Raw genomic sequence first — 115,343 nt, 5'->3', positions numbered from 1 at the left:
CGGGCTCACTGTATGGCGTCCAGATCGATGCGGTGCGCTCCTTTGACACCGCCGTATCGGGTGGGACTGCACGTCAGCACGATCACCTGTCCGTCGGCGCCGATGGTGTCAAAGACCTCCCCCATCTTGGCTAGTCGCTCCGGATCGGTGAACCCCAGCGCGTCGTCGATCAGCACCGGAACGGCGTCCTCCTTGGCGACCAGCGCCGCGCCGGCCAATCGCGCCAGGATGCCAAGCTGTTCTTTGGCCCCGCCCGACAAGCACTCGTAGGGCACGGTTCTGTCGTCCAGGGTGCGGCTGCGGATGCGCAAATCGGTATCGACCTCGACCTCGAAAGAGGGCCCGAACACTGGGCGGCCGAGCCGATGTAGCTCCGCCCGGTATGGCTCGACGTAGCGCAGCCGGGTGGTGTCGCGGTGGCGTGCCATCACCGAGCGGAGCAGCCTGGCGGCCCGGGCCCGGCGCCCGACCCGCGCGTGGTGGCTGGCGGCGTGCTCACGCTCGGTTTCGGCGGCATCAAGCTTGCCCTTGCGGCCCTGGGTGCCGAACACCGAGAGTTCGACGCCGACCTCGTGCAACGCGCGAATGGCCTCGTCGTGACGTTCGCGCAGCAACTCGACGGCGTCGGCGGCCTCGGCCAGCTCGGCGGCTACCGCGTCCGGCGCCGTAGCTGCGAGCTCGTCGGCCAGGTCGATCACTCGCTGCTCGGCCGTCTGCAGTACCCGCAGGTCGGCCTCGGCCTTGGCGGCGAGCTCATCGTCGCCCACGGACGCCCGCTCACAGGCCAACCGAGTCATGGCCGCACCGAGCTCGGCGCTTTCGGCGGCCGCTGCGTTCTGTAGAACCGTTGCCCGCGTGGATGTCTCCGCGAGCCGGCGAGCGGCGCCAGCAGCGATCTGACGGCGGGTCTCGCAGTCCTTCTCCGCGGCGATTCGAGCCGCCTCGACCGCATCCAATTCAGCGCGGGCCGTAGCGGTATCCGTCGAAACCAGATCGAGCTCGGCCGGTTGACCGGCACACAACTGTTCCAGGCGGGAACGCAGTTGGTCGACCTGTTCATCGCCACACAGGCCGGCCAGAGTGGCGGTCAGCTGATCGCGGCGGCTCAGCAGTTCGCGTCGGCACAGATCGGCGGAGCGTGCGGCGGCTAGGTCAGCGACCTCTCCAGCCGCCAGCGCATCAGCCAATTCCTGTTGTGCTGCAGCATATTTGGCTTGAAAGTCGAGTGCGGTCGCGCCCGGGACGATCCGTGCGGTCAGGACGCCGGGAACCTTGACCTCGGTGGGGCCGGTGGCAGTGACCGACCAGCTTTGGCCCGCGGACAGCGACACCCGTTGATCGCCGACGCCGAGCTCGATGTCGACGGCGGCGGTGAACTCCACCGCCGCGGAGATCGACGCCAGCTGTGCACCGCCGCGATCGACGGCTGCCGCAGCACGTTCGATCCGACTCAGTAGCTCCTCGGTCAGCGTGACCGCGGACAGCTCCGCGCAGACCCGGTCGCGATCACCCTCGATGTCGTCGATCCTGGCCAGCCGGGCGGCCAACCGGTCGGCCTCCTCGCAGTCGGCGAGCTGGTCGAGGGTGCGCCGGGCCGACTCGGCGCGAAGGCGGACGGCCGTCAATACCTGGGTTGCCTCCGTGAGCGCGGCATCGCAGGCCTCGGCCTCCGCGCGCGCCGTCGCCTGCTCGTCTGCGGCCTGCCGCGCTTTTGCCTCCGCAGCAACGACGGCCGCAGTGCGCGTGTCGATTTCGGTGAGCAGGCCCAGCCGTCCGGCGTGTGCGGCGGTGGAAGCGCCGCTGGTCGCGGCCGCGGCAGTAGCGATCAGCTTGGCTTCGCGGGCGTCGTCGGTGATTGCGGCGATCTTCTCGGCGGCGACTCGCGCAGCTTCGAGCCGCAGCTGGTGAGCAAGTAGTTGCTGCGACAGCTCAGCCACCTGCTCGGTGAGCTCGGTGTGGCGACGAACCCCGTCGTCGACCTCGGCTACCGCCGCCGCGCAGTCGGCCACCGCGGCCTCGGCGGCCGCCAGCCTAGAGACCGCCGCGGACCATTCTCCGGTGGGGCGCCCGGTCGGGGTGAAGTAGCGCGCATACTCGGCCTCGATCCGCTCGATGAGCAGCGACTCGGTGCCCGACAGCGCGGCGTCATCACCGGCGGCGAGATCGAGCGCACGCGAGAGCGCGTCGCAGCCAGACAGATCCACCGCGGCCGTCGAGGCGGCCTGCAGCACCCGCTGGGCATGCCACAGTTCGGTGTCGACCGTTTCGGCCAACATCGTCCGGACCCGCTCGTGCGCTTCGTCGCCGGTCAGCTGCTCGCGGCGCGGTGCCAGCACGGTCAACTCCGTCTCGCACCGCTTGTGGAAACGCTTGCGGTAGACGAAACGATAAGGGCCGCTGCTGATTTCGGCAATGACCTCGGAGCCGACATCAGCGTTGGTCGGCTTGACCTGCTTGACTTCCTTCTTCGTCGAGCGGTCCTTGTACTCGAGCAGCAGGTCCAGCGCCTCGACCATGGAGGACTTGCCGATCTCGTTGGCGCCGCACACCACCACCACTCCATGATCGGGGAATTCGACGTCACGGTGTGCGATGCCGCGGTAATTGGTCAGGGCCAGCCGGTGCAGCTTCACGCCGCTCCCCGGTCAGCGAGCCGCAGCAACAGTGCCAGCGCCGCCTGGGCATCGACGGCGGACTCGTCGTCACCCCCGCGCGCGGTCGCGACTAGCTCGTCGACGGCCGCGGCGGCGAACCCCCCGATGCCGAGGTCGGTGAACTCGGCGTCGACGGGTATCACCGCTAGGTCGGTGTGACGTTCCCACAGACCCAGCCAGGCGAACAACCGCGCGTACTTGTCCAGACAGGTATCCAATGCGGCGCGGTCAGTGACCGTCAGCGAACCGGTCAGGGCCAGCCGCACCACGGTGCGGTCCTTGTCCGTCATCAGATCCAGGTTCAGGTCCAGGTCGGCGATGTCCCGGCTGGTGTCGACCTGGTGGTGCAACGTAACGAACCGCCAGCGGCCGATGCGACGGGCGTCGACGGTGACGGGATGTCGCGGGTCGCTTTCGTCGATGTCGACCACTAGGACGTGACCGGGGTCCGGTTCGACGTCGTCAAAGTTGGTGACTTCCGGTGCACCGGAGTACCAGACCCGCCCGCTGCTGCCGACCTGGGTAAGCGAATGTTTGTCACCTAGGGCCACATAATGAATCGCCTGTCGAGTCAGCGCGTCGTCGAGTGCGGCGAGCCTGATCAGCGACGGTTTGTCGTGGTCGGGGTCCAGCGCGTCGACACCCCCATGGGCGACGAGCAGCCGAATAGCGGCGTCTGTGGGCAGGCCGGCCAGCACCTCGGCAACCGGGTCGGTGGTGGGCGCCTTGGACCGCCACGGCGCCGCGACGATCTGGACTCCCGGCCGGACCTCGTGGACGCCAGCTCGGTCGAGCACCACAACATTGTCCGGCCGTTCGGCTCGAAACAGCGTGCTGGTGTACACCGACGAAGCGTCCAGCGGGTCATGGTTACCCGGCAGCAGATAGACCGGAAGGCCGATCACGCGCATGGCTTCCAAGGATTGACCGACTATCTGTGGCGCGAGCTGATTGTGTTCGAAGACGTCACCGGCGACTACGACGAATTCGGCGCCCACATCGGCGGCCAGCGCTTTTAGTCCAGCGACTGCGTCACGGCGGGCAGCAGAATATCGCGGCTGGGCGTCACCGGCGAGAAAGTGACGCGTCATGCCGAGCTGCCAGTCGGCAGTGTGCAGGAATCGCATCCCATCCCTCCTGAGTGCGTGGCTGTCAACGCAAAGCGAGTGTAGGTCTGCACACCGACAAGGCGCGGGACCTCGCCCGGCAGGTCCCGGGCGCGGACTCACCGGCGGGGCAGCATGCCGCCCGTGCTTGCCCGGGCGATGCCAGCCCTATCCTTTGGGCACAGAATGCTCGCCCTACCTATCAGCGCCCTATGGCTGACGCCTCGGCTCGAGCTAGGCGATCGCAACGAAGTCTGTCCCATGCCAGCGGAGCGCGGCGGGGACCAGGACGACGACCAACCGTAGCGATCCCGGGCACGTCACTGAACTAACGTCAGCCCAGTGAATGAGCAATACCGCAACCTGGTGCTGATGCGACACGCGAAGTCTGCGTACCCGGACGGGATCGCCGACCATGACCGGCCGCTAGCGCCGCGGGGTATCCGGGAGGCCGGGCTGGCCGGTGGCTGGCTGCGCGCCAACCTGCCGGCCGTCGATGCCGTGCTGTGCTCCACGGCTACGCGCGCCCGGCAGACCTTGGCGCACACCGGCATCGACGCACCCGCTCGCTACGCCGAGCGGCTCTACGGCGCGGCACCCGGAACAGTGATCGAGGAGATCAACCGGGTTGGCGACAACGTCACCACACTGCTTGTGGTCGGGCACGAGCCAACGACGTCGGCCCTTGCCATCGTCCTGGCCAGCATCAGCGGCACCGACGCCGCTGTCGCGGAACGCATCTCGGAGAAGTTCCCGACGTCGGGGATCGCCGTGCTACGCGTCGCCGGACACTGGGCAGACGTCGAACCGGGGTGTGCCGCGCTGGTCGGCTTTCACGTGCCACGGTAGAGGTGCTCTTGCTCCGCAAACCGTCAGCCGCGTACTTCCTTTTGAAGGCAGCCGAACCCGCGAGCGCGCGTGTCTGTACCCCGACACGCCGTTAGTGCCGTACAACTGCGCGCGCTCACGCCCACGCTCCCGCCTCGCCCAGCGCTAGGCGTTGGTTGCCAGCGTCAGCTCCATCAGCTTGATCGCCTGCCCGCAGGCGTCGATACCAGGAGCCTGGGGATTGACCCACCAGCCGACCACTCCCGCCGCGTCGCTGGCGACGCCGCAGGCGCCGTTGGGATCGCCCGTCCGCATCACAATCGAGTCCACGCCCTGGATCGCGCGGGTCTCGACCTGGTACTTCAGGCCCTCGGCGACCTTGCGCTCATTGCTCAGACTGCCCTGCTCGAACCAGAACCGGGTGATATCGATCAGACCGGCCGGGTTGGCCGCCTGCCACCGGCAGATCGCGCCGACGAACGTGCTCTGGATGTCGAGCGGATCGGCACCGACGGTCTTGGCCAGGATGTCGGTGGTCAGGACCTCACATTCCTTGAGCAGGTTGGGGTAGCGCTCCTGGGAGTTATTGTTGCGCGGGACACCGGCCCCACCCGCCTTGACGGCGGTACCCGAAATCGACTTCGTGCAGCCGGTCAAGACAAGCAGTGCGGTGATCAAGGCGGCCGCACCGACCAGGACACGTCTCATTTCGAATTCGCAATCGATTGGCGGGTCAGTTCTTTGGCGATGTCGCACGGCGGCGGGAACGGCTTCTGGCTGAAACTCACCGACCATTCGATGAAGTCGTCGGAGAACTGGATTCCGACTTCACACAGTGAGTCACCCAAACTGGGCTCGTTACCGATGGCGATGAAACCGCTGTGGCCGTCGATGTTGATGTCCTCGACACTCGCGCGCGACAACTCCTCGGTCTTGCGTTCCCGCCCGATCGGGCTGCCGCGGTACCAGGAGAAGGAGAAGTGCGGGCCCAAGATACCGCCGCCCGCCAGCCATTGGCAGCCCACCGAATTCTTGGCGGTGTTGACCAGCCCGGTCACCCTTGTCAGCTCGGTCACCGTCTGATCGCTGACGCCGCCACATTGCGGGAAGAAGGGTCCGTGCCGGCCCTCAGCGTTTGCCGGTGTCGACGGGATCGTCGCTCCCGGTTTGTTGTCGCCGGAATCGGAGCACCCCGCGACCGCCGGGAACAAAGCCACCAACGCCGACACCGCCAGAGTCAACCTCCGCACCTTACGCCGCACCGCTACCTCTCCCACTGCCGATCACAGCATGCACTGTAGCCGCAGGCCCGCGGGTCAACCACGACACGCCAGTTAACCAGGCATTTCGGCCTAAGACTCATGCCTGGCGCGGGTAGGCAGCATGCGCAGTGTGCGACAGTTACCCAATGCTCCTGGCCCTGCTGCGCCAGCACATCCGACCGTACCGCCGGCTGGTCGCGATGCTGATGATGCTGCAGCTGGTCAGCACCCTGGCTTCGCTATACCTCCCGACGGTCAACGCCGCAATCGTCGACGACGGCGTCGCCAAGGGCGACACCGCCACCATCGTACGGCTGGGTGCGGTGATGCTTGGGGTGACCGGATTGCAGGTGCTGTGCGCGATCGGGGCGGTCTATCTGGGCTCCCGGACCGGGGCGGGTTTCGGCCGTGACCTGCGCTCGGCAATGTTCGAACACATCATCACCTTCTCGGAACGCGAGACCGCCCGATTCGGCGCTCCGACGTTGTTGACCCGCAGCACCAACGACGTCCGGCAGATCCTGTTCCTGGTCCAGATGACCGCCACCGTGCTGGTCACCGCACCGATCATGTGCGTCGGCGGAATCATCATGGCCATCCACCAGGAGGCCGCGCTGACATGGCTGCTGCTGGTCAGCGTTCCGATTCTGGCCGTAGCAAACTACTGGATCATCTCCCACATGCTGCCGCTCTTCCGCCGCATGCAGAGCCTGATCGACGGCATCAACCGGGTGATGCGCGATCAGCTGTCCGGGGTGCGAGTGGTCCGCGCCTTCACCCGCGAAGGCTATGAACGCGACAAGTTCGCGCAGGCCAATACGGCGCTGTCGAATGCCGCACTGAGCGCCGGCAACTGGCAAGCACTGATGCTGCCGGTGACCACGCTGACCATCAACGCATCCAGCGTCGCACTGATCTGGTTCGGTGGGCTACGCATCGACAGCGGCCAGATGCAGGTCGGCTCCCTGATCGCCTTCCTGTCCTACTTCGCCCAGATCCTGATGGCGGTGTTGATGGCGACCATGACGCTGGCCGTGCTGCCACGAGCGTCGGTCTGCGCCGAACGCATCACCGAGGTGCTTTCCACGCCCGCCGCACTCGGTAACCCCGACAATCCCAAGTTCCCGACGGACGGGGTCACGGGCGTAGTGCGCTTGGCTGGCGCAACCTTTACCTATCCTGGCGCCGACTGCCCGGTGCTGCAGGACATTTCGTTGACTGCGCGGCCCGGTACCACCACCGCGATCGTCGGCAGTACCGGTTCGGGCAAGTCGACACTGGTGTCGTTGATCTGCCGGCTCTACGACGTCACCGCTGGCGCGGTCTTGGTTGACGGTATCGACGTCCGCGAGTACCACACCGAGCGGCTCTGGTCAGCGATCGGGCTGGTGCCCCAGCGCAGCTACCTCTTCTCCGGAACCGTCGCGGACAACCTGCGCTACGGCGGGGGCCCAGACCAGGTAGTCACCGAGCAGGAGATGTGGGAGGCGCTGCGGGTCGCCGCGGCCGACGGCTTTGTACAAACAGACGGGCTGCAGACGCGTGTCGCCCAAGGTGGTGTCAACTTCTCCGGCGGGCAGCGCCAACGGCTGGCGATAGCCCGAGCGGTCATCCGACGTCCGGCCATCTATGTGTTCGACGACGCGTTCTCCGCACTTGACGTGCACACCGACGCCAAAGTCCACGCATCGCTGCGACAGGTATCTGGTGATGCAACCATCATTGTTGTTACACAACGGATTTCGAATGCCGCTCAGGCCGACCAGGTCATCGTTGTCGATAACGGTAAGATCGTCGGCACGGGCACCCACGAAACGCTGCTGGCCGATTGCCCCACCTATGCCGAATTCGCCGCCTCACAATCGCTGAGCGCCACGGTCGGGGGTGTAGGGTGACCGCGCCACCGGGCGCACGCCCCCGTGCCGCAAGCCCGCCCCCGAACATGCGGTCCCGCGACTTCTGGGGATCGGCAGCCCGACTGGTGAAACGGCTGGCGCCACAACGCCGGCTGAGCATCGCGGTGATCACACTGGGAATCGCCGGCACGACGATCGGCGTCATCGTTCCACGGATCCTCGGCCATGCCACCGATTTGCTGTTCAACGGCGTGATCGGGCGAGGGCTACCGGGGGGAATCACCAAGGCACAGGCCGTCGCTTCGGCTCGGGCCCGTGGTGACAACACCTTCGCCGACCTGCTGTCCGGGATGAACGTGGTGCCGGGCCAAGGTGTGGACTTCGCCGCGGTGGAGCGAACACTGGCGCTGGCGTTGGCGCTGTATCTGGCTGCAGCGCTGATGATTTGGGCACAAGCCCGGCTGCTCAACCTCACCGTGCAGAAAACGATGGTCAGGTTGCGGACCGATGTCGAAGACAAGGTGCACCGGCTGCCGCTGTCCTACTTCGACGGACAACAGCGCGGTGAGCTGCTGAGCCGGGTCACCAATGACATCGACAACCTCCAGTCGTCGCTGTCAATGACGATCAGCCAGCTGGTGACGTCGATTCTGACCATGGTGGCGGTGCTGGCCATGATGGTGTCGATCTCGGGCCTGCTGGCGCTGATCACACTGCTGACGGTGCCGCTGTCGCTGCTGGTGACACGCGCGATCACCCGGCGGTCACAGCCCCTATTCGTAGCTCACTGGACCAGCACCGGGCGCCTCAACGCCCATCTCGAAGAGACCTACAGCGGGTTCACGGTAGTCAAGACGTTCGGCCACCAAGCGGCCGCACGAGAACGGTTCCACGAGTTGAATGACGACGTCTACCAGGCCGGTTTCGGCGCCCAGTTCCTCTCTGGTCTCGTGCAGCCGGCGACGGCGTTCATCGGCAACCTCGGCTACGTCGCGGTCGCGGTGGCCGGTGGCCTGCAGGTAGCCACCGGGCAGATCACGCTCGGCAGCATCCAGGCGTTCATCCAGTACATCCGCCAGTTCAACATGCCGCTGAGCCAGCTGGCCGGGATGTACAACGCCCTGCAGTCCGGGGTGGCCAGCGCGGAGCGGGTGTTCGACGTGCTCGACGAGCCCGAGGAGTCGCCGGAGCCTGAGCCGGAGCTGCCGAACCTAACCGGACGGGTCGAGTTTGAGCACGTGAACTTTGCTTACCTCCCGGGCACGCCGGTGATCCGCGACCTGTCGCTGGTGGCCGAACCGGGTAGCACGGTGGCGATCGTCGGACCGACGGGAGCCGGCAAGACCACGCTGGTGAACCTGCTAATGCGGTTCTACGAGATCGGTTCCGGACGAATCCTGATCGACGGGGTGGATATCGCCTCGGTAAGCCGGCAGTCGCTGCGATCGCGAATCGGCATGGTGTTGCAAGACACCTGGCTCTACGACGGGACCATCGCGGAGAACATCGCCTACGGACGGCCGGAGGCCACCACAGACGAGATAGTAGAAGCCGCCAGGGCGGCCCATGTCGACCGGTTTGTGAACACACTGCCTGCTGGCTACCAGACACGGGTCAGCGGCGACGGCGGCAGCATCAGCGTCGGCGAGAAGCAACTCATTACCATCGCCCGCGCCTTTCTTGCCCGCCCGCAGCTGTTGATCCTGGACGAGGCGACCAGCTCGGTCGATACCCGCACCGAGCTGCTCATCCAGCGAGCGATGCGCGAGCTTCGCCGGGATCGTACGAGTTTCATTATCGCCCACCGACTTTCGACGATTCGCGATGCCGACCACATCCTGGTGGTCCAGACCGGCCAGATCGTCGAACGCGGCAACCACGCCGAGCTGTTGGCCCGGCGCGGGGTCTATTACCAGATGACGCGGGCCTAGCCCGACGCGGGCCCACGAGGTTACCAAGAAGTTGTTGAGAATCCGCCAAGGCGCCCCCCGCAAGCTGAGGTCATCCAGGGAAATCCCGACCGCGAAGGATCTTGACCATGTTATCGCCGTTATCGCCTCGCATTATCGCAGCGTTCACCACTGCAGTCGGCGCCGCCGCCATCGGACTTGCCGTCGCCACCGCCGGCACCGCCGGCGCCAACACCAAAGACGAAGCCTTCATTGCTCAGATGGAGTCCATTGGCGTCACCTTCTCCTCACCGCAGGTGGCCACCCAGCAAGCCCAGCTGGTCTGCAAGAAGCTGGCCAGCGGCGAAACCGGCACCGAGATCGCCGAGGAGGTCCTCAGCCAAACCAACCTGACCACTAAGCAGGCAGCCTACTTCGTCGTCGACGCAACCAAGGCCTACTGCCCGCAATACGCCAGCCAGCTCACCTAGCCGCTGCCCACCCGATGCGGGGATCCCGTCAACCGGGATCCCCGCATTCGCTTTGCCGCCGGACAACGAAAGCGTTTGAAACGCCATTCAATTCGGCCGATTCGACTCGCGGTGCCGTGCGGCGCTCACTCGGACTCGGTGTCGGCTGTTGACTCTGCCGCAACGGGATTGCTATGCAGTACGAAGCTGTGGGCCAACATGAGGAGATTTCGATGAAGCATCCACCTTGTTCCGTTGTTGCCGCCGCCACCGCCATACTCGCCGTCGTCCTGGCGATCGGCGGCTGCTCAACCGAAGGGGACGCCGGCAAAGCGTCTGACACCGCGGCCACGGCATCCAACGGCGATGCGGCCATGCTACTCAAGCAGGCCACCGATGCGATGCGCAAGGTCACCGGAATGCACGTCAGACTTGCGGTGACAGGCGACGTGCCAAACCTGCGGGTGACCAAGCTCGAAGGCGATATCTCCAACACACCGCAGACGGTTGCCACCGGTAGCGCGACATTGCTCGTCGGCAACAAGAGCGAAGACGCGAAGTTCGTCTATGTTGACGGTCACCTGTACTCCGACCTAGGCCAGCCCGGCACCTACACCGATTTCGGCAACGGCGCCTCGATCTACAACGTGTCGGTGCTCCTCGACCCCAACAAGGGCCTGGCCAACCTGTTGGCTAACCTCAAGGACGCGTCGGTTGCCGGCAGCCAGCAGGCGGACGGTGTCGCGACCACCAAGATCACCGGGAACTCGTCTGCTGACGACATCGCGACGCTGGCCGGCTCACGTCTGACCTCCGAAGACGTCAAAACGGTGCCCACCACCGTCTGGATCGCTTCGGATGGATCCTCGCACTTGGTCCAGATCCAGATCGCTCCCACCAAAGACACGTCGGTGACGTTGACGATGTCCGACTGGGGTAAGCAGGTCACCGCCACCAAACCGGTCTAGCCATCGTCCTAATTGCTTGTTGAAACCGCCGCACCGCCGGCATTCGGAAAGGACTCACCAATGACGACGATGATTACTCTTCGGCGACGGTTCGCGGTGGCCGTCGCCGGCGTCGCCACTGCCGCCGCGACGACCGTCACCCTGGCTCCCGCACCAGCAAATGCCGCCGATGTCTATGGCGCAATTGCCTACTCCGGCAACGGCTCGTGGGGCCGATCGTGGGACTACCCAACCCGGGCGGCTGCCGAAGCCACCGCCGTCAAGTCGTGTGGCTACTCCGACTGCAAGGTGCTCACCAGTTTCACCGCCTGCGGCGCCGTCGCCGCCAACGATAGGGCATACCAGGGAGGAGTTGGACCCACCTTGGCCGCCGCCATGAAGGACGCCCTGACCAAGCTCGGCGGCGGCTACATCGACACCTGGGCCTGCAACTAATCCCGCACGCCCGCTTAGGCAGCCGACCGATCGTCGGTACCGCCGTGCATCCCGGTAGCAACGCTGTCGACTGCGCCCGCGCAGATCGGCCTGCCCGCGACCGGTGAACCTCGGCTGACCACTGCAGATCACTCCAAGAATTCCTAGAGATAACAAAAAGGTCACCATCGGAACCTTTTCTCAACATCCACTCCGCATAGCGGAACGAGAAAAGGACCGACGATGACGACCAGCAAAATCGCCACCGCCTTCAAGACCGCCACCTTCGCGCTGGCCGCCGGTGCCGTTGCACTGGGATTGGCCAGCCCCGCCGACGCAGCGGCGGGCACCATGTATGGCGACCCGGCAGCCGCCGCCAAGTACTGGCGCCAGCAGACATACGACGACTGCGTCCTGATGTCGGCCGCGGACGTGATCGGTCAAGTGACCGGCAGGGAGCCTTCCGAGCGCGCCATCATCAAAGTGGCCCAGTCGACACCCAGCGTCGTGCACCCCGGGTCCATCTACACAAAGCCGGCCGACGCCGAGCACCCGAACTCGGGAATGGGTACCAGCGTGGCCGACATACCGACGCTGCTGGCGCATTACGGCGTCGACGCCGTTATCACCGACGAGGACCACGCCACAGCCACCGGAGTCGCCACCGGCATGGCCGCCCTCGAGCAGTATCTGGGCAGCGGGCACGCCGTGATCGTCAGCATCAACGCCGAGATGATCTGGGGCCAGCCCGTCGAGGAAACCGACAGTGCCGGCAACCCGCGGTCTGACCACGCCGTGGTGGTGACTGGTGTCGATACCGAAAACGGCATTGTTCACCTCAACGACAGCGGTACCCCCACGGGCCGCGACGAGCAGATCCCGATGGAAACCTTCGTCGAGGCGTGGGCCACCAGCCACGACTTCATGGCCGTCACCACCTGAACCGCGCTCGAATGTCGATCACCACAGCGGGCAGCCACTCGTTGCAAGAACACCGGGTCGGCTGCCCGCCGATCGCATGTTTGGATGAGCACCAACAGGATTCGCGTGGGACATTCACGATCATCTTTACAGGGCCAGCATTTCACCCGCATGGAAACAGCCGATGCCGCTGTCAAGGGCCACCGACCCGGTACATCGCACGGCGTGCCGAGATCCTGGGTTCTTACCGCATCGGCGAAACGTGGTATCACAATGACCGGTAGCGACACCCTATTGGCACCTTGGCACCGCAAGCCACGGAGGACCCGCAATGGCTGGTAGCGCGACAGTGGAGAAGCGGCTCGACTTCGGCCTGCTTGGACCATTGCAGATGACTATCGACGGCACCCCGGTGCCATCGGGCACCCCCAAGCAACGGGCTGTGCTAGCCATGTTGGTCATCAACCGCAACAGGCCCGTAGGAGTCGACGCCCTAATCACCGCCCTCTGGGAGGAGTGGCCACCCTCGGGCGCACGCGCGAGTATCCACTCCTACGTGTCTAATCTGCGTAAGCTCCTCGGTGGCGCCGGGATCGACCCACGGGTGGTGTTGGCCGCAGCGCCGCCGGGTTATCGGCTCAGCATCCCCGACAACACTTACGATCTGGGGCGGTTTGTTGCCGAAAAAACCGCGGGCGTGCACGCGGCCGCCGCCGGCCGGTTCGAACAAGCCAGCCGCCACCTGTCGGCCGCATTGAGAGAATGGCGTGGGCCGGTGCTCGATGACCTGCGCGACTTCCAGTTCGTCGAACCCTTTGCCACGGCGCTGGTAGAAGACAAGGTTCTTGCCCATACCGCCAAGGCGGAGGCCGAAATCGCGTGTGGGCGGGCCAGCGCAGTGATCGCCGAGCTCGAGGCTCTGACATTCGAACACCCCTACCGGGAGCCGCTGTGGACACAGCTGATCACCGCCTACTACCTCTCCGACCGGCAATCCGATGCGCTGGGCGCCTATCGCCGGGTGAAGACAACACTGGCCGACGACCTCGGCATCGACCCCGGTCCGACGTTGCGCGCTCTCAACGAGCGGATTCTGCGTCAGCAACCGCTGGATGCCAAGAAGTCCGCCAAAACCACCGCTGCCGGCACCGTCACGGTGCTCGATCAGCGCACCATGGCGTCGGGCCAGCAGGCGGTGGCCTACCTGCACGACATCGCCTCGGGTCGCGGCTACCCACTGCAAGCCGCGGCGACCCGGATCGGGCGTCTGCATGACAACGACATCGTCCTAGACAGCGCCAACGTCAGCCGCCACCACGCCGTCATCGTCGACACGGGCACCAACTACGTCATCAACGACCTCCGATCGTCCAACGGCGTGCATGTGCAGCACGAGCGAATCCGCTCCGCGGTCACGCTGAACGACGGCGACCACATTCGCATCTGTGACCATGAATTCACGTTCCAGATCAGCGCGGGGACGCATGGCGGCACGTAGATCCGTGGACACAAGCCCTTAACACCGATGTCCACGGATATGACTGCTACACAAAGCTTTTCGTGGCAACGTCGCGCGCTGGCCGCCGGCGCTGGGCTGCGGTAACCAATTACCACAACACTTTTCGGTAGCCGAACAGCGGCGCGTACCAGCGAATGGCACAGCCACCGCAGTCGCCGACATCCCGCGAAGATGTGGCAGATTTTCGTGCGGTCGAGCCGGCGAAGGCCTAGCGTCATTGTTGCCTGGCAAGGTTGCTGGGCCCGGCGATCGCAGCCGACGTGATACCTGACCGTTGTTGATAGTGTCGGCGGCAGCGGGTTGGTTGGGAGGATCAGCGATGAGCGACGCACAGGACTCGCGGGTGGGCTCGATGTTTGGGCCCTACCACCTCAAACGGCTGTTGGGCCGGGGCGGGATGGGCGAGGTCTACGAGGCCGAGCACACCGTCAAGGAGTGGACCGTCGCCGTCAAGCTGATGACCGCGGAATTCAGCAAGGACCCGGTGTTTCGCGAGCGGATGAAACGCGAAGCCCGCATCGCCGGCCGGTTGCAGGAACCTCACGTGGTGCCCATCCACGACTACGGCGAAGTCGACGGCCAAATGTTTTTGGAGATGCGCCTGGTGGAGGGCACCGACCTTGACAGCGTGCTCAAACGCTTCGGCCCGCTGACCCCACCGCGCGCGGTGGCCATCATCACCCAGATCGCCTCGGCGCTCGATGCCGCACACGCCGACGGGGTGATGCACCGCGACGTCAAACCGCAAAACATTCTGATCACCCGCGACGACTTTGCCTATCTGGTCGACTTCGGGATCGCCAGTGCGACCACCGACGAGAAACTGACCCAGTTAGGCACCGCGGTGGGCACCTGGAAATACATGGCCCCCGAACGGTTCTCCAACGACGAGGTAACCTACCGCGCCGACATCTACGCGCTGGCCTGCGTGCTGCACGAATGCTTGACCGGGGCCCCGCCGTATCGCGCCGACAGCGCCGGCACACTGGTCAGCTCCCACCTGATGGGACCCATCCCCCAGCCCAGCGCCATCCGCCCGGGCATCCCCAAAGCCTTTGACGCGGTGGTCGCCCGCGGCATGGCCAAAAAGCCCGAAGACCGCTACGCCAGCGCCGGCGACCTGGCCCTGGCCGCCCACGAAGCGCTCAGCGACCCCGACCAAGACCACGCCGCCGACATCCTGCGCCGCAGCCAAGAATCCACCCTGCCCGGCACCGCGGCGGTAACCGCGCAGCCGCCGACCATGCCCACCGTCACACCGCCGCCCATCCAGGCCGCGCCGACCGGCCAGCCGTCCTGGGCGCCCAATAGCGGCCCGATGCCGGCCAGCGGACCCACTCCCACCCCGCAGTACTACCAGGGCGGCGGCTGGGGCGCACCGCCGTCCGGCGGCCCCAGCCCCTGGGCCCAGACCCCACGCAAAACCAACCCGTGGCCCTTTGTGGCCGTCGCCGCCGCCGTCGTGCTCGTCCTCGTGTTGGGCGCCATCGGCATCTGGATCGCCAACCGACCGGACGACAACCCAAAACGGAACATCGCGACCTCCCCAGGCACCCCCACCACCACGGCAACGACCTCGCTACCCGCGACCACAACGCCGACCACAGCACCGGCCAGCGACCCGCAGACCAGGCTGCTCAGCATGTTGCCGTCGGGCTATCCGACCGGCACCTGTAAACCGACCACGCCGAAGCCGAACAGCATATGGGTGAACGCCGTGGCGATGGTCGACTGCGGGCAAAACACCAACCAGGGTGGGCCAAGTCGCGCCATCTATGGATTGTTCGCCAATCCCGACAAGCTGAAACAGGCCTTCAACGACGATATCGCCGCCGTGGAGCTGATGAACTGTCCCGGTGAAGGACCATCACCGGATGGCTGGCATTACAACCAGACCCCAGACGTGACCGCAGGCATGATCGCGTGCGGCACCTATAAGAATCGCCCGAACGTGATCTGGAGCAACGAGGCCAAGCTAACGCTCAGCGACGTCTTCGGGGATCCCGCGACCATTGAGGATCTGCACAACTGGTGGGCCAAGTACGGGTAAGAGGCTAGGCATGACAGACACGGCCGACATGATCACCCCCAATGCACCGCGGCTGGAACTGCGGGCCGCGGGGCGCACCTGGCATGCCGTCGCCGGCCGCGAGTGGAGCATTGGCCGCGCCAGTGAAGCCGATATCCGACTGGACAATCCGCGGGTGTCGCGCCAACACGCAGTGCTGGAAGCCACACCTGAGGGATGGGTTCTGGTCAACCTGAGCACCAATGGCACATTCGTGGACGGACAGCGGGTGGAACGCCTGACGGTACGTCAGCCCATCACGATTTTTCTTGGTTCGGCGTCTTCCGGGCAGCGGGTGCAACTGTACCCGGTTGCCCAGTCACCCACGCCCACCCCTGCGTCGCACCCACCAGCCCCGCCACGGCCGGCAACGCCCAAACCGGCTCAACGGCAGGGTGAGACGACGGTCGCCCGGCCACCGACCGCATTCCATGCCATTGACCAGTTGGTCGTCACGATCGGCCGCGCACCCGAGAACACCGTGGTCCTCAACGACTTGCTGGTCTCCCGCCGGCACGCCATCCTGCGGCGAACCGGTAACCGATGGGAGCTCAGCGACAATGCCAGTGCCAACGGAACCTACGTCAACGGCCACCGCATCAGCCGTGCGGTCATCGGACCGACTGACATCGTCGGCATCGGCCATCAGCTGCTGCACCTATCCGGCGATCGGCTCGTGGAATACGTCGACACCGGCGATATCTCCTACCAGGCGTCAAATCTGCGGGTGGTCACCAACAAGGGTCGTGTGTTGCTGGCCGATGTCAGTTTCGTTCTGCCGCAACGCAGCTTGTTGGCGGTAGTGGGGCCAAGCGGTGCCGGGAAATCGACACTGCTGGGCGCGCTGACCGGGTTCCGGCCGGCCGGCAACGGAACCGTGCGCTACGACGAGCGCGACCTGTATGACAACTACGCCGAGCTGCGGCACCGGATCGGGTTCGTGCCACAGGACGACATCCTGCACACCCCGCTGACGGTGCGGCGAGCGCTGAACTACGCGGCGCGGCTTCGATTCCCGCAGGATGTCTCCGTCGACGAACGCAACCAGCGCATCGAGGAGGTGCTGGTCGAACTCGGCCTTTCCACCCAAGCCGATCAACGAATCGACAGCCTGTCGGGTGGTCAGCGGAAACGGACTAGCGTCGCGTTGGAACTGCTGACCAAACCGTCGCTGTTGTTCCTCGACGAACCGACATCCGGCCTGGACCCGGGCTATGAAAAGTCCGTCATGCAGACCCTACGCAAACTGGCGGACGACGGCCGCTCGGTGGTGGTGGTCACCCACAACATCGCCCACCTCAACATGTGCGACCGGCTGCTCATCCTGGCCCCCGGAGGTCGCCTCGCGTACTTTGGTCCGCCGCAACAGGCCCTGGGCTACTTCAACTGCACCGACTTCGCCGACCTGTTCACCCTCCTCGAACACGACACCTCCACCGACTGGACCGGCCGGTTCAACGCCTCACCCCTACGGGAGGCCCTCATCGGCCACCCCGCCATGCGCCCCGCGCGGCCGGCCGCCGCGCGGCACGCCAGGCCCGTCGCTCAGCAAAGTGCGTTCGCTCAATTCGCCATCCTGTGCCGACGGTATCTGGCCGTCATCGCCGCCGACCGCCAGTATGCGGTGTTCTTGCTAGTCCTGCCGCTGCTGTTGAGTCTGTTTGCCCATGCCGTCCCGGGCCAGGCCGGGTTGTCGCTGGCTAAGGCCATCGAGCTGAAGTCGACCCAGCCGTCGCAACTACTGGTGTTGCTGATCATCGGCGGTGCACTCATGGGCTGTGCTGCCTCGATCCGTGAAATCGTCAAAGAACGAGCAATATATCGGCGCGAACACGGCATCGGCTTGTCACGCGGCGCCTACCTGGCATCCAAATTGGTGGTCCTTACAGCACTGACCAGCCTGCAAGCGCTGATCCTGGGATTCCTCGGTGTCGCGTTGCTGCCCCCACCCGATCAATCGGTGATATTGCCTTGGCCCAGCGTCGAAGTGGCCGTGGCCGTCGTCGCCGTAACCGTGGTCTCGATGATGATCGGCCTGCTGATCTCGGCGATGATCGGCAACGCCGACCGCGGCATGCCGCTGCTGGTATTGGTGGTCATGGCCCAATTGGTGCTGTGCGGGGGCATGTTCGGTGTGAGTGGTCGACCCCCGCTAGAGCAGCTGTCGTGGCTGTCCCCGTCGCGGTGGGCCTACGCCATGGCCGCAGCCACCGTCGACCTCAACGACCTGCGCCGGACCGCCGGTGGAGACCAAGATCCACTGTGGGACTACAACGTCGGTAGCTGGTTGATGGCCGCGGGGGCCTGCGCCGTACAGGCGCTCGTGCTGGTGATCTTGATCGCGCTGCAGCTCAAACGCATCGAGCCGCAACGCAAAGCTCGTAAGTGAACCGACCAGGCGTAGACCAGCCGGTCATTTGTTCAACGCGCAAGCCTCGGTTCAGCGCCTAAGAACGCGTCCGCCCCCGCACTTTCCGCATCCTTGACGAATCCTTGGCTGCGCGCTGGCTAGCAAACCTCGGCGCGGTGTCCAGCAGTCAGCTTTCGGCGGGCGCGATTGCCACAAGCCACACGGAACCTGGTGACGTTGTTGATAGTGTCGGCGGCAGCGGGTTGGTTGGGAGGATCAGCGATGAGCGACGCACAGGACTCGCGGGTGGGCTCGATGTTTGGGCCCTACCACCTCAAACGGCTGTTGGGCCGGGGCGGGATGGGCGAGGTCTACGAGGCCGAGCACACCGTCAAGGAGTGGACCGTCGCCGTCAAGCTGATGACCGCGGAATTCAGCAAGGACCCGGTGTTTCGCGAGCGGATGAAACGCGAAGCCCGCATCGCCGGCCGGTTGCAGGAACCTCACGTGGTGCCCATCCACGACTACGGCGAAGTCGACGGCCAAATGTTTTTGGAGATGCGCCTGGTGGAGGGCACCGACCTTGACAGCGTGCTCAAACGCTTCGGCCCGCTGACCCCACCGCGCGCGGTGGCCATCATCACCCAGATCGCCTCGGCGCTCGATGCCGCACACGCCGACGGGGTGATGCACCGCGACGTCAAACCGCAAAACATTCTGATCACCCGCGACGACTTTGCCTATCTGGTCGACTTCGGGATCGCCAGTGCGACCACCGACGAGAAACTGACCCAGTTAGGCACCGCGGTGGGCACCTGGAAATACATGGCCCCCGAACGGTTCTCCAACGACGAGGTAACCTACCGCGCCGACATCTACGCGCTGGCCTGCGTGCTGCACGAATGCTTGACCGGGGCCCCGCCGTATCGCGCCGACAGCGCCGGCACACTGGTCAGCTCCCACCTGATGGGACCCATCCCCCAGCCCAGCGCCATCCGCCCGGGCATCCCCAAAGCCTTTGACGCCGTGGTCGCCCGCGGCATGGCCAAAAAGCCCGAAGACCGCTACGCCAGCGCCGGCGACCTGGCCCTGGCCGCCCACGAAGCGCTCAGCGACCCCGACCAAGACCACGCCGCCGACATCCTGCGCCGCAGCCAAGAATCCACCCTGCCCGCGCCGCCTAAGCCCGTCCCGCCTCCGACCATGCCGGCCACCGCCATGGCTCCTCGGCAGCCACCCGCACCCCCCGTCACCCCGCCGGGTGTCCAGCCGGCACCAAAGCCGTCCTACACGCCCCCGGCCCAGCCGGGGCCTGCCGGACAGCGGCCTGGCCCCACCGGCCAGCCGTCCTGGGCGCCCAATAGCGGCCCGATGCCGGCCAGCGGACCCACTCCCACCCCGCAGTACTACCAGGGCGGCGGCTGGGGCGCACCGCCGTCCGGCGGCCCCAGCCCCTGGGCCCAGACCCCGCGCAAAACCAACCCGTGGCCCTTAGTGGCCGGCGCCGCCGCCGTCGTGCTCGTCCTCGTGTTGGGCGCCATCGGCATCTGGATCGCCATCCGGCCCAAGCCGGTACAGCCGCCTCAGCCGGTTGCGGAGGAGCGCCTTAGCGCCCTACTGCTGAACTCCTCAGAAGTCAACGCCGTGATGGGCTCGTCGTCCATGCAGCCGGGCAAACCGATCACATCGATGGACTCTTCGCCGGTGACGGTGTCCCTGCCGGACTGCCAGGGCGCGCTGTATACCAGCCAGGATCCGGTGTATGCCGGCACCGGCTACACCGCCATCAACGGCTTGATTTCATCCGAGCCGGGCGACAACTACGAACATTGGGTGAACCAAGCCGTCGTCGCCTTTCCGACCGCCGACAAAGCCCGCGCGTTCGTGCAGACTTCGGCCGACAAATGGAAGAACTGCGCAGGCAAGACGGTCACCGTCACGAATAAGGCCAAGACCTACCGGTGGACGTTTGCCGACGTCAAAGGCAGCCCGCCGACGATCACGGTGATAGACACCCAAGAAGGCGCTGAGGGCTGGGAATGCCAACGCGCGATGAGCGTGGCCAACAATGTGGTCGTCGACGTCAACGCATGCGGGTACCAGATCACCAATCAAGCAGGCCAGATCGCCGCCAAGATCGTTGACAAAGTCAACAAGGAATGACGCATTCGGCGGTGGCCGTTTAGGCCGGAAGATCCGGGCCTTGCGCGCGCAGATCGTCCACCGCCGACATGGCGGTGCGCAGCTTGGCCAGCCACTCCTCGGTGTGCTCGCCGACCAGCTTGACCGACCACGCGAGGGCATCCGAGCGGGAACGAGCCACGCCAGCGTCGACCAAGGTGTCCAGCACCTGCCGTTCCGGCTGCTTTAACCGCGTCATCACCGGTACTGCGATGTGCGTGAACAAGATTCGCTCACCACCGACCTCGACGCCCCAGGACACCTTGCGTCCGTAGCGATTCTGGGCTTCATCGGCGATAGTCATTCGCTCCGGTCGGGTTTCGTCGCGGAATCGCGACACGCGGCCCGAGGCTCGGGCCGCACTTTCTTCCTCGGGGCTCTCGAGTCCAGGCAGCTTGCCAATCACCGTAATTTCTTCACGGTCGACGATGACGGTGGGGTCGCCGTCGAACCAGTCCTCGGGCAGGCGGCCAGCGAACCATTCCGCCGCCCCACTGGCATCTGGTTGCTGAGCTTGCTGCCAGCCGCCGGGGCGACCGTAGCGCCGCCCGTGCATGTGATGGTGCCTCATAATTACATGATTACATACTTTCATCTTTAATGACATCGCGTTCACCGGCAGCGAAACGTGACACCGGTTCCTGGCCGGCGCGAAAACAGCGTCCGGCCTGGCGAGAACCATTGTGATCAGCCATTCGACGTTGTATTTTTGGTATCGAAGCAGGCCCGGTTAGTGACCAATCGAAAGTGCCGGAAGACGGGGTGAAGGCCGGCCGCGCAAGACCCGCAGAAGACGGTGTCAGACGCCCCCCGAGAGTCACGCCGGGTCTGCCCATGTGTACCGGTGTGCCTGCCTACGGTGACGAGCCGGCCAAATCGTCGTCTTGGGCCGCGCCGCCGGAGCCGGTGCGAGTGGCCCCTCGCCGGACTCGAAAAAGCCTGACGTCACCCCGGATTCCCCTGAGGCGACGGGGGCCGGCGAAGGACCACTGAAATCCGTCGGCTTCGGGGGCATCACCAAGGGCCTCCCGCACCGAATCCGCGACCAGCACGGCACCCGGGCGCGCCACCCCGGTCACCCGGCTTGCCACGTTGACCGGGCTGCCGAACCAGTCGCCGGCCCGGCTAACCGCCATCCCGGAGGCGACGCCGGCTCGCAGCCGGGGAAAGTTGTTGTCGGTGTCGACGACCTCGACCAGCTTCAGCACGGTGTCCAGCAATGGCGCCGGATCAGGACAGACCAACATGACCGCGTCGCCGATCGTCTTAATGAACCACACCGGCGGAGCGGTCAGGTCACGCGCGAGGCCGGCCAGCCGCCCGGCGAGGTGCCCTAGCTCTTCGGCCGACACCACTTCGCCTAGCTGGGTGAAACCGACCAGGTCGGCGAAGGCAACGGTGACCTGTCGCGCTCCCGGTAGCGGCTTGCCGGCCGCACGCTCTCCGGCGTTGACGGCCTCCGTCTCCATCATGTGCCGCAGCTGCATGAACAGCATGTCCTGGATCATCGGCCCCAGCAGCGGCACGATCTGGCTCACCAGCGCCTGCGACCCCTTCGCGATGTCCAACTCGGTAGCCCCCGGCCGCATAATGGCCTCCAGCGCGGTGTAGCGCATGGCCTCGGCGGCGTGTGACAAGCCCTCGGCGAGCACACGCACGACCAGCACGACTTGGTCGGGATTCAGCCCCAGCTCAACGAACCGCTGTGCGCGTGCGGCCGCCTCACCGTCGGCACGCATGTGCACCACCGCGTCAGGATCATCCACTCTGGCCAGACCGACAGCGCGCTGCACCCGCTGCAGCAGCTCGAGGTCAACGCCATAGTTCTCGCTAATCTCCCTTGCGGATACGTAGGTGCCGTCGTCGCCGACGAGGTGGCGGGTGGCCAGCAGCAACGGCGGGTTGGTCGCCCGAATCTCGTCGGGGGTGATGCCCTGCTCGAGCAACCACTCGACAAGCTTCGCACGCTCGGCGCGCGCGGTACCGCCCAGGTCGCCCAACAGATCGTCGATGTTCGCGTCGTCCGCCTCGCGCACGTGGTCTGTCACCAGTCAACGTTAACGCCGCCGCACATGTCCTGCGGCCGGGCAAAAACGTGAAAAACGAGCGGGCGACTGCAATGTCATGACACCGACGGCCGCCGATGGGCCCAGGGTCTGGCAGATTCGATCTGTGCGGCCAGTGCCAGCAGCGTCGCCTCGTCATACGGCCGGCCGACGAGTTGAACCGACATGGGCAGGCCGTCGCCGTCGAAGTCCCACGGCACCACGGCCGCGGGCTGGCCGGTCAGATTCCAGACTTGAAAGTACGGAACCCGCTGCACCACCAGCAGCAACGTCGAAACTGCACCCCGGCGTTGGTAGGCGCCGATGCGGGACGGGCCGGTCGCGGCGCCTGGCGTCACAACTACGTCGACATCGTCGAAGATCGACTGGATCCGGCTGCTCAGCACCACCTCGGCGGCCCGCAGGGCCGCCATCCGCCGGTCGGAGAAGAACGACCCTAGACGCGCTATGGCTCGGGTACGTGCTTCGAGGCGGTCCGGGTGCGCCTGCGCGTCCGCGTCGTCGCTGATACCGCGGAAAAAGCGGGGCAGGTAGTTGGCATAGGTCGAAGCCGGATAGTCGGGATCGCGGACGACGACGTCGTGGCCCAGATCACGTAGCAACGCACCTGCCTGGTGGACGGCTGCCAGTTCTTGCTTGCCGCACCTAACGGGCAGCGGGGTTGGCACCCTGGTGCTCAAGGCAATTCGCAGCCGGCCGGGTTGGCGTGCGGCCGCGGCCACAAACTCGCCTTCGGGACCAGGCACCGTTGTGGTCGCGTCCAGTAGCAACGCCGCGTCCATTACCGACCGCGCGATCGGGCCATTGACGCTCAGCCCCTGCCAGGCCCCGTCGTGCGGCTCCAAGGAAATCCGATCGCGCTGTGGTTTCAGCCCAAACAGACCGCACCAGGTACACGGGATACGAATCGATCCGCCACCATCGGATCCCAGTGCCACTGGCGCCAGCCCGGCCGCTACCGCCGCAGCGCTGCCGCCGCTGCTGCCGCCAGGGGTTCGATTGAGGCACCACGGATTCCGGGTGGCCCCGAAGGCCAGCGACTCGGTGAAGGGCATGATCATCAACTCAGGCACGTTGGTTTTGCCGATGATGACAGCGCCTGCCGCGCGCAGCCGGCGAACCACCTCTGCGTCGGACGTCGCGGCCGGACCGTGCCCGGCGCTGCCGTATGTCGTCACCTCCCCGGCGATGTCGACATCATCTTTGATGGCGATCGGCACGCCCAGGAGCGGCAGCCGCTCACCGGCGTCGAGGCGTTGCTGGGCGGCCTCGGCCTCCGCACGCGCCCGGTCGAACTGCACCACCCGGTAGGCGCGCAGGTGGCTGTCCAGACGCTCAATTCGTTGCAGGTAGACCTCGAGCAGCATCGGCGCGGTGAGTGCACCGTCAGCCAGCATCCGCGCCTGTGCCGCGGCACCGGCGAAGGCCAGGTCAGTAGGGTCCACGGCGGCAGCGTATCCCGTTCACTTGGGCGGTCTCCGAGAGGTCCAGTACCGTAGCGACATGCCCTGCGTGTTCTGTGCGATCATCGCCGGGGAGGCTCCGGCCATCCGGATCTACGAGGACGGCGGCTATCTCGCGATCCTCGACATCCGCCCGTTCACCCGCGGCCACACGCTGGTGCTGCCCAAGCGACACACCGTTGACCTCACCGACACCCCGCCGGAGGCGTTGGCTGACATGGTCGCCATCGGCCAACGCATCGCGCGGGCGGCCCGCGCCACGAAGTTGGCTGACGCGACACACATCGCCATCAACGACGGCCGTGCCGCTTTTCAGACGGTGTTCCACGTTCACTTGCACGTATTACCGCGGCGCAACGGCGACAAGCTGTCGGTCGCCAAGGGAATGATGCTGCGCCGCGACCCGGACCGGGAAGCCACCGGACGGATCCTGCGGGAGGCGCTGGCGCAACAGGATGCCGCTGCGCAAGACTGACCCCATGGACATTTCCCGATGGCTTGAGCGCCACGTAGGCGTGCAGCTGCTCAGGCTGCACGACGCGATCTACCGAGGCACTAACGGTCGGATCGGACACCGAATCCCCGGCGCGCCACCGAGTTTGCTGCTGCATACCACCGGCGCCAAGACGAGCCAGCCGCGAACCACGTCACTCACCTATGCTCGCGACGGCGACGCGTACCTGATCGTGGCGTCCAAAGGTGGCGATCCCCGCTCGCCGGGTTGGTACCACAACCTCAAGGCCAACCCGGACGTCGAAATCAACGTCGGGCCCAAGCGATTCGGTGTGACAGCGAAACCGGTGCAGCCCCACGACCCGGACTACGCGCGGCTCTGGCAGATCGTCAACGAGAACAACGCCAACCGATACACCAACTACCAGAGCCGGACGTCACGGCCAATCCCGGTCGTCGTATTGACCCGCCGCTAAATCTCGGCGCTTCTGCGCGTCGAGCCGGTAAATTTGCCGGCCCCTACTCGTACTTCGTCTGCAGATCTTCAGGTTCGGTGAAGCGGCCGACGAGCGCCATCCTGGCTGCGCCCGGGTGAAGGCGCTCAGTAGTCCTTGATCGTGATGGAATGCACGATTCGTTCGAACTCCTCCTGCGGTATCGGCGCACCACCGGGGATGTTGTCGCTGACCAACCATTGGTTGCGCTCGACAAAGCCGTGAAATTCGGCGTGGTAATTGGCGAATCCGAGTTGGTAGTCGTCACCGGCCGCCTTGAGTTCGCCGGCCAGGATGTAGGCACCCAGCAGGGCGACGCTGGTCCCCTGCCCCGACAAGGGCGAGCAGCAATAACCAGCGTCGCCAACGAGCGCTACCCTGCCCCGCGACCAGCGATCCATCAGGATCTGCGACATTTCGTCGAGGTGCGCTGCGCATGTAGTGCAGCAGTTGCGCGCGCACCCAGCCGTCCTCGGCCATCCGACGTTGCAGTTCGGCGAACTGAGCTTCGGTGTCGCGGTAGTCGATCCGCAGTTCGGTGTCCATGAAGGCTAGTGCAGCGCGGGCTTCGGTGTTGTTGCGCGCACTGTAAACGCCAGCCATGGTGGAGTCACCGTAATGCCAGGTCTGCCAGTAGTCCAACTCCAGGAAGTTGGGCACGGTAAAAATCGCCGCGTGAGTTCCTAATCGCTTGACAAACTGCTCCTCCGGACCGAAAACCAACCTGCGCACGTTGGAATGCAGTCCGTCGGCACCGATAACGAGGTCGAACTCGCGGGCCGCCGCGCGCTCAAAGGTCACCCGCACCGAGTCGCCGTCGTCCTGCAATGTGGAAATGCTGTCGTCGAACAGGTATTCAACGCTGGGTTGAGTTGCCCCGTAGAGCAATTCGACAAGATCGTCACGTAGCAGCTCGATATCGGGACTGTTGACTGGACCGCCGGTGGGCGTCGATTCGGTGTCCCGGAACAGCTCATTGCCGTCACGATCGACGAAGGAGGCGCCCCGAATCCTCGTCTTGTGTTCCTGGGCGGCTGCCAGTAACCCCATACGTTCCAACACATCCAGCGCCGGACCTCGGACATCAATAGCCTGCCCCCCTGGTCGCAGCCCGGGATGGCGCTCCACCATCGTTACCGAATAGCCGTGCCGCCCAAGCCAGTACGCCGCCGCCGTACCGGCCACACTGGCGCCGGAAACCACAACCGTCTTCACGTCACTCAATCCCGGCCAGCTTCTTGGCCTCACGGAAAATGTCGTCGAGCATCGTAGGAGTCAACCTACCGGTGAACATATTCTGCTGGCTCGGGTGGTAGCAGCCCAGTAGCCGCACACCGGCTCCCAGCTCGGTAACGACGCCGTGGCCGAACCGCGGCTTGGGTGTCCCCGACGCGCCCGCCAGGCGCAACGCGACCTGCCAGGCGAACCCGCCGAGGGCGACGATCGCACGGATGTGATCGGACACCAGCCGCCATTCCGCATTTAGCCAGGGTGAGCATGTCAGCCGCTCGGCCGGTGTCGGCGAGTTGCCCGGGGGCGCACACCGCACCGGTGCGGTGATCCGAATCCGGTTGGCCCGCAGCCCGTCCGCGGCGTCGACGCTGACCGGTGAGTTCACCAGGCCGGCCCTATGCAGTGCTGCATAAAGCTGATCTCCCGACCGATCGCCGGTGAACATTCGTCCGGTCCGGTTGGCCCCGTGCGCGGCGGGCGCCAGCCCGAGGATCAGCAACCGCGGCCGCTTCGACCCCCACCCCGGCACCGGGCGCCCCCAGTAGGGCTGGTCGGCGAAGGCACGGCGCTTGACGACGGCGACCTCCTCACGCCAACTGACCAGCCGGGGACACGCCCGGCACACGCTGATCAGCGCGTTGAGTTCGCAGATCGAGCCAGCGCCCCCGGCCAGCGCTGACACCTGCGCGGCATCGGCAGCCACCGGGGTCTGCGGTGTCGCCGGATCACCTGGCCAGCCGGAACCGGGCTCTACCGGGGACCTGAACGCCCGGCCGGTCTTCGGATGCATGAGCACACGAACATCCTGCATCCGGGCTGCGGCAGCGCAGAAATTCGGTGGCCCCCATACCGGTTTGGCGCTAGATTCAGCCGCGATATTCATGAGAAACAGCAACCGCGGCCCGGCATTCCTGATCCTGTTCGCAACGCTGATGGCGGCCGCGGGTGATGGCGTCTCGATAGTCGCGTTTCCGTGGCTGGTGTTGCAGCGCGAGGGCAGCGCTGGGCAGGCCTCGATCGTGGCCAGTGCGACCATGCTGCCGCTGTTGTTCGCCACGCTGGTCGCCGGCACCGCGGTCGACTACTTCGGGCGTCGCCGGGTGTCGATGGTGGCCGATGCGCTGTCGGGTGCGGCGGTGGCCGGCGTCCCCCTGGTGGCGTGGGGGTACGGCGGCGACGCGGTCAACGTGCTGGTGCTGGCCGTATTGGCCGCCCTGGCGGCCGCCTTCGGCCCGGCAGGCATGACGGCTCGTGACTCGATGCTGCCCGAGGCCGCCGCTCGGGCAGGCTGGTCGTTGGACCGCATCAACGGCGCCTACGAGGCGATCCTCAACCTGGCCTTTATTGTCGGCCCGGCCATCGGTGGCTTGATGATCGCGACGGTTGGCGGCATCACCACAATGTGGATTACCGCGACGGCATTCGGGTTGTCCATCCTCGCGATTGCCGCCCTGCAACTCGAGGGTGGCGGCAAGCCGCACCACACCTCGCGGCCCCAAGGGTTGGTATCCGGGATCGCCGAGGGGCTGCGCTTCGTCTGGAACCTGCGGGTATTGCGCACCCTCGGGATGATTGACCTGACCGTCACCGCGCTGTATCTGCCGATGGAGAGCGTGCTGTTCCCGAAATACTTCACCGACCACCAGCAACCGGTGCAGCTGGGTTGGGCGTTGATGGCGATCGCCGGCGGCGGCCTGGTGGGAGCGCTGGGGTATGCCGTGTTGGCTATCCGCGTTCCCCGTCGCGTGACCATGTCGACCGCGGTTCTTACCCTGGGTTTGGCATCGATGGTCATCGCGTTCCTGCCGCCACTGCCGGTCATCATGGTGTTGTGCGCGGTGGTCGGCCTGGTGTACGGACCCATCCAGCCGATCTATAACTACGTGATACAGACGCGGGCAGCACAGCATCTGCGCGGCCGGGTAGTCGGGGTGATGACGTCGCTGGCCTACGCCGCCGGCCCGTTGGGTCTGTTGCTGGCCGGTCCACTGACCGACGCCGCTGGACTGCATGCCACGTTTCTCGCGTTGGCACTGCCCATCGTGTGCACCGGGCTGGTCGCGATCCGGCTGCCCGCGCTGCGCGAACTGGATCTGGCGCCCCAAGCGGACATCGATCGGCCCGTAGGATCGGCTCAGTGAATACCGATGTGCTGGCTGGCCTGATGGCCGAGCTGCCCGAGGGGATGGTGGTCACCGACCCCGCCGTCACCGACGGCTACCGGCAAGACCGGGCCTTTGACCCTTCGGCCGGCAAACCGCTGGCAATCATCCGGCCACGGCGCACCGAAGAGGTGCAGACGGTGCTGCGTTGGGCCAGTGCGAACCAGGTGCCCGTGGTGACCCGAGGAGCCGGTAGCGGCCTTTCGGGCGGGGCGACCGCCCTGGATGGCGGGATCGTGCTGTCCACCGAAAAGATGCGCGACATCACCGTCGACCCGGTCACCCGCACCGCAGTGTGCCAGCCCGGCCTGTACAACGCCGAGGTGAAGGAGGCCGCCGCCGAACACGGCCTGTGGTATCCCCCGGATCCGTCGTCGTTCGAGATCTGCAGCATCGGCGGCAACATCGCCACCAACGCCGGCGGGCTGTGCTGCGTGAAGTACGGCGTCACAGGCGACTACGTACTGGGCATGCAGGTTGTGCTGGCCAACGGCACCGCGGTCCGGCTGGGCGGCCCACGGCTCAAGGACGTCGCCGGGCTTTCCCTGACCAAACTGTTCGTCGGCAGCGAAGGCACGCTGGGCGTCATCACGGAGGTGACGTTGCGACTGCTGCCCGCACAGAATGCATCGAGCATCGTGGTGGCCAGCTTCGGCTCGGTGCAGGCGGCGGTCGATGCGGTGCTCGGGGTTACCGGCCGACTTCGCCCCGCGATGCTGGAGTTCATGGATTCGGTGGCGATCAACGCCGTCGAGGACACCTTGCGGATGGACCTGGACCGCGATGCGGCGGCCATGCTGGTGGCTGGTTCTGATGAACGTGGCCGCGCGGCCACCGAAGACGCCGCCGTGATGGCCGCCGTGTTCGCCGAAAACGGTGCGATAGACGTGTTTTCGACCGACGACCCGGATGAGGGCGAGGCGTTCATTGCGGCCCGGCGGTTCGCCATTCCGGCGGTCGAGAGCAAGGGGGCGTTGCTGCTCGAGGACGTCGGGGTACCGCTGCCCGCACTGGGCGAACTGGTCACCGGGATTGCGCGCATCGCCGAGGAGCGGAATCTGATGATCTCGGTGATCGCCCACGCCGGGGACGGCAATACCCACCCGTTGCTGGTGTACGACCCCGCAGATGCCGCGATGCTAGAGCGCGCCCACCTCGCGTACGGCGAAATCATGGACCTGGCCGTCGGCCTGGGCGGCACGATCACCGGCGAACACGGCGTGGGCCGGTTGAAACGGCCGTGGTTGGCCGGCTATCTCGGGCCCGACGTCCTGGCCCTCAACCAGCGCATCAAGCAAGCGCTGGACCCCCAGGGCATCCTCAATCCCGGCTCGGCGATCTGATCCGTCGCGACGTCCCGCCGAGTGTGAACCGCACGACGCGTCCTCGGCGTGTCGCGTCACCAGATTCACAATCGCCGATTGATATTACCGATGGAATGTCTTAGACATAAGACATGACATCAGTAATGTCTCACGAATTCCAGCTCGCCACCGCCGAAACCTGGCCGAATCCGTGGCCGATGTACCGCGCGTTGCGCGACCACGACCCGGTGCACCACGTCGTCCCGCCGCAGCGTCCCGAGTACGACTACTACGTGCTGTCCCGGCACGCCGACGTCTGGTCGGCAGCGCGGGACCATCAGACGTTCTCGTCGGCGCAAGGCTTGACCGTTAACTACGGCGAGCTGGAAATGATTGGACTGCACGACACCCCGCCCATGGTGATGCAGGATCCGCCGGTCCACACCGAGTTTCGCAAGCTGGTGTCGCGCGGCTTCACGCCACGACAGGTCGAAACCGTCGAGCCCACGGTGCGCAAGTTCGTCGTTGAGCGGCTCGAAAAGCTGCGCGCCAACGGTGGCGGCGACATTGTCACCGAACTATTCAAACCGCTCCCGTCGATGGTGGTGGCGCACTATCTCGGTGTTCCCGAAGAGGATTGGACGCAATTCGACGGGTGGACCCAGGCCATCGTGGCGGCGAACGCGGTTGACGGCGCCACCACCGGCGCACTGGACGCGGTCGGCTCGATGATGGCCTACTTCACCGGGCTGATCGAGCGACGCCGCACCGAGCCCGCCGACGACGCCATCTCCCACCTGGTAGCCGCCGGGGTCGGCGCCGACGGCGACACCGCCGGCACACTGTCCATACTGGCGTTCACGTTCACCATGGTCACCGGCGGCAACGACACCGTCACCGGCATGCTAGGCGGTTCGATGCCGTTGCTGCACCGGCGGCCCGACCAGCGCCGGCTGCTGCTGGATGACCCAGAGGGCATCCCCGACGCGGTCGAGGAGCTGCTGCGGCTCACCTCGCCGGTGCAGGGGCTGGCGCGCACAACCACGCGCGACGTCACGATCGGTGACACCACCATCCCGGCCGGTCGCCGGGTGCTGCTGCTGTACGGCTCGGCCAACCGTGACGAACGCCAATACGGCCCGGACGCAGCCGAACTCGATGTCACTCGGTGCCCGCGCAACATCTTGACCTTCAGCCACGGCGCCCACCACTGCCTGGGTGCGGCCGCGGCCCGGATGCAATGCCGGGTGGCGCTGACCGAACTGCTGGCCCGGTGCCCGGACTTCTGGCTGTCCGCGCGTCGGACCGAGTTAGCCGCAGATCGGATACTCGACGCCGCCGAGCGACTCTTTACGCAGCGTGACCCGGCGTCGATCGGCATGAACGAGATCGCCAAGGCCGCAGGCTGTTCGCGCGCAACACTGTATCGGTACTTCGACAGCCGCGAGGCGCTGCGAACCGCGTACGTGCACCGCGAGACCCGCCGGCTCGGCCGCGAGATCATGGTGAAGATCGCCGATGTCGTCGAACCTGCCGAACGGCTGCTGGTGAGCATCACCACGACGTTGCGGATGGTCCGCGACAACCCCGCGTTGGCCGCGTGGTTTACCACCACCCGCCCACCGATCGGCGGCGAGATGGCCGGACGGTCCGAGGTGATCGCGGCCCTGGCCGCGGCATTCCTCAACTCACTAGGTCCCGACGATCCGACCACCGTCGAACGCCGCGCCCGCTGGGTGGTCCGGATGCTCACATCGCTGCTGATGTTCCCCGGCCGTGACGAAGCCGACGAACGAGCGATGATCGCGGAGTTCGTCGTCCCGATCGTGACACCTGCTTCTGCCGCCGCTAGGAAGGCCGGTCACCCTGGACCCGAGTGAAACGGTGCAACAACCACGCCAATGGGATCGTCAGCACCAGCGTCACGAGACAAAGGTTCACCATCGAACTGGTGTAAACCCGATACCCGAGCACGTCCACCATGGCGATCTCCATGGTCACCAGATGGATCAGGAAGATCTCGTAGGAGATCTCACCAAGAAACACCATCGGCCGGCTGGCCAGCAACTGGGCATACCACCCCTGGTCACCCAAGGCCAGCGGTGCCACCGCCAGCACGGCGATCACGGCATAGAAGGCGGTCTTGACCAGCGCCTCGGCCAGCGCTGTGGGCGACGTCGTGGGCGCGCCCGCGATCGGAGTGGAGACGATGAAGTAGCAGATGACCGCCAACGGTATGGCCACGAATGCATAACAGCGCACGCCCATCGCCGCCAGCACGGCCAGCATCATGCCGCCGACGAACCAAGCCAGATAGGTGGGTAGCCACAGCCGAGCGCCGTCGGGCATCCAGTGCGTGTTGTGCACCAGGATCAACCATGCCGGGCTGATCATCGTCAGCCCCGCCATGGTGGCCAACAGCAACCTGGGCTGCCATCGCCGCCGGCAGACGAGCACCAACAGTAGGTATGCCAACGCCGGCAACGCCAGGTAGAAGGCAACCTCCACCGCGAGGCTCCACATTTGGGTCAGACCCTGATGCAGGAACGCACCCAGATAGCCGTCGGTATAGATCTGCGTCAAGGTGAGGTTGCGGAACAGCCCGACCCAGGTGTGCCCGGGGTTGGGCCCCGCCGTGCGGAAGTGATAGACGAGGTAGGCCAACAGAACGGTGACGGTGTAGGCGGGCATGATCCGCCGGACCCGGTGCCACGCATAGCGGCTCAACGACGGCGGGGGGCCGCCGGTAGCGGCGGACTTAACCCATGGCCGGAATAGCAGGAACCCCGACAGCACGAAAAAGATCGGAACGCCGATCTCCATACGGGACGACATCAGGCCCCAATAGCCGTGGGTGTACTTGCCGGTGGTGTAGGCCGCATGAGTGCCGACGACCAGCAATGCGGCAACAGCACGGATCCCGGTCAACGACGCCACCCGGTCCACGTGGGCGATCCGCTCGAGTCCGCCCTGGGCGGCTCTTTCCTTGGGCAGGGTCATCCGACGTGTTTCCGCCGTGGTTTGCCGCCATTATGCCGGCGCGCCGCGTCGGGCGGCCGGTATGGCCGAAGGTCGATCAGCACACCCGAGATACGGGTCTGTGCAAGCTTTTTGAGCGTCGCGCGGGGCAGCTTCGCCGGCAATTCTACTAGCGAGAAGTCTGGCCCGATACGGATCTGACCGAAGTCGCTGCGGTGCAGCCCACCCTCATTGGCGATGGCGCCGACGATGGCGCCTGGACCGATCTTGTGCCGCTTGCCGACGGCGACGCGGTAGGTGGTCAAGTCCGGTCTACGCTTGGGCCTTTGCGGACGGTCCCGACGCTGGTCGCGGTTGCGCCGCGAAAGCGGCGGGTCGGGTGCCATCAGGAATGCCTCACCGCCGCGGCACTGCACGGCCAGTGCCGCGGCGATGTCAGCCATCGGGACATCATGCTCGCGTTCATACTCCTCGACCAGTCGGCGGAACAGCTCGATTCCCGGACCGCCCAGCGCATTGGTGATGGAATCGGCGAACTTGGCCACCCGCTGGGTGTTGACATCCTCGACGGTGGGCAATTGCGCCTCGGTAAGCGTTTGCCGCGTAGCCTTTTCGATCGCCTTGAGCAGGTGAAGCTCCCGTGGCGAGACGAATATCAGCGCGGCTCCCGAACGCCCGGCCCTGCCGGTGCGCCCGATCCGGTGTACGTAGGACTCGGTGTCGTGCGGGATGTCGTAGTTAAGCACGTGTGATATCCGCTCCACGTCGAGTCCGCGCGCCGCCACATCGGTGGCGACCAGGATATCGATGTCGCCGTCCCGCAGCGCCGTGATGGTCCGCTCCCGCTGCGCCTGCGGGACGTCACCGCTGATGGCAGCCGCGGAAAACCCTCGGGCACGCAGCTTTTCGGCAATCTCCTCGGTCGCCTGCTTGGTGCGGACAAAGACGATCATCGCCTCGAACGGCTCGACTTCGAGCCCTCTGGTGAGCGCGTCCATCTTCCGTGCTACCTGAATGTAGCTCTGCGAAATATTCTCGGCCACAGCGGTTTTCGCCTTACAAGTGACTTCGAACGGATCGTGCAGATACTTGGCGCTGAGTTTGCGGATCGCCGGCGGCATGGTCGCGGAAAACAGGGCGACCTGCTTGTATTCGGGGGTCTCGGACAGAATGCGCTCAACGTCGTCGGCGAAACCCATGGTCAGCATCTCATCGGCCTCATCGAGCACTAGAAAGTCCACCCGCGACAGGTCCAAGGTCGCCCGTTCGAGATGGTCTATCACACGACCGGGGGTGCCAACCACCACCTGCGCGCCGCGTCTCAATCCGGCCAGTTGCACGGCATACGACGATCCGCCGTAGATCGGCAGCACGTTGAGTTGCGACAGATAGGCACCGTAGCGGCCGAACGCCTCGGCCACCTGCAGAGCCAGCTCCCGGGTGGGCACCAGCACCAGCGCCTGGGGCACCTTGCTGGTGATGTCGATCTTGGACAGCATCGGAATCGCAAATGCCGCCGTCTTGCCGGTGCCGGTCTGCGCCAGCCCCACCACGTCGGAGCCTGCCATCAACGCCGGGATCGTAGCCGCCTGGATAGCCGTCGGTGACTCGTAACCGACGTCGCCGATCGCCCGCAAGACGCGGGGATGAATCTGCAGGTCAGCAAACGTCGCAGCGGACGCCGCAGGCGAATATTCCGGGAAGGCCATCAGGCCGTCAAGTTTAGTGGTGACCCGGCCACGCCTACCGCACCCGCGGGCCCGATGGCGGTACGGTGCCCGGTGTGTGGTCACCACCCTGCCCCACCACGCCGCGTGTTGGCGTGGTCGCTGCATTGGTCGCCGCGACGTTGACCGGTTGCGGTTCGGGCGACTCCACGGTCGCTAAGACGCCGGAGGCCACCCCATCCCTGTCAACTGCTCACCCGGCCCCGCCGAGCAGCGAACCGAGCCCGCCGTCCGCGACAGCTGCCCCACCCAGCAACCACAGCGCCGCGCCGGTCGACCCGTGTGCGGTGAACCTCGCCTCGCCCACAATCGCCAAAGTCGTCTCCGAACTTCCTCGCGATCCGCGCAGTGAGCAGCCCTGGAACCCAGAACCGCTGGCCGGCAACTACAACGAGTGTGCCCAGCTGTCGGCGGTGGTCATCAAGGCCAACACGAACGCCGGCAATCCGACCACCCGCGCGGTGATGTTCCACCTCGGCAAGTACATACCGCAGGGGGTGCCCGATACCTATGGGTTCACCGGCATCGACACCTCGCAGTGCACGGGAGACACGGTGGCATTGACGTATGCCAGCGGCATCGGGTTGAACAACGTTGTCAAGTTCCGCTGGAACGGCGGCGGCGTCGAGCTGATCGGCAACACCACCGGCGGTTAAGCCGACGGGTGCAGCCCAGTTTGCCTGTCCGTTGTCTCACCGAGGAGTTGCTGCTGTGTTCGTCACCGGTGACAGCATCGTCTACAGTGCTTCGGATCTCGCAGCCGCCGCCCGGTGCCAGTACGCACTGCTCCGTGAATTCGACGCGAAACTAGGCCGGGGACCGGCCGTCGCAGTTGACGACGAACTGATGGCGCGAGCCGCCGTTCTCGGTAGCGCGCATGAAGGACGCCGACTCGACCAACTGCGCCACGAGTTCGGCGACGCGGTGGCTATCATTGGCCGGCCGGCCTACACGCCCGCCGGGCTGGCGGCAGCCGCCGACGCGACGCGACGTGCCATCGCCAACCACGCCCCGGTGGTGTATCAGGCCGCCATGTTCGACGGCCGCTTCGTCGGGTTCGCCGACTTCCTGATCCGCGACGGTCACCGGTACCGGGTCGCCGACACCAAGCTCGCCCGCTCGCCAACCGTGACCGCGCTGCTACAGCTGGCGGCCTATGCCGATGCGCTGGTTCACTCGGGCGTTCCGGTGGCTGCCGACGCCGAGCTCGAACTCGGCGACGGCACGATCGTGCGCTACCGCGTCGGCGAGCTCATCCCGGTCTACCGGTCCCAGCGTGCGCTTTTACAGCGATTGCTGGACGGCCACTACACCGCGGGCACCGCGGTGCGCTGGGACGACGAACGCGTGCAGGCGTGCTTCCGCTGTCCGCAGTGCACCGAGCGGCTGCGCGCCAGCGACGATCTGCTACTGGTCGGAGGGATGCGAGTCCGCCAGCGCGACAAGCTCCTTGAGGCCGGCATCACCACGATCGCCGAACTGGCAGATCACACCGCGCCGGTTCCCGGCCTGACCACGAACGCGCTGGGCAAGCTGACCGCACAGGCCAAACTGCAAATCCGCCAACGCGATACGGGAGCACCACAGTTCGAGATCGTCGACCCGCGGCCGCTGACACTGCTGCCGGAGCCAAACCCCGGCGACCTGTTCTTCGACTTCGAGGGTGACCCGCTGTGGACCGCCGACGGCAAACAGTGGGGCCTGGAATACCTGTTCGGGGTGCTGGAAGCCGGACGGGCGGGAGTATTCCGACCATTGTGGGCGCATGACCGGACAGCCGAACGCCAGGCGCTGACCGATTTCCTGGCGATAGTCGCCAGACGGCGCCGGCGCCACCCCAACATGCACATCTACCACTACGCGCCCTACGAGAAGACCGCGCTGCTGCGGCTGGTCGGACGCTACGGCATCGGCGAGGACGACGTCGACGACTTGCTGCGCAACGGAGTCCTGGTGGACTTATACCCGTTGGTACGCAAGAGCATTCGGGTGGGCACCGACTCGTTCAGCTTGAAGGCGCTGGAGCCGCTGTACCTCGGGACGCAGCCACGCTCCGGCGACGTCACCACCGCCGCCGACTCGATCAACTCCTATGCCCGGTACTGCGAACTGCGCGCGGCCGGCCGCATCGATGAGGCGGCAACCGTGCTCAAAGAGATCGAAGGCTACAACCACTACGACTGCCGGTCCACCCGCGCGCTGCGTGACTGGCTGCTCATGCGCGCCTGGGAAGCCGGCGTCACACCCATTGGCGCTCAACCAGTTCCGGACGCCGACCCTATCGACGACGGTGACTCGCTGGCGTCGGTACTGTCCAAGTTCACCGGCGATGCCGCCGCCGGCGAGCGCACGCCGGAACAGACAGCGGTCGCCTTGCTGGCCGCTGCCCGCGGCTATCATCGCCGCGAGGACAAGCCGTTCTGGTGGGCGCACTTCGACCGGCTCAACTACCCCGTCGACGAATGGTCGGACAGCACGGACGTCTTCCTTGCCAGCGAGGCTTCGGTCACCGTCGACTGGCATATGCCGCCTCGCGCGCGCAAGCCGCAGCGGCGGGTCCGGCTTACCGGTGAACTGGCACGTGGGGACCTCAACGGGAATGTGTTTGCCCTCTACGAACCCCCGGCGCCGCCGGGCATGACCGACAATCCTGATCGCCGAGCCGCGGGCCCCGCCGCAGTGGTTGAGACCGACGACCCCACTGTGCCCACCGAGGTGGTCATCGTCGAACGAACCCGCAGTGACGGCAACATATTTCAGCAGCTCCCGTTCGCGCTCGCTCCCGGGCCGCCGGTGCCGACGACGGCCCTGCGGGAATCGATCGAATCGACGGCCGCTGCCGTGGCTTCCGGATCGCCGCAACTGCCCAGCACCGCGCTAATGGACGTGCTGCTGCGTCGCCCTCCTCGCACGCGCAGCGGCGCCGCATTGCCCCGCAGCAGTGACCCAGTCACCGATATCGCCGCGGCGGCGCTGGACTTGGACTCGTCATACCTGGCGGTGCACGGCCCTCCGGGGACCGGCAAGACGTACACCGCGGCCCGGGTGATCGCGGAGTTGGTCACCGAGCATGCCTGGCGTATTGGCGTTGTCGCCCAGTCGCACGCCACGGTGGAGAACCTGTTGGAAGGTGTGATCAGCGCTGGCCTGGACCCGGGGCAGGTCGCCAAAAAGCCGCACGACCACACCGCTGGGCGCTGGCAGTCGATCGACGGGAGCCAGTACACAGAATTCATCCGCGACACCGCCGGATGCGTGATCGGCGGCACGGCGTGGGACTTCGCCAACGGCAATCGGGTGCCGAAAGCCAGCCTGGATCTGCTGGTGATCGACGAGGCTGGCCAGTTCTGCCTGGCCAATACCATCGCCGTGGCGCCCGCGGCCACAAACCTGTTGCTGCTTGGCGATCCACAGCAACTGCCTCAGGTAAGTCAGGGCACACATCCCGAACCCGTCGACACCTCCGCATTGTCGTGGCTGGTAGATGGGCAACACACGCTGCCCGACGAACGCGGCTACTTCTTAGACCGCTCGTACCGGATGCACCCGGCGGTGTGCGCGGCCGTGTCGGCGTTGTCCTACGAGGGCAGGCTGTGTTCCCACACCGAGCGCACCGCCGTGCGCCGCCTCGACGGGTATCCCCCGGGGGTGCATACGCGTGGCGTGCACCACAAGGGCAATTCGATCGAAAGCCCCGAAGAGGCCGAGGCGATCCTCGCCGAGCTGCGGCAGCTGCTCGGCTCGCCGTGGACCGACGAGCACGGCACCCGGCCACTGGCCGCTTCCGATGTGCTTGTGCTCGCGCCGTACAACGCCCAGGTGGCGCTGGTCCGTCGGCGGTTGGCGTCTGCCGGACTTGGCGGGGCTGACGGAGTACGGGTAGGCACCGTCGACAAATTCCAGGGCGGGCAGGCACCGGTGGTCTTCATCTCGATGACGGCCTCGTCCGCCGACGATGTTCCACGCGGAATCTCGTTCCTGCTCAACCGGAATCGGCTCAACGTCGCGGTCAGTCGGGCACAGTATGCCGCGGTTATAGTGCGCTCGGAGCTGTTGACTCAGTATCTGCCTGCCACGCCCGACGGCCTGGTGGACCTGGGGGCATTCCTTGGGCTGACGTCGACCAGCTGACCGCCAGCGGACCCCCAGCACCGCTGCGTGACGCTGCGGCCGCTGCCGGGCGCGACGCCCGCAGCGGCTGGGTGTCGCAATCCTCTTCCGGTTCCCGACGAAGGATGTACTCGACATAGTCGTCGTCGTCAGCGTCGCCATCGGATTCGGGCAACGGCTCTTTGGCAACCGCAGCACCGGTGAAGTCAACCAGGAACAACGCGGCAACGATCCCGAATAGGGCGACGAAGGCGGGCAACAGCATCGATTGCGACATCGCGGCCGCGAAGGGTTCGCGCACGAACTCGGGCAGCTGCAACACGGTAGCGTCCTGCCCGGCGGGACCGGTAAGGGCGTCCACACCACCGGGCATCTCGGCGGCGATGCGCGACGTCATGAACGCGGCCATGCTCGCGCTCCCCAGCACAGCCCCCAGCTGCCGGACGGCGTTGAACACACCTGAGCTCGCACCGGCCAGGTGCGGCCGTAGATTGCGGGTCGCGGTGACGGTCAGCGGCGACCACACGAACGCCCCAGCAACGCCTAACGCGATGAACGGCAACACCAGCCGCCAGATGGGCGTGCCCGGAGCCATCTCGCATAAGAGCCATGTCATTGCGATCGCCAGCACCGAGAAGCCGAAACCCAGTACGCACAACGGATGGGACCTGTCAATGATCATGCCGACGAACGGGGCCAGCACGCCACCGACGATCGCCGTCGGCGCGAACAGCACGGCCGTGTGGGTCGGCGACAACCCACACACCGCCTGCGCATAAAACGTCACCGGCAGCATCATCCCCGTCCCCGCGAAGGCGATGATCGCTATCCCGAGGTTGGACAAGCTGAAGTTCCGGTCGTTGAAGACCTCCAGTGGGATCAGCGGCTCGCGGGCGTTCCGCGCCTGCCAGTAAACGAACAGCGACATAAACCCGATACCGCCGACGATCACCGCCCAAATCCAAGGCTGCCAATTGGCGGACTGGCCCTGCTGTAGTCCGAAGACAATCAGAAACATTCCCGCACCAGACAATCCGACGCCGAACCAATCGAACCGATGCGGGTGGTGGGGTAGTGCCGGAATCAGATAGGCCGCCAGGATCAGGCCGATGACGCCGACGGGAACGTTGACGAAGAAAATCCACTCCCACCCCATGCTGTCGACCAGCGCGCCGCCGGCCAACGGTCCCACCAGGCTGGCGACACTGGCGACGGTGCCCCATGCGCCCAGCGCGACACCGCGGCGATGAGCCGGGAAGATCCGCGTTATCGTCGACAGCGTCTGCGGGGTAAGCAATCCGGCGCCGACGCCTTGCACCACTCGAGCGGCAATCAGCATGCCGGCACCGCTCGACAGACCGCACCCCAGCGACGCAACGGTGAATACCCCCAGGCCAATCAGGTAGAGATTCTTCGGGCCGAACCGGTCGCCAAGCCGGCCGGCCACCAGCATTGGCACCGCGTAGGCCAGCAGATAGGCGCTGGTCACCCAAACCACGGTGGCGTAACCGATGCGTAGCTGGGCCATGATGGTCGGATTCGCGATGGCTACGACGGTGGAGTCGAGCATGATCATGAAGAAGCCAACCATCATCGCCCACAGCGCAGGCCAGGGGTTTCGGAAGTAGCTGCTCCCGGCCGCCCGGCGTATCGCCGTAGTCATACACGCACCTCGTTTGGCTTGCTAGCGGTGGCATTGGGTCACGGGCGTCACGGCATGCACCAGGGCAACCCGTATCGTCACCAATGTCCACGCCGCATTATTCCGCTTCGAGCGGTGAACCGCGCCGCTACCGAAACACATGCTCGGATCGTTGAACCGGCATTAGCCTGAGGGGACGCCATTCGCAGGAGAGAAGATGAGCGCTCGACGAATCAGGTCTTGGAAAAGGTTCGACAATCGATCCGCAAATGCAGCTGAGCCGGACCCGCAGCTGGCCGGGACCGGCGGGCGGCCCAAAGTGTCCACGCGGGCATTGGCGCAGGTCATCGAACGGAGTTCGCGGATACAGGGCCCGGCAGCACAGGCGTATGTGGCCCGCCTGCGTCGCGCCCACCCGGGGGCCAGCCCCGCCAAGATCGTAGCCAAGCTCGAGAAACGCTTCTTGTCGGTGGTGACGGCCAGTGGAGCGGCGGTAGGTGCGGCCGCGACCTTACCGGGGATCGGCACCCTGGCCGCATGGTTCGCCGCGGCCGGAGAGGTTGTCGTGTTCCTCGAGGCCACCGCGCTGTTCGTGCTGGCGCTGGCCTCGGTACACGCCATTCCCCTCGACCACCGAGAACGGCGCCGTGCCCTGGTCTTGGCGGTGCTGGTCGGCGACAACACTACTGCGGTGGCCGATCTGCTCGGTCCGGGCCGAACCAGCGGCGGCTGGGTGTCGGAGACCATGGCCTCGCTGCCGCTGCCGGCGATATCGTCGTTGAACTCGCGAATGCTCAAATACGTCGTCAAACGATTCGCGCTGAAACGCGGCGCGCTCATGTTTGGCAAGCTGGTGCCGATGGGTATCGGCGCGATCATCGGCGCCATCGGCAATCGGCTGGTCGGCAAGAAGCTCGTCCGTAATGCGCGATCGGCATTCGGCACCCCGCCGGCGCGCTGGCCGGTCACCCTGCACGTGCTACCGACCGTTCGGGATGCCAGCTAGCGCGCGTTGCCCGGTCTCTCTGGCGAATCGCTGGCAAAGCGTTAGCCTTTATGGGGCAGACCGTTCACCGACTGCCAGCAGGCGCCGCGCAATGCGCTTGCAGGACTTCAACTAGCAGAAGAATCGAGGCGAACAGCGGCCGTGGCCAACATAAGTTCACCATTCGGGCAAAACGAATGGCTGGTCGAAGAGATGTACCGCAAGTTCCGCGACGACCCCTCCTCGGTCGATCCCAGCTGGCACGAGTTCCTGGTTGACTACAGCCCCGAACCCACCTCCCAACCAGCTGCCGAACCAACCCGGGTTACCTCGCCACTCGTTGCCGAGCGGGCCGCTGCGGCCGCCCCGCAGGCACCCCCCAAGCCGGCCGACACCGCGGCCGCGGGCAACGGCGTGGTCGCCGCACTGGCCGCCAAAACTGCCGTTCCCCCGCCAGCCGAAGGTGACGAGGTAGCGGTGCTGCGCGGCGCCGCCGCGGCCGTCGTCAAGAACATGTCCGCGTCGTTGGAGGTGCCGACGGCGACCAGCGTCCGGGCGGTCCCGGCCAAGCTACTGATCGACAACCGGATCGTCATCAACAACCAGTTGAAGCGGACCCGCGGCGGCAAGATCTCGTTCACGCATTTGCTGGGCTACGCCCTGGTGCAGGCGGTGAAGAAATTCCCGAACATGAACCGGCACTACACCGAAGTCGACGGCAAGCCCACCGCGGTCACGCCGGCGCACACCAATCTCGGCCTGGCGATCGACCTGCAAGGCAAGGACGGGAAGCGTTCCCTGGTGGTGGCCGGCATCAAGCGGTGCGAGACCATGCGATTCGCGCAGTTCGTCACGGCCTACGAAGACATCGTACGCCGGGCCCGCGACGGCAAGCTGACCACTGAAGACTTTGCCGGCGTGACGATTTCGCTGACCAATCCCGGAACCATCGGCACCGTGCATTCGGTGCCGCGGCTGATGCCCGGCCAGGGCGCCATCATCGGCGTGGGCGCCATGGAATACCCCGCCGAGTTTCAAGGCGCCAGCGAGGAACGCATCGCCGAGCTGGGCATCGGCAAATTGATCACTTTGACCTCCACCTACGACCACCGCATCATCCAGGGCGCGGAATCGGGCGACTTCCTGCGCACCATCCACGAGTTGCTGCTCTCGGATGGCTTCTGGGACGAGGTCTTCCGCGAACTGAGCATCCCATATCTGCCGGTGCGCTGGAGCACCGACAACCCCGACTCGATCGTCGACAAGAACGCTCGCGTCATGAACTTGATCGCGGCCTACCGCAACCGCGGCCATCTGATGGCCGATACCGACCCGCTGCGGTTGGACAAAGCTCGGTTCCGCAGTCACCCCGACCTCGAAGTGCTGACCCACGGCCTGACGCTGTGGGATCTCGATCGGGTGTTCAAGGTCGACGGCTTTGCCGGTGCGCAGTACAAGAAACTGCGCGACGTGCTGGGCTTGCTGCGCGATGCCTACTGCCGCCACATCGGCGTGGAGTACGCCCATATCCTCGACCCCGAACAAAAGGAGTGGCTCGAACAACGGGTCGAGACCAAGCACGTCAAACCCACTGTGGCCCAACAGAAATACATCCTCAGCAAGCTCAACGCCGCCGAGGCCTTTGAAACGTTCCTACAGACCAAGTACGTCGGCCAGAAGCGGTTCTCGCTGGAAGGCGCCGAAAGCGTGATCCCGATGATGGACGCGGCGATCGACCAGTGCGCTGAGCACGGCCTCGACGAGGTGGTCATCGGGATGCCGCACCGGGGCCGGCTCAACGTGCTGGCCAACATCGTCGGCAAGCCGTACTCGCAGATCTTCACCGAGTTCGAGGGCAACCTGAATCCGTCGCAGGCGCACGGCTCCGGTGACGTCAAGTACCACCTGGGCGCCACCGGGCTGTACCTGCAGATGTTCGGCGACAACGACATTCAGGTGTCGCTGACCGCCAACCCGTCGCATCTGGAGGCCGTCGACCCGGTGCTGGAGGGATTGGTGCGGGCCAAGCAGGATCTGCTCGACCACGGAAGCATCGACAGCGACGGCCAACGGGCGTTCTCGGTGGTGCCGCTGATGTTGCATGGCGATGCCGCGTTCGCCGGTCAGGGTGTGGTCGCCGAGACGCTGAACCTGGCGAATCTGCCGGGCTACCGCGTCGGCGGCACCATCCACATCATCGTCAACAACCAGATCGGCTTCACCACCGCGCCCGAGTATTCCAGGTCCAGCGAGTACTGCACCGACGTCGCAAAGATGATCGGGGCACCGATCTTTCACGTCAACGGCGACGACCCGGAGGCGTGTGTCTGGGTGGCGCGGTTGGCGGTGGACTTCCGACAACGGTTCAAGAAGGACGTCGTCATCGACATGCTGTGCTACCGCCGCCGCGGGCACAACGAGGGTGACGACCCGTCGATGACCAACCCCTACATGTACGACGTCGTCGACACCAAGCGCGGGGCCCGCAAAAGCTACACCGAAGCCCTGATCGGACGTGGCGACATCTCGATGAAGGAGGCCGAGGACGCGCTGCGCGACTACCAGGGCCAGCTGGAACGGGTGTTCAACGAAGTGCGCGAGCTGGAGAAGCACGGTGTGCAGCCGAGCGAGTCGGTCGAGTCCGACCAGATGATTCCCGCGGGGCTGGCCACTGCGGTGGACAAGTCGCTGCTGGCCCGGATCGGCGATGCGTTCCTCGCCTTGCCGAACGGCTTCACCGCGCACCCGCGAGTCCAACCGGTGCTGGAGAAGCGCCGGGAGATGGCCTATGAAGGCAAGATCGACTGGGCCTTTGGCGAGCTGCTGGCGCTGGGCTCGCTGGTGGCCGAAGGCAAGCTGGTGCGCTTGTCGGGGCAGGACAGCCGCCGCGGCACCTTCTCCCAGCGGCATTCGGTTCTCATCGACCGCCACACTGGCGAGGAGTTCACACCACTGCAGCTGCTGGCGACCAACTCCGACGGCAGCCCGACCGGCGGAAAGTTCCTGGTCTACGACTCGCCACTGTCGGAGTACGCCGCCGTCGGCTTCGAGTACGGCTACACTGTGGGCAATCCGGACGCCGTGGTGCTCTGGGAGGCGCAGTTCGGCGACTTCGTCAACGGCGCGCAGTCGATCATCGACGAGTTCATCAGCTCCGGTGAGGCCAAGTGGGGCCAATTGTCCAACGTCGTGCTGCTGTTACCGCACGGGCACGAGGGGCAGGGACCCGACCACACTTCTGCCCGGATCGAACGCTTCTTGCAGTTGTGGGCGGAAGGTTCGATGACCATCGCGATGCCGTCGACTCCGTCGAACTACTTCCACCTGCTACGCCGGCATGCCCTGGACAGCATCCAACGCCCGCTGATCGTGTTCACGCCCAAGTCGATGTTGCGTCACAAGGCCGCCGTCAGCGAAATCAAGGACTTCACCGAGATCAAGTTCCGCTCAGTGCTGGAGGAACCCACCTATGAGGACGGCATCGGAGACCGCAACAAGGTCAGCCGGATCCTGCTGACCAGTGGCAAGCTGTATTACGAGCTGGCCGCCCGCAAGGCCAAGGACAACCGCAATGACCTCGCGATCGTGCGGCTTGAACAGCTCGCCCCGCTGCCCAGGCGTCGACTGCGTGAAACGCTGGACCGCTACGAGAACGTCAAGGAGTTCTTCTGGGTCCAAGAGGAACCGGCCAACCAGGGTGCGTGGCCGCGATTCGGGCTCGAACTACCCGAGCTGCTGCCTGACAAGTTGGCCGGGATCAAGCGAATCTCGCGCCGGGCGATGTCAGCCCCGTCGTCAGGCTCGTCGAAGGTGCACGCCGTCGAACAGCAGGAGATCCTCGACGAGGCGTTCGGCTGAGTTCGCTCAGCCGAACGCTCGAGGAGACATCAAACAGCGACGAGGCGTTCGGCTCGGTAAGCCGATGCTCGGCGTACAGGGTTTAGCCATACTTTTAGCTACAATCGCGGTTATGGCTGTTGTCCCACTGGGCGAAGTCCGCAATCGCCTCTCTGAGTACGTCGCCGAAGTTGAGCTGACACACGAGCGCATCACGATAACCCGGCACGGTCATCCGGCGGCGGTATTGATCTCGGCCGATGACCTGGCGTCCATCGAGGAAACGCTGGAGGTGCTACGCACCCCTGGCGCCAGCGAGGCCATTCGTGAAGGCCTCGCCGATGTTGCCGCAGGGCGCTTCGTGAGCAACGACGAGATCCGCAACCGTTACACCGCGCGGTGAGCGACGACCATCCCTACCACGTGGCGATCACCGCGACAGCGGCACGCGACCTGCAACGCTTACCCGAAAAGATCGCCGCCGCATGTGTCGAGTTTGTTTTCGGACCGCTGCTTAACAACCCGCATAGGTTGGGCAAGCCGCTGCGCAATGACCTTGAAGGCCTCCACTCAGCCCGCCGCGGTGATTACCGCGTCGTCTACGCCATCGACGACGGCCACCACCGAGTCGAGATCATCCACATCGCTCGTCGCAGTGCCAGCTACCGAATGAACCCGTGCCGGCCACGTTAAGCCGTACCCCGGGTACCGGCTAACCTGATGGCAGCCGAGACAAGGGAGGGTACGTCATGGAGGGGTTCGCCGGAAAGGTCGCCGTTGTCACCGGCGCGGGATCGGGCATCGGGCAGGCGCTGGCAATCGAGCTGGCCCGCTCGGGCGCCAAGGTGGCCATCAGCGACGTCGACACCGACGGCCTGGCAGACACCGAGCACCGGCTAAAGGCGATCAGCACGCCGGTCAAGACGGACCGACTCGACGTAACCGAACGCGAAGCCTTCCTAGCCTACGCCGATGCGGTCAACGAGCACTTCGGCACTGTGAACCAGATCTACAACAACGCCGGCATCGCCTTTACCGGCGATATCGAGGTCAGCCAGTTCAAGGACATCGAACGGGTGATGGACGTCGATTTTTGGGGTGTGGTCAACGGCACCAAGGCGTTCCTGCCGCATTTGATCGCCTCCGGGGACGGCCACGTCATCAACATCTCCAGCGTGTTCGGGTTGTTTTCGGCGCCGGGTCAGGCGGCCTACAACTCGGCCAAGTTCGCCGTCCGCGGCTTTACCGAGGCGCTGCGCCAGGAAATGGCGTTGGCGGGTCACCCGGTGAAGGTGACGACGGTGCACCCCGGCGGTGTCAAGACCGCGATCGCCCGTAACGCCACCGCCGCCGAGGGACTTGACCAGGCCGAGCTGGCCGAGACGTTCGATAAGCGGGTGGCCCATCTCAGCCCACAGCGGGCCGCGCAGATCATCCTGACGGGGGTGGCCAAGAACAAGGCCCGGGTGTTGGTGGGTGTCGACGCCAAGGTACTGGACCTGGTGGTCCGGCTGACCGGTTCCGGATATCAGCGGATCTTTCCGATCATCACCGGCCGGTTGATACCCCGCCCGCGCTGACGGCTGGTGAGGAAAGCGCGCCCGAAGGTTGTTCGGCCGACGCGGTGTGTCATCGCGTCGACCCGGACGCTCGTGGCGGCTCAACGTCCCAGCGGGTGTTCGGCGAGCCAGCCGGCGGCCACCGCCGCCGGGTCGGCCCCCGCGGCCACCTGGCGGCGCATCCCGATCAGGGCCGTGGTGTCCAGCACGCCGGCGACCTCGTTGACGGCCAGCAGTTGCCGCTCGGTCAGCGCGTTGCGACGATACAGCGGAACGATGTTCTCGGCCCGGATCAGCGCGGGCTTGCCGTCGGTCAGCATGATCAGGTCCGCGGGGATGTCGGGGTCGGCGGTGGTGGTCCAGGCCGCGACCAGCTGTCCGGCCCGCAGCGCGGCGAACATTGTTGCGTCATTCCGAAACTCACGCGGGGCGGGCAGCCGGCACGGTCCCACGGCCGCGGGTGTGTGGGCGCCGGCAACGCGCCCGACCAACAACCCGCGGCAGTGGCTGGGCAGCTCGCTGAGATCGCCGCCGCCCCAGGCCTTGGCGGTGGATTGAGTCACCACCAACGCGGGTTTGTCTTCTGCGGCGGTGGTGTAGTCGCCTGTGGCTATGCCCTCGGGAAGGGCCGAGACGATGGCGCGGTATACCTGGGCATCCGAGCGCACCGACGCATCGGGTTGCAAGGTCTGCAACATCTGACCGGTGAAAGCGGGTACGACGGTGAACGCGCCCGAGTCCAGTTTCGCCACCGGGTCGGCGGCGGTTTCGGCGTGCGCCGCAAAACCGTACGACCGCAGCGCCGCGACGTAGATGGCGGCCAGCAGCATCGCCTCGGAGTCCGGCGTGGATCCGACCACCAACTCCGGGTGGCGATCGCCGGTGTCGGCCGAGCAGCCAGCCACGCCAGACACTGCAAGCAGGACGGCAAGCAGCAGCGCGAGGATCCTGGTGATTCTCACACCGAAGTGTCTGAGCCGATAGTCACCGCGACAGATGCAGTTGGCACGGGCTTGAGGGTACTGGGCCCGATCCACACCGTCGGCGCGGGGATCCAGGCAAACACGCAATGCACCGTCAAGCAACGGGACACGCTTCGTGCCGACCCGTTGGTCAATCTCGCCGCGAGAGAGGCCCCGCGATGGAGTATCTGATTGCAGCGCAGGACGTGTTGGTGGCCGCGGCCGCTGATTTGGAGGGCATCGGCTCGGCGCTGGCCGCAGCTAACAGGGCGGCCGAGGCCCCGACCACGGGGCTGCTGGCCGCGGGTGCCGACGAGGTATCAGCGGCCATCGCGTCGCTGTTTTCCGGGAACGCCCAGGCCTATCAAGCGCTGAGCGCACAGGCGGCGGCATTTCATCAGCAGTTTGTGCGGGCACTGAGTTCGGCGGCCGGCTCGTATGCGGCGGCCGAGGCCGCCAATGCCTCCCCGATGCAAGCGGTGCTGGATGTGGTCAATGGGCCCACCCAGCTGTTGCTGGGGCGCCCGCTGATCGGCGATGGCGCCAACGGCGGGCCGGGACAAAACGGGGGCGACGGTGGCTTGTTGTACGGCAACGGCGGCAACGGCGGCTCGAGTAGCACCCCAGGCCAGCCCGGCGGTCGCGGCGGCGCGGCCGGGTTGATCGGCAACGGTGGCGCCGGGGGAGCCGGCGGGCCCGGCGCGAACGGCGGTGCCGGCGGCAACGGCGGGTGGCTATACGGCAACGGTGGGCTCGGCGGCAACGGTGGGGCGGCCACCCAGATCGGGGGCAATGGCGGCAACGGAGGCCACGGCGGCAACGCCGGGCTATGGGGCAACGGGGGGGCGGGTGGAGCCGGAGCGGCAGGAGCGGCCGGCGCCAACGGGCAAAACCCGGTGTCCCATCAGGTCACGCACGCGACCGATGGCGCCGACGGCACTACCGGACCCGATGGCAACGGGACCGACGCCGGCTCGGGCAGCAACGCAGTCAACCCCGGCGTGGGCGGTGGTGCAGGCGGCATAGGCGGGGATGGAACCAACCTTGGGCAGACCGACGTGTCCGGGGGTGCCGGCGGCGACGGCGGCGACGGCGCCAACTTCGCCTCCGGAGGTGCCGGCGGTAACGGTGGCGCCGCTCAAAGCGGCTTTGGTGACGCTGTCGGCGGCAATGGCGGCGCCGGCGGAAACGGCGGAGCCGGCGGCGGCGGGGGGCTGGGCGGAGCGGGTGGCAGCGCCAATGTTGCAAATGCTGGCAACAGCATAGGGGGCAACGGTGGCGCCGGCGGGAACGGCGGTATCGGCGCTCCCGGTGGTGCCGGCGGCGCCGGAGGAAATGCCAATCAAGATAATCCTCCTGGGGGCAACTCCACCGGGGGCAATGGTGGTGCCGGCGGCGACGGCGGCGTCGGTGCCTCGGCTGACGTTGGTGGCGCCGGCGGCTTTGGGGGCAGCGGGGGTCGCGGCGGGCTACTGCTCGGCACGGGCGGCGCCGGCGGCGACGGCGGCGTCGGGGGCGACGGGGGCATCGGCGCTCAAGGCGGCAGCGGCGGCAACGGCGGCAACGGCGGGATCGGCGCCGACGGCATGGCCAACCAGGACGGCGACGGCGGTGACGGCGGCAACGGCGGCGACGGCGGGGCCGGCGGGGCCGGTGGCGTCGGCGGAAACGGCGGGACCGGCGGTGCGGGCGGACTGTTCGGACAGTCGGGCAGCCCCGGCTCCGGCGCGGCCGGGGGCCTCGGCGGCGCGGGCGGCAACGGCGGCGCGGGCGGCGGCGGCGGGACCGGGTTCAACCCCGGCGCCCCCGGCGATCCCGGTACTCAAGGCGCTACCGGCGCCAACGGTCAGCACGGCCTGAACGGCTGACCCGAGGGCAGAGCGGCAGTCATTATTCGCGCAACGGGTCGGTCCACTTCAGATCGGCGAATCGGGCAAAGTCGGTGTCACTGGAATGGATCTCGGCGTCGTATTCGATGCCGTAGGCGGCCAGTTGCACATCGGTGGTTAGGTGGCTGGCTGTGCCGAGCTTGTCGAGCAGGCCCAACGCGATGTCCAGGTGGCGCGGACCCGCCGTGAGTAGGTCCACGTTCGGCTGCGAAAGCCACTCGCGCACATAGGCGATCGCATCCGCGGTTGGCAGTGGCGCGGCGAGCACGCGGGCACTGGTGGCGATCCGTAGGAACCCGAACAACGCCGGATACGTCAGCCCGATACGGGTGTGGCCGTTGACGGTGTCTTGCCACCACGCATGCGCGCGCCGGTGCTGCGGGAATCCGGTGATGACCGCGTAGAGCAGCAGATTGATGTCAGGGATGATCACCGGGCCCGACGCGTGGCATCCAGCAGCGCCTCATCCTCCAGTTCGTCGGCCAACTTGTTGAAGCCGGCCAGATCCAACCCGGAACGCACAGCCGACTCATGCGGCTCCAACCGATACTGCTCCTGCCGTTTCACCGGCGGCGCCAGCGCTCTGCGCAGCGCATCGTTGATGACCTGCTTCATCGGGCGGCGTTCGCGATGCACTGCGTCTTCGACCAGCCGGACGACGTCGTCATCGAGCGTCAAGGTGGTGCGCATACAGGTCATCATGATGCCTGGACAAACACACGTCAAGATGACTCGGGCTCCGCTCAGTGCGCGGCTGACCTGCGCTCAGATCAGGCCGAGCTCGGTGACCGCGCTGCGCTCGTCAGCCAACTCGGCGGTTGACTTGTCGATCCGGCCGCGGGAGAACTCGTCGATCTCCAAGCCGCTCACGATCGTCCAGTTGCCGCCCTTGGTGGTGACCGGAAACGAGGAGATCAAGCCCTCCGGCACCCCGTAGGACCCGTCGGAGACGACGGCCATCGAGACCCAATCGTCCGCCGGCGTCCCCAGCAACCAGTCCCGGGCAGCGTCGATGGTTGCCGACGCGGCCGAGGCGGCCGACGACGCGCCGCGCGCATCGATGATCGCCGCACCGCGCTTGGCGACCGTCGGGATGAATTCATCCTCGATCCAGGCCTGGTCGTTGACCACTTCGGCCGCGTTCTTTCCGGCGACCTCCGCGTGGAACAGGTCGGGGTACTGGGTGGCCGAGTGATTGCCCCAGATCGTCATCTTCTTGATGTCGGTGACCGCCGCGCCGGTCTTGGCGGCCAGCTGCGAGATCGCCCGATTGTGGTCCAGCCGGGTGAGCGCCGAGAACCGCTCGCGGGGAATGTCGGGCGCATTGGTCATCGCGATCAGCGCGTTGGTGTTGGCGGGGTTGCCGGTCACCCCGACGCGAACGTCATCCGCGGCGACAGCGTTGAGGGCTTTGCCCTGAGCGGTGAAGATCGCGCCGTTGGCCTCCAGCAGGTCACTTCGCTCCATGCCCGCGCCCCGGGGGCGGGCTCCGACCAGCAGGGCCAGGCTCACACCATCGAAGATCTTCTGGGGATCGGAACCGATCTCCACCCCGGACAACAGCGGGAAAGCGCAGTCGTCGAGTTCCATCACCACACCCTCGAGCGCCTGCAGTGCCGGCTCGATCTCGAGCAGCCGCAGCTCGATCGGACGGTCAGGGCCCAGCAAAGAGCCGCTGGCCAGGCGGAACAACAGGCTGTAGCCGATTTGGCCGGCGGCGCCGGTAACGGCGACCTTGAGAGGACTAGCGCTCACGTCGGTTCTGCTCCTTACGGACTTGGCTTCGGGTTGAAACTAGCGCACCGGCACCGGACGGACATCTGGGGTCCAACCCCCACAGCTACGACTGACGTTTACCAAGTTCCATACCGGGACGCGTAACCTGGAGCACCGCCCGATCAGATCCACCGCGATCGGAGGTTGACGTGTTCCCAGGGTTTGACGCATTGCCCGAAGTGCTGCGACCGGTCGCGCGACCCCAGCCGCCGAACGCACACCCCGTTGCCCAGCCACCGGCCCAAGCCTTGGTCGACTGCGGTGTCTACGTCTGCGGCCAGCGACTGCCCGGCAAGTACACCTACGCCGCCGCGCTGCGCGAGGTGCGCGAGATCGAACTGACCGGGCAGGAGGCGTTCGTCTGGATCGGGCTGCACGAGCCCGATGAAAACCAGATGCAGGACGTAGCAGACGTTTTCGGGTTGCACCCGTTAGCCGTTGAGGACGCCGTGCACGCGCACCAGCGACCCAAGTTGGAGCGCTACGACGAGACGCTGTTCCTCGTCCTCAAGACCGTCAACTACGTCCCGCACGAATCGGTGGTACTGGCCCGCGAGATCGTCGAAACCGGCGAGATCATGATCTTCGTCGGCAAGGATTTCGTGGTCACCGTCCGCCACGGCGAACACGGCGGGTTATCCGAGGTGCGTAAGCGGATGGATGCCGACCCCGAACATTTGCGGTTGGGACCGTATGCGGTGATGCACGCGATCGCCGACTACGTGGTCGACCACTACCTCGAGGTGACCAATCTCATGGAGACCGATATCGACAGCATCGAGGAAGTAGCGTTCGCGCCGGGCCGCAAGCTCGACATCGAACCGATCTATCTGCTCAAGCGGGAAGTGGTCGAGTTGCGCCGGTGCGTGAATCCGCTATCGACCGCATTCCAGCGCATGCAGACCGAGAGCAAAGACCTCATTTCGAAAGAAGTGCGGCGCTACCTGCGCGACGTCGCCGACCACCAGACCGAGGCCGCCGACCAGATCGCCAGCTACGACGACATGCTCAACTCGCTGGTGCAGGCCGCGCTCGCCCGGGTCGGCATGCAGCAAAACATGGACATGCGCAAGATATCCGCGTGGGCAGGTATCATCGCGGTCCCCACCATGATCGCGGGCATCTATGGCATGAACTTTCACTTCATGCCCGAGCTGGACTCCAGGTGGGGTTACCCGACAGTGATCGGCGGGATGGTCCTTATCTGTCTGTTCCTCTACCACGTCTTCCGCAACAGAAACTGGCTCTAGCTTCGCGTCGGCGAACAGACGCAAAAAGCTCCAAATCCTTCGGCGTGGCGGGGGCTTATGTGTCCGCTCGCCGCCATTAGGCGCGGTGCGGAATGGTCAGGTTCGCACCGGAGTCGGCGTCGAAGACGGCAAGTCTGGCGGTATCGAAAGCCAACTCGACCGACTGCCCGATGGCTACCTTGGACTCGGCGGGAACCCTTGCCACGAACTGATTTTCGTGTAACGCCGACTCCCCCTCTACCTCCGCCAACTCGTCCAACTGAACCGAGTGCACAGCCGGGCTCTCGGTAGTGAAATACAGATATTTGTCGGCGCCTAAAGACTCGACCAAGTTGACCTTCACCTGGAAGGTCAGCGCCCTGATGCGTTGATACGCGTCGATCAATGCTGCGTCCTGGATATGCTCCGGCCGCACGCCTACGATGACGTTTTCCGGTTTCGGGTGCGCTGCGATCACCCCCTGGACTTCGGGGGCCAGCGTCACCTCACCGAACGGCAGGGTCAGTCCGATCGCGGTCAGCCTGGCAGGGAAGAAATTCATGGCCGGCGAGCCGATAAAGCCCGCGACAAACAGATTGGCGGGCCGTTCGTAAAGCTCCTCAGGGGTGCCGATCTGCTGTGCGATGCCCCCGTACATCACTACCACGCGATCGCCCAGCGTCATTGCCTCGGTCTGGTCGTGGGTGACGTAGACGGTGGTGGTACCCAGCCTCCGCTGCAGCTGGGCAATCTCGCCGCGCATCTGGACCCGCAACTTCGCGTCCAAGTTCGACAGCGGCTCGTCCATCAGGAATGCTTTGGGATGGCGCACGATTGCCCTGCCCATCGCGACCCGCTGTCGCTGACCACCCGACAATTGTGAGGGCTTGCGATCCAGAAGGTTGGTCAGGTCAAGGATTTTTGCAGTCTCGGAGACCTTCTGCGCGATGTCGGCCTTTCTCATCTTCGCCAGGGTCAGCGGGAACGCGATGTTCTGGCGCACCGTCATATGCGGGTAAAGCGCGTACGACTGGAACACCATCGCGATGTCACGGTCCTTTGGCGCCTTCTCGTTTACCCGCTCACCGGCGATGCGCAGTTCTCCCGACGAGATATCTTCAAGCCCAGCAATCATATTCAGCGTCGTGGTCTTGCCACAACCGGAAGGCCCTACCAGGATCAGAAATTCGCCGTCGGCGATGGTGAGGTTGAGGTCGCGCACCGCTGTGTGACCGTCGGGGTAACTCTTGTTGACGTGGTCCAACACAATCTCGGCCATCGCGCTATCCCTTCACAGCGCCAGAGGTCAACCCGGCGACAATCCGTCGTTGGAAGATTAAAACAAAGACGATGATCGGGATCGTAATCACGATCGCGCCGGCCGCGATCGAGCCGGTCGGCTCCTCGAATTGCGAACTGCCGGTGAAGTTGGCGATGGCCACCGGCGCGGTAATCGCCGCCTTGGTAGCGGTCAGCGACAACGCGAGCAGCAGATCGTTCCAGGCGAAAATGAACACCAGGATTGCAGCGGTCACCAAGCCCGGCGCCGCCAGCGGTACGATCACCTTCCGGAAAGCCTGACCGGGCGTTGCACCGTCCATCTTGGCCGCCTTTTCCAGATCCCAAGGGATCTCCCGGAAGAACGCCGACAGGGTGTAGATCGCGAGCGGCAACGCGAAGGTGATGTACGGCAAGATCAACCCCGGCCAGGTGTCGAACAGGCCGATGGCACGTTCGATGTTGAACAATGGTGTGACCAAAGAGATCGACGGGAACATCGTGATCAGCAAGGCAGCCCCGATTAGCAGCCGCTTGCCCGGAAATTCCAGCCGGGCAACCGCGTAGGCCGCCATCGCGCCGAGCACCACCGCGATCACGGTGGTGATCAGGCCGATTCCGATGGAGTTGATCAGCGCTGAGCTGAACAAGTCGCCCCGGAAGATGCCACGATAGTTGTCGAAAGTCACCGTCGACGGAATCAGCTTGCCGTCCTTGACCGTTGACGTCGGCTTGAGTGACAGGCTGAAAATCCACAGCACCGGGAGCAACGCGTACCCCACGACCAAAGTGTCCAGGACGGCCCAATACGTGGCGCGCCGCGCGCCCACCCGTTCAACGCCCACTTGGCTCACCCCCGGGCGCCGCGGCGCCGAACAACTTGATGAAAATGAACGCAATGACGGCCACGCAGCCAAAGATCAGCACGCTGATCGCCGAACCAAGGCCCACGTTGAACCCCTTGAACAGGTTGTCGTAGCCCAAGATCGACACCGATCCGGTGTTGTTGCTGCCGCCGGTCAGCACATAGATGTTGTCGAAAATCCGGAAAGCGTCCAGGGTCCTGAAGAGCAGAGCAACCACGATCGCCGGCTTGATCATCGGCAAGATGACCTTCGTCAACCGCCGCCAGGCGCTGGCGCCGTCAACCTGCGCTGCTCTTAGCAGATCCTCGGGGACCAGCGCCAACCCGGCCAAAAGCAGCAGCGACATAAACGGCGTCGTCTTCCAGACCTCGGCGATCACCACGATGCCCAACGACGGGATCTGTTGCGTCAGTGGCGCACTGTCATACGGCAGCAGGTTGGCCAGATACCCGGTGCCCGGCGTCCAGGCGTAGTACCAGCTATACGAGGCGACCACCGTGACGATGCCGTACGGAATGAGCACCGCGGTGCGCACCAACCCCTTGCCGATCAGCGTGCGGTGCATTACCAGGGCGAGCGCTAACCCCAAGACGAATTCGATCGTCACCGAAACCGCCGTGATCGCCAGCGTCACCGCCAGCGCCGTCCACCAATACCGGTCGATCAGGATCGTGTGATAGTTGCCCAGCCCGATGAACGCGGTGTCGTTCGGGGTGGCCAGGTTGTTGCGCTGCAGGCTAAGCCACAGCGCGTAACCGATGGGATAGGCCGTCACCGCCACCATCAACATCGCGGCGGGTGCGACCAGCATGAACGCCAGTCGCCGTTCGGCCATGCGGCTCCCGGTACGGGAAAAGACCGCGGTGGCGGTCCGCTGTTCAACGGAGGTCACGGGAGCAGGCCCATGCCGTCGATGGCTTTCTGCGCCTGCGCGGCAAGTTCGTCGGCCGTGGACTCCGGGTCGATCTCGGTGATCGGGCTCAGCACCGCCGCGAGCCGGATGGACAACGCCTGGTACACCGGCGTCGCCGGCCGCACCGCGGCATCGGTGAGTTGCTGCCGAATAATGGCGTGCATCGGATACTTCGCCTGGAATTGCGGATCGGAGTACAGCGACGCCCGCACCGCGGGCAGACCCCCCTCGAGCGAGACGTACCTCTGATTGTGCTGGTCACGCAGACAACGCACCGCTTCGAATGCCTCCGCTCGATGGCGGGTCGTCTTGGCCACCGCCAGGTTCAACCCGCCGATCGTCACCTTGGCTGGCTGGCCGGGCGCTACAGCCGGATAGGGCGCGAAACCGAACACCTGCTGGCTGGCGTCATACGCGATGCGGAACTGCTCGTCGCTGGGCGTGAACGTCCCGATGTCGTTGATGCTGCCGGCCAACTGCGGAATCCGGTTAAGCGGTAAGAAGGGCACACCACCCTTCACCGCGTTCTCGAGCATGGACGCAAACACGAACGGCCAATTGACCTCGAGCGCGGCCTTGCCCTGTTCGAAGGCCAACCGCGCGCTGCCCTCTTCGGTGCGGGTGATCGAGGGGTCGGCGCCGGGCGTGGTAGCCACCGATTTGAGGATCTGTAGCGCGCTGACCGTAGCCGCTCGGTGTGCGGGAGTATCGGTCAAGGTGACGTGCCGGCCGTCCTCGGAGAGCACCGATCCACCAGCGCTCACCAGCAGCGTGTTGAACCACACCACTAAGCCCTCGCCCTGATTGGCCTGTACCGCGATCCAGCTAGGCTCGCCCGCCGCGTGCAGCCGGGCCGCCTCAGCGATCATGGCATTCCAATCCGTTGGCGGGCTATTTACCAAATCTGGTCGGTACCAAAGCAATTGAGTATTAGTGGTGACGGGTGCCGCGTACAGCTTGTGGTTCCAGCCGGCCGTCGCAAGCGGGCCTGGCAGGGTATCGGCGACGGCGTCGTTCTCGGCCAGCCCCGCTGGGTCGTCCGACAGCGGCAGCGCCCACCCCGCTTCGGCGAACTCCGCCGTCCACACCACATCCAGCGCCATGACGTCCAGGGTGCGGTCGTTACCGGTCAACCGTCGGGCCAGCTGTAACCGTTGCTCATTGGGGGACCTGGGCAAGCTGACCTGCGCAATGGTGAACCGGCCGCCGAACTGTTGGTTGCAGCGTTGGGCAATTGCGGTGAACGTCGCGCCGTCGGTGGCCGGTGTGTAGAAGCTGACCACCAGCCCCTGGCTATCGGCCCCGCACGCCGCCGCCGCGGTCGTCAACGCCACCAGTACGGCAGCGCCCAGCCTCGGTATCCGCCCGCGACTCATGACCACATTTGCCTCTCGTCCGGGCTTCAGATCGCCAGACGCGCCAGCAGATCCCGTGCCTTTTCCGCATTTTGCGGATCACAAAGTACGTCGTAGCGACCGGCAACCAGTTGCATGGTCGAGCTGAAATCCCTTGTGCCGCGAGCCATTGCGTACGGCACTGCAGAGGTGATCAGCCCGAAGAACACCCCGGCCACCAGGCCGGTAACCAGCGCGGACCATGGATTGGGACTGAAGAACCCGAGCACCAACCCGATGAACAGGCCCAGCCAGGCGCCACTCAGCACGCCGCCACCAAGCACTTTGGGCCAGGTCAGCCGGCCTGTGACCCGTTCAACCTGCATGAGGTCCACGCCAACGATGGTCACCTGCTGGACCGGGAACTGCTGTTCGGATAGATAGTCGACCGCACGTTGCGCCTCGGCATAGGTGGGATACGACCCGACTGGCCAACCTTTCGGCGGGGTGGGCAATGCGGGCACACCACGTCGACCCGCACCTGCGGCGGCGGGTGTTGAACCGGGAACCTGTCTGGGCTGGAATGGGCTAGTCATCGGTTCTCATTCTCCTCCGCCCCCCTTTTTCAGCGCCATCGTTTCATGTCCAGTCAGGTCCAGCTACTCCCGGCACACTATCCACTCAACCCGCGAGCGACCGAGGCCCACCGAACGGCGAGCATCGTTGCCGGGATAGGTTGATCACCATGACGGCTCCCAGCGGCTCCTCTGGCGAGAGTGCGCACGACGCCGCGGGTGGACCGCCTCCGGTCGGTGAGCGGCCCCCCGAACAGCCCATTGCTGACGCTCCTTGGGCGCCGCCGGCATCTTCGCCGATGGCCAACCACCCGCCCCCGGCGTATCCGCCGTCCGGTTACCCGCCTGCTTACCAGCCCGGGTATCCGACCGGCTATCCACCGCCGATGCCACCCGGGGGCTATGCGCCGCCCGGATATCCACCCCCCGGCACTTCTTCAGCAGGCTACGGCGACATACCATACCCGCCCATGCCTCCGCCATACGGTGGATCTCCGGGCGGCTACTACCCGGAGCCGGGCTACCTAGACGGCTACGGCCCATCGCAGCCCGGCATGAACACCATGGCGCTCGTCTCACTGATCTCGGCGCTCGTCGGTGTGCTTTGCTGCATCGGCTCGATCGTGGGCATCGTGTTCGGCGCGATCGCCATCAACCAGATCAAGCAGACACGCGAAGAAGGCTACGGCCTGGCGGTGGCCGGCATTGTGATTGGCATCGCGACCCTGCTGGTCTACATGATCGCGGGGATCTTCGCTATCCCTTAGCATTAGGCGACATTGGCCCACCCTCGGTTGATCCGGAAGGCAGCTGCCTAGGCTCTCAATCATGGGATCGGTCAACAGGGTGTACCTGGCGCGGCTCTCGCGGATGTCGGTGCTGGGACCGCTCGGCGAATCCTTCGGGCGCGTTCGCGATGTCGTGATCAGCATCAGCATTGTCCGCCAACAACCGCGAGTGCTCGGGCTGGTGGTCGATTTGGCGACCCGCCGCAAGATATTCATACCGATTCTGCGGGTCGCCGCGATCGAGCCGCACGCGGTGACACTGAGCACCGGCAACGTGTCACTGCACCGCTTCGAGCAGCGGCCAGGCGAGGCTCTGGCGCTGGGTCAAGTGCTCGACACCCTGGTGAAGGTCAACGATCCCGCACTACCCGAGCTGGCCGGCGTCGACGTCGTGGTCACCGACCTGGGTGTCGAGCAAACCCGAAGTCGCGACTGGATGGTGACTAGGGTCGCCGTCCGCACCCAACGTCGGCTCCGACGGCGCGGCCCAGTGCACGTCGTGGACTGCCACAACGTGGCGGGGTTGACGCCGTCGGCCTTGGCGATGCCGGGTCAAGACGTGGCACAGCTGCTCGACCAGTTCGAGGGATGGAAAGCGGTCGACGTGGCCGACGCCATCCGCGGGCTGCCGCCGAAGCGCCGCCACGAGGTGTTCAAGGCGCTCCACGACAAGCGCTTGGCCGACGTCCTGCAGGAGCTGCCCGAACTGGATCAGGCCGAGGTGTTGTCGCAACTGGGCACCGAACGCGCGGCCGACGTGCTGGAGGAGATGGATCCCGACGACGCCGCCGATCTGCTCGCGGTCCTGAATCCGACCGAAGCCGAGTTGCTGCTGACACGAATGGATCCCGGCGACTCCGGGCAGGTGCGAAGGCTGCTGACGCACTCCCCCGACACGGCGGGCGGATTGATGACTTCCGATCCGGTGGTGTTGACCCCGGACACCTCGATTGCGGAGGCGTTGGCGCGGGTCCGCGATCCCGATCTCACCCCCGCCCTGGCGTCAATGGTGTTCGTCGCGCGCCCGCCCACGGCCACGCCCACTGGGCACTACCTGGGTTGTGTGCATTTGCAGCGGCTGCTTCGTGACCCGCCGGCCGAGCTGGTCGGCGGAGTTGTGGACACTGACCTGCTCACGCTCACTCCGGAGACCCCGCTGGCCGCGGTGACTCGCTACTTCGCCGCCTACAACCTGGTGTGCGGACCGGTGGTTGACGACGAGAACCACCTGCTGGGAGCGGTGACCGTGGACGACCTGCTCGACCATCTATTGCCGCATGACTGGCGTGTAGATATGCCGGAGCTCGACCCCTCCGGAGCACCGGACAGACCCGGAGGACCACGGTGAGCAAACCCTTCGCGCCGCGCCGTCTGTACACCCCACGCACATCGCGCACGCTCGCCCCGCGGCTGGATCCCGAGGCCGTCGGCAGGACAACCGAATCCATCGCACGGTTTTTCGGAACCGGCCGTTACCTGCTGGTGCAGACGCTGCTCGTACTGACATGGATCGTGCTGAACCTGTTTGCGGTCGGCTTGCGCTGGGATCCGTACCCCTTCATCCTGCTCTATCTGGCCTTCTCCACGCAGGCCTCGTACGCCGCACCGCTGATTCTGCTCGCCCAGAACCATCAGGAAAAGCGTGACCGCGCGGTGTTCGAAGAGGATCGTCGGCGGGCCGCACAGACCAAGGCCGACACCGAGTACAACGCCCGCGAGCTGGCAGCGCTGCGGCTGGCCATCGGCGAGGTCCCCACGCGCGACTACCTGCGCCACGAACTGGACAGCCTGCGCGCTCTGTTGGCGGAGCTGCAGCCGACGGATCCGGATGTGGCGCAGCCGCGGGTGGCCGACGAGGCGGAGCAGCACGCCAAGAAATCGGGGTGATTACCGAGTCGGCCATTGCGCCACTCCCGTGACAAGAGTTATGTATGGTGATCTAGTTCACGAAACGAAGAAAGAAGCTAAGAAGACATAGGTTTCCGACGGCTCACACACTGAGGACGGTCGAGTGCACATTGGGGGACGCTGGGGTGCACGCCCGGCCGTCGCTGCAGTGCGGCGGGGAGCTTGTCGCCTAACGCGGGCGCCGGCATTCGGCGTGGCAGCGATTGCCCCGTTGGTATTCGCCAGTGCGGTCGGCGGCGCGGCTCCGGTATTCCCCGGGAGAACCGCGCCGGTGCACGCCGTTATCACCCCGGTGGCCGCGGTCGCCGCGTCCGGCATAGACCTGTCCGGTCCGGTCGTCATCGCCATGAAGCGCCCGCCGACCAGCTTCCGCGTGGCGGTAGCTACCATATCGGCTCCACCACCACCGATGATCGTGAATTCGCCTGGTGCGCTTGGCATTCCGGCCATGGCACTGTCCGCCTACCGCAACGCCGAGCTGAAGATGGCCGCTGCCGCCCCTGGCTGTGGCGTCAGTTGGAACTTGCTGGCCGGGATTGGGCGCATCGAGTCGATGCACGCAAACGGCGGCGCCACCGACGCGCGCGGCACCGCGATCCAGCCGATCTACGGCCCAACGCTGGACGGCACCCTGCCAGGCAACGAGATCATCATCCAAAGCAGCGTCGGCAATCGCGTCACGTACGCCCGCGCGATGGGGCCAATGCAGTTCTTGCCCGGCACTTGGGCTCGGTACGCCACCGACGGCGATGACGACGGTGTGGCTGACCCGCAGAACCTGTTCGACTCCACGTTGGCCGCAGCCCGCTACCTGTGTAGCGGTGGGCTCAACCTGCGCGACCCGGCGCAGGTCATGGCCGCGCTCCTGCGCTACAACAACTCGATGCCTTACGCCCAGAACGTACTGGGCTGGGCCGCCGGCTACGCCACCGGTGTGTTCCCGGTTGACTTGCCCCCGATCACCGGTCCGCCACCACCACTCGGCGACGCGCACCTCGAGAATCCGGAGGGTCTCGGGCCCGGCTTGCCGATCAATGTCAACGGCCTGACCGCCGATGGCCCCATGGCGCACCTGCCGCTGATCGACTTGACCCCGCGCCAGGCGGCGCTCAATCCACCGCCGATGTTCCCGTGGATGGCACCTGACCCATCGGCGCCGATGCCCGGCTGCACGCTGATCTGCATTGGCTCACATGGCCCGCCAGTGGGCGCGCCGCCGTTCCCGCCTACCGCTCCCCCACCTCCATTCCTACCTGCCGCTCCCCCACCTCCGGATCCATTGGCCGGCCCGCCTGGCGACGCGGGCCTGGCGCCGCCGGCGCCGGCTCCTGCCGGCTGACCACTCGGCCGTATGCCAAGCCGCCTACACTCGGCGGTGATGTCCGGAACTCGTGATGGCGACCTGAACGCGGCGATACGCACCGCGCTGGGCAAGGTAATCGACCCCGAATTGCGGCGCCCCATCACCGAACTGGGGATGGTCAAAAGCATCGACACCGGCCCGGATGGGAGCGTGCACGTCGAGATCTACCTGACCATCGCCGGCTGCCCGAAGAAGTCCGAAATCACCGAGCGTGTCACCCGGGCGGTCGCCGACGTGCCAGGCACTTCGGCGGTGCGGGTCAGCTTGGACGTGATGAGCGACGAGCAGCGCACCGAGCTGCGTAAGCAGTTGCGTGGCGATACCCGCGAACCCGTCATCCCGTTCGCGCAACCCGATTCCTTGACCCGGGTGTATGCCGTGGCTTCCGGTAAGGGCGGAGTCGGAAAGTCCACCGTCACGGTCAACCTGGCCGCCGCGATGGCCGTCCGCGGCCTGTCGATCGGGGTGCTGGACGCTGATATCCACGGCCACTCTATCCCCCGGATGATGGGCACCACCGACCGGCCTACCCAGGTTGAGTCGATGATCCTGCCGCCGATCGCCCACCAGGTGAAGGTCATCTCGATAGCCCAGTTCACCCAGGGCAACACCCCGGTGGTGTGGCGCGGGCCGATGCTGCACCGGGCGTTGCAGCAGTTTCTGGCCGACGTGTACTGGGGGGATCTGGACGTGCTGCTGCTGGACTTGCCGCCCGGAACCGGCGACGTCGCCATCTCGGTGGCTCAACTGATCCCCAACGCCGAACTCCTGGTGGTCACCACCCCGCAGCTGGCCGCCGCGGAGGTGGCCGAACGGGCCGGCAGCATCGCGCTGCAAACCCGCCAACGCATCGTCGGCGTCGTGGAGAACATGTCGGGGCTCACGCTGCCGGACGGCACCACGATGCAGGTGTTCGGCGAGGGCGGTGGCCGGCTGGTCGCCGAGCGGTTGTCGCGTGCGGTCGGCGCCGACGTGCCGCTGCTGGGTCAGATCCCGCTGGACCCCGCACTGGTGGCCGCCGGCGATTCGGGCGTACCGCTCGTGTTGAGCTCGCCGGACTCGGCGATCGGCAAGGAACTGCATAGCATCGCCGACGGCTTGTCGACTCGACGACGCGGATTGGCGGGCATGTCGCTGGGGTTGGACCCGACACGACGCTAGCGTTGACCGCGTGAGCAGACGCAAAAGAACCCGATTCTGGTCGAAATTGGGTGCCGTTGCGTCTGCTCGGCGTACTAGGCTTTCCGGGGAATGAGTGTTGCCGACGAGACGGCAGGAATGATCGTTCCGATCCGGTGGTTGTGGCGGGTCAGCGCGTATGGCTCACCCCGTTCGAGGTCGGCGATCATGGGAGCGGGATTCTGGCGCAGCTCACCGACGGAGATCGACTTCATAGCGCCGGAGTACAAGGGAATTGTCGACTGTTGTCTACTCTGTTTTTGGTGGGCACGTTGTGATCGTCAGTTACGCATCGTCAGCGACCACGTCAAGAAGAACTCGGTGCCCCCACCCATATCCGAGTTGAACGTTCCCTCGGCACGGTCGCCCGATCGGCGGATCGTGCCCTGTCCGGCGCCGAGGTCGAACGCCCGCTGCGGGAGTTCGGGGTGCGCCCAGGTGATCGCGAGGCTGTCCGAACCGACGTTCCCCTTCAGCACGAGTTCGCCGGCGACAACCTTGCCCGGGCAACTGGTTTCGACGAGGATAAGCGTAGCCTTGCCGGTCAGCTCGTCCTTTCCCGCAAGGCTGACGTTCCCGTCCCATACCGCGTTGCAGATCGAGGCATAGAACCCGGCGATCCGCACGGTTCCGGTCCAGCGCGACGCCGCATCGCCGTCGGCTGTGCCGGTGGTGGTCGCGCGCACTATGCATCTCGGGTCGAGGGTCGTGGTGGGCGTAGCACCGGGCGGCAAGGTTATTTTCGTCGGGCAATCCGGTTCCTCGGTGCCCGGACGACTGCACGCGGCGGTGGTGATCAGGAGCAGCGTCGCTGCCAGCCAGTGCCACTGTCGACTCATCGCGCCTCCCCGGGGCAGGGTGAGTTGGCACGCATCTTGTTGAGCGCTAGCTCAAACGATAACCACGACCCCCGATCACTGTGTTCGGTTTCCGTTGGACCATGCTCGAAATGTGCCAAGCGCAACCGGACCGCAGAGAAATCACCTCGCGCTCGCCGAGCCGGCCCATCGACCGAGCAGCCAGGCGCCGGTGATGTGGGCGCTGTCCGCGTCGCTGGGCTGGATACTCCCGGTGATCGCGCAGCTGGTGTGGTGGGCGGTGCATCCCCAGCCGCCCTGGCCGCACCTGGCCGCGGCCGCTCTCACCGCGGTGGCGATGGTGGTGCACATCGGGGTGGTCCCGCTCTGGCGTTACCGGGTACACCGTTGGGAGATCAGCCCGCAGGCCGTATTCACCCGCACCGGTTGGCTCGTGCAGGAGCGCCGCATCACACCGATTTCCCGGGTGCAGACCGTCGACACCTACCGCGGCCCGATGGACCGGCTGTTCGGGCTGGCCAACGTCACCGTAACCACGGCGTCCTCGGCGGGCGCGGTGCACATCGAGGCGTTGGACACCGACGTCGCCGATCGGGTGGTGGCGCAGCTGACCGACATCGCCGCGCTGCGCGGCGAGGACGCGACATGACCGACCGGCCACACGATTGGCACCGCCTCAGCCCGCGGATGCTGCTGGTGCATCCGGTGCACGAGATGCTGCGCCAGCTCCCGGTACTCATCGGGTCCGTGGTGCTGGGGTCGGCAACCGGCAACCCGGTCTGGCCGCTGGCGGCGCTCGGCGTGACGGTCGTATTCGGCGTGCTGCGTTGGTTTTTCACCACCTACCGCATCGACGACGAAAACGTGTCGCTGCGTACCGGCATACTCAGCCGGCGCGCGGTCTCCGTGCCGCGCAACCGGATTCGCTCGGTGCAGACCGAGGCGCGGCTGTTGCACCGGCTGTTGGGGTTGACGGTGCTGCGGGTGGGCACCGGCCAGGAGGCCCGCGGTGAGGCCGCCTTCGAACTGGACGCGGTCGACTCGGCACGGGTGCCCAGGCTGCGCGCGCTGCTGCTGGCCGAGTCGCTGGCACCCGTCGAGCCGACCGGTCGGGTGCTGGCCCGGTGGCAGTCGTCGTGGTTGCGGTATGCGCCGCTGAGCTTTTCGGGCCTGGTGATGATCGGGGCGGTGATCGGGCTTGGCTATCAAACGGGACTGGCCGTGCGACTCCCGGAATCCGGTTTCGCCAGGTCCGCGGTGGACGCCGCGCAACGCGCCGGGGTGGTACTGGTGGTGGCGGTCACTGTGCTGCTGGTGGTGGGTGTATCGGCACTGTTGGCGGTGCTGTTCTCCTGGTTGACCTACGGCAATCTGCTGCTGCGCCGCGGCGGCAGCGGTCAAGAAGGGGTGCTACACCTGCGGCACGGGCTGCTGCGGGTGCGCGAGCACACCTACGACATGCGCCGGCTGCGTGGCGCCACCTTGCGTGAACCACTGCTGGTGCGGTTATTGCGCGGTGCTCGGCTGGACGCAGTGATGACCGGCGTGCATAGCGAGGGCCAGTCGTCGATGCTGCTGCCACCATGTCCGTTCGAGACCGCGACGGCCGTGCTGACCGACCTGATCGACAACACCGACGCGGCAGCGGGGCCGCTGCGCCGGCACGGCCCGGCCGCCGCCCGGCGCAGGTGGACCCGGGCGCTGTTGGTCCCGACGCTGGCCGGAGTTGCGCTGATCGCAGCGGCGCCGATTCTCGGCGTGCCGGGGTGGGCGTGGACACTGTGGGCGGTGTTGACCGCGGGTTGCGCTGGGCTGGCCGTCGATCGGGTCCGATCACTCGGGCACCGCGTCGCCGACGGCTGGTTGGTTGCGCGCGCCGGCAGCCTACAGCGTCGCCGCGATTGCATCGCCTGCACCGGCATCATCGGCTGGACGGTGCGCCAGACACTGTTCCAGCGGAGGGCGGGGGTGGCGACGCTCGTGGCGGCCACCGCGGCGGGCCGCAAGGGTTATCAGGTGCTCGATGTGCCCGCGGAGCTGGCGTGGTCGGTGGCCGGCGCCGCGTCGCCCTGGGTGGCCGACAGTGTGTGGTTGCGCCACGGATCTTGAGGGATCCTGAGCCAGGATGAACCTCACCGTCGAGATCGACGTCAGCGCGATGCTCACTGGGGTTTTTCCGCGCTGGTGTCGATGTCGACGGTCTAACTGACGGATATCGTGTGGACGTGGCGCATCTGATGGCCGCGGCGGTGCTGTTCGACATCGACGGCGTGCTGGTGCTGTCGTGGCGCGCGATTCCCGGGGCCGCCGAGACCGTGCGGCAACTGACCCATCGGGGAATCGCCTGCGCGTATCTGACCAACACCACGACGCGCACCCGCCGGCAGATCGCCGAGGCGCTGGGTGCCGCGGGGATCCCCGTCGCCGCCGACGACGTGATCACGGCCGGGGTGCTGACGGCCGAGTACCTGCACGGCGCCTATCCCGGCGCGCGGTGCTTCCTGGTGAACAACGGCGACATCACCGAGGACTTGCCCGGCATCGACGTCGTCTTGTCGACCGAGATCGGTCCCGAGGATTGCCCCGAAGCCCCCGACGTCGTCGTGCTCGGCAGTGCCGGCCCCCAGTTCGATCACCGCACGCTCAGCCGGGTCTATGGGTGGATGCTCGACGGCGTTCCGGTGGTGGCGATGCACCGCAATATGACCTGGAACACCACCGACGGGCTGCGCATCGACACCGGGATGTACCTGACCGGAATGGAACAGGCCTGCGGCAAGACCGCCACCGCCATCGGCAAGCCTGCGGCCGAGGGATTCCTGGCGGCCGCCGACCGCGTCGGTGTCGATCCACAGCAGATGGTCATGATCGGCGACGATCTGCACAACGACGTGCTGGCCGCCCAGGCGGTGGGCATGACGGGTGTGCTGGTGCGCACCGGCAAGTTCCGCCAGCAAACGCTGGATCGCTGGCTGGCCGGCGCCAGCGCGACCCGGCCGCACCACGTGATCGACTCGGTGGCCGGCCTGCCGCCGTTGCTCGGGTGTTAGCTCGCCGGGCCCGACCGCCGGCCGTCACCGATCTAGGTGGCATCGCTGTCAAACGGGATGGGCCCCGCACCGATCTGCTCAGTAGCGTCCGGCCCCGCCGAGCCCGCCGCATCCGGTTTCTTCGGCGTCGGTCGGTCGAAGTCTCCGGTGAACAGGGAATCATCGCCATCCAGTAGGTGCTTGGTCAACGCAGCCCGCGGAGTCATTCCCCGTAGCTTCTGCAGCTCACCGAGATGTCCCCGCAGATCATCGAATTCGGGTCCAATGTCCTCACGTAGCTGGCTGGTCACACCGCTGAGATAGTCGCGCGCCTGCCGCAGAGCGCTTGCCGCCCAGCGGATGGCACCCGGGAGCCGCTCCGGGCCAAGCACCACCAGCCCGACCATGACGAGGACGAGCATTTCCCCCCAACCGATGTTGGCGAACACTCTAGGTGCTATCGGGGTCCGGTTTCACCGTCAGCGTCACATGCCGACCCTCGCGGACCACCTCTATCGGAGCGTCCTGGCCGATAGCCAACTGGCGCACGGCGACGACGAACTCGTCGGAGTCGGCGACCGCGCGGTTACCGACCTTGACGATCACATCGTTCTCCAAGATCCCGCCCTTCTGCGCGGGACTTCCCGCCTTTACATTGGCCACCTGCGCGCCCGACGCGATCGCGTTGCTTACTGACCGGGTGCTGATGCCCAACGTCGGATGCACGATCTTTCCGTCTTTGATCAGAGAATTTGCCACCAATTTCATCTCGTTGACCGGGATCGCAAAGCCCAGCCCGCTGGCGCTATCCGACAGTGACTTACCGGCGGTGTTGATGCCAATCACCTGGGCATCCATGTCGATTAGCGGACCGCCGGAGTTACCGTGGTTGATCGAGGCGTCGGTCTGAATTGCGTCAATGACGGTGTCGGTGTCAGAGCCCTCGCCCGACAACGGAACGGGGCGGTGTAGCGCGCTGACAATGCCCTGGGTCACCGTACTGCGCAGCCCCAGGGGCGCGCCGACCGCGAGGACTTCGTCACCGACCCGTACCTTGCTGGAATCACCGAGCCGGGCCACGGTCAGATTGTCGACGTTGTCGACCTTGAGGACGGCCAAGTCGGTCTTGGGGTCACGACCCACCAGATTGGCGGGCACCTCCTTGCCGTCGTTGAACACCACGGTCGTCTTGAACTGGCTGGGATTGTTGGCCGCCTCAGAGATCACGTGATTGTTGGTGACGATGTAGCCGCGGCCATCGACGATGACGCCGGAACCTTGCATGCCCTCCTGGTCGCTGACCGACTCAATGGTCACCACCGAATCGGCCACGGCGGCCGCCACCTTGGTGAACCGGCCGGCCGGTTCCTGGGCATTGCCAGTGGTCGACAGGGTCACCTTCGACGTGGTGAACGCATCGACTACTTCCGCGGTCTTGCGGCCGATGACACCGCCGATGCCGCCGATCACCAGTGCGATAGCGACCAAGATGCCCAGCGCCAAGTAGGACACCTTGCCGCCAAACAGCACGTCGCGCACACCCAGCTTGCCGCTGCCGGCCAGCGCACCGTGCGGTGCCGGCGCGGCTAGCGCTGGCGTCCCCAGCGCGGCCGCGGCCGCGGGGTCGCGCCACGGATCGTCGGGCTCGTCGGGGCCGGCACCGTCTTTCTCAGCTGCCAGCGCTCCGGCATCGATGGGATGGCGCTGCAGCGATTCGGCGCCCGCGAACGGACGACCGAACGCCTCCTGAAGCACCGGGTCAGCAAGCTGATCGTTCGGTGTGAAGTCAGACTGGTCCTGGTACTTCTGCGGGCGCACACGCTCGGCCACAAAGGACCCTTGGACCCCGGACGGACGCCCGAACGCTTGACGCGACGCCGGGTCGACCGGTGGCCGAAAAACCGGGCGCGGCGCCAGGCGGCCTCCGCCGTTCGGGCCGCCGTTGTTGCCTTGGTCGGAGGTCACCTCATCCTCATTCTGAATCTGGGCGCTAAAACGTGCAGGCATCGCGTTGTCCGTGTCCACCCTAGTATCCACGGATCGCGACCACTCGCCATGAACTCGCAGCAACCCCCCGCCATGCGCTGCGACAAGTGGCTCACCGGCTAGCGACGCACCCGCGATTGCCGGCCCCGATTCCCGCCATCGCCGTCAGCGAAGCGGTCGCCGAAGCCTGCCGCAGCCCCGTCGGGCGGGCCCTGGGATGAACCTCCAGACGAACCTTTAGATGGACCTTCAGGTGGACAACGCGGGATCTCGGACAGTAATCCGAGCAACGTGCTGGGGATGCGGATCGGGTGGGAATCGCGCAGAGCGGCGCGGGCACGACTTTGGTCGTCCACTTCGGCCGCGCATTGGGCACACAGCGAAAGGTGATGCGCGGCCCGCAAGTGCGCGTTCATCCGCAGCTCGCCGTCGACGAAAGCCGCGATGGCCTCGATTGACAGGTGCTCGGTGGAACGGAACTGCCGCGGCGCGCCGACCGGCGCGTCACTCTGGGAGGCGAACTGCGCCGGGAGCCAGGAAAACGCGCGCCGGAACACATGTCCCACGCTTCCGGGGTCGGCCATCACCACCTCCTTCCGCCACCTAACGAGCCACCGGTATCTCGAATGTAGCGCGGCGCGGTGCCGGAAAACCATCGCCAGCCGGTAAAACCCCAGGATTCGGGACCGATTGGCAACCATGCGGTAGCCGAACCGACGCGCTCGGCGGCCGTTGAGTAGTTCAGCGAACTGGGTTGACGTGAACTGCGCACTCGCCATGTTCGGGGTGCGCTGCCAGGTAGTCCCGCAGTGCCTGGCGTCCGCGGTGTATCCGGCTACGTACCGTCCCGAGCTTCACGCCCAGTGTGGCGCCGATCTCCTCGTACGACAGACCCTCGATGTCACACAGCACCACCGCGGCACGAAACTCCGGCGGCAGCGAGGCCAAGGCAGCCTGCAGGTCAGGTCCCAGCCGTGCGTCGTGGTAGATCTGCTCGGGGTTGGGCTCATCGGCGGGCACCCGGTCGTAGTCCTCGGGTAACGCCTCCATCCGGATGCGAGCCCGGCGGCGGACCATGTCCAGGAACAAGTTGGTGGTGATGCGGTGTAGCCAGCCTTCGAAGGTGCCCGGCTGGTAATTCTGGACCGACCGGAACACCCTGATAAAGGTCTCCTGGGTCAGGTCTTCGGCATCGTGCTGGTTGCCGGAGAGCCGATAAGCCAGCCGGTACACCCGATCGGCGTGCTGACGGACCAGCTCATCCCAGGACGGCATGGTGGCCTTGTCCCCGGTGGCGTCGAATACGGCGGTGCCCTGCAATTGGTCAGACGGCTCCACCCACTGGTCATCGCGGACCTGTTGGGGATGAGACATGCTGGTCGGACTCAAGGTCGTGATGGTCGTGATATTGAGATCCTCCGAATTTGCACTGCAATAAGTTGGCAAGTCGTCACCGTCGGCAACGCAAAGTTGCGATTCCGTATTCCCAACCCGGGGTCCGCCGAGGAGTTCCATGGGAATTACCGTCGCGTACCGGCGTATGGGCCATATATGAGCAATCTGAGCTTTGGCTTAGAAACCATACCGTTACCTGCGCTGTCCAGGGAATATCGAGTCAAAGTGACCTTCGTCGCGTCCGGCACGCCGGGCGTGTCGGGTACAGCCGCAAGCGTCCAGCTCGGTGCTCGGCCGGCGTTCGAACCAGGCGCGCCTGCCCGACGGCGTCGCCAATTGGACATACGCTGCGGGCATGGACGGCACCCCCGGACACGACGACATGCCTGGCCAGCCGGCCCCCAGCCGAGGCGAATCACTCTGGGCGCACGCCGAGGGGTCAATATCTGAAGACGTGATCCTGGCCGGCGCCCGCGAGCGCGCAACCGACATCGGGGCCGGGGCGGTAACACCGGCGGTGGGTGCGTTGCTGTGCTTGCTGGCCAAGCTCAGCGGAGGCAAGGCGGTGGCCGAAGTGGGTACCGGGGCCGGCGTCAGCGGCCTGTGGCTGTTGTCGGGCATGCGCGACGACGGCGTCTTGACCACCATCGATATCGAGCCCGAGCATCTACGCCTTGCCAGGCAGGCCTTTGCCGAGGCGGGCATCGGGCCGTCGCGTACCAGGCTGATCAGCGGCCGCGCCCAAGAGGTGCTGACCCGGCTCGCCGACGCATCCTACGACCTGGTATTCATCGACGCCGACCCGATCGACCAGCCAGATTACGTCGCCGAGGGGGTGCGGCTGCTGCGATCCGGCGGGGTCATCGTCGTGCACCGGGCGGCGCTGGGCGGTCGGGCCGGTGATCCCGGGGCGCGCGACGCCGAGGTGATCGCGGTTCGCGAGGCGGCCCGGCTTATCGCCGAGGATGAACGGCTCACTCCGGCACTGGTGCCGCTGGGCGACGGCGTGCTGGCAGCCGTGCGGGACTAATTCGGCGAGCAGACGCAAAATCGCCCTGAACCGTGCGTTCCAGGGCGATTTTGCGTCTGCTCGGCAAAGTTCGCGGCCTTCACGGATTCCCAACGGCGCCCTCCCTTGACCGGGGATGAACGTACGTTTAATATCCTGAACATGCGTTCAGCCGATCTGACCGCGCACGCCAGGATCAGAGAGGCGGCCATCGAACAGTTCGGTCGGCACGGATTCGGTGTCGGGCTGCGAGCCATCGCCGAAGCGGCGGGGGTGAGCGCGGCATTGGTCATCCACCATTTCGGTTCCAAGGAAGGTCTGCGCAAGGCCTGCGACGACTTCGTCGCCGAAGAGATCCGCAGCAGCAAGGCTGCGGCACTGAAGTCCAACGACCCGACCACCTGGCTCGCGCAGATGGCCGAGATCGAATCCTACGCACCGCTGATGGCATACCTGGTGCGCAGCATGCAATCCGGCGGCGAGCTGGCGAAGATGCTGTGGCAGAAGATGATCGACAACGCCGAGGAGTACCTGGACGAAGGAGTACGCGCCGGTACGGTCAAGCCCAGCCGCGACCCGCGCGCCCGTGCTCGGTTTCTGGCGATCACCGGAGGCGGAGGCTTCCTGCTTTATCTGCAAATGCACGAAAACCCAACCGATCTCCGTGCAGCGTTACGCGACTACGCGCACGACATGGTGCTGCCTTCCCTGGAGGTCTACACCGAAGGCCTGCTGGCCGACCGCGCCATGTACGAGGCCTTCCTGGCCGAAGCTCAACAAGGAGAAGCACATGTCGGCTGACAACCACCAGGTGCCCATCGAGATTCGCGGACTGACCAAGCACTTCGGGTCGGTGCGGGCGCTCGACGGGCTCGACCTCACGGTGCGCGAGGGCGAAGTGCACGGCTTCCTCGGCCCCAACGGCGCGGGCAAGTCCACGACCCTGCGCATCCTGCTAGGCCTGGTGAAGGCCGACGGCGGAAGCGTGCGGTTGCTGGGCGGTGACCCCTGGACCGACGCCGTCGACCTGCACCGCCACATCGCCTATGTTCCAGGCGATGTCACATTGTGGCCGTCGCTGACCGGTGGTGAGACCATCGACCTGCTGGCCCGCATGCGAGGCGGCATCGACAACGCTCGTCGCGCGGAACTGATCGAGCGCTTCGGCCTGGACCCAACCAAGAAGGCGCGCACCTACTCCAAGGGCAACCGCCAAAAGGTCTCCCTGATCTCGGCATTGTCGTCGCACGCCACTCTGCTGCTCTTGGATGAGCCGAGCAGCGGCCTGGACCCGTTGATGGAAAACGTGTTTCAGCAGTGCATCGGCGAAGCACGCCAACGCGGTGTGACGGTGCTGTTGTCCAGCCATATTCTGGCCGAGACCGAAGCGCTGTGCGAAAAGGTGACCATCATCCGAGCCGGCAAGACCGTCGAAAGCGGTTCACTAGACGCCTTGCGGCACCTCAGCCGCACCTCGATCAAGGCCGAAATGATCGGTGATCCAGGAGACCTCAGCCGAATCAAGGGAGTCGAGGACATCAGCATCGAGGGCACCACAGTGCGCGCCCAGGTCGACAGCGAAAGCCTGAGAGAACTCATCCAAGTGCTCGGCCACGCCGGTGTGCGCAGCCTGGTCAGTCAGCCGCCCACCCTGGAGGAGCTGTTCCTGCGCCACTACAGCCTGGGCCCCGAGGTCGCAGCCGAGCAACAGGTGGCAACGCCGTGAGCAGTACGGTCATCGATCGCGCGAGACCCGCAGGACACCGTGCACCACACCGCGGTTCGGGCTTCACCGGCACACTGGGGTTGCTGCGCCTGTACCTGCGCCGCGACCGGGTGTCGTTGCCGCTGTGGGTGCTGCTGCTGTCGGTGCCGCTGGCCACCGTGTACATCGCCAGCGTCGAAACGGTTTACCCCGACCGGTCCGCCCGCGCCGCCGCGGCGGCCGCCATTATGGCCAGCCCGGCACAGCGCGCGCTCTACGGGCCGGTCTACAACGACAGCCTGGGTGCGGTCGGAATCTGGAAAGCCGGGATGTTTCACACCCTCATCGCGGTGGCGGTCATCCTCACGGTGATTCGGCACACCCGCGCGGACGAGGAAAGCGGCCGTGCCGAATTGATCGATTCGACCGTGGTCGGGCGCTACGCCAACCTCACCGGCGCGCTGCTGCGGTCGTTCGGTGCGTCGATCGCGACCGGCGCGATCGGTGCATTGGGTCTGCTTGCCACCGATGTGGCTCCGGCCGGGTCGGTAGCGTTTGGCGTGGCGCTGGCGGCCTCCGGGATGGTCTTCACGGCGGTGGCCGCGGTGGCCGCGCAGCTGTCGCCGAGCGCCCGATTCACCCGCGCGGTCGCGTTCGCCGTCCTGGGCACCGCGTTCGCGCTGCGTGCCATCGGTGATGCCGGCTCGGGCACGCTGTCCTGGTGCTCGCCGCTGGGGTGGTCGCTGCAGGTCAGACCCTACGCGGGAGAGCGTTGGTGGGTGCTGCTGCTGTCGCTGGCGACCGCGGCCGTGCTTACCGTGCTGGCCTATCGATTACGCGCCGGCCGTGATGTCGGTGCCGGACTGATCGCCGAACGCCCCGGCGCCGGCACCGCCGGGCCCATGCTGAGCGAGCCCTTCGGGCTGGCATGGCGGCTCAATCGCGGCTCCCTGCTGTTGTGGACCGTCGGCCTGTGCCTGTACGGGCTGGTGATGGGCAGTGTGGTGCACGGCATCGGGGATCAGCTGGGCGATAACACCGCGGTGCGTGACATCGTCACCCGGATGGGCGGCACCGGCGCACTGGAACAGGCCTTCCTTGCGCTGGCCTTCACCATGATCGGCATGGTCGCCGCCGCATTCGCCGTCTCGCTGACCCTACGACTGCACCAAGAGGAAACCGGGCTGCGGGCCGAGACCCTGCTCGCCGGGGCGGTTTCCCGGACCCATTGGCTGGCAAGCCATCTGGCGATGGCGCTGGCCGGATCGGCGGTGGCGACCCTGATCTCCGGCGTGGCGGCCGGACTCGCCTACGGCATGACCGTCGGTGACGTCGGCGGCAAGCTGCCCACCGTGGTCGGCACCGCGGCCGTGCAACTGCCGGCCGTGTGGTTGTTATCGGCGGTGACCGTGGGATTGTTCGGGTTGGCGCCGCGGTTCACGCCGGTGGCGTGGGGCGTGCTGGTCGGGTTCATCGCGCTGTACCTGCTCGGCTCGTTGGCGGGGTTCCCGCAGATGCTGCTCAACCTGGAGCCGTTCGCCCACATCCCGCGGGTCGGCGGCGGCGATTTCACCGCGGTGCCGTTGCTGTGGCTGCTGGCCATAGATGCGGCCCTGATCACCCTGGGCGCCATGGCCTTCCGACGGCGTGACGTTCGCTGCTAGGAGGAGCCATGCACATTGGGCTGAAGATATTCATATGGGGCGTGTTAGGACTCGTCGTTTTCGGCGCGCTCCTATTCGGGCCAGCCGGCACGTTCGACTATTGGCAGGCGTGGGTGTTCCTCGCCGCATTTGTGAGCACCACGATTGGCCCCACAATCTATCTGGCTCGCAACGATCCCGCGGCCCTTCAACGTCGCATGCGCAGCGGTCCGCTCGCGGAGGGCCGAACGATTCAGAAGTTCATCGTCATCGGCGCTTTTCTGGGGTTCTTCGCGATGATGGTGCTGAGCGCGTGCGACCATCGTTATGGTTGGTCGTCAGTGCCAGCCGCGGTGTGCGTGATCGGCGACGTCCTAGTGATGACGGGCCTTGGCATCGCCATGCTGGTGGTCATCCAGAACAGGTATGCCGCCTCGACGGTCAGGGTGGAGGCGGGCCAGATATTGGCCTCCGACGGTCTCTACAAAATTGTCCGACACCCGATGTACGCCGGGAACGTGGTCATGATGACAGGCATACCGCTGGCACTGGGCTCTTACTGGGCGATGTTCATCCTCGTCCCCGGCACACTGGTGTTGGTGTTCCGCATCCTCGACGAGGAAAAACTACTGACGCAAGAACTCAGCGGGTACCGCGAATACCGGCAACTGGTGCGCTACCGGTTGGTGCCCTACGTGTGGTAGCGGTCGAATAGCTTTAGGGTAACGGGCGTGGCCAGAAACCCGTCACCTGCCTTGGACCGGCCGTGGCGACGTCCCGGTGCTCTCCGGTATGCGCTGGAGCGGGTTCGCGGCGTCGCCAAGCCGCCGATCACCGTCACCGATCCGCCGGCCGACGTCGTCATAGAACGCGACGTCGAGGTGCCTACCCGCGACGGAACGCTGCTGCGGATCAACGTCTTTCGTAGCGCCGAAGGTGGGGCTAGGCCGGTGATCGCGAGCATCCATCCCTACGGCAAGGACGCCCTGCCGCGGCGGCGGGGCAACCGGTGGACGTTCTCACCACAATACCGGATGCTGCGCCAGCCGAAGCCGCTGACCTTCTCGGCGCTGACCGGCTGGGAGGCGCCGGACCCGGCGTGGTGGACCGCGCAGGGCTTCGTCGTGGTCAATGCGGATTCGCGCGGCTGCGGCCGCTCCGACGGTACCGGAGACCTGCTGTCACACCAGGAAGCCGAGGACACCTACGACCTGGTGGGATGGCTCGCCGACCAGTCATGGAGTGATGGGCGCGTCGTCATGCTGGGGGTGTCTTATCTGGCCATTAGCCAGTACGCCGTGGCCGCGCTGCAACCGCCGGCGCTGCGGGCGATCTGCCCGTGGGAGGGTTTCACCGACGCCTACCGCGACTTGGCCTTTCCCGGCGGCATCCGGGAGTCAGGGTTCACCCGGCTGTGGTCGCGCGGGGTGCGACGTCGCACACGTCAGACCTACGACATGGAGCAGATGCAAGAGGCTCACCCGCTGCGCGACGATTTCTGGCGCTCGCGAGTACCCGACCTGTCGGCGATCAAGGTTCCGATGCTGGTCTGCGGTAGCTTCTCGGACAACAACTTGCACAGCCGCGGGTCGATCCGCGCTTTTACCCGCAGCGGCTGCGGTCACGCCCGGCTGTATACCCATCGCGGGGGCAAATGGGAGACCTTCTACTCAGCGACCGCGCTGTCCGAGCAGCTGAAGTTCTTGCGAGACGCGCTGGCCGGCTCCTCCGGTTCGCGCAGCGTTCGCCTCGAGGTGCGTGAGGATCGCGACACCATCACCGCGGTGCGTGAAGAGACCCAGTGGCCGCTTGCCGGCACGCGTTGGCGGCCAATGTATCTCGCCGGGCCGGGGCTGCTGGCAACCGAGCCGCCGCCGACGGCGGGCAGCATCAGGTTCCAAACTCGCTCTCGGGCAGCAGCATTCAATTGGACGATCCCCGAAGACATCGAGTTGACCGGCCCGATGGCCGCCCGCCTGTGGGTTCAATTGGATGGCTGCGACGACGCGAACCTGTTCGTCGGAGTGGAGAAGTGGCGCGATGGCCAGTTCGTTGCGTTTGAGGGGTCCTACGGCTGGGGCCGTGACCGGGTGACCACCGGCTGGCAGCGGGTCTCGCTGCGCGAGCTCGACCCCGAGCTCTCGCAGCCATGGGAGCCGGTCCCGGCGTGTGCTCGGCCCCGGCCGGTCACCGCCGGCGAGGTCGTCGCCGTCGATGTCGCGCTTGGCCCGTCGGCGACATTGTTCCGCGCCGGCGAACAGTTACGACTGGTGGTTGGCGGACGCTGGTTGTCCCCCCGCAACCCGCTCACCGGCCAATTCCCGGCCGCCTACCCACGCCCGCCGCGTGGTCGTGTCACGCTGCACTGGGGCCCACGCTACGACGCGCACCTGCTGATACCGGAGGTCCCTGGGTAGCCCGGGTTGCCGAGCGCTGGCTGACGGCGCGCGTCACACGCGCGGCGTCGGTGACGAGTCCGTCGAAAACACCGCATGCCGTAACGAGCCCACGATAAGGTGTGGCCATGTCGTATCTGGTGGCGCCCCGGACGTGCTGGCATCGGCGGCAACGGATTTGGCGGGCATCGGCTCGGCATTGAGCGCGGCCAATGCCGCCGCGGCAGCCCCAACCACCGCGATGCTGGCCGCCTGTGCCGATGAAGTATCGGCGGTCGTGGCGTCACTGTTCGCCAGACACGCTCAGGCCTATCAGGCGCTTAGCTTGCAGGCGACGGCGTTTCATCAGCAGTTCGTACAAGCCCTGACCGGCGCTGGCGGGGCCTATGCGGCTGCCGAAGCCGTCAACGCTGCTGTGGCGCAGAGCGTGCAGCAAGACGTGCTGAATGTGATCAACGCTCCCACCCAGGCACTGTTCGATCGGTGACGGCGCCAATGGCGGACCGGGCCAAGACGGCGGGCCCGGGGGGTTGATCGGCAACGGCGGCGTGGGAGGTGGCGCGGGGCCGCCGCGGCCGGCGCTCGCGGCGGCGCTGGCGGGCAGCTGTTCGGCCAACCCGGGCCGCCAGGGCCCTAGCCGGCGCGCCCCACCGCGCCGAGCAGACGCAGAATCGCCCAATTTCGTGCCGAAATGGGCGATTCTGTGTCTGCTCGCGCCGCTAACCGGACCTAGATCCAAACACCCTTGCCCACGGCGACCACGCCGCCGGCGCTGATCGCGAAGCGTTCCCGGTCCTTCTCCAGATCCACGCCGACCATCTCACCGGGCCCGACGACGACGTTCTTGTCCAGGATCGCGTGGCGCACCACCGCCCCGCGCCCAACGCGGGTGCCGGGCATGATCACACTGCCCTCAACGATCGCGCCGTCGTCGACCACGACGTTCGACGACAGCACCGAATTACGCACCGAGGCCGCCGAGATGATGCTGCCGGCACCAACCACCGACTCCTGTGCGGAGCCGCCATTGACGAACTTCGCCGGCGCCAGGTTCTCCGACTCCCCGCGGATCGGCCACCGCTTGTTGTACAGGTTGAACACCGGGTGCACCGACACCAGGTCCATATGTGCATCGTAAAACGCGTCAAGCGTCCCGACGTCGCGCCAATATGCTCGGTCGCGATCGGTGGCACCAGGCACTTCGTTATCGGAGAAGTCATAGACCGCCGCCATACCGTCGGCCACCAACCGCGGAACGATGTCACCACCCATGTCGTGGTCCGAGTGGTCGTCGTCGGCGTCGGCGCGAATCGCGTCGATAAGCACCTTGGTCGTGAAAATGTAGTTGCCCATTGAGACGAACGTGGTGTCGGGGTCGTCGGGGGTTCCGGGCGGCTCCAGCGGCTTCTCAACGAAGCTGCGAATACGGCCGGAGTCATCGGCGTCGATACAACCGAACGCGGTCGCATTTTCACGTGGAACCCGTATGCCGGCCACCGTCGCGCCGGCACCGCTGTCGATGTGGAACCGGACCATCTGTTCGGGATCCATACGGTAGACGTGGTCGGCGCCGAAAACCACTATGTAGTCTGGATCTTCGTCGTAGATCAAGTTCAGCGATTGATAGATCGCATCGGCGGAGCCGGTATACCAGCGCGGGCCGAGGCGCTGCTGTGCCGGCACCGGGGTGATGTACTCACCCGCCAGACCAGACAACCGCCAGTTCTGCGAGATATGGCGGTCCAGTGAATGCGACTTGTATTGGGTGAGAACACAGATCCTCAGATACCGGGCGTTGACGAGGTTTGAGAGTACGAAATCGATCAATCGATAGGCGCCGCCGAAAGGAACCGCGGGCTTGGCCCGGTCCGCGGTCAGCGGATAAAGCCGCTTGCCCTCACCGCCGGCTAAGACTATGCCCAGCACGTGCGGCACTTCTCTCATGGCTCAAACCTATCGGCCCCCGCAAACCACTGCCAAGGGGAATCCGCCCCTGGCTACTGCTCTGACGGGCTGTCCGTCAAGGTGTTTGGCCCCGTTCGACGGGTGCTGTGCCGCCTCCGCCTCCTCCTCGGCCCGCCACGCGGGCCGCCCCGTCACCGCACTACGGTGCGGGGTATGCGGGTGGCGATGTTGACTCGGGAATACCCACCGGAGGTTTACGGTGGAGCCGGGGTACATGTCACCGAACTGGTTGCCTACCTACGCCGGCTGTGCGCGGTCGACGTGCACTGCATGGGCGCACCCCGCCCGGGCGCATTTGCCTATCGGCCCGACCCGAGGCTAGGCAGCGCCAACGCGGCGCTGTCCACCTTGTCCGCGGACCTGGTGATGGCCAATGCCGCCAGCGCGGCCACCGTCGTGCATTCACACACCTGGTACACCGCTCTGGCGGGGCATCTGGCCGCGATACTCTACGACATCCCGCATGTTTTGACCGCACATTCGCTCGAACCGTTGCGGCCATGGAAGAAGGAGCAACTCGGCGGCGGCTACCAGGTATCGACATGGGTCGAGCAGACCGCGGTGCTGGCCGCCAACGCGGTCATTGCGGTCAGTTCTGCAATGCGCAACGACATGTTGCGGGTCTATCCCAGCCTGGATCCGAACCTGGTGCACGTCATCCGGAACGGGATCGACACCGAGACGTGGTATCCGGCCGGGCCCGCGCGTACCGGGTCGGTGCTGGCCGAGCTCGGGGTCGATCCGAACCGGCCCATGGCGGTGTTCGTCGGGCGAATCACCCGGCAAAAGGGAGTCGTCCACCTGGTAACAGCCGCGCACCGATTCAGATCGGACGTACAGCTAGTGCTCTGCGCGGGTGCTGCGGACACGCCGGAAGTAGCCGACGAAGTGCGCGTCGCGGTGGCCGAACTGGCCCGCAATCGCACTGGCGTGTTTTGGATCCAAGACCGGCTTACCATCGGACAACTACGAGAAATACTTTCGGCAGCAACAGTTTTCGTGTGCCCGTCGGTGTACGAGCCGCTGGGTATCGTAAACCTGGAAGCGATGGCGTGCGCAACCGCCGTGGTGGCCTCCGACGTCGGCGGGATCCCCGAGGTGGTCGCCGACGGGATCACCGGCTCACTGGTGCATTACGACGCCGACGACGCGACCGGTTACCAGGCCAGATTGGCTGAGGCGGTCAATGCCTTGGTCGCCGACCCGGCAACGGCGGAGCGCTACGGGCATGCCGGACGCCAGCGCTGTATCCAAGAGTTCTCCTGGGCATACATCGCCGAGCAGACACTGGACATCTACCGGAAGGTGTGCGCGTAACGCCGACCATTCGCCGTTGGGCTGGTCTTAGCTAGTAACGCCTTTGAGTTCGTCACCCAGTGCGGCGGCTTCGTCGGGTGTCAGCTCGACGACCAGGCGACCGCCACCCTCAAGTGGTACTCGCATCACAATGCCGCGCCCCTCCTTAGTTGCTTCCAAAGGACCGTCGCCGGTCCGGGGCTTCATCGCCGCCATTGAGTGCTCCCTCCAGATTCGGGCTGGCCCGCCTGCGCGAGCCTGGTCGGCGCCGAGCATGCCCCGCCATTGGATTTCCAGCCATACCCGACATTGAACTGCCAAATCACCCCCCTATTGTTCCCTATTCGGGTTCATCAGGTGCACAAGCCCCGGCGCAATGACTTCACCGGGCCGCCATCGGGCAGCCCGGCTGGTCAAAAGGTCGCTCAGTGGGCACCCAGCATGCTTGGATATGGTCGTCGACCATCCCGGTCGCCTGCATCAACGCATAGGCGGTGGTGGGCCCGACGAAACGGAACCCGCGCCGCTTCAACTCACGCGACATAGCCTTCGATTCCGTGCTGACCGAGGGAATTTCGGAACCGTCGACGGGCCGGGGCCGAGGCGGTGGCGCGAACGACCACAGCAGCTCGGATAGGTCTTCGGACGACCCCAGATCGGCAGCTGCGCGCGCGTTGGCGATCGTCGCCTCAATCTTGGCGCGGTTGCGCACGATTCCGTCATCGGCGAGTAGCCGTCGCACATCGGTATCGGTGTAGCGAGCGATCTTGTCGATGTCGAACCCAGAGAATGCGCGCCGGAAATTCTCCCGCTTGCGCAGGATTATCAACCATGACAGGCCACTCTGGAAGGCCTCCAGGCTCATTCGCTCGAACAAAGCCACCCGGCCGTACAGCGGACGCCCCCATTCGTTGTCGTGATAGTCGCGGTACAGCTGGGCATCGGGCCCTGGACGAACCTCCGCCCAGGGGCAGCGAACCAGCCCGTCGCCGCTCACGCGGGGTCAGAACGGTAGTGCACGACGGTCTCGCCGCGCGAAGGGTTTGACGCGTCAGACTCGGCCTCGGCGTCTTCCGACGAGGCGTGGATCGCCCCGAGCTGAGAGCGTAGCGCCTCGAGCTCACGGCCGAGCCGTTCCAGCACCCAGTCCACCTCGCTGGTCTTGTACCCGCGCAGCACCTGCGTGAACTTGACCGCGTCGACGTCGGCGCGGGTGACCCCGAACGCCGGCAGCGTCGTCGCCGTCGTCGCCCGCGGCAGGGGCGGCAACTGCTCGCCACGGCCGAATAGCAAGCTCGCCGCAGCGAACAGCACGATCGCCACCAGGACCAGCACCACCAGGTACACCAACACCAACGCCACGTCATCGATCTTGCCCTAAGGCGCCGACGCGGTGTCGGTCAGCGCGGCCGCATCACCTTCATCGGCGGCCGGTCGACTAGTGATACCGGCCAGGTGTGCCGCGTGTAGTCACTATCGTCCGGGCCGCCGGGCAAGAACTGGGTCAGCCCGACACCGGAATCGGGAATTCCACAGCGCGACAGCAGGGTCGCGATGACCTGGCGGCTCATCGCGCCGAGCTCGTCTAGGGGCCGGTTACGGTGCGCCCGAACGCCCAAGTTGACCTGGGCGATTGCGTCCAGGCCCAACCGGTCGAACGTGTCTATCAAGAGGCCGATCTCCACGCCGTAGCCGGGGGCAAATGGCAGCGATGTCAGCAGCTCCCGGCTGGCCGCATACTCACCGCTCAGCGGCTGCAGTACACAACCCAGCTCGGGCCGCAGCGCGGCTAACAGTGGCCGCGCCACCAGCTCGGTGACCCTCCCGCCGCCGGTGGCGCACACCCCACTCGTCACGTCGCTGACCTGCAGCGGCCGTCGGTAAAAGCTCTTGACCAGCTGAATGCCTTCGCCGGTGAGCAGCGGACCGACCAGCCATGGCACAAACAAGGGGTGCGGGTTGATCAGGTCTGAGTCGATGAACACCACGATGTCGCCGCTGGTGGCCGCCAGTGAACGCCACAATGCCTCACCTTTGCCGGGCCGTACCGGCACCTCGGGCAACGCCTGTTCACGGCTGACAACCCGGGCGCCGGAGGCGATGGCCCGGATCTCGGTGTCGTCGGTGGAACCGGAGTCCAGCACGATCAATTCATCGACCAGGCCATCGACCAGCGGAGAGATGCTGTCGATCACCGATTCGATGGTCGCTTCCTCGTTGAGGGCCGGCAGCACCACCGAAATCGTCCGTCCGGCCTTTGCCGCTTCCAACTCCCCGATCGTCCAGCCGGGACGGTGCCAAGTAGTGTCCAAGGGCAGCGCGCCAGGGGCCCTGCCACCGGCGAGATCGCCGGCGACCAGCTCCGATGCTGTCATGCGAGTCCTCTCACCGTGCGCGTCGGCGGCCGGACCCCCTGAATCGATGCCACCATTTCCAGCACCCGCCGGGTGGCGGCGACCTCATGCACCCGAAACATGCGCGCCCCGGCGGCCGCAGCCAACGCGGTGGCTGCCAGCGTTCCCTCAAGCCGTTCGGTCAAATCCACGCCCAGAGTCTCCCCGACAACGTCCTTGTTGCTCAAAGCCATCAGCACGGGCCACCCGGTCATAACAAGATCGGCCACGTGTCGCAATAGCAGCAGCCCATGGAAGGTGTTCTTGCCGAAGTCGTGTGCCGGGTCGATCAACACCTTCTCGCGGGCCACCCCGGCCGCGACGGCCCGCTCGGCGGCGGCTGTGACCTGGCTAATCACAGCATCCACCACACCGCGGGTAGTCGTACCGTAGCTCACCCGGAAGGGTCGCGTGCGTGGCAGCGCGCCGCCGGTGTGCGCACACACCAGGCCCGCGCCGAACTCGGCGGCCACCTCGGGCATGGCCGGGTCGACGCCACCCCAGGTGTCGTTGATCAGGTCCGCCCCCGCCGCGCAGGCCGCCTTCGCCACCTGCGCGCGCCAGGTGTCGACACTGATCAGCTGGTCCGGGTAAGCACCGCGGAGCCATTCGATGAACGGCACCAGCCGCGTGATCTCGGTGTCGACGTCGACGCGTTCACCCGGGCCGGCTTTGACACCGCCGACGTCGATGACGTCGGCACCGTCGGCGACGGCCCGGTGGACCGCGTCTCTGGCAGCCGCGTCGCTGAAAGTCGCACCCTTGTCGTAAAACGAATCCGGGGTGCGGTTGACGATCGCCATGATCAGCGCACGATCACCTGCGACTGGACGGCCGCACAGCGTTGAATGGCCGGCTAACGCCGGCGGTGTTGAATGGCCGGCTAACGCCGGCGGTGTTGAACGACCGGCTGAGGCCGGCGGTGTTGAACGCACGCATCCATAGTGCCTGGTCACCGTCGAGCGTCCAGTGCGGGTATCGAGACTGCGCCCGGAATCCGCTAGCCCTGCGGTCGCCTTCCGAGCGAAACCTCCTCAGGGTATTCGGCGTAGTACGGCACATATCCTTCGTCCGGGCCGGCCAGTACGTACAGCGGATCCTCGATGTCGGCGCCATAGGCCTGGTTGCGCAACTCCACCTTGCGACTCTTGAACGTCGTGGTGTGCGCCAGCGACCCCACTACCCGAACAAAGAGCGGAAGTGCATAGCCGGGCAAGTGACCGTAAACCGTTCGGGCCAGCGCCTGGCCGTCGAATTCGGCGCCAGCGCGCAGTGTGATCGCGGCCATTCCGGCGCGCCCGCCGGTGCGCGGAATCTGGACGCCGTAGACCGTGCACTCCTCGACGGTCTGGTCGGAGGCCAGTGCCGCTTCGACCTGAGTGGTGGCGACATTCTCGCCCTTCCAGCGGAAGGTGTCGCCCAGCCGATCGACGAAGGCGGCATGGCCCATGCCCTGCGGGCTCATCACGTCACCGGTGTTGAACCAACAGTCGCCATCTCGAAAAGCGTTGCGCACCAACTTCTTTTCGCTGGCAACCGGGTCGGTGTAGCCGTCGAACGGCTGCAGCCGGTTGACCCGGCTAAGCAACAGGCCGGGTTCACCGTCGGGTACCCGACGCACTCGCCCGCTCGCATCCCGCAGCGGATCGCCGGTGTCCAGGTCGTATTCCACAAAGGCAAGCGGCATCGGCGATACCCCGGCGGTCCTGGGCACGTTGAAGATGTTGATAAAGGCCGAGTTGCCTTCGCTGGCGGCGTAGAACTCGCACACCCGCGCGACCCCGAAGCGGGTGGTGAACTCATCCCAGATCTCCGGCCGCAGCCCGTTACCGCAGATCACCCGCACCTGGTGGGCACGGTCGGTCGGCTTGGCCGGCTGGTTGAGCAGATAACGGCAGATTTCGCCGATGTAGACGAACGCCGTCGCCCGGTTGGCAATCACCTCATCCCAGAACCGCGACGCCGAAAACGACTTACCCAGCGCCAGGGTCGCCCCAGAATTGATCACCGACGACACCGCGACCGTTAACGCGTTGTTGTGGTACAGCGGCAGGCAGCTGTAGAGCGTGTCGGAACCCTTCAGCCGCAGCCCCATCCCTCCGAAGACGGCCAGCGCCCGCAGCCACCGATGATGCGTCATGACACTGGCCTTGGGAAATCCGGTGGTGCCCGAGGTGAAGATGTAGAACGCGGTGTCTTTGGCTTGCACCGCCGACGCCGACGCCGGGTTGGTGGCGGGCGCCGTTGTGGCGAATCGCTCCACGTCCTCGACGGTCAGCACGTCGCCCGCTACCCGGCCGCGCGAGGCGCCGCATTCGGCGACGGCGCTGACCAAGTCGGACTCTGCGATCAGTACCTTCGCGTCCAGCAGACCCAGGCTGTGCGCCAACACCTCGCCGCGCTGGTGGTAGTTGAGCATGCCGGCGATAGCGCCGCACTTGACCGTGGCCAGCATCGCCAAGACTGTGCTGGGTGAGTTACGCAACATGATGCCAACGACGTCGCCGGGGCCGACGCCGCGGGCGGCCAACACCGCGGCGTACCGGTTGGCGGTGGCGTTAGCGTCGCGGTAGGTCAGCTGCTGATCGCCGAATTTCAGGAAGACTCGGTCACCGTAGCGAGCGGCCCGGTCCTGGAACACCGTGCCGATCGACGCCTTGGAATTCGGCCGGGCCAGCAGCCCGGTCATTGCCCCACGCACAATCACCGGCGTGTCCGCCAACACTCGCGGCATCCGAGTTGCCAGGTCGATCAGCCTGACCGTTGTGTGTGCGCCGCCGTAGTAATCGGACACGTAAGCCCTCGATTCGTTTGCGAAATGTCGAATTGGTTGTCGACCAACCTCAGGAAGGTGCGCAGGCCCGCAGAGCGTCCTTGACGTTATCGACTACCACCAGCCGTTCCATCGCCGTGGGTGAGACGTAACCGGTGTCGAGCAATCCGTTCAGCCATGCCCGCAGTCCATCGAAATGCCCCCAGGGATCTACCATCACAATGGGTTTGTCATGGGTACCGAGATACCCGTCGGTCCATGCGTCAAACAGCTCGTCTAGGGTGCCGACACCGCCCGGCAACACGATGAACGCATCTGAGCGATCTTCCATAATCTGCTTGCGCTCCCACATGGTGTCGGTGACGATTAGCTCGTCGGCGTCGTGATCAGCCAGTTCGCGGTACACCAGCATCTTGGGAATCACGCCGACGGTCCAGCCGCCGCAGGCTCGCGCCGCCGAGGCGACAGCCCCCATCGCCGAAACATGGCCACCTCCCCACACCAGCGTCCAGCCACGTCCGGCGATTGCCGCGCCGACTTCGGCGGCCAGCTCTAGCAACTCCGCGTGCGTTGGCGAGGCCGCGCAATACACGGCCACAGTCCAATCACCGGTAATGTCGATTTTCGCCGACATACACCAGAACGTAGACCACCGATGTGAACCGCGTACATTTTTGGCCTATCCCCCGCTCGAATGTCGTTGGGCGCAACCGCCATAAAATCCGGCGATGCGCGTCTGGAAACACGTGGAGGCGGCCGTCGACAGTCCGGATCGGTGCGGGGTGGTGCTGGTCGGGCCACACGGCGTCGGCAAGACGCTGCTGGCGCAACCTGCCGAGCAGGTCATGTCCGAGGACGGCAGGAGCGGCCGGGCTCGCTGGGTGGTGGGAACCGCTCCAGGGCGGGCCATCCCGTTCGGCGCTTTCCGCCATTTGATCAGCCTGCCCGCCTCCGGAGCCGACATTGGGCGGCCCGCGGCGCTGCTGCGGGCGGCGCGTAGTTCCCTGACCGGTGATGCTGGCGATCTGCTGCTGGTGGTCGACGACGCGCACAACCTGGATCCGCTGTCGGCCACCTTGGTGTACCAGCTGGCGCGGGCCGGGGCGGCGCGGCTGGTGGTCACCGTCGCCTCGGAGGCCGAGCCACCGGACGCTATAGCTGCGCTCTGGTCCGATGACCTGCTCACCCGGGTCGCCATCGAGCCGCTCGACAGGGCCCAAACCGCGGCGTTCGTGGAGTCGGCGCTGGACGCGACACTGGACGTCGCCGACGCCGACGAGCTCTTTCGGCGCAGCCTTGGCAACCCGTTGTATCTGCGCCACCTCATCGACGGCGGTGGTCTCGAACACGTGGACGGCCGGTGGCGCTGTCGAGACGAGGATCGTCGGCCGCTGTCCGGCGTGATCGACGAGTACCTGTGCGCCCTGCCGGAACCGGCCCGCGCCGTTGTCGACTACCTCGCCATCGCCGAACCGTTGGCGCGCACCGACCTGGTGGCCCTGGTCGGTGGCGAGCAGTTGGACACGCTCGGCCAAGCCGAAGCCGCCGGCGCGGTGCGGGTGGGTCCCGACAGCGATACCAGCGAGATTTTTGTCGGCCATCCGCTGTACGCCGACCGCGCACGCGCCGTATTGACGGCCGAGCACGCGCATGCATTGCGCGTGTCGCTGGTCGCGCAGCTGGCCAAGCACCCATCCGACCATGTCAGCGATCAGTTACGGCTGTCCTCACTGGCCATCGACGTCCCCGCCAGTGCTACCCCGGCCGCGGTCACGGATGCGGCGACCGCAGCCGGGCAGGCCCTGCGGCTCGGCGACGTCCGGCTTGCCGAACGGTTGGCGCGGGCAGCGCTGGATAGGTCGGACGCCCTGGCGGCACGCCTGCCCTTGGCTTACGCACTCGGTTGGCAGGGTCGCGGTCGCGAAGCTGACGCGGTGCTGGCGGCGGTGAATCCCGCCGAATTGACCGAGACCGAGCTGATGGCCTGGGCGATACCCCGGGCGGCGAATCGGTTCTGGATGCTCAACGAGCCCGAGCGCGCCACGGCGTTTCTGCAGACGACCCGCAGCCGAGTGACCGAGCCCACGGCCCGCAGCACCCTGGATGCGCTGGCGGCCACGTTTGCGATGAACTCCGGAAACTTGCCGCGGGCCATCACGCTGGCCACCGAGGTGCTGTCCGGACCGGCTGCCGACGACATGGCCGTGGCCTGGGCCGCCAGCGCTGCCGCGTTATCATCGGCACGAATGGGCCGGTTCGGCGACGTTGACCGGCTGGCCGAACGGGCGTCGGCCGCCGAACATCCGGGGCTGCTGCGGTTCACCGTGGGCCTGGCTCAGATCACGTCGCTGCTGCTGGCAGGCGACGTCGCGCCGGCTCAGGAGCTGGCCAAGCGGTTCACCGACTTCGCCTAGCTGCAGCAACCTGGCCGGTCCATCGGTGAAGTGTTGTTGGCGTACGTACTGATCACCAAAGGCGAATTCGGCGCCGCGGCATCGATGCTGGAGCCGGCCGCCGCCACACTGGAACGAACCGGCTACTCGTGGGGTCCGCTGTCGCTGATGTTGTTGGCAACGGCCATCGCGCAGCAAGGCCATATCGCCGAGTCTGCAAAAACACTGCAGCGCGCTGAAGCTCGGCACGGAACGAAGTCCGCGTTGTTCGCACCCGAGCTCGGGCTGGCCAGGGCCTGGACCAGGGCGGCGGCCCAGGACATGACAGGGGCCATCGCGGCGGCCCGGGAGGCCGCCCGGACGGCTGAGCGGGCCGGGCAGGCGGCGGTGGCCCTATGCGCCTGGCATAACGCGGTTCGGTTGGGCGACATCCGTGCGGTGGACCCGGTGACTCGCCTCGCCGCCGAAATCGACTGCACCGTAGGAAATATCCTCGTCAAGCACGCCCGTGGCCTGGCCGACGGAGATGCTGCCGAGCTGACCGCGGTGGCTGAGGAGCTGGCCGGGATCGGGATGGCAGCCGCGGCAGCCGACGCGACCAAGGCGGCAGCACGCTTGGGGCCACAGCAGCGCTAGCCACCCAGGTATCGGCGCAGCAAGTCCACGGCCGCGGTGATGTTGCCGACGGGCACCCGTTCGTCGCGGCAGTGCGCCAGGTTGGGATCACCCGGGCCGTAATTGACCGCCGGTATGCCCAAAGCGGCAAAGCGCGACACATCAGTCCAGCCATACTTGGCCCGGACCTGCCCGCCGGCGGCCTCGACCAGCGCCTTGGCCGCGGGCTCGGACAGGCCAGGCAGCGCACCGGCCGCGGCGTCCGTCTGCTCGATCTGCACGTCGAGCCCGTCGAACACGTCATGGACATGTTGCAATGCCGCGGCCACCGACCGGTCGGGGGCAAAGCGGTAGTTGATCGTGACCGAGGCCGCGTCAGGGATCACGTTGCCGGCGACGCCGCCTGCTACGCGCACCGCCGAGAGGCCCTCCCGATAGGTGCAACCGTCGATGTCGACGCTGCGTGCCCGGTAGACGGCCAACCGGTCCAGCACAGCACCCAACTTGTGGATTGCGTTGTCACCCAACCACGAACGCGCTGAATGCGCGCGAGTTCCGGTCACGCTGAGGACGACACGCAACGTGCCCTGGCAACCAGCCTCGATGCAGCCGGCGGTGGGCTCACCCAAGATGGCTACATCCGCGGATAGCCAGTCCGGCAGCTCGCGCTGGATGCGGCCTAAACCGTTTGCCGCCGAATCGATTTCCTCGCAGTCGTAGAACACCAGTGTTAGATCGTGCGTCGGTTCGGCCAGTGTAGCGGCCAGATGAAGGAAGACCGCGTCGCCGGATTTCATGTCGGCTGCGCCGCAGCCGTGCAGCTGGTCGTTCTCGCGGCGGCTAGGCAGGTTGCCGGCCACTGGCACGGTGTCCAGGTGTCCGGCCAACAGCACCCGCGAGGACCGGTTCAGCTTTGTACGCGCCAGCACCGCGTTGCCGTTGCGGATGATCTCGAACCCCGATGCCTGAGCGCGCAACGCCGCTTCCACCTCGTCGGCGATGCGTGCCTCCTTCCTCGACTCGCTGGGGATGTCAATCAGCGCCGCGGTCAATTCGATCGGGTCCCCGCGCAAATCCAGCACGGCGCTAGCTTAGTTGGCCGAGCAGACGCAAAAGCACCCGATTCTGGTCGAAATAGGGTGGTTTTGTGTCTGTTCGGCGGCACAAGTAGCGTGTCGACCGTGACTGGAGCAGCAGGCATCGGCCTGGCTACCCTCGCCGCTGACGGATCGGTCCTCGACACCTGGTTTCCCGCGCCGGAACTGACCGAATCGGGCACCAGCGCGACGTCACGACTGGCGGTGTCCGACGTTCCTGTCGAGCTGGCCGCGCTGATCGGCCGCGATGACGACCGCCGCACCGAGACCATCGCGGTCCGTACGGTCATCGGCTCGCTCGACGATGTCGCCGCTGACCCATACGATGCTTACCTGCGGCTTCACCTCTTGTCGCACCGCCTGGTGGCGCCCCATGGGTTGAACGCCAGCGGCTTGTTTGGGGTGCTGACCAATGTGGTGTGGACCAATCACGGACCCTGCGCCATAGACGGTTTCGAGGCGGTGCGGGCGCGGCTGCGCCGCCGCGGACCGGTGACTGTGTATGGCGTCGACAAGTTTCCCCGGATGGTCGACTACGTCGTGCCCACCGGCGTACGTATCGCCGATGCCGACCGCGTGCGGTTGGGCGCTCACCTGGCGCCGGGCACCACCGTGATGCATGAGGGCTTCGTCAACTACAACGCCGGCACCCTGGGCGCCTCGATGGTGGAAGGCCGCATCTCGGCGGGTGTGGTGGTGGGCGACGGCTCCGATGTCGGCGGCGGAGCGTCGATCATGGGCACGCTGTCTGGCGGTGGAACACACGTCATTTCGATCGGCAAGCGTTGTCTGCTCGGCGCCAACTCCGGTCTGGGCATCTCACTGGGCGACGACTGCGTGGTGGAGGCCGGGCTGTACGTGACCGCCGGCACGAGGGTCACCATGCCCGACAGCAATTCGGTCAAGGCGCGTGAGCTCTCCGGGAGCAGCAACCTGCTGTTTCGCCGCAATTCCGTCAGCGGGGCGGTCGAAGTGCTGGCCCGCGACGGTCAGGGCATTGCCCTCAACGAGGACCTGCACGCCAACTAGCGGCTGACGAGGGCCGATCCGGCGGTTTCGGGCAACCGATAGGTGCATACCAGGCTGATCAACGCGAGGATGGCCAGCATGACACCGATCGCCCAGCTGCCATAGGTTGCCACCAGCGCGCCGGCAATCACCGGCGGTAGCGCGCCGCCGGCAACCCCAGCGAGATTCGCCGCGAGCGCGCTGCCCGTGTATCGGTAGCTAGTAGCAAACAGTTCTGGGATGAACGATGCCGTGGGTCCGAAACCGAATCCGCCGATGGCATACATGCCGACGACAGCCACCGCGAACAAACTGGGGCTGCCGGAGTCGATCAGCGGCATGACCAACAGCGACCAGGGTAGAGCCACCGCCCACCCGGCCAATAGGACGCGGCGGCGCCCGAGTTGGTCGCAAAGAGCGGAAGAAAGCGCGGTGAACACGATGCACAGCAGTCCACCCAGCACACTGTCGAACAGGATGCTGCCGCGCGAATACCCCAGTCGGGTTTGAGCGTAGCTGGCCAAGTAAGTGCTGGCCAGGTAGACGAAGCCGAAGCAGCAAACGGCGCTGCCGGCGGCCAAGACTATCTCTCGCCGCTGCCGCCGCAGTACTTGGGCAATCGGCGTTTCGGCTGGGCCCAAACGGGTTTTTTCGTCTGCCCTTTCCCGGGCGAACACCGGGGTCTCGTCGATGTTGAACCGCACGTATAGGGCGACGGCGATCAGCGCCGCACTGACCAGAAACGGTATGCGCCACCCCCACTGCATGAATGTGGGGCTGCTTTCGCCAATGGTGTAGTTCACGCCCAGAAAGGTCAGGCTGGTCAGTACCAGCGCGATGCCGCCACCCACAACGGTGAACATCCCGTACCAGCCACGTTTGCTGGCGGGCGCGTACTCGGCGCTCAGCAGCGCCGAACCGGCCCACTCGCCGCCGACCGCGAACCCTTGCAGCAGCCGCATGGTCGTCAGGATCAGTGGGGCCGCGGCGCCGATGGCCACTGTCGTTGGAACCAGCCCGACAGTCACGGTTGCCAGGCCCATGATCAACAGTGTGGCGACCAGGGTCTTCTTGCGGCCGAGGCGGTCTCCAAAGTATCCAAAGACGGCCGCGCCGAACGGCCGGGATAGGAACGCCACAGCAAATGTCCCCATCGAGGCCACGGCGGCCACCGTGGGATCCAGGTGTGGGAAGAACACGGTGGGAAACACCAGCGCCGCAGCGGTGCCGTAGATAAGGAAGTCGTAGAATTCGATCGCCGAGCCGACAAGACATGCCAGCGCAACCCGCTTCATCGTCGTGGCAGGTGTTGGGCTGATTTTGGTCAACCCAGCACCTGCCAGGACGGGCTACGGATGTACACGGCGACGACGGTATGGGAGGATGTCCGGTCTTGCTCCGGTCATGTCCGGTGAATGTGCTGCCAACATCCTGGGGACCGTCCAGCGAGTTTCACCACACCTTGGGGCACCTTCTGTCACTGCTCGGTGCTGTGGATTGGTGTCAAGTTACGTCCAGGGGTGTGGTGTACGGGCAGGTAAGGCCGGTGGGCGTGTCGTAGCCCAGTAGTGGGCGGTCATCGCGTGATCCTTCGAAACGACCAGCAAAAGTCAATCGAAGGAAATGACGCAATGACCTCTTCTCATCTTATCGACACCGAGCAGCTTCTGGCTGACCAACTCGCACAGGCGAGCCCGGATCTGCTGCGCGGGCTGCTCTCGACGTTCATCGCCGCCTTGATGGGGGCTGAAGCCGACGCCCTGTGCGGAGCGGGCTACCGCGAACGCAGCGATGAGCGGTCCAATCAGCGCAACGGCTACCGCCACCGTGATTTCGACACCCGTGCCGCAACCATCGACGTCGCGATCCCCAAGCTGCGCCAGGGCAGCTATTTCCCGGACTGGCTGCTGCAGCGCCGCAAGCGAGCTGAACGCGCACTGACCAGCGTGGTGGCGACCTGCTACCTGCTGGGAGTATCCACTCGCCGGATGGAGCGCCTGGTCGAAACACTTGGTGTGACAAAGCTTTCCAAGTCGCAAGTGTCGATCATGGCCAAAGAGCTCGACGAAGCCGTAGAGGCGTTTCGGACCCGCCCGCTCGATGCCGGCCCGTATACCTTCCTCGCCGCCGACGCCCTGGTGCTCAAGGTGCGCGAGGCAGGCCGCGTCGTCGGAGTGCACACCTTGATCGCCACCGGCGTCAACGCCGAGGGCTACCGAGAGATCCTGGGCATCCAGGTCACCTCCGCCGAGGACGGGGCCGGCTGGCTGGCGTTCTTCCGCGACCTGGTCGCCCGCGGCCTGTCCGGGGTCGCGCTGGTCACCAGCGACGCCCACGCCGGCCTGGTGGCCGCGATCGGCGCCACCCTGCCCGCAGCGGCCTGGCAGCGCTGCAGAACCCACTACGCAGCCAATCTGATGGCAGCCACCCCGAAGCCCTCCTGGCCGTGGGTGCGCACCCTGCTGCACTCCATCTACGACCAGCCCGACGCCGAATCAGTTGTTGCCCAATATGATCGGGTACTCGACGCTCTGACCGACAAACTCCCCGCGGTGGCCGAGCACCTCGACACCGCCCGCACCGACCTGCTGGCGTTCACCGCCTTCCCCAAGCAGATCTGGCGCCAAATCTGGTCCAACAACCCCCAGGAACGCCTCAACCGAGAGGTACGACGCCGAACCGACGTCGTGGGCATCTTCCCCGACCGCGCCTCGATCATCCGCCTCGTCGGAGCCGTCCTCGCCGAACAACACGACGAATGGATCGAAGGACGGCGCTACCTGGGCCTCGAGGTCCTCACCCGAGCCCGAGCAGCACTGACCAGCACCGAAGAACCCGCCAAGCAGCAAACCACCAACACCCCAGCACTGACCACCTAGACTGCCACCCGAAGGATCACGCGAGGAACCTTCACTCGTACACCACGTCCCTGGCCTTGGCCTGGTGTCAGGCCCAGCTGGAGCCGACGGCGCTGTCGGTTTGCGCCATGTTGTTGCCGGCAGCCTGCACCTTCTGCCCGTGGGCGTTGGCCTGCTCGTAGATCACCTGGAAGTTACGGCCCAACTGGGTAATGAACCCCTGGCAGGCCGCCGAACCGGCGCCGCCCCAAAAGTCACTCGCGGTCAACACATCACGAATGATGGCCTGATGCTCGGCCTCCAGCAACCCGGCCTGAGCGCGGATCATGGCGCCATGATCGTCGACATCCCCGAATTGATAGTTGATGGTCATCGAACCTGTTCTCCTTCGCTTGTAAAAGTATTGTGCTGCAGCGGCTGACGTTAGCTGCTGAGGATCTGCTGGGAGGCCTGCTCTTGCTGCTCGTAGTTGTTGGCGTCGCGAACCAGCCCGTCACGCACCCCGTGCAGCATGTTCACGATGTTGCGAAACGCCTGATTCATCTGGGCCATGGTGTCTAGCGAGGTCGCCTCGGCCATGCCACTCCAGCCCGCACCGGAAATATTTTGCGCGGACGCCCACATCCGGCGAGCCTCGTCCTCCACCGTCTGGGCGTGCACCTCAAAACGGCCCGCCATGTCCCGCATCGCGTGCGGATCCGTCATAAAACGTGAGGCCATGTTGCCTGTCTCCTTGTTGAACCTGGACCTAATACCTGTAACTTGTCATGCACATTGACTGTTGTCATAGCCGGCCGCGGAAACACCGAGACCGCCGATCACTGGTCAAATAACGACAGTCTGCGCCCCCTCTCCTAGCCGGCCGCCGGAGAATGCGGCATCACATAGGGTCGCGGCGGAACACGCAGCACACCACTGAGCCCACCACCGGCCCTGGCGCCCATCTGCCCCACCGGCAGCCCGCCCAGCATCTGCCCGGGCCCTCTTTCCGCGGCGCTGGTCAGGCTGGTCAGCGGCAGCGCCCGCGCCGCCGGGGTGACTGCCTGGTTGGCCGCGGCCCAGGCCTGCGGCACCGACAACGAACCGACCGAGGCCGCCCGACCCGAGTTGGCGGCCACCCCACCGCCCAGACCCGAAGAACCCAGCGAGCTGCCCAGCGAGCTCATCGCCTGGACCCCGTTTTGCGCCGCGGTTTGCACGGCCTGGGCGGCCGCCGCCGGAGCAAAGCCCTTCAACATCGAGCTCAAGGTGTTGGTCATCGACACACCCGAGTTGGTCATCGACATGTGGTTGTTGGCCATCGACACCATGTTGCTGATCGGCGACAGATGCGGCGAGACCGTCTTCCACAGGCCACCCAGCTTGGAAGAAGGCGTGGTGCCCTGCGTGGGCTGGGCCAGCTGTTGCAGCGCCTGGGGCACATTGTTCATCAACTGGTTCGCCGCGGCGGTGTCGGAGGCCTCCTCGACCGCGGCGGCCTGCTCGAGGAGCCCACCCGCGCTGGTCATCTCCGGCGCCTCCTCGAACGGCAGCAACGTCGCCGTCGCCGTCGCCGTCGCCGCGGCGTAGCCAAACATCGCGGCGGCGTCTTGGGCCCACATCTCGCCGTATTCGGCCTCGTTGACCGCGATCGCCGGGGTGTTTTGCCCCAAGAGGTTGGTCGCTATCAGAATCATCAGTTCAGCACGGTTCTCGGCGATCACCGGCGGGGGCACCGTCAGCCCATACGCCGTCTCGTAGGCCGCCGCAGCAACCCGGACCTGGGCGGCGGTCAGCTCGGCCTGCCCCGCGGTGACGCTCATCCACGCCACATACGGCGAGGCCGCCGCCACCATCAGACCCGCCGACGAACCTATCCACGACCCCACCGTCAGACCCCAGACCACCGACTGAAACGCCGACGCGGCCGAAAACAGGTCACTCGCCACGCTGTCCCACATCTGAGCCGCGGCCACCAGCGAGGCCGAACCCGGGCCGGCGTACATCCTCGCGGAGTTGATCTCCGGTGGTAACGCCCCGAAATCCACCATTACGTGTCCCTATTTCTCGTGGTTTCTCGTGCCGACTGTTCCTGGCTTAGCTGGCCGCCGCCGCATTGGCGACTTCAGTGGCCGCATACGAGCTGGCGCTGCTGGCAAGGGTGGCCACGAACTGGTCATGAATCGCAGCAGCCCGAGCGCTCACGGACTGATACATCGCCGCATGTGCGGCGAAGTGCGCCGCAGTCAGCGCCGACACCTCATCGGCAGCGGGGGGCACCACCCCAGTCGTCGGGGCCGCCGCAGCGGCATTGCTAGCCACAGTGGTAGCACCGATGCTCTGCAGGGTGTCAGCCGCCGCCGCCAACATCTCTGGGTATGCCATCACGAAAGACACGTGCACTCCATCCTCAAACGGCCCGAGCACTCGCACGGGTACGATCAGGAGCGGTTAGCAGTCAAGCGAACTGGTCGCCTACGTCCTTGGCCCCGATTCGTCGGTGACGAACTGCCGCCAATGATGGCGAGCCCGCAAGGACCGCAACAGGTCAAAAAATTTCAATCAGCATGAGCCAAAGTGCAATCTGCACCTACCGCCGCCGCCGAAGGGTAAATCTTCCCAATCAGCGCCCACTTGATGTGCAAAATGCACCCGCCGCACAGTTCACCATGTGGTTCGACGCGACAACGACGACTAGCTGGGTTACTATGCCCGGTCGGTGGCGGATTTCGCAAATTGCGGTGTGTCGCAAGTTGTTCAACACGGTCGACTCATCCAGCAGACCCACACCGTGATTTCGCGCACACACCGGCCGTGCAGTGTGAATCCGGCACAATAGTGCCAACATAGTGTGCAAATTGCACCCGCTGGCCCTAAGATCGGCGCGTGGCATGGCAACAACCTTCGCCGCGAATTCGTGAGCTGATCCGCGAGGGAGCACGCATCGCCCTCAATCCCAGCCCGGAGTGGATCGAGGAACTGGACCGTGCCACGATTGCGGCCAATCCGGCGATCGCCAACGATCCGGTGCTTGCGAAGGTTGTCCAGACGGCCAATCGCGCCAACCTGGTGTACTGGGCTGCGGCCAACCTGCGTGACCCTGGTGCTCGGGTGCCCGCCAATCTCGGCACCGAGCCACTGCGGATGGCCCGAGACCTGGTGCGCCGGGGGCTGGACACAGTAGCGTTCAACATCTATCGAACCGGTGAGCACATCGGGTGGCGGTTCTGGATGGGGATTGCGTTCGAACTCACTTCCGACCCCCAAGAGCTGCGCGAGCTGCTAGACGTGTCGGCCCGCTCCGTCAACGACTTCATCGAGGCCACGCTGACCGGTATCGCCGCGCAAGTGCAGTCGGAACACGACGAACTGACCCGCAGCACCCATGCCGAACGCCTCGAGGTCGTCGGGCTGATTCTCGATGGCGCCCCTATCAGCCCCGAACGGGCCGAAGCGAAATTGGGCTACCCGCTGAGTCGTGCCCATACCGCTGCCATCATCTGGAGCGACGAGCTCGACGGTGACCACAGCTACCTCGACCGGGCGGCTGATCTGTTCTGCCACGCCGTGGGATCGACACGACCGCTGACGGTGGTCGCCGGGGCGGCGAGCCGCTGGGCGTGGGTGACCGACGCCGACGGACTCGACATCGACACAGTGCAGGCGGCGGTGGACAACGCACCCGGGGCGCGCATCGCCATCGGGACCACCGCCAACGGGGTGGAGGGGTTCCGGCGCAGCCACCTCGAAGCGCTCATCACCCAGCGCACCTTGTCACGGCTACGGTCGACCCAGCGGGTCGCCTTCTTTGCCGACGTTAAGATGGTCGCATTGATCAGCCAAAATCCAGATGCTGCAAGCGAATTCATCACGAGTACGCTTGGAGACCTCGAGTCTGCCAGCCCAGATCTACAAACGGCCCTGCTGACCTTCATCAACGAGCAGTGCAACGCCTCCCGGGCCGCAAAACGTCTCCACACTCACCGCAATACATTTCTGCGCAGACTCGAGTCCGCTCAGCGGCTGCTACCGCGACCGCTCGACCACACCTCCGTCCATGTGGCCGTCGCCCTGGAAGCCCTACAGTGGCGCGGCAACAAGGCCCATGCGCTAAGCTCACCGGGCCGTCGGAGTAACAGTGTGCCAGCGTAACTGTCCAGCGGTACACGATAATTCGCCGTAGCTCAGCCTTCTGACAGCAACTGCTTCTTGAGCACTTTCCCCAACGCGTTGCGCGGCAGCGCATCTACGATACGCACCTCGCGCGGGCGCTTGTGCACCGAAAGTTGTTGGGCAACAAAGTTGATAAGCCCGTCCGCATCGACATTCGCTGAGCCGACTACGTAGGCAACGATCCGCTGGCCTAGATCATCGTCGGGCACCCCGACGACTGCCGCCTCCGCCACGTCCGGATGCCCGAGCAGCACCGTTTCAATTTCACCGGCGCCGACCCGGTATCCACCCGACTTGATCAAGTCGACCGACTCGCGTCCCACGATGCGGTGCATCCCACTGCCGTCGACCACCGCGACGTCGCCGGTGCGGTACCAGCTGTCGGCGTCGAACGCCGCGGCGGTGGCATCGGGTTGATTCAGGTAGCCGTCGAACAGGGTCGGACCGCGAACCTGAAGCTTTCCAACGGTTTCCCCGTCGTGCGGGACCTCACCGCCATCGTCGTCCACCAGTCGGGTCTGCACACCGGCCAGCGGCAGGCCGACCCAGCCCGGGCGACGCTCACCGTCAGCCCGCGTCGATAGGGTGATCAGCGACTCCGAAGCACCGTAGCGTTCGACGGGCCGGTGCCCGGTGAGCTGCACCAGCTTGTCGAACACCGGCACGGGTAGTGCCGCACTCCCGGACACCAGCAGCCGCGCCGGTTTGAGCGCCCCGGCGGCAGCTTGGTCGGCCGCCACTCGTGACCACACCGTCGGCACCCCAAAAAACAACGTGCCGTGCGCTTCATAACAGGCCTGGGCGTAGCCGGCCGGCGTTGGTTTACCGGTGTGCACGAAGCGATTTCCGAACCGCAGCGACCCGAGCAAGCCCAGCACCAGGCCGTGAACGTGATACAGCGGCAGACCGTGGACCAGCACGTCCTCGGCCGTCCACTGCCAGGCCTCTGCCAATGCATCGAGGTCGGCGGCGATCGCCCGCCGGCTCAGCTGCACGCCTTTGGGCGGCCCGGTGGTGCCGGACGTGTAGACCACCATGGCGATGGCCCCGGGTGAGGGCTCCGGATAACGGTGCCAGGACCGCGCGTGCGTGCGCACCGGGATGTGTGGCAGCCCCGCTGGGTCGTCGGGCAACGGGCCCAGCCATGCCTGGACGCCGGAGTCGGTGAGCATGTGCCGGCGTTCGGTGACGCCCACATCGGCGGGTACCGGCACAACCGGCACGCCGGCGATCAGGCAGCCGGTGATCGCCAGCACCGTCGACGCGGTCGGCGTGGCCAGCACGGCGACCCGGTGCGCACCGGCGACCCGCTCGGCCACCGACGTTGCCGCGCCGACCAGGTCGCTACGGCTCAGCACGTCGCCGTCGATGCGGACCGCGTCCGCGATATCGGCGGCGGAGACGACAGCAGGATTCAGGGAGGCCAGCAGCACGTGAGCGAGGCTACCCCGGCGCCGTGATCGCCTGCCCCGTCAGGCCGGTCGCGTCTGGGGGGTGCTGACCGCCTCTGCCGGTGTATCCGGTCGCGGAAACAGCGGGCTCAACACCTTCGGCGGCCGAAACGGCGCCCATGCACCCTGGGGCTGTGCCAGCCGGTCGGCGATGGCCCACACCACCGGCGGATTGTGGCCGTAGCCGATGTGGCTGCTGCGCACCGCGATGTTTTCCGCGCGCTCCGATGGCGAATTCATGCACGTCTGCCAGGCGACCATGCCGTCGCAGCGCGAGTAGATCGCGGTGGTCGGCACCGGCAAAGGTTCACTTTCCATTTCCAGCGGCAACTCGTGCCGCTCGGTGTGCAGATGCGCATACCGGTTGAAGCTCCACGCGGAGCGCGTCTCACAGGTGTCCCTCATGCCAAACGGGCTGCCCAGTGTGATCACCTGGCGCACCGCCGACGGATGGTCGCGGGCGAGGCCGCGCGCGAAGATGCCACCCAGGCTCCACCCAATCAGGCTCACCGGGGTGTGGTACCGGGAGTGGAGCTTGTCGAGGAGGTCCCGCATCCCGGATACCGCTTTGGCCGTCGGCCCGATGTTGCGGCCGAGCCCCCAGCCGTAGGCCGCGTACCCGAGGCGACGCAAGATCCGTCGCAGGATCCAGGTGGAACCGTCGCCGGCCAGCAGGCCAGGTAGCACCAGTACCGGATGTCCGTCGCCGGCCGGCAGCATCCGCTGCAGCGGCAGCACGGCGAGCAATTGCCCGTACTCGACACCCGCGCGCGGTATGTCGGTGAGGTAGAGAAACCATCCGGGGGCATCACAGGGGCGGTCAGCGGGCTCTAACACAGGCAACAGCATGTCATATTAAGGCCGTCAATAGGCACAAATGGCGATGCAAAGCAGTGCGGCCCGCCCATGCGAGCTCGGTCACACGCCCGATCATTTCCGCAGGTCGCGGTCCCAAATCTGCATCAGGGTGCTCAAAATCTCTTCACCACGGCCAAGCCCAGCGAGATGACTTTCGCCGGGCAAGTGCAACAACTTCGCGTCGGGAAGCCGGGATACGACGTGTTCCCCGTGGGAGAACGGGACGATGTGGTCGTGGTCTCCGTGCCACCAGCGGACGGGGACTTTCACCTCGTCCAGCCGGAATCCCCAGTCGCGGGCAAAGGCGATGACATCGGCGAACGGCGCAGCGAGCTGCTTGCGACTACCGTTGAGCAGATCGTCGAGGAACATCGCCTTGAACTCGGGCCGAGCCAGCAAATGCCGGTCGGCCCGCGGTGAGAGCAGGCCATACAGGTCGAGGGCAGGGGACGCGACGGGCCGGGCCGCCCGGATCAGCAAGCTCGCACCCAGCCGCAGCGGGGTGCCGCCCACCTGCAGCAGCGGCGCCACCGCCGAACCAAGGCGCATCAAACCGCCGCTAATCGCGTCCGGGCCGCGCGTCGGCGCGACGCCGCCGAGGACACCGGCGGCGACCACCCGGTCGGGCAGCCCGGCGGCGCACGCCAGGGTGTATGGGCCCCCGCCCGACAGGCCCACCACGGCCATCTTGTCGATGCCGAGCGTGTCGGCGATGGTCCGCAGATCGTCGGCGAACGCCAAGATGGTTTCGTACTGATGCGGCGTCGAGGCGCCGATGCCGGGCCGATCGACGCCAATCAGACGAATATTGTGGTGCTCGGCGTAGACCCGGGCTTCGGTCGGGATCTGCCGCCGGGCCCCTGGGGTGCCATGCAGCCAGAAGACCGCACGACCCTGCGGGGCGCCGAACTCGGCGAAGCCGATCCGGCGGTCCTCGCCGACGGCGATGTTTCCTTCCAATTTCGGACGGGCAATAGCGACGGCCATGGCGAGTAGCTTGGCATGTGGCGGCGCGGCGGCAAACCGCAAGGTGTACCAGGTGTGACGGCAGTCGGCGGCTCACGTTGACCGTTGCACGAAAGACGTGAGTGCCCCGGCCACCAGGTCTGGGTCGTCACACATGGGAAAGTGGTTGCCCCGGCGGACCTGCAGTTGGCGTGCCGTCGGAAACAACTCTTTCCAGCGCGGCTGAAACCGCAGCGGATCGTTGAACTGACCGAAGATGGTCAGCAGTGGCCGATCGGCCAGACCCCCCCGCAACGCGGCGTCGACGTCGGTATAGAGGGCATGGGCACGGCGCGCATCGCGGAAGTAGGCATGCCACGCCCTGCGGGCCGGCGCATCGATTCCCGCCCGAAAAGCCGCGCGGTCTGCGCGGCTCCAGTGCCGACCGGCCCCGAACCGCGTCGACGTCGCGCGGGCAAGCGCATTGATGGCCGCGTCCAGTTCACGCACGGGGGCGCTGCCCATCGCCGCGAGCATGCCCCGGAACAGCGGACCCGTGGGCCGCCATGCGAAGCAGTTGACCGCGGCCAGTGCCGCGACGCGGTCGCCGCGACGGGCGGCGGCCAGGAAGCCGGCCGGGCCGCCCAGGTCGTGGGCTACCAGGGTGAGGTCACGTAACTGCAGCGCATCAATGACCGAGGTGATTGCATCGGCCGCCTGGGCAAGTGTTGGCGGGGTTGAGAGCCGGTCGCTGAGCCCACAACCCGGTGCGTCGATGGCAACACACCGAAAATCGTTGGCTAGACGCAACAACACGTCACGCCAGACAAAGCTCCAGCTGCCGACGTGAACGAACAGCACCGCCGGCCCGTCGCCGATATCGGTAACCGCGATGCCGCCCTGATGGTGGCTCAGCAGGTAGGGCTGCCAGGGCCACGCCGACGATGACAACCAGCTCGGCCGGTCAAGCGCGGCAAGTGATTTCATGGTCATACCTCCGATACCTAACTAACCGCCGCCGAGTTCGGCCCGTAACGGGTCCAATGTTGAAGGCTGCACTAAGACATGGATTTTTGTGATCTTGCCGGCCTCGATCGACAGGGCCAACACGCCGGCAAGCGCTCGGTTGACAAAGGCCAGCACCGCCGGTTGACCGCACACCGGCTGGGCTACCAGGACGGTGGCGGGGTGACTCCAGTGGCGCAGGATGGTCGGGCCAACCCGATCCGCGCCCACGACGACAACGCCTTTGCGGGCGTCGATCTCGCCGGCGACACCCGGATCCAGCACCTCGAGCAGGGTGTCCAGGTCTCCGTTGGAGCAGGCTTCGATGAAAGCTCTGGTGACGACGCGATGCTGGGCTGGCTCCACGCTGGCCGCAATGCGCGATTCGTTGATCTTGCGACGGGCCCGATGAGCCAGCTGCCGGCATGTGGAGGCCTGGCTGCCAATCGTCGTGGCGATTTGCTGGTAGGGCAGCCCAAAGATCTCGTGCAGCACGAACACCACCCGCTCCGCGGGGCCGAGGCGCTCGAGCATGATCAGCAAAGCCAGCCGGACCTCGTCGTCGAGAGTCACCCGGTCAGCCGGGTCAACCGATGACACGCTGGCGTCACCGTCGTGCCATGCGGCGATGTCCTGCGGGCGCTCCCGGCGTGTCGACGCCGACTTGATGTGATCCAGGCACAGCCGGCTGGTGACCACGATCAGCCAGCCACGCTCGTCGTCGATGTCGCCGACCGGAGCCCGCAGCAAGCGGGAAAATGCCTCTTGCACCATGTCTTCGGCCACGCCGATGTCACCTACCATACGAAACGCGAGGTCCACCAGGTAGGCCCGATGCGCCCGCCAGGCCGCACTTACCGGGTCGTGTTGCGACATGTGTCCTCCCGCCGACCCATGCTGGAATTCATAACATCAAGGACGAGACAGCCCCGCCGAATGTGACAGCAACCGGCGATTTCAGCGCTCGGCGCACCCCCGCGCGCGTCGGCGGTCGGTCAGCGCCCGCAGGAAGAACGCCAGGTTGGCCGGGCGTTCGGCCAGCCGCCGCAGGAAATACCCGTACTACCGGGTGCCGAAGGGCACATACACCCGCACGTGGTTACCGGCGCCGGTCAGTCGTCGTTGTTCGTCGTCGCGGACGCCGTAGAGCATCTGGTATTCGAAATCACCTTGACTACGCCCTGATTCGCGCGTGATCCCCGGTACCGCCGCGATGATCACCGGGTCGTGGGTGGCCACCATCGGATAGCCTCGCCCCGCCGTCAATACCCGAAGGCACCGCAGATAGGAGTCGGTGACCTGCGCGGCGTCTCGGTAGGCCACCGATGCGGGTTCGTCATAGGCGCCCTTGCACAACCGGACTCGGGCGCCCACGGCCGCCAACTCCGCGCAATCGGCCAGCGTGCGCCGCAGATAGGCCTGCACAACCGTGCCCAGCCAAGGAAAGTCGACGCGCAAATCGCCCGATATCGACAATGTGGAATCGGTGGTGGTGTGGTCTTCGGCGTCCACCGTGACCCAGGCGCCCACCCGCTCGGCCCGCTCACAGATGGCGCGGGCGTTGTCCAGCGCGATCTTCTGGCCGTCGCGATCGAGGGCCTGCCCGAGCGCCGACAGCTTGAGCGACACCTCGAGCGGTCGCACCCCGTCGCATGCGATATCGCCGCGGCGGCCCAGCACGTCCAAGAGCCCCAGGTACGCCCGCACGGCGGCGGCAGCGTCGTCGGCATCGGTGACGTTCTCGCCCAGGTAGTCGATGCTGAGGTAGCGGCCCGAATCCCGCAGCGCGGTAACGATATCCACCACGTCGTCGAGCGTGTCGCCGGGCACGAACCGGCGCACCACCCCGCGGGTGAGCGGCGAGCGCTCGACGATGCGGCCCAGCCGATCCGAGCGGCCGGCGGCAAGCATTGCCGGGCGCAGCGTGTGCGCGAACCAGCCGGCCATCAGTCGACCGCCATGTGCGGGTAGATGTGGTCGGTGGCCGCGACGAACGTCTCCTTGATGCTGCGCGCCGACGTCCACCGCAGCAGGTTCAACGGCGAACCGGCCTTGTCGTTGGTGCCCGATCCGCGTGCACCGCCGAACGGCTGACGCCCCACCACCGCCCCCGTCGGCTTGTCGTTGACATAGAAGTTCCCCGCCGCGAACCGCAGCCGATCCAGCGCGGTCAGCACGGCCTGCCGGTCGTCGGCGATGACCGCGCCGGTCAGCGCGTAGCGGGATCCGGTGTCGATGACGTCGAGGATCTGCTCGTAGCGCTCGTCGGGGTAGACATGCACCGACAGCAGCGGACCGAAGTACTCGATGACAAACGACTCGTCGGTCGGGTCGTCGGAGAGCAACACCGTGGGGCGCACGAAATAGCCTTCGCTGTCGTCGTATTCGCCGCCGACGGCGACGGTGACCGCGGCCGCGCCTTTGGCCCGTTCGATGGCGTCGACGTTCTTGACGAAGGCGCGCTGGTCGATCAGCGCACCACCGTAGTTGGACAGGTCGGTGATGTCACCGTAGCGCAGCTCGGCGGCTTTGGCCAGCAACTCATCGCCCATCCGCTGCCACACCGAATGCGCGATAAACGCTCGCGACACCGCCGAGCACTTCTGGCCCTGGTAATCGAATGCTCCGCGAATCAGGGCCGTGCGCAGCACATCCGGGCGGGCCGAGGCGTGCGCCACCACGAAGTCCTTGCCCCCGGTCTCGCCGACCAGTCGCGGATAGCTATGGTAGCGGCCGATATTGGTACCCACCCACTGCCATAGGTGGCCGAAGGTAGCCGTCGACCCGGTGAAGTGGATGCCGGCCAGCCGTGGATCGGCCAGTGCCACATCGGAAACCGCGAATCCGTCGCCAGTGACCAGGTTGATCACCCCGGGCGGCAACCCGGCGGCCTCGAGCAGTTGCATGGTCAGATAGGCCGCCAGCGTCTGGGTGATCGACGGCTTCCAGATCACGGTGTTGCCCATCAGAGCCGGGGCGGTCGGCAGATTGCCGGCGATCGAGGTGAAGTTGAACGGCGTGATCGCGTAGACGAAACCGTCCAGCGGGCGGTAGTCGATCCGGTTCCATTCCCCCGGGCCACTGATCGGCTGCTGCTCCAAAATCTGTCGGGCGAAAGCGACGTTGAACCGCCAGAAGTCGATCAGCTCGCAGACCGCGTCGATCTCGGCCTGGTACACCGACTTGGATTGGCCGAGCATGGTTGCGGCGGCGATCTTTTCCCGCCACGGCCCGGCCAACAGATCGGCGGCGCGCAGGAACACCGCGGCACGTTCATCGAACGGCAGTGCCGCCCAGTCACTTTTGGCAGACATGGCGGCTTCGACGGCGGCCGCGGCGTCGGCGTGGGTGGCGTTGGTCAGGGTGCCCAGCCTGGCGGCGTGCCGGTGCGGCTGCACGACGTCGATTCGCTCGCCGTCGCCCATCCGGTGTCGGCCGCCGATGACGTGCGGCAGGTCGATGGGGTGATCGGCCAGGGAGGCCAGTTCGGTGCGCAGCCGGGTCCGTTCCGGGGATTTCGGCGCATAGTCGTGCACCGGCTCGTTGGCCGGAACCGGCACCTGGGTGATCGCGTCCATGCCTGCCAGCATCCCCGCCCAGGCATCGCAAATGTTTGGCCGATCAGACAAGATCTGGCGGACTTGCTAGTAGGATCGGACAACATGCGGATCGCCGGCGTGGGGCTCGGCCAGTTGCTCCTGGCGCTGGATGCGACCGTGGTCAGCCTGGTGGACGCCCCGCGCGGCCTGGACCTGCCGGTGGCGTCGACGGCGCTGATCGATTCCGACGACGTGCGGCTGGGCCTGGCGGCCGCGGCGGGCTCGGCCGATGTGTTCTTCCTGATCGGGGTCACCGACGACGAGGCGGTGCGCTGGGTCGACGATCAGGCACGCCAACGGGCGCCGGTGGCGATCTTCGTCAAGCACCCGTCGGACTCGGTGGTGGCCGGGGCCGTCCGCGCCGGCTCGGCGGTGGTAGCCGTGGAGCCGCGGGCCCGCTGGGAACGGCTGTACCACTTGGTGAATCATGTCTTGGAGCATCATGGTGACCGGGCCGACCCCACCGACGATTCCGGAACCGACCTGTTCGGGTTGGCACAGTCCCTGGCCGACCGCATCCACGGCATGATCAGCATCGAGGACGCCCAGTCGCACGTGCTCGCCTACTCGGCCTCCAACGACGAGGCCGACGAGCTGCGTCGGCTGTCCATCCTGGGCCGCGCCGGCCCGCCCGAGCATCTGCAGTGGATAGGTCAATGGGGCATCTTCGATGCCCTGCGGGCCGGCCGTGAGGTGGTGCGGGTGGCCGAGCGCCCCGAGCTGGGGTTGCGTCCTCGGCTAGCCATCGGGATTCATCAGCCGGGGGTCGGTGCGCTGCGGCCACCGGTGTTCGCCGGCACGATCTGGGTCCAGCAAGGCTCGCAGCCGTTGGCCGACGATGCCGAGGAGATGTTGCGGGGTGCTGCGGTGCTGGCCGCCCGGATCATGTCGCGACTGGCGACCCAGCCCAATACGCACGCGCTGCGGGTACAGCAACTACTGGGCCTGGCCGAGCTGAACGCAACCACAGCACCCGTCGACGTATCGACCATCGCCCGTGAACTCGGCGTCGCCGCCGAGGGCAACGCAACGCTGATCGGTTTCGACACCGCGGAAAACCGCGATACCGCAGTCCGCCATGTTCGGCTTGTTGACGTCATGGCATTGAGCGCCAGCGCTTTTCGCCACGACGCTCAGGTTGCCGCCAACGGCTCACGGATCTATGTGCTGCTGCCCCAAACCACGACCGGCCGAGCTGTCACCTCGTGGGTCCGCGGCACAATCAGCGCACTGCGCGCCGAGCTGGGAGTAGCACTACGGGCAGCCATCGCGGGGCCGGTCGCGGGACTTGCCGAAGTCAACCCGGCACGCGTCGAGGTGGATCGGGTACTCGAGAGTGCCGAGCGCCACCCGATCTTGGGGCAGGTGACATCGCTGGCCGAGGCACGCACCACCGTTCTGCTCGACGAAATCGTCACCCTGGTCGGCACCGACCAGCGGCTCGTCGATCCTCGGATACGTGACCTGGGCGCCCAGGATCCGGTGCTGGCTCAGACCCTGCGTGCCTACCTGGATGCCTTCGGCGACATCGGCGCCGCCGCACGGTCACTGCAAGTGCATCCCAACACCGTTCGCTACCGGATAAGGCGGATCGAGCAGCTGTTGTCGACCTCGCTGGGCGATCCGGATGTGCGGCTGCTCTTTTCGCTGGGGCTGCGGGCCATGGAACGCACGGCTTAGCAACTCGACCGTGACGCCCCTCACGGCGCCCCTGCGTACACCGACTTCGACTCTGCGTCAACCTGTTTCAGCACATGCACAGCATTGCAGAACGTTATGATCAGCATCGCTATCGCCAACCATCCCCCTGCCCGCTTGGGTTATCGGAGATCGCGCGAAACGGTAATGTAGCACCAATGTCCGACTCTTCTGTCTTGTCCTTGCTGCGCGAGCGTGCCGGCCTGCAGCCCGACGACGCCGCGTTCACGTACATCGACTACGAACAGGATTGGGCCGGCATCACCGAGACGCTCACGTGGTCAGAGGTGTTTCGACGGACCCGCATCGTTGCTCACGAAGTCAGGCGGCATTGCACGACCGGAGACCGAGCCGTGATTCTGGCTCCGCAGGGCCTGGCCTACATCGCGGCTTTCCTAGGTTCGATGCAGGCCGGAGCGATAGCGGTTCCGTTGTCAGTCCCGCAGATCGGCTCTCACGACGAACGTGTCAGCGCGGTGCTTGCCGACGCGTCACCTTCGGTCATCCTGACAACATCTGCGGTCGCAGAAGCGGTTGCCGAGCACATCCACCGGCCGAACACGAACAACGTAGGGCCGATCATCGAAATCGATTCATTGGACTTGACCGGGAATTCACCGAGCTTTCGGGTGAAGGATCTGCCAAGCGCCGCGTACTTGCAGTACACCTCTGGCTCCACCCGCGCTCCGGCTGGGGTCATGATCTCGCATCGGAACCTTCAGGCGAATTTCCAACAGCTGATGTCGAACTACTTCGGCGACCGCAACGGTGTGGCGCCACCTGACACTACCATCGTGTCGTGGCTGCCGTTCTACCACGACATGGGCTTGGTCCTTGGCATCATCGCACCGATCCTGGGCGGCTACCGCAGTGAACTCACTAGCCCGCTGGCGTTCCTGCAACGGCCAGCGCGTTGGCTACATTCGCTGGCCAACGGAAGTCCTTCGTGGTCGGCCGCACCGAATTTCGCCTTCGAATTGGCCGTCCGCAAGACAACAGATGCCGACATAGAAGGCCTCGACCTCGGCAACGTCCTGGGCATCACCAGTGGTGCTGAACGAGTCCACCCCAACACGCTCAGTAGATTCTGCAACCGGTTTGCACCGTACAATTTCCGCGAAGACATGATACGGCCTTCGTACGGTCTGGCGGAAGCGACTCTTTATGTGGCCAGCCGCAATTCGGGTGACAAGCCAGAAGTCGTCTACTTCGAACCTGACAAGCTGTCCACGGGCAGTGCGAATCGATGTGAACCCAAGACCGGCACACCGCTGCTGAGCTATGGCATGCCGACATCACCAACAGTGCGAATTGTGGATCCCGACACCTGCATTGAGTGCCCCGCGGGAACGATCGGCGAGATCTGGGTGAAGGGCGACAACGTCGCCGAAGGCTACTGGAACAAACCGGACGAGACACGGCACACCTTTGGCGCAATGCTGGTCCACCCCTCGGCAGGTACTCCTGATGGATCCTGGTTGCGAACGGGAGACCTCGGATTCCTCTCCGAGGACGAGATGTTCATCGTGGGCCGTATGAAGGACATGCTGATCGTATACGGGCGCAATCACTACCCCGAGGACATCGAGTCGACCGTCCAGGAGATCACTGGTGGTCGGGTCGCTGCGATTTCAGTTCCGGTCGATCACACAGAGAAGTTAGTCACTGTCATCGAGCTCAAGCTCCTCGGCGATTCCGCCGGCGAAGCGATGGACGAACTCGATGTCATCAAGAACAACGTCACAGCCGCGATATCACGCTCGCACGGTCTCAACGTGGCGGACCTCGTCTTGGTCCCGCCCGGGTCGATCCCCACCACAACCAGCGGCAAGATCAGAAGGGCCGCCTGTGTAGAGCAATACCGGCTGCAGCAATTCACCCGGTTGGACGGCTGAGCTAGTCGGGGCTGACCCAGGGCGATTCACAGCTTGTTGGCTGCCAACTTTAATGTCGGCCGGGACGTGGCTGACTAAGATATGGCGACATAACCGCCCGAAAACCGCCGAACGATAGCTGCTTTCCTATGCTTTCACGCACGCGATTCTCGATGCAGAGGCAGATGAAGCGAGTGATTGCGGGAGCATTCGCGGTCTGGCTCGTGGGTTGGGCCGGTGGATTCGGAACCGCTATTGCGGCAAGCGAACCCGCGTACCCGTGGGCTCCTGGGCCACCTCCGTCCCCCTCTCCGGTGGGCGACGCTTCAACCGCCAAAGTCGTCTACGCCCTCGGGGGCGCGCGAATGCCGGGCATTCCCTGGTACGAGTACACGAACCAGGCTGGCTCTCAATATTTCCCAAACGCAAAGCACGATCTCATCGACTATCCCGCCGGAGCGGCCTTCAGCTGGTGGCCCACCATGCTTTTGCCGCCAGGGAGCCACCAAGACAACATGACGGTGGGCGTGGCGGTCAAAGATGGGACAAACAGCCTTGATAACGCAATTCATCACGGAACCGATCCAGCCGCGGCCGTCGGCCTATCCCAGGGTTCCCTCGTGCTCGACCAGGAGCAGGCGCGGCTCGCCAACGACCCGACGGCACCTGCACCGGACAAGCTGCAGTTCACGACGTTCGGCGACCCCACCGGACGTCATGCGTTCGGAGCGAGCTTCCTGGCCCGAATTTTTCCCCCCGGTAGCCACATTCCGATTCCCTTCATCGAATATACGATGCCCCAGCAGGTGGATAGCCAGTACGACACCAACCATGTCGTCACCGCATACGACGGCTTCAGCGACTTCCCGGACCGGCCGGACAATCTGTTAGCGGTCGCCAATGCGGCCATCGGCGCTGCCATCGCGCACACCCCAATCGGGTTCACCGGACCCGGTGACGTACCCCCGCAGAACATCAGGACCACCGTCAACTCACGAGGCGCTACCACGACGACGTATCTGGTCCCCGTGAACCACCTCCCGTTGACCTTGCCGCTGCGTTACCTCGGCATGTCCGACGCCGAAGTCGATCAAATCGACAGTGTGCTGCAACCACAGATCGACGCGGCCTATGCACGCAACGACAATTGGTTCACCCGGCCGGTCTCCGTGGATCCGGTGCGAGGCCTGGATCCGCTGACCGCTCCGGGCTCGATCGTGGAAGGTGCCCGCGGCTTACTGGGCTCCCCCGCCTTCGGCGGCTAAACACTACCGCTTTGATCCGTCTGCCACGGCTTGAAATACCGTCTTCGTGCGCGCTGACATCCGGGCTGACATCTGGCCTTCTTCGGGTGCGCACCGCTGCCAAGGGTGTCCGGGCCACCAACTTGCGCGTCCGAGCAGCGTGGCCATGGCAGGCACGGTGATGGTCCGCACCACGAACGTGTCTATCAGGATCCCGACCCCAATGATGAAGCCGCCTTGGACGACGGTTCCGATGCTGGAGAACAGCAGGCCGGACATCGAAGCGGCAAATATCAGACCCGCTGCCGTGATCACTCCGCCCGTGCAACGCACCGTGCGAATCACGCTGGAACGCACTCCCAATGCCGACTCGTCCCGCAACCGCGACGCCAGCAGCATGTTGTAGTCCGCACCCACGGCGACCAGCACCACAAACGCTAGGCCGGGCACACTCCAGTGCAATTCCTGCCCCAGGAACACCTGGAACACCACCACACCAAGCCCGATCGCCGACATGTACGAGATGACCACCGAACCGACCAGGTACAGCGGCGCCACTATCGCACGCAGCAGTGCCATGAGGATCAGGATCACCACGACGACGGTCACAGCGACGATGAGCCGCATATCGCGCTCGTAGTAATCGCGGATGTCCCTCAGCATGACCGGGTAACCCGACATTGATATCGACGCGTCAGCCAGGGAGGTATTTGGCTGTGCACCTTTGGCTGTGTCAATGATCGTGTTGACCTGATCCATGGCCGCAGTGCTGAACGGGTTGAGGTCGGTCTGAATGAAGTACCGCACGGTATGCCCGTCTGGCGAGATGAACGCCTGGGCGACTTTTTTGAACTCCTCGGACTTCAGCACTTGCGGCGGGACATTGAAACCCGCCATCGACGGTTGCGACGCATCGTTGCCCATCGCCATCAGAAAGGCTGACGCCTGGTTCAGCCCGATGCCCATGTTCTTGGTCTGGTCGACCAGCATCTGGACGCCGTCTGCGACCTGACGACCGGCGCTGGCGAGGTCGTTAGCTCCATTTTGCATGCTGATCAGGCGCGCCCGGGCGGCGTCCGGATTGTCCAACCCCAGTGATTTCAGCGAGCGGACTACCGAATTCAGCGATCGCCCCAGATCGTTCACCACCGCCGACACGGTCTGCGGTGACCGCGTGGACTGCAGCTGACGCGCCAGGCCGACAACCTTGTCGAGAGTGCCATTGTCACGTGCGGTTTGCAGCTTGTGAAACTGAACGCGCGCGTTGCCACACATAGGGTTGCTGTCACAGACCGGGCTGGTATCCAAAGCGGCGACAACAGAGTCAAGCCAATCGAAACTGTTGGCGATACCGTCAAAGTTTACCTGCAGAGCGTCACCGAGCGCGTGGATATTGCTGACAAGCCTTGCAGCGTTGTCGATTTCGTTGAATGTTTTGTTGCCACCGAACTGGTTCTGGATGTAAGCGAGGGCGTCGACAAGGCTGCGGACACCCGCAACGGCCCGGCTGACTTGACCGCGAACGTCACCGAGATTGTCGGCCAACAGGTTGGCACCCGATGCCAGCCGATTCAGGTCGCCGGTGCGCTCATCGATCATTCGCGACGCGCCGCCCAGCCGGTTGCCAACTTGGCCGGCTTGGTATGTCGCCCGGGCCTGTTCAAGGGTTTCCCCGTTTGGCCGGGTCACACCGCGAACCATGGCAACGCCTGGGATCTGGCTCACACGTTGCGCCAGCTGCTCCAGGTCGGCAAGGCCGCGCGGGGTTCGCAGGTCGTGTGCAGAGTGGATGATCAAGTACTCAGGAATAGTCTGATTCACCGAGAAATGGTGCTCCATTGCCGCGTACCCAACCGAACTCGGATCCGAAGGCGGCAATTGTTTGCGGTCGTCGTAGTTGAAGTGAGCCAGGCTCGCGCAGCTGGCCAATGCAACCAGACCAATCAAGCTGGCGCCTAGATAAGCTTTGGGCCGCCGCACTATTCGCGTTCCGGCCCGCCGCCAGAATGTCGCCATGCGTTCACCGCGCGGTGCGACCCACCCGCGCGGTGAGGCCAGCACCAGGATGGCGGGCAGCAGGGTGACCGCGGCCAAGAACGACACCGCGATCCCGATCGCCAGAGCCGGGCCAACCGTTGAGAACACACCGAGTTTGGCGAATCTCATGCCGAGGAAGGTGATTCCGACCGTTGCCGCGGACGCGGCGATCACCTTCCCGACGGACATCATCGCCCGCTGGACGGCACGCTCGGGATGCTCACCGAGCCGCACATACTCGTGATAGCGGCTGATTAGGAAAACGGCGTAATCCGTTCCCGCACCAGCGATCATTGCGCTGAGCAACACGATCGCTTGATTGGATACGGCTAGACCGCCGACGAGCGACACGCCGGCAACCAACGCCTGCGCGGTCATCAAGGATGCGCCAATCGTCACCAGGGGCAACAGCATGGTAACCGGGTTGCGATAGATGACCATCAAGATGACTAGCAACATCACGGCGATCGCCAGCTCGATTGAAGCCCGATCCCGAGCCCCAGCGTCGGTCAGGTCTGCCACCGTGGCTGCGGGTCCTGTCACGTTTGCCGTCAACGTGGTTCCGGCCACAGTTCGTTTCACGATGCGTTCGACGTCGGTGTAAGCGTGGTAGGACTTGGGTGTACCCAGGTCGCCCGCGAGACCGATCGGCAGAATCCATGCCTTGCCATCTTTACTACCGAGCACCTCACGCAATGGCGGAGTAGTCAGGAAGTCCTGCAGCATCACGACGTCTTTAGCGTCGTTTCGCAGACGATCCACCAATGTGTGGTAGACGTTTTCGTCCGCCGCTCCCAAGCCTTTCTCGTCGGTGAGCAGCACTACCAAGATATTCTCGGAGCCGGATTCGTGGAACGCCTCGGCCATCTGGCGAACAGCGACGCTGGAGGGCGCGTCGGCAGGCAGGACCGCGACGGGATGTCGCTGAGCCATCTCCGCCAGTGAAGGCACCGCCATCGGCAGTACCAGGGCGAGCGCGACCCAACAGCCGACCACAACCCAAGGCCGCCGGGCGACGAGTTCACCTAGCCGCGCGAAGATGGGTTCACCACCGGGAATGAATCAGGCAACATTCTGCTGCTGCCCGCTCTCGGCGACTCGTTGGAACACAGACTTCAGCGTTGCCAGGTAGCGGGCAACCGATTCCCGGGCGATCGGGTTGTCGGGGAACATGACCGCCACTGCCGTCCCCTGCTCGACGCGGATGACGTAGATGGACAGTTGATAAGAGTAGCGACCGTCGCTGTACACTCCTATGTTCGTACCGGTTAACTCCGCGGTGAGCAGTACCGAAAGCGGAGCCGCGCCTGCGTCGAGGAAGTTGACGACGGGAAAGTTCGGTCGTGGCATGGTTAGCGTGGACGACAATTCGACGACGCGGTCGTAGGGTACTTCGGCGAGCTTCACGCCCGAGTCGAACGAGGTCTGCGCGGCTCGGGCGGCATCGCCGAACGCCGAGCCGGCGATGGGGACGGTGATCGGAATTAGGCCGGTGAACCAACCTTGGGTCATGGCATCCGCTGGAGTGCGGCGCGTGTCGCGCGGCGTTAGTCCGTAATAGGTTGTCGTACCGGTCAACTCGTGTTCAGCCAGGCCGCAGCAGGCTAGTACGCCACCGATGAACCGAGCGCCGGCAGCCGTGCAGACGGACTCGAATTGAGCCGTCTGCTCTTCATCGAGCATCATCACGGTGACAATATCCGCGTCACTGGGTTTCGATGGGTCACCAAGTGGGAGTGGAAAATCAGGAAAGCTACCGTTAGTACCTTCGGCGAACTTCGTCCAGGCGCGAACCTGGGGCGACTCCACCGTGAGGGTGGAGCTGAACGTGTGTTGTCGGCGGCAGAAGTCGTCGTAGCTGCCTGCCGGCGGTAGCTCGAGAGGGGCATGGCCGCCCACCACCGCTGCGTACATCAGGTGGAACTCCATGAGCGTGACACCGACGATCATCGCGTCCACATGCACATGATCCACACTTGCAAAGAATGTGAAATGGTCGCAGCCTTGTACGATCCCAAACCGAAAACAACCCCATTGCAGGGGATCCGGCGTGTTCTGCACGATCTCGCGAATTTGCGGCAGCGTGAGCTCACCATGATGAACTGGTACGAACTCGATGTCGGCGGGATCCTGGATCGTACGCCGGATTATTTGTCCGTTGCCGTTGTATTGGAACCAGCTGCGATAGGTATCGTGCCGTCGGAGATGGGCGTTGATCACGTAGTTGGCCGCCCGGATATCGCACTGGCCGGGCTGCTGGCAGCTGACGACCATCAACCGCGAGTAGTCGAGTCCCTTTGCCTTTTGCTCGCAATAGCCCCGAATATGTTGCGCCTGCATATAACTGACCGGAACATCGCTGATCGGCGCCTGCGACGCTTTCGTGTGCGCGACAGCCGAAGGTCGCCATGACACAGTCGAACCCGTGCTCGGCGCCCAGTCGTCCAGCGTGCCTATTGTCAACGGTCCAACCCGCAACATGCCCTCCTCGGCTCGATCTCAAACTTCCGCAACGACTTCACCCGGGCCGTCATCAGACCGGCGCAGATTGGGCGGCTGCCAGCTCGTCGCACACGTGCTCGGCCAAGCCGCGAACCGTGGTGATCTTTGTGGGACTGACGCGTATACCCGTTTCGGTTTCGATGCGGGTCCGCAACTCCAAGTTGCCCAAGGAATCCAAACCATAGTCGGACAGCGGCCGGTCCGGATCAATGGTTCGCCGCAGCAGCAGGCTGATCTGGTCCGATACCAACCGCCTGACTGTGCGGGGCCACTCTTCGCGGGGCAAGCTGCCCAGTTCGGCGAGGAATTTCCCGGTGGCCGGTTGATTTTGGCCCGTGGCGTGGAACGCTTCGGCAAATCGGCTACGTTGCGCAAAGGCCGTCAACCATGGGGTACCCATGATCGGGGCATAGCCGGAGTACGCCCGGCCGTAGCGAAGCAGCGTCTGGAAGGCTCGAGCACCCTCGGCGGGCGCGATCGCTGCGCCGGTGCCTTCGGCCAGCGCGGTAGCGCGGCCAATCTCGGCCCATGCTCCCCAGGCGATTGAGGTAGCCGGAAGGCCCTGCGCCCGCCGCCAGTGGGCAAAAGCGTCCAACCAGCTGTTGGCCGCCGCATATGCGCCTTGACCCGGCGAGCCCACCAAGGCCGCGGCCGAGGAGAACAAGCAGAACCACTCCAGTGGCTGCGCGGCGGTGGCCCGATGAATGTTCCACGCGCCGTGTACCTTCGGCGCCCAACAGCGGTCGATAAGTTCGTCGGTGACATTGGCCAACGTAGCGTCCTCGACCACCGCCGCCGCGTGCAGCACGCCGCGCACCGGCAAGCCCGAGGCGGTGGCCACCGCCACCACTCGGTGGGCCGTTGCGGCATCAGCGATGTCACCGCATTCCACCTGGATATCAGCACCGGCGGCGCGGAGCCGCTCGATGACCCTGGTGGCGTGCGGGCTGGGCGTCGAACGGGAGTTGAGCACGATGCGTCCGCAGCCCGCCGCCGCCAGCTCGCCGGCAAGGAACAGGCCGAGGCCGCCCAAACCACC

Annotated in this window: 95 protein-coding genes and 5 pseudogenes (1 of these 100 only partly in view); 49 read left to right on the top strand and 51 right to left on the bottom strand. The window is 65.7% G+C overall.

The features are described from left to right. Positions 1-5: 5 nt before the first annotated feature. Positions 6-2,633: an AAA family ATPase gene (locus tag FF952_RS06805; RefSeq protein WP_003898806.1), complete on the bottom strand. Its 2,628-nt coding sequence runs from the start codon at positions 2,631-2,633 to the stop codon at positions 6-8. Continuing rightward, the gene (locus FF952_RS06800; RefSeq protein WP_003911418.1) at positions 2,630-3,781 is read right to left on the bottom strand and encodes a metallophosphoesterase family protein; all 1,152 of its coding nucleotides are present in this window, start codon (positions 3,779-3,781) and stop codon (positions 2,630-2,632) included. Before FF952_RS06800 ends, FF952_RS06805 begins: the two co-directional genes overlap by 4 nt. 321 nt (positions 3,782-4,102) lie before the next feature. On the opposite strand from FF952_RS06800, the gene FF952_RS06795 reads away from it, so the two are divergent. Continuing rightward, on the top strand, positions 4,103-4,609 hold the full coding sequence (locus FF952_RS06795; protein WP_003898805.1) for a SixA phosphatase family protein: 507 nt from the start codon (positions 4,103-4,105) through the stop codon (positions 4,607-4,609). Between the two features lie 144 nt (positions 4,610-4,753). Here the strand turns inward: FF952_RS06795 and FF952_RS06790 are convergent, their stop codons facing one another. Continuing rightward, the gene (locus FF952_RS06790) at positions 4,754-5,296 is read right to left on the bottom strand and encodes a DUF3558 domain-containing protein (protein WP_003900308.1); all 543 of its coding nucleotides are present in this window, start codon (positions 5,294-5,296) and stop codon (positions 4,754-4,756) included. After that, positions 5,293-5,850, bottom strand: a complete 558-nt coding sequence (locus FF952_RS06785) for a DUF3558 domain-containing protein (RefSeq protein WP_003406577.1) — start codon at positions 5,848-5,850, stop codon at positions 5,293-5,295. Before FF952_RS06785 ends, FF952_RS06790 begins: the two co-directional genes overlap by 4 nt. Positions 5,851-5,996: 146 nt before the next feature. Between FF952_RS06785 and FF952_RS06780 the strand changes: the two genes are divergently transcribed. The 10 genes from FF952_RS06780 (at position 5,997) to pknH (ending at position 20,468) form a co-directional block, all read left to right on the top strand. Continuing rightward, positions 5,997-7,745 carry an ABC transporter ATP-binding protein gene (locus tag FF952_RS06780; protein ID WP_003406574.1) on the top strand — a complete coding sequence of 583 codons (1,749 nt, stop codon included), beginning with the start codon at positions 5,997-5,999 and terminating at the stop codon, positions 7,743-7,745. Next, the gene (locus FF952_RS06775) at positions 7,742-9,637 is read left to right on the top strand and encodes a fatty acid ABC transporter ATP-binding protein/permease (RefSeq protein ID WP_003406569.1); all 1,896 of its coding nucleotides are present in this window, start codon (positions 7,742-7,744) and stop codon (positions 9,635-9,637) included. The genes FF952_RS06780 and FF952_RS06775 overlap by 4 nt, the downstream gene beginning before the upstream one ends. Before the next feature lie 107 nt (positions 9,638-9,744). Next, positions 9,745-10,086, top strand: coding sequence for a DUF732 domain-containing protein (locus tag FF952_RS06770; protein WP_003406566.1), 342 nt, complete (start codon positions 9,745-9,747; stop codon positions 10,084-10,086). Positions 10,087-10,298: 212 nt separating this feature from the next. Beyond that, positions 10,299-11,033 (top strand): TLR2 agonist LprA, encoded by a 735-nt coding sequence (lprA, locus tag FF952_RS06765; protein ID WP_003406562.1) that lies wholly within the window; start codon positions 10,299-10,301, stop codon positions 11,031-11,033. A gap of 60 nt (positions 11,034-11,093) precedes the next feature. Further along, positions 11,094-11,468 (top strand): DUF4189 domain-containing protein, encoded by a 375-nt coding sequence (locus FF952_RS06760; RefSeq protein ID WP_003406558.1) that lies wholly within the window; start codon positions 11,094-11,096, stop codon positions 11,466-11,468. Positions 11,469-11,690: 222 nt separating this feature from the next. Then, complete coding sequence (locus FF952_RS06755; RefSeq protein ID WP_003898800.1) at positions 11,691-12,389, top strand: C39 family peptidase; 699 nt, start codon at positions 11,691-11,693, stop codon at positions 12,387-12,389. Positions 12,390-12,699: 310 nt separating this feature from the next. Then, positions 12,700-13,866, top strand: a complete 1,167-nt coding sequence (gene embR / locus FF952_RS06750; protein WP_003904588.1) for an ATPase/transcriptional regulator EmbR — start codon at positions 12,700-12,702, stop codon at positions 13,864-13,866. Between the two features lie 340 nt (positions 13,867-14,206). After that, positions 14,207-15,937, top strand: a complete 1,731-nt coding sequence (locus FF952_RS06745) for a serine/threonine-protein kinase (protein WP_003908672.1) — start codon at positions 14,207-14,209, stop codon at positions 15,935-15,937. A gap of 10 nt (positions 15,938-15,947) precedes the next feature. Continuing rightward, a complete protein-coding gene (locus FF952_RS06740) occupies positions 15,948-18,344 on the top strand; it encodes an FHA domain-containing protein (RefSeq protein ID WP_017351413.1) in 2,397 nt (798 codons plus the stop codon). 243 nt (positions 18,345-18,587) lie between these two features. Continuing rightward, on the top strand, positions 18,588-20,468 hold the full coding sequence (gene pknH, locus FF952_RS06735; RefSeq protein WP_003898799.1) for a serine/threonine protein kinase PknH: 1,881 nt from the start codon (positions 18,588-18,590) through the stop codon (positions 20,466-20,468). Positions 20,469-20,487: 19 nt separating this feature from the next. On the opposite strand, the gene abmR is transcribed toward pknH, so the two are convergent. The 3 genes from abmR to FF952_RS06720 form a co-directional block, all read right to left on the bottom strand. Beyond that, on the bottom strand, positions 20,488-21,168 hold the full coding sequence (abmR, locus tag FF952_RS06730; protein ID WP_003406375.1) for a transcriptional regulator AbmR: 681 nt from the start codon (positions 21,166-21,168) through the stop codon (positions 20,488-20,490). A 172-nt stretch (positions 21,169-21,340) separates the two neighbouring features. After that, positions 21,341-22,534, bottom strand: a complete 1,194-nt coding sequence (locus FF952_RS06725; RefSeq protein WP_003406372.1) for an adenylate cyclase — start codon at positions 22,532-22,534, stop codon at positions 21,341-21,343. 74 nt (positions 22,535-22,608) lie between these two features. Then, positions 22,609-23,997 (bottom strand): amidase, encoded by a 1,389-nt coding sequence (locus FF952_RS06720; protein WP_003406369.1) that lies wholly within the window; start codon positions 23,995-23,997, stop codon positions 22,609-22,611. Between the two features lie 58 nt (positions 23,998-24,055). Here FF952_RS06720 and FF952_RS06715 point away from each other — a divergent pair, with 58 nt between their 5' ends. Together FF952_RS06715 and FF952_RS06710 are read left to right on the top strand one after the other, a co-directional pair. Next, positions 24,056-24,490: an HIT family protein gene (locus FF952_RS06715; protein ID WP_003406366.1), complete on the top strand. Its 435-nt coding sequence runs from the start codon at positions 24,056-24,058 to the stop codon at positions 24,488-24,490. 4 nt (positions 24,491-24,494) lie between these two features. Then, a complete protein-coding gene (locus tag FF952_RS06710; protein ID WP_003406364.1) occupies positions 24,495-24,944 on the top strand; it encodes a F420H(2)-dependent quinone reductase in 450 nt (149 codons plus the stop codon). A 125-nt stretch (positions 24,945-25,069) separates the two neighbouring features. On the opposite strand, the pseudogene FF952_RS06705 reads toward FF952_RS06710, so the two are convergent. Both FF952_RS06705 and FF952_RS06700 read right to left on the bottom strand, forming a co-directional pair. After that, positions 25,070-26,177: pseudogene (locus FF952_RS06705) on the bottom strand (FAD-binding protein). Position 26,178: 1 nt separating this feature from the next. Then, complete coding sequence (locus FF952_RS06700) at positions 26,179-27,006, bottom strand: uracil-DNA glycosylase (RefSeq protein ID WP_003911466.1); 828 nt, start codon at positions 27,004-27,006, stop codon at positions 26,179-26,181. Positions 27,007-27,076: 70 nt separating this feature from the next. Between FF952_RS06700 and tap the strand changes: the two genes are divergently transcribed. The 4 genes and pseudogenes from tap (at position 27,077) to FF952_RS06680 (ending at position 31,541) form a co-directional block, all read left to right on the top strand. Further along, positions 27,077-28,336: a multidrug efflux MFS transporter Tap gene (gene tap, locus FF952_RS06695; protein ID WP_031680777.1), complete on the top strand. Its 1,260-nt coding sequence runs from the start codon at positions 27,077-27,079 to the stop codon at positions 28,334-28,336. After that, positions 28,333-29,700: an FAD-binding oxidoreductase gene (locus FF952_RS06690; protein ID WP_003406358.1), complete on the top strand. Its 1,368-nt coding sequence runs from the start codon at positions 28,333-28,335 to the stop codon at positions 29,698-29,700. Before tap ends, FF952_RS06690 begins: the two co-directional genes overlap by 4 nt. 113 nt (positions 29,701-29,813) lie before the next feature. After that, positions 29,814-30,965 (top strand): annotated as a pseudogene (cyp130, locus tag FF952_RS06685) (cytochrome P450 Cyp130); the annotation flags it as partial. Next, positions 30,951-31,541: a TetR/AcrR family transcriptional regulator gene (locus FF952_RS06680; protein ID WP_029398642.1), complete on the top strand. Its 591-nt coding sequence runs from the start codon at positions 30,951-30,953 to the stop codon at positions 31,539-31,541. The pseudogene cyp130 and the gene FF952_RS06680, both read left to right, overlap by 15 nt. On the opposite strand, the gene FF952_RS06675 is transcribed toward FF952_RS06680, so the two are convergent. Then, positions 31,510-32,661 carry an acyltransferase family protein gene (locus tag FF952_RS06675; protein WP_003406347.1) on the bottom strand — a complete coding sequence of 384 codons (1,152 nt, stop codon included), beginning with the start codon at positions 32,659-32,661 and terminating at the stop codon, positions 31,510-31,512. The genes FF952_RS06680 and FF952_RS06675 overlap by 32 nt on opposite strands. Beyond that, a complete protein-coding gene (locus tag FF952_RS06670) occupies positions 32,658-34,349 on the bottom strand; it encodes a DEAD/DEAH box helicase (protein WP_031680776.1) in 1,692 nt (563 codons plus the stop codon). Before FF952_RS06670 ends, FF952_RS06675 begins: the two co-directional genes overlap by 4 nt. 65 nt (positions 34,350-34,414) lie before the next feature. Here FF952_RS06670 and FF952_RS06665 point away from each other — a divergent pair, with 65 nt between their 5' ends. Continuing rightward, the gene (locus FF952_RS06665; protein ID WP_003406334.1) at positions 34,415-35,023 is read left to right on the top strand and encodes an LppP/LprE family lipoprotein; all 609 of its coding nucleotides are present in this window, start codon (positions 34,415-34,417) and stop codon (positions 35,021-35,023) included. Positions 35,024-35,078: 55 nt separating this feature from the next. Then, positions 35,079-38,498, top strand: a complete 3,420-nt coding sequence (locus FF952_RS06660; protein WP_003904580.1) for a TM0106 family RecB-like putative nuclease — start codon at positions 35,079-35,081, stop codon at positions 38,496-38,498. Here FF952_RS06660 and FF952_RS06655 read toward each other — a convergent pair. Further along, entirely contained in the window at positions 38,401-40,140 is a 1,740-nt protein-coding gene (locus FF952_RS06655) for an MFS transporter (protein WP_003406326.1), read from the bottom strand. The two genes, FF952_RS06660 and FF952_RS06655, sit on opposite strands and share 98 nt — an antisense overlap. Before the next feature lie 196 nt (positions 40,141-40,336). Here FF952_RS06655 and FF952_RS06650 point away from each other — a divergent pair, with 196 nt between their 5' ends. From FF952_RS06650 to FF952_RS06630, 5 genes are all read left to right on the top strand, one after another. Next, positions 40,337-41,125, top strand: coding sequence for a hypothetical protein (locus FF952_RS06650; protein WP_003406325.1), 789 nt, complete (start codon positions 40,337-40,339; stop codon positions 41,123-41,125). Between the two features lie 141 nt (positions 41,126-41,266). Next, positions 41,267-44,962 (top strand): multifunctional oxoglutarate decarboxylase/oxoglutarate dehydrogenase thiamine pyrophosphate-binding subunit/dihydrolipoyllysine-residue succinyltransferase subunit, encoded by a 3,696-nt coding sequence (locus FF952_RS06645; protein WP_015631286.1) that lies wholly within the window; start codon positions 41,267-41,269, stop codon positions 44,960-44,962. A gap of 112 nt (positions 44,963-45,074) precedes the next feature. After that, positions 45,075-45,344, top strand: a complete 270-nt coding sequence (locus tag FF952_RS06640) for a type II toxin-antitoxin system Phd/YefM family antitoxin (RefSeq protein ID WP_003406322.1) — start codon at positions 45,075-45,077, stop codon at positions 45,342-45,344. Beyond that, the gene (gene relE / locus FF952_RS06635; protein ID WP_003898789.1) at positions 45,341-45,634 is read left to right on the top strand and encodes a type II toxin-antitoxin system mRNA interferase RelE; all 294 of its coding nucleotides are present in this window, start codon (positions 45,341-45,343) and stop codon (positions 45,632-45,634) included. Before FF952_RS06640 ends, relE begins: the two co-directional genes overlap by 4 nt. Positions 45,635-45,690: 56 nt before the next feature. Continuing rightward, entirely contained in the window at positions 45,691-46,521 is an 831-nt protein-coding gene (locus tag FF952_RS06630) for an SDR family NAD(P)-dependent oxidoreductase (RefSeq protein ID WP_003898788.1), read from the top strand. An 80-nt stretch (positions 46,522-46,601) separates the two neighbouring features. On the opposite strand, the gene FF952_RS06625 is transcribed toward FF952_RS06630, so the two are convergent. Then, on the bottom strand, positions 46,602-47,462 hold the full coding sequence (locus tag FF952_RS06625; protein ID WP_003903377.1) for a glycine betaine ABC transporter substrate-binding protein: 861 nt from the start codon (positions 47,460-47,462) through the stop codon (positions 46,602-46,604). Positions 47,463-47,641: 179 nt separating this feature from the next. Between FF952_RS06625 and FF952_RS06620 the strand changes: the two genes are divergently transcribed. Continuing rightward, positions 47,642-49,330: a PE family protein gene (locus FF952_RS06620; protein ID WP_003910308.1), complete on the top strand. Its 1,689-nt coding sequence runs from the start codon at positions 47,642-47,644 to the stop codon at positions 49,328-49,330. 22 nt (positions 49,331-49,352) lie between these two features. On the opposite strand, the gene FF952_RS06615 is transcribed toward FF952_RS06620, so the two are convergent. The 3 genes from FF952_RS06615 to FF952_RS06605 form a co-directional block, all read right to left on the bottom strand. Then, on the bottom strand, positions 49,353-49,784 hold the full coding sequence (locus tag FF952_RS06615) for a type II toxin-antitoxin system VapC family toxin (protein WP_003406304.1): 432 nt from the start codon (positions 49,782-49,784) through the stop codon (positions 49,353-49,355). After that, positions 49,781-50,041: a type II toxin-antitoxin system antitoxin VapB33 gene (vapB33, locus tag FF952_RS06610; RefSeq protein WP_003406302.1), complete on the bottom strand. Its 261-nt coding sequence runs from the start codon at positions 50,039-50,041 to the stop codon at positions 49,781-49,783. The genes FF952_RS06615 and vapB33 overlap by 4 nt, the downstream gene beginning before the upstream one ends. Before the next feature lie 75 nt (positions 50,042-50,116). Next, a complete protein-coding gene (locus FF952_RS06605) occupies positions 50,117-51,106 on the bottom strand; it encodes a malate dehydrogenase (RefSeq protein ID WP_003406301.1) in 990 nt (329 codons plus the stop codon). A gap of 170 nt (positions 51,107-51,276) precedes the next feature. On the opposite strand from FF952_RS06605, the gene corA reads away from it, so the two are divergent. Further along, positions 51,277-52,377 carry a magnesium/cobalt transporter CorA gene (gene corA, locus FF952_RS06600; protein WP_003406300.1) on the top strand — a complete coding sequence of 367 codons (1,101 nt, stop codon included), beginning with the start codon at positions 51,277-51,279 and terminating at the stop codon, positions 52,375-52,377. Positions 52,378-52,453: 76 nt separating this feature from the next. On the opposite strand, the gene sugC is transcribed toward corA, so the two are convergent. Genes sugC through FF952_RS06575 form a run of 5 tightly spaced genes read right to left on the bottom strand, consistent with a single transcriptional unit; the run spans position 52,454 to position 57,343 of the window. Next, positions 52,454-53,635, bottom strand: a complete 1,182-nt coding sequence (gene sugC, locus FF952_RS06595; protein WP_003406299.1) for a trehalose ABC transporter ATP-binding protein SugC — start codon at positions 53,633-53,635, stop codon at positions 52,454-52,456. A gap of 4 nt (positions 53,636-53,639) precedes the next feature. Further along, positions 53,640-54,464, bottom strand: coding sequence for a trehalose ABC transporter permease SugB (sugB, locus tag FF952_RS06590; protein ID WP_003900298.1), 825 nt, complete (start codon positions 54,462-54,464; stop codon positions 53,640-53,642). Positions 54,465-54,468: 4 nt separating this feature from the next. Continuing rightward, positions 54,469-55,392, bottom strand: a complete 924-nt coding sequence (gene sugA, locus FF952_RS06585; RefSeq protein ID WP_003406295.1) for a trehalose ABC transporter permease SugA — start codon at positions 55,390-55,392, stop codon at positions 54,469-54,471. Beyond that, positions 55,389-56,795 (bottom strand): trehalose ABC transporter substrate-binding protein LpqY, encoded by a 1,407-nt coding sequence (gene lpqY / locus FF952_RS06580; protein WP_003898783.1) that lies wholly within the window; start codon positions 56,793-56,795, stop codon positions 55,389-55,391. Before lpqY ends, sugA begins: the two co-directional genes overlap by 4 nt. Positions 56,796-56,815: 20 nt before the next feature. Continuing rightward, positions 56,816-57,343, bottom strand: coding sequence for a YflT domain-containing protein (locus FF952_RS06575; protein WP_003406290.1), 528 nt, complete (start codon positions 57,341-57,343; stop codon positions 56,816-56,818). Positions 57,344-57,492: 149 nt separating this feature from the next. Here FF952_RS06575 and FF952_RS06570 point away from each other — a divergent pair, with 149 nt between their 5' ends. From FF952_RS06570 to FF952_RS06550, 5 genes are all read left to right on the top strand, one after another. Then, positions 57,493-58,089 carry a DUF4190 domain-containing protein gene (locus FF952_RS06570; protein ID WP_003406288.1) on the top strand — a complete coding sequence of 199 codons (597 nt, stop codon included), beginning with the start codon at positions 57,493-57,495 and terminating at the stop codon, positions 58,087-58,089. Between the two features lie 61 nt (positions 58,090-58,150). Next, positions 58,151-59,458, top strand: coding sequence for a magnesium transporter (locus FF952_RS06565; protein WP_244736159.1), 1,308 nt, complete (start codon positions 58,151-58,153; stop codon positions 59,456-59,458). Beyond that, entirely contained in the window at positions 59,455-59,997 is a 543-nt protein-coding gene (locus FF952_RS06560) for a DUF1003 domain-containing protein (protein ID WP_003903373.1), read from the top strand. Before FF952_RS06565 ends, FF952_RS06560 begins: the two co-directional genes overlap by 4 nt. A 124-nt stretch (positions 59,998-60,121) precedes the next feature. After that, positions 60,122-61,357: a lytic transglycosylase domain-containing protein gene (locus tag FF952_RS06555; protein ID WP_003406276.1), complete on the top strand. Its 1,236-nt coding sequence runs from the start codon at positions 60,122-60,124 to the stop codon at positions 61,355-61,357. A 12-nt stretch (positions 61,358-61,369) separates the two neighbouring features. Further along, positions 61,370-62,542, top strand: a complete 1,173-nt coding sequence (locus FF952_RS06550) for an Mrp/NBP35 family ATP-binding protein (protein ID WP_003406273.1) — start codon at positions 61,370-61,372, stop codon at positions 62,540-62,542. A gap of 74 nt (positions 62,543-62,616) precedes the next feature. On the opposite strand, the gene FF952_RS06545 is transcribed toward FF952_RS06550, so the two are convergent. Next, positions 62,617-62,790 (bottom strand): type II toxin-antitoxin system Phd/YefM family antitoxin, encoded by a 174-nt coding sequence (locus tag FF952_RS06545; RefSeq protein WP_003908664.1) that lies wholly within the window; start codon positions 62,788-62,790, stop codon positions 62,617-62,619. Between the two features lie 51 nt (positions 62,791-62,841). Further along, entirely contained in the window at positions 62,842-63,399 is a 558-nt protein-coding gene (locus FF952_RS06540; RefSeq protein ID WP_003406266.1) for a hypothetical protein, read from the bottom strand. 94 nt (positions 63,400-63,493) lie between these two features. Between FF952_RS06540 and FF952_RS06535 the strand changes: the two genes are divergently transcribed. The 3 genes from FF952_RS06535 to FF952_RS06525 all read left to right on the top strand — a co-directional run bounded on the left by FF952_RS06535 (position 63,494) and on the right by FF952_RS06525 (position 66,428). Then, a complete protein-coding gene (locus FF952_RS06535) occupies positions 63,494-64,027 on the top strand; it encodes a PH domain-containing protein (RefSeq protein ID WP_003406264.1) in 534 nt (177 codons plus the stop codon). Further along, positions 64,024-65,487: a PH domain-containing protein gene (locus FF952_RS06530; protein WP_003903370.1), complete on the top strand. Its 1,464-nt coding sequence runs from the start codon at positions 64,024-64,026 to the stop codon at positions 65,485-65,487. Before FF952_RS06535 ends, FF952_RS06530 begins: the two co-directional genes overlap by 4 nt. Positions 65,488-65,597: 110 nt before the next feature. Further along, the gene (locus tag FF952_RS06525) at positions 65,598-66,428 is read left to right on the top strand and encodes an HAD-IIA family hydrolase (protein WP_003406261.1); all 831 of its coding nucleotides are present in this window, start codon (positions 65,598-65,600) and stop codon (positions 66,426-66,428) included. 32 nt (positions 66,429-66,460) lie between these two features. Here FF952_RS06525 and tatB read toward each other — a convergent pair whose 3' ends face one another. The 4 genes from tatB to sigE all read right to left on the bottom strand — a co-directional run bounded on the left by tatB (position 66,461) and on the right by sigE (position 69,908). After that, a complete protein-coding gene (gene tatB / locus FF952_RS06520; protein ID WP_003406260.1) occupies positions 66,461-66,856 on the bottom strand; it encodes a Sec-independent protein translocase protein TatB in 396 nt (131 codons plus the stop codon). A 1-nt stretch (position 66,857) separates the two neighbouring features. Further along, complete coding sequence (gene htrA, locus FF952_RS06515; RefSeq protein ID WP_003911452.1) at positions 66,858-68,372, bottom strand: serine protease HtrA; 1,515 nt, start codon at positions 68,370-68,372, stop codon at positions 66,858-66,860. A gap of 140 nt (positions 68,373-68,512) precedes the next feature. Beyond that, on the bottom strand, positions 68,513-68,977 hold the full coding sequence (gene rseA, locus FF952_RS06510) for an anti-sigma E factor RseA (protein ID WP_003406258.1): 465 nt from the start codon (positions 68,975-68,977) through the stop codon (positions 68,513-68,515). 157 nt (positions 68,978-69,134) lie between these two features. Next, on the bottom strand, positions 69,135-69,908 hold the full coding sequence (sigE, locus tag FF952_RS06505; RefSeq protein WP_003406257.1) for an RNA polymerase sigma factor SigE: 774 nt from the start codon (positions 69,906-69,908) through the stop codon (positions 69,135-69,137). 262 nt (positions 69,909-70,170) lie between these two features. Between sigE and FF952_RS06500 the strand changes: the two genes are divergently transcribed. From FF952_RS06500 to FF952_RS06470, 7 genes and pseudogenes are all read left to right on the top strand, one after another. Further along, positions 70,171-70,818 (top strand): SAM-dependent O-methyltransferase, encoded by a 648-nt coding sequence (locus FF952_RS06500; protein ID WP_003406255.1) that lies wholly within the window; start codon positions 70,171-70,173, stop codon positions 70,816-70,818. 141 nt (positions 70,819-70,959) lie between these two features. Beyond that, positions 70,960-71,598, top strand: a complete 639-nt coding sequence (gene raaS, locus FF952_RS06495; RefSeq protein ID WP_003406254.1) for a transcriptional regulator RaaS — start codon at positions 70,960-70,962, stop codon at positions 71,596-71,598. After that, positions 71,588-72,523 carry a multidrug efflux ABC transporter ATP-binding protein gene (locus FF952_RS06490; protein ID WP_003900295.1) on the top strand — a complete coding sequence of 312 codons (936 nt, stop codon included), beginning with the start codon at positions 71,588-71,590 and terminating at the stop codon, positions 72,521-72,523. Before raaS ends, FF952_RS06490 begins: the two co-directional genes overlap by 11 nt. Then, positions 72,520-74,166, top strand: a complete 1,647-nt coding sequence (locus FF952_RS06485; protein ID WP_003904577.1) for a multidrug efflux ABC transporter permease — start codon at positions 72,520-72,522, stop codon at positions 74,164-74,166. Before FF952_RS06490 ends, FF952_RS06485 begins: the two co-directional genes overlap by 4 nt. 8 nt (positions 74,167-74,174) lie before the next feature. Then, positions 74,175-74,849 (top strand): methyltransferase family protein, encoded by a 675-nt coding sequence (locus tag FF952_RS06480; protein ID WP_003406252.1) that lies wholly within the window; start codon positions 74,175-74,177, stop codon positions 74,847-74,849. A 27-nt stretch (positions 74,850-74,876) separates the two neighbouring features. Further along, positions 74,877-76,562: a CocE/NonD family hydrolase gene (locus FF952_RS06475; protein WP_003904576.1), complete on the top strand. Its 1,686-nt coding sequence runs from the start codon at positions 74,877-74,879 to the stop codon at positions 76,560-76,562. A gap of 94 nt (positions 76,563-76,656) precedes the next feature. Then, positions 76,657-77,172 (top strand): annotated as a pseudogene (locus tag FF952_RS06470) (PE family protein); the annotation flags it as partial. A gap of 98 nt (positions 77,173-77,270) precedes the next feature. Here FF952_RS06470 and glgC read toward each other — a convergent pair. After that, positions 77,271-78,485, bottom strand: coding sequence for a glucose-1-phosphate adenylyltransferase (gene glgC, locus FF952_RS06465; protein ID WP_003406249.1), 1,215 nt, complete (start codon positions 78,483-78,485; stop codon positions 77,271-77,273). Positions 78,486-78,659: 174 nt separating this feature from the next. On the opposite strand from glgC, the gene glgA reads away from it, so the two are divergent. Then, the gene (gene glgA / locus FF952_RS06460) at positions 78,660-79,823 is read left to right on the top strand and encodes a glycogen synthase (RefSeq protein ID WP_003898773.1); all 1,164 of its coding nucleotides are present in this window, start codon (positions 78,660-78,662) and stop codon (positions 79,821-79,823) included. Between the two features lie 27 nt (positions 79,824-79,850). Here glgA and FF952_RS06455 read toward each other — a convergent pair whose 3' ends face one another. The 7 genes from FF952_RS06455 to log all read right to left on the bottom strand — a co-directional run bounded on the left by FF952_RS06455 (position 79,851) and on the right by log (position 85,602). After that, the gene (locus FF952_RS06455; protein ID WP_003406247.1) at positions 79,851-80,018 is read right to left on the bottom strand and encodes a DUF3117 domain-containing protein; all 168 of its coding nucleotides are present in this window, start codon (positions 80,016-80,018) and stop codon (positions 79,851-79,853) included. Between the two features lie 166 nt (positions 80,019-80,184). Beyond that, positions 80,185-80,799 carry a DNA-3-methyladenine glycosylase I gene (locus tag FF952_RS06450; protein ID WP_003406244.1) on the bottom strand — a complete coding sequence of 205 codons (615 nt, stop codon included), beginning with the start codon at positions 80,797-80,799 and terminating at the stop codon, positions 80,185-80,187. After that, positions 80,796-81,164 (bottom strand): DivIVA domain-containing protein, encoded by a 369-nt coding sequence (locus tag FF952_RS06445; RefSeq protein WP_003406243.1) that lies wholly within the window; start codon positions 81,162-81,164, stop codon positions 80,796-80,798. Before FF952_RS06445 ends, FF952_RS06450 begins: the two co-directional genes overlap by 4 nt. 38 nt (positions 81,165-81,202) lie before the next feature. After that, on the bottom strand, positions 81,203-82,177 hold the full coding sequence (locus FF952_RS06440) for a glucosyl-3-phosphoglycerate synthase (protein WP_003406242.1): 975 nt from the start codon (positions 82,175-82,177) through the stop codon (positions 81,203-81,205). Continuing rightward, complete coding sequence (gene folP, locus FF952_RS06435) at positions 82,174-83,130, bottom strand: dihydropteroate synthase (RefSeq protein ID WP_003406241.1); 957 nt, start codon at positions 83,128-83,130, stop codon at positions 82,174-82,176. The genes FF952_RS06440 and folP overlap by 4 nt, the downstream gene beginning before the upstream one ends. 65 nt (positions 83,131-83,195) lie before the next feature. Further along, positions 83,196-84,989, bottom strand: a complete 1,794-nt coding sequence (fadD6, locus tag FF952_RS06430) for a long-chain-acyl-CoA synthetase FadD6 (RefSeq protein ID WP_003406240.1) — start codon at positions 84,987-84,989, stop codon at positions 83,196-83,198. Positions 84,990-85,038: 49 nt separating this feature from the next. Continuing rightward, the gene (log, locus tag FF952_RS06425) at positions 85,039-85,602 is read right to left on the bottom strand and encodes a cytokinin riboside 5'-monophosphate phosphoribohydrolase (protein ID WP_003898770.1); all 564 of its coding nucleotides are present in this window, start codon (positions 85,600-85,602) and stop codon (positions 85,039-85,041) included. Positions 85,603-85,696: 94 nt separating this feature from the next. Between log and FF952_RS06420 the strand changes: the two are divergent. After that, positions 85,697-87,997, top strand: a pseudogene (locus FF952_RS06420) (AAA family ATPase). On the opposite strand, the gene dapE reads toward FF952_RS06420, so the two are convergent. After that, entirely contained in the window at positions 87,994-89,058 is a 1,065-nt protein-coding gene (gene dapE / locus FF952_RS06410) for a succinyl-diaminopimelate desuccinylase (protein WP_003406235.1), read from the bottom strand. The pseudogene FF952_RS06420 and the gene dapE overlap by 4 nt on opposite strands. 90 nt (positions 89,059-89,148) lie before the next feature. Between dapE and dapD the strand changes: the two genes are divergently transcribed. Then, the gene (gene dapD, locus FF952_RS06405) at positions 89,149-90,102 is read left to right on the top strand and encodes a 2,3,4,5-tetrahydropyridine-2,6-dicarboxylate N-succinyltransferase (protein ID WP_003903361.1); all 954 of its coding nucleotides are present in this window, start codon (positions 89,149-89,151) and stop codon (positions 90,100-90,102) included. On the opposite strand, the gene FF952_RS06400 is transcribed toward dapD, so the two are convergent. Further along, positions 90,099-91,376: an MHS family MFS transporter gene (locus tag FF952_RS06400; protein WP_003406233.1), complete on the bottom strand. Its 1,278-nt coding sequence runs from the start codon at positions 91,374-91,376 to the stop codon at positions 90,099-90,101. The two genes, dapD and FF952_RS06400, sit on opposite strands and share 4 nt — an antisense overlap. 336 nt (positions 91,377-91,712) lie before the next feature. On the opposite strand from FF952_RS06400, the gene FF952_RS06395 reads away from it, so the two are divergent. Continuing rightward, complete coding sequence (locus FF952_RS06395) at positions 91,713-92,960, top strand: IS256-like element IS1081 family transposase (RefSeq protein WP_003904572.1); 1,248 nt, start codon at positions 91,713-91,715, stop codon at positions 92,958-92,960. Positions 92,961-93,027: 67 nt separating this feature from the next. On the opposite strand, the gene esxL is transcribed toward FF952_RS06395, so the two are convergent. The 4 genes from esxL to FF952_RS06375 form a co-directional block, all read right to left on the bottom strand. Continuing rightward, positions 93,028-93,312, bottom strand: a complete 285-nt coding sequence (esxL, locus tag FF952_RS06390) for a type VII secretion system ESX-5 protein EsxL (RefSeq protein ID WP_003421606.1) — start codon at positions 93,310-93,312, stop codon at positions 93,028-93,030. 50 nt (positions 93,313-93,362) lie between these two features. Then, positions 93,363-93,659 carry a type VII secretion system ESX-5 protein EsxJ gene (gene esxJ / locus FF952_RS06385; protein ID WP_003421604.1) on the bottom strand — a complete coding sequence of 99 codons (297 nt, stop codon included), beginning with the start codon at positions 93,657-93,659 and terminating at the stop codon, positions 93,363-93,365. Positions 93,660-93,793: 134 nt separating this feature from the next. Then, complete coding sequence (ppe18, locus tag FF952_RS06380; RefSeq protein WP_003903354.1) at positions 93,794-94,969, bottom strand: PPE family protein PPE18; 1,176 nt, start codon at positions 94,967-94,969, stop codon at positions 93,794-93,796. 46 nt (positions 94,970-95,015) lie between these two features. Continuing rightward, positions 95,016-95,315, bottom strand: a complete 300-nt coding sequence (locus tag FF952_RS06375; RefSeq protein ID WP_003406222.1) for a PE family protein — start codon at positions 95,313-95,315, stop codon at positions 95,016-95,018. Between the two features lie 489 nt (positions 95,316-95,804). Here FF952_RS06375 and FF952_RS06370 point away from each other — a divergent pair, with 489 nt between their 5' ends. Beyond that, a complete protein-coding gene (locus FF952_RS06370) occupies positions 95,805-97,070 on the top strand; it encodes an Rv1453 family transcriptional regulator (protein WP_003406219.1) in 1,266 nt (421 codons plus the stop codon). A 32-nt stretch (positions 97,071-97,102) separates the two neighbouring features. Here the strand turns inward: FF952_RS06370 and FF952_RS06365 are convergent, their stop codons facing one another. From FF952_RS06365 to pruA, 7 genes and pseudogenes are all read right to left on the bottom strand, one after another. Continuing rightward, the gene (locus tag FF952_RS06365; protein WP_003406218.1) at positions 97,103-98,524 is read right to left on the bottom strand and encodes an acyl-CoA synthetase; all 1,422 of its coding nucleotides are present in this window, start codon (positions 98,522-98,524) and stop codon (positions 97,103-97,105) included. 39 nt (positions 98,525-98,563) lie between these two features. Beyond that, a complete protein-coding gene (locus FF952_RS06360) occupies positions 98,564-99,391 on the bottom strand; it encodes an esterase/lipase family protein (protein WP_003898763.1) in 828 nt (275 codons plus the stop codon). An 81-nt stretch (positions 99,392-99,472) separates the two neighbouring features. Then, positions 99,473-100,387, bottom strand: a complete 915-nt coding sequence (locus tag FF952_RS06355; protein ID WP_003406215.1) for an alpha/beta fold hydrolase — start codon at positions 100,385-100,387, stop codon at positions 99,473-99,475. 72 nt (positions 100,388-100,459) lie between these two features. Continuing rightward, on the bottom strand, positions 100,460-101,338 hold the full coding sequence (locus FF952_RS06350; protein ID WP_003406212.1) for an alpha/beta fold hydrolase: 879 nt from the start codon (positions 101,336-101,338) through the stop codon (positions 100,460-100,462). A gap of 15 nt (positions 101,339-101,353) precedes the next feature. Next, positions 101,354-102,226: an RNA polymerase sigma factor SigI gene (sigI, locus tag FF952_RS06345; protein WP_003406207.1), complete on the bottom strand. Its 873-nt coding sequence runs from the start codon at positions 102,224-102,226 to the stop codon at positions 101,354-101,356. Between the two features lie 81 nt (positions 102,227-102,307). After that, positions 102,308-103,297 (bottom strand): annotated as a pseudogene (locus FF952_RS06340) (proline dehydrogenase family protein). Then, positions 103,297-104,928 (bottom strand): L-glutamate gamma-semialdehyde dehydrogenase, encoded by a 1,632-nt coding sequence (gene pruA / locus FF952_RS06335; protein ID WP_003900286.1) that lies wholly within the window; start codon positions 104,926-104,928, stop codon positions 103,297-103,299. Before pruA ends, FF952_RS06340 begins: the two are co-directional and overlap by 1 nt. Before the next feature lie 84 nt (positions 104,929-105,012). Here pruA and FF952_RS06330 point away from each other — a divergent pair, with 84 nt between their 5' ends. The 3 genes from FF952_RS06330 to chp2 all read left to right on the top strand — a co-directional run bounded on the left by FF952_RS06330 (position 105,013) and on the right by chp2 (position 109,786). Continuing rightward, the gene (locus FF952_RS06330; protein WP_003406197.1) at positions 105,013-106,629 is read left to right on the top strand and encodes a PucR family transcriptional regulator; all 1,617 of its coding nucleotides are present in this window, start codon (positions 105,013-105,015) and stop codon (positions 106,627-106,629) included. Between the two features lie 176 nt (positions 106,630-106,805). Beyond that, positions 106,806-108,542, top strand: coding sequence for a fatty-acid--AMP ligase FAAL21/FadD21 (fadD21, locus tag FF952_RS06325; protein WP_003406196.1), 1,737 nt, complete (start codon positions 106,806-106,808; stop codon positions 108,540-108,542). A 164-nt stretch (positions 108,543-108,706) separates the two neighbouring features. Then, on the top strand, positions 108,707-109,786 hold the full coding sequence (gene chp2 / locus FF952_RS06320) for a diacyltrehalose acyltransferase Chp2 (protein ID WP_003406195.1): 1,080 nt from the start codon (positions 108,707-108,709) through the stop codon (positions 109,784-109,786). 3 nt (positions 109,787-109,789) lie between these two features. Here chp2 and mmpL10 read toward each other — a convergent pair whose 3' ends face one another. The 3 genes in view from mmpL10 to pks2 are tightly spaced (at most 52 nt apart) and all read right to left on the bottom strand, a layout consistent with a single transcriptional unit that may run on beyond the window. After that, positions 109,790-112,843: an RND transporter MmpL10 gene (mmpL10, locus tag FF952_RS06315; RefSeq protein WP_256381313.1), complete on the bottom strand. Its 3,054-nt coding sequence runs from the start codon at positions 112,841-112,843 to the stop codon at positions 109,790-109,792. A 21-nt stretch (positions 112,844-112,864) separates the two neighbouring features. Continuing rightward, a complete protein-coding gene (gene papA3, locus FF952_RS06310; protein ID WP_003903349.1) occupies positions 112,865-114,283 on the bottom strand; it encodes an acyltransferase PapA3 in 1,419 nt (472 codons plus the stop codon). A gap of 52 nt (positions 114,284-114,335) precedes the next feature. Then, positions 114,336-115,343: the end of a sulfolipid-1 biosynthesis phthioceranic/hydroxyphthioceranic acid synthase gene (gene pks2, locus FF952_RS06305; protein WP_015631277.1), read on the bottom strand. Its footprint extends 5,250 nt past the window's final position; the window shows 1,008 of its 6,258 coding nt (coding positions 5,251-6,258); its start codon lies beyond the right edge, outside the window; the stop codon is at positions 114,336-114,338.

It is taken from the genome of Mycobacterium tuberculosis complex sp. N0072, from assembly GCF_030323725.1.
GTDB classification, from domain to species: Bacteria; Actinomycetota; Actinomycetes; order Mycobacteriales; family Mycobacteriaceae; genus Mycobacterium; species Mycobacterium tuberculosis.
This window is presented reverse-complemented; position numbering and strand designations above follow the sequence as displayed.

Bases quoted from the DNA above. Each gene is read 5' to 3' on its own strand.
- FF952_RS06800 (WP_003911418.1), bottom strand. From the start codon at position 3,781: ATGCGATTCCTGCACACTGCCGACTGGCAGCTCGGCATGACGCGTCAC.
- FF952_RS06790 (WP_003900308.1), bottom strand. From the start codon at position 5,296: ATGAGACGTGTCCTGGTCGGTGCGGCCGCCTTGATCACCGCACTGCTT.
- FF952_RS06780 (WP_003406574.1), top strand. From the start codon at position 5,997: ATGCTCCTGGCCCTGCTGCGCCAGCACATCCGACCGTACCGCCGGCTG.
- FF952_RS06770 (WP_003406566.1), top strand. From the start codon at position 9,745: ATGTTATCGCCGTTATCGCCTCGCATTATCGCAGCGTTCACCACTGCA.
- lprA (WP_003406562.1), top strand. From the start codon at position 10,299: ATGAAGCATCCACCTTGTTCCGTTGTTGCCGCCGCCACCGCCATACTC.
- FF952_RS06760 (WP_003406558.1), top strand. From the start codon at position 11,094: ATGACGACGATGATTACTCTTCGGCGACGGTTCGCGGTGGCCGTCGCC.
- FF952_RS06755 (WP_003898800.1), top strand. From the start codon at position 11,691: ATGACGACCAGCAAAATCGCCACCGCCTTCAAGACCGCCACCTTCGCG.
- embR (WP_003904588.1), top strand. From the start codon at position 12,700: ATGGCTGGTAGCGCGACAGTGGAGAAGCGGCTCGACTTCGGCCTGCTT.
- FF952_RS06745 (WP_003908672.1), top strand. From the start codon at position 14,207: ATGAGCGACGCACAGGACTCGCGGGTGGGCTCGATGTTTGGGCCCTAC.
- FF952_RS06740 (WP_017351413.1), top strand. From the start codon at position 15,948: ATGACAGACACGGCCGACATGATCACCCCCAATGCACCGCGGCTGGAA.
- pknH (WP_003898799.1), top strand. From the start codon at position 18,588: ATGAGCGACGCACAGGACTCGCGGGTGGGCTCGATGTTTGGGCCCTAC.
- abmR (WP_003406375.1), bottom strand. From the start codon at position 21,168: ATGGTTCTCGCCAGGCCGGACGCTGTTTTCGCGCCGGCCAGGAACCGG.
- FF952_RS06715 (WP_003406366.1), top strand. From the start codon at position 24,056: ATGCCCTGCGTGTTCTGTGCGATCATCGCCGGGGAGGCTCCGGCCATC.
- FF952_RS06710 (WP_003406364.1), top strand. From the start codon at position 24,495: ATGGACATTTCCCGATGGCTTGAGCGCCACGTAGGCGTGCAGCTGCTC.
- FF952_RS06700 (WP_003911466.1), bottom strand. From the start codon at position 27,006: ATGCAGGATGTTCGTGTGCTCATGCATCCGAAGACCGGCCGGGCGTTC.
- tap (WP_031680777.1), top strand. From the start codon at position 27,077: ATGAGAAACAGCAACCGCGGCCCGGCATTCCTGATCCTGTTCGCAACG.
- FF952_RS06675 (WP_003406347.1), bottom strand. From the start codon at position 32,661: ATGACCCTGCCCAAGGAAAGAGCCGCCCAGGGCGGACTCGAGCGGATC.
- FF952_RS06670 (WP_031680776.1), bottom strand. From the start codon at position 34,349: ATGGCCTTCCCGGAATATTCGCCTGCGGCGTCCGCTGCGACGTTTGCT.
- FF952_RS06655 (WP_003406326.1), bottom strand. From the start codon at position 40,140: ATGACTACGGCGATACGCCGGGCGGCCGGGAGCAGCTACTTCCGAAAC.
- FF952_RS06650 (WP_003406325.1), top strand. From the start codon at position 40,337: ATGAGCGCTCGACGAATCAGGTCTTGGAAAAGGTTCGACAATCGATCC.
- FF952_RS06640 (WP_003406322.1), top strand. From the start codon at position 45,075: ATGGCTGTTGTCCCACTGGGCGAAGTCCGCAATCGCCTCTCTGAGTAC.
- FF952_RS06630 (WP_003898788.1), top strand. From the start codon at position 45,691: ATGGAGGGGTTCGCCGGAAAGGTCGCCGTTGTCACCGGCGCGGGATCG.
- FF952_RS06620 (WP_003910308.1), top strand. From the start codon at position 47,642: ATGGAGTATCTGATTGCAGCGCAGGACGTGTTGGTGGCCGCGGCCGCT.
- vapB33 (WP_003406302.1), bottom strand. From the start codon at position 50,041: ATGCGCACCACCTTGACGCTCGATGACGACGTCGTCCGGCTGGTCGAA.
- sugC (WP_003406299.1), bottom strand. From the start codon at position 53,635: ATGGCCGAGATTGTGTTGGACCACGTCAACAAGAGTTACCCCGACGGT.
- FF952_RS06575 (WP_003406290.1), bottom strand. From the start codon at position 57,343: ATGACTAGCCCATTCCAGCCCAGACAGGTTCCCGGTTCAACACCCGCC.
- FF952_RS06570 (WP_003406288.1), top strand. From the start codon at position 57,493: ATGACGGCTCCCAGCGGCTCCTCTGGCGAGAGTGCGCACGACGCCGCG.
- FF952_RS06565 (WP_244736159.1), top strand. From the start codon at position 58,151: ATGGGATCGGTCAACAGGGTGTACCTGGCGCGGCTCTCGCGGATGTCG.
- FF952_RS06550 (WP_003406273.1), top strand. From the start codon at position 61,370: ATGCCAAGCCGCCTACACTCGGCGGTGATGTCCGGAACTCGTGATGGC.
- FF952_RS06540 (WP_003406266.1), bottom strand. From the start codon at position 63,399: ATGAGTCGACAGTGGCACTGGCTGGCAGCGACGCTGCTCCTGATCACC.
- FF952_RS06530 (WP_003903370.1), top strand. From the start codon at position 64,024: ATGACCGACCGGCCACACGATTGGCACCGCCTCAGCCCGCGGATGCTG.
- rseA (WP_003406258.1), bottom strand. From the start codon at position 68,977: ATGGCCGACCCCGGAAGCGTGGGACATGTGTTCCGGCGCGCGTTTTCC.
- sigE (WP_003406257.1), bottom strand. From the start codon at position 69,908: ATGGAACTCCTCGGCGGACCCCGGGTTGGGAATACGGAATCGCAACTT.
- FF952_RS06500 (WP_003406255.1), top strand. From the start codon at position 70,171: ATGCCTGGCCAGCCGGCCCCCAGCCGAGGCGAATCACTCTGGGCGCAC.
- raaS (WP_003406254.1), top strand. From the start codon at position 70,960: ATGCGTTCAGCCGATCTGACCGCGCACGCCAGGATCAGAGAGGCGGCC.
- FF952_RS06490 (WP_003900295.1), top strand. From the start codon at position 71,588: ATGTCGGCTGACAACCACCAGGTGCCCATCGAGATTCGCGGACTGACC.
- FF952_RS06480 (WP_003406252.1), top strand. From the start codon at position 74,175: ATGCACATTGGGCTGAAGATATTCATATGGGGCGTGTTAGGACTCGTC.
- glgC (WP_003406249.1), bottom strand. From the start codon at position 78,485: ATGAGAGAAGTGCCGCACGTGCTGGGCATAGTCTTAGCCGGCGGTGAG.
- glgA (WP_003898773.1), top strand. From the start codon at position 78,660: ATGCGGGTGGCGATGTTGACTCGGGAATACCCACCGGAGGTTTACGGT.
- FF952_RS06455 (WP_003406247.1), bottom strand. From the start codon at position 80,018: ATGGCGGCGATGAAGCCCCGGACCGGCGACGGTCCTTTGGAAGCAACT.
- FF952_RS06440 (WP_003406242.1), bottom strand. From the start codon at position 82,177: ATGACAGCATCGGAGCTGGTCGCCGGCGATCTCGCCGGTGGCAGGGCC.
- log (WP_003898770.1), bottom strand. From the start codon at position 85,602: ATGTCGGCGAAAATCGACATTACCGGTGATTGGACTGTGGCCGTGTAT.
- FF952_RS06400 (WP_003406233.1), bottom strand. From the start codon at position 91,376: ATGAAGCGGGTTGCGCTGGCATGTCTTGTCGGCTCGGCGATCGAATTC.
- FF952_RS06395 (WP_003904572.1), top strand. From the start codon at position 91,713: ATGACCTCTTCTCATCTTATCGACACCGAGCAGCTTCTGGCTGACCAA.
- esxL (WP_003421606.1), bottom strand. From the start codon at position 93,312: ATGACCATCAACTATCAATTCGGGGATGTCGACGATCATGGCGCCATG.
- esxJ (WP_003421604.1), bottom strand. From the start codon at position 93,659: ATGGCCTCACGTTTTATGACGGATCCGCACGCGATGCGGGACATGGCG.
- ppe18 (WP_003903354.1), bottom strand. From the start codon at position 94,969: ATGGTGGATTTCGGGGCGTTACCACCGGAGATCAACTCCGCGAGGATG.
- FF952_RS06360 (WP_003898763.1), bottom strand. From the start codon at position 99,391: ATGCTGTTGCCTGTGTTAGAGCCCGCTGACCGCCCCTGTGATGCCCCC.
- FF952_RS06355 (WP_003406215.1), bottom strand. From the start codon at position 100,387: ATGGCCGTCGCTATTGCCCGTCCGAAATTGGAAGGAAACATCGCCGTC.
- FF952_RS06350 (WP_003406212.1), bottom strand. From the start codon at position 101,338: ATGACCATGAAATCACTTGCCGCGCTTGACCGGCCGAGCTGGTTGTCA.
- sigI (WP_003406207.1), bottom strand. From the start codon at position 102,226: ATGTCGCAACACGACCCGGTAAGTGCGGCCTGGCGGGCGCATCGGGCC.
- pruA (WP_003900286.1), bottom strand. From the start codon at position 104,928: ATGGACGCGATCACCCAGGTGCCGGTTCCGGCCAACGAGCCGGTGCAC.
- FF952_RS06330 (WP_003406197.1), top strand. From the start codon at position 105,013: ATGCGGATCGCCGGCGTGGGGCTCGGCCAGTTGCTCCTGGCGCTGGAT.
- fadD21 (WP_003406196.1), top strand. From the start codon at position 106,806: ATGTCCGACTCTTCTGTCTTGTCCTTGCTGCGCGAGCGTGCCGGCCTG.
- chp2 (WP_003406195.1), top strand. From the start codon at position 108,707: ATGAAGCGAGTGATTGCGGGAGCATTCGCGGTCTGGCTCGTGGGTTGG.
- papA3 (WP_003903349.1), bottom strand. From the start codon at position 114,283: ATGTTGCGGGTTGGACCGTTGACAATAGGCACGCTGGACGACTGGGCG.